Origin of the sequence: Tenacibaculum ovolyticum DSM 18103 (assembly GCF_000430545.1) — a bacterium.
Lineage (GTDB): Bacteria > Bacteroidota > Bacteroidia > Flavobacteriales > Flavobacteriaceae > Polaribacter > Polaribacter ovolyticus.
Window position 1 is genome coordinate 173741 of record NZ_KE387165.1, and the last position, 115343, is coordinate 289083.

99 protein-coding genes and 2 tRNA genes (2 of these 101 running past the window's edge) are annotated in these 115343 nt (G+C 30.3%); 57 read left to right on the top strand and 44 right to left on the bottom strand.

Annotated features, from left to right (window positions below; all coding sequences use genetic code 11):
* The 7 genes in view from murD to mraZ are tightly spaced (at most 6 nt apart) and all read right to left on the bottom strand, a layout consistent with a single transcriptional unit that may run on beyond the window.
* On the bottom strand, nucleotides 1-274 hold the start of the coding sequence (gene murD, locus H518_RS0117145; protein WP_028890212.1) for a UDP-N-acetylmuramoyl-L-alanine--D-glutamate ligase. The gene continues 1061 nt to the left of window position 1, outside the view; 274 of the gene's 1335 nt are visible here — the first part of the coding sequence; its start codon is at nucleotides 272-274; its stop codon lies beyond the left edge, outside the window.
* Between the two features lies 1 nt (nucleotide 275).
* Nucleotides 276-1502 (bottom strand): phospho-N-acetylmuramoyl-pentapeptide-transferase, encoded by a 1227-nt coding sequence (gene mraY / locus H518_RS0117150; RefSeq protein ID WP_028890213.1) that lies wholly within the window; start codon nucleotides 1500-1502, stop codon nucleotides 276-278.
* A gap of 1 nt (nucleotide 1503) precedes the next feature.
* Nucleotides 1504-2970: a UDP-N-acetylmuramoyl-L-alanyl-D-glutamate--2,6-diaminopimelate ligase gene (locus H518_RS0117155; RefSeq protein ID WP_028890214.1), complete on the bottom strand. Its 1467-nt coding sequence runs from the start codon at nucleotides 2968-2970 to the stop codon at nucleotides 1504-1506.
* Nucleotides 2971-4983 carry a penicillin-binding protein gene (locus H518_RS0117160; RefSeq protein ID WP_231891918.1) on the bottom strand — a complete coding sequence of 671 codons (2013 nt, stop codon included), beginning with the start codon at nucleotides 4981-4983 and terminating at the stop codon, nucleotides 2971-2973. It lies immediately after the preceding gene.
* 6 nt (nucleotides 4984-4989) lie between these two features.
* On the bottom strand, nucleotides 4990-5319 hold the full coding sequence (locus H518_RS0117165) for an FtsL-like putative cell division protein (protein ID WP_028890216.1): 330 nt from the start codon (nucleotides 5317-5319) through the stop codon (nucleotides 4990-4992).
* Nucleotides 5319-6215, bottom strand: coding sequence for a 16S rRNA (cytosine(1402)-N(4))-methyltransferase RsmH (gene rsmH, locus H518_RS0117170; RefSeq protein ID WP_028890217.1), 897 nt, complete (start codon nucleotides 6213-6215; stop codon nucleotides 5319-5321). The genes H518_RS0117165 and rsmH overlap by 1 nt, the downstream gene beginning before the upstream one ends.
* A complete protein-coding gene (gene mraZ / locus H518_RS0117175) occupies nucleotides 6202-6669 on the bottom strand; it encodes a division/cell wall cluster transcriptional repressor MraZ (RefSeq protein WP_028890218.1) in 468 nt (155 codons plus the stop codon). Before mraZ ends, rsmH begins: the two co-directional genes overlap by 14 nt.
* Before the next feature lie 203 nt (nucleotides 6670-6872).
* Here mraZ and H518_RS0117180 point away from each other — a divergent pair, with 203 nt between their 5' ends.
* The 5 genes from H518_RS0117180 to H518_RS0117200 are packed head-to-tail and all read left to right on the top strand — an operon-like array spanning nucleotide 6873 to nucleotide 11193.
* Nucleotides 6873-7637, top strand: coding sequence for an alpha/beta fold hydrolase (locus H518_RS0117180; protein WP_028890219.1), 765 nt, complete (start codon nucleotides 6873-6875; stop codon nucleotides 7635-7637).
* Nucleotides 7638-7663: 26 nt separating this feature from the next.
* Nucleotides 7664-8275, top strand: coding sequence for a ribosome biogenesis GTP-binding protein YihA/YsxC (gene yihA, locus H518_RS0117185; protein ID WP_028890220.1), 612 nt, complete (start codon nucleotides 7664-7666; stop codon nucleotides 8273-8275).
* A gap of 33 nt (nucleotides 8276-8308) precedes the next feature.
* On the top strand, nucleotides 8309-8995 hold the full coding sequence (locus tag H518_RS0117190; RefSeq protein WP_028890221.1) for an RluA family pseudouridine synthase: 687 nt from the start codon (nucleotides 8309-8311) through the stop codon (nucleotides 8993-8995).
* Between the two features lie 32 nt (nucleotides 8996-9027).
* The gene (locus H518_RS0117195) at nucleotides 9028-10428 is read left to right on the top strand and encodes an aldehyde dehydrogenase (protein WP_316929595.1); all 1401 of its coding nucleotides are present in this window, start codon (nucleotides 9028-9030) and stop codon (nucleotides 10426-10428) included.
* A 33-nt stretch (nucleotides 10429-10461) separates the two neighbouring features.
* On the top strand, nucleotides 10462-11193 hold the full coding sequence (locus tag H518_RS0117200; RefSeq protein ID WP_028890223.1) for a nitroreductase family protein: 732 nt from the start codon (nucleotides 10462-10464) through the stop codon (nucleotides 11191-11193).
* On the opposite strand, the gene H518_RS0117205 is transcribed toward H518_RS0117200, so the two are convergent.
* Nucleotides 11190-11747 carry a hypothetical protein gene (locus H518_RS0117205; protein WP_028890224.1) on the bottom strand — a complete coding sequence of 186 codons (558 nt, stop codon included), beginning with the start codon at nucleotides 11745-11747 and terminating at the stop codon, nucleotides 11190-11192. The genes H518_RS0117200 and H518_RS0117205 overlap by 4 nt on opposite strands.
* A 5-nt stretch (nucleotides 11748-11752) precedes the next feature.
* A complete protein-coding gene (locus H518_RS0117210; RefSeq protein ID WP_028890225.1) occupies nucleotides 11753-14134 on the bottom strand; it encodes a penicillin acylase family protein in 2382 nt (793 codons plus the stop codon).
* A 253-nt stretch (nucleotides 14135-14387) separates the two neighbouring features.
* Here H518_RS0117210 and H518_RS0117215 point away from each other — a divergent pair, with 253 nt between their 5' ends.
* A complete protein-coding gene (locus H518_RS0117215; RefSeq protein WP_028890226.1) occupies nucleotides 14388-14705 on the top strand; it encodes a hypothetical protein in 318 nt (105 codons plus the stop codon).
* Nucleotides 14706-14808: 103 nt separating this feature from the next.
* Complete coding sequence (locus H518_RS0117220; protein WP_028890227.1) at nucleotides 14809-16146, top strand: sigma-54-dependent transcriptional regulator; 1338 nt, start codon at nucleotides 14809-14811, stop codon at nucleotides 16144-16146.
* On the opposite strand, the gene H518_RS20135 is transcribed toward H518_RS0117220, so the two are convergent.
* A complete protein-coding gene (locus tag H518_RS20135) occupies nucleotides 16139-18565 on the bottom strand; it encodes a hybrid sensor histidine kinase/response regulator (protein ID WP_051263830.1) in 2427 nt (808 codons plus the stop codon). The genes H518_RS0117220 and H518_RS20135 overlap by 8 nt on opposite strands.
* A 226-nt stretch (nucleotides 18566-18791) precedes the next feature.
* On the opposite strand from H518_RS20135, the gene H518_RS0117235 reads away from it, so the two are divergent.
* Together H518_RS0117235 and H518_RS0117240 are read left to right on the top strand one after the other, a co-directional pair.
* Nucleotides 18792-19919, top strand: a complete 1128-nt coding sequence (locus H518_RS0117235; protein WP_028890228.1) for a DegT/DnrJ/EryC1/StrS family aminotransferase — start codon at nucleotides 18792-18794, stop codon at nucleotides 19917-19919.
* A gap of 8 nt (nucleotides 19920-19927) precedes the next feature.
* Nucleotides 19928-20338 carry a hypothetical protein gene (locus tag H518_RS0117240; RefSeq protein WP_028890229.1) on the top strand — a complete coding sequence of 137 codons (411 nt, stop codon included), beginning with the start codon at nucleotides 19928-19930 and terminating at the stop codon, nucleotides 20336-20338.
* Between the two features lie 96 nt (nucleotides 20339-20434).
* Here the strand turns inward: H518_RS0117240 and H518_RS0117245 are convergent, their stop codons facing one another.
* Nucleotides 20435-21157: a DJ-1/PfpI family protein gene (locus tag H518_RS0117245; RefSeq protein ID WP_028890230.1), complete on the bottom strand. Its 723-nt coding sequence runs from the start codon at nucleotides 21155-21157 to the stop codon at nucleotides 20435-20437.
* Between the two features lie 144 nt (nucleotides 21158-21301).
* On the opposite strand from H518_RS0117245, the gene H518_RS0117250 reads away from it, so the two are divergent.
* The 4 genes from H518_RS0117250 to H518_RS0117265 all read left to right on the top strand — a co-directional run bounded on the left by H518_RS0117250 (nucleotide 21302) and on the right by H518_RS0117265 (nucleotide 28762).
* Entirely contained in the window at nucleotides 21302-23800 is a 2499-nt protein-coding gene (locus H518_RS0117250; RefSeq protein WP_028890231.1) for a zinc-dependent metalloprotease, read from the top strand.
* A 131-nt stretch (nucleotides 23801-23931) separates the two neighbouring features.
* On the top strand, nucleotides 23932-25860 hold the full coding sequence (locus tag H518_RS0117255; RefSeq protein ID WP_028890232.1) for a CocE/NonD family hydrolase: 1929 nt from the start codon (nucleotides 23932-23934) through the stop codon (nucleotides 25858-25860).
* Between the two features lie 5 nt (nucleotides 25861-25865).
* Nucleotides 25866-26726 carry a DUF3667 domain-containing protein gene (locus tag H518_RS0117260; RefSeq protein ID WP_028890233.1) on the top strand — a complete coding sequence of 287 codons (861 nt, stop codon included), beginning with the start codon at nucleotides 25866-25868 and terminating at the stop codon, nucleotides 26724-26726.
* A 461-nt stretch (nucleotides 26727-27187) separates the two neighbouring features.
* Nucleotides 27188-28762, top strand: coding sequence for a hypothetical protein (locus H518_RS0117265; RefSeq protein ID WP_028890234.1), 1575 nt, complete (start codon nucleotides 27188-27190; stop codon nucleotides 28760-28762).
* 52 nt (nucleotides 28763-28814) lie between these two features.
* Here the strand turns inward: H518_RS0117265 and aat are convergent, their stop codons facing one another.
* Nucleotides 28815-29438 carry a leucyl/phenylalanyl-tRNA--protein transferase gene (gene aat / locus H518_RS0117270; protein WP_028890235.1) on the bottom strand — a complete coding sequence of 208 codons (624 nt, stop codon included), beginning with the start codon at nucleotides 29436-29438 and terminating at the stop codon, nucleotides 28815-28817.
* A 331-nt stretch (nucleotides 29439-29769) separates the two neighbouring features.
* On the opposite strand from aat, the gene H518_RS0117275 reads away from it, so the two are divergent.
* From H518_RS0117275 to H518_RS0117285, 3 genes are read left to right on the top strand one after another with little or no spacing between them, the layout of a single operon-like run.
* Nucleotides 29770-31326 carry an NAD(P)/FAD-dependent oxidoreductase gene (locus H518_RS0117275; RefSeq protein ID WP_028890236.1) on the top strand — a complete coding sequence of 519 codons (1557 nt, stop codon included), beginning with the start codon at nucleotides 29770-29772 and terminating at the stop codon, nucleotides 31324-31326.
* Between the two features lie 42 nt (nucleotides 31327-31368).
* Nucleotides 31369-32037: a YqaA family protein gene (locus H518_RS0117280; protein WP_407635136.1), complete on the top strand. Its 669-nt coding sequence runs from the start codon at nucleotides 31369-31371 to the stop codon at nucleotides 32035-32037.
* A 22-nt stretch (nucleotides 32038-32059) separates the two neighbouring features.
* The gene (locus H518_RS0117285; protein WP_043707254.1) at nucleotides 32060-32317 is read left to right on the top strand and encodes a DUF1456 family protein; all 258 of its coding nucleotides are present in this window, start codon (nucleotides 32060-32062) and stop codon (nucleotides 32315-32317) included.
* Nucleotides 32318-32520: 203 nt separating this feature from the next.
* On the opposite strand, the gene H518_RS0117290 is transcribed toward H518_RS0117285, so the two are convergent.
* Nucleotides 32521-32886, bottom strand: a complete 366-nt coding sequence (locus tag H518_RS0117290; RefSeq protein WP_028890239.1) for a DUF3127 domain-containing protein — start codon at nucleotides 32884-32886, stop codon at nucleotides 32521-32523.
* 8 nt (nucleotides 32887-32894) lie between these two features.
* Nucleotides 32895-33755 (bottom strand): flavin reductase family protein, encoded by an 861-nt coding sequence (locus H518_RS0117295; RefSeq protein WP_028890240.1) that lies wholly within the window; start codon nucleotides 33753-33755, stop codon nucleotides 32895-32897.
* Nucleotides 33756-33829: 74 nt separating this feature from the next.
* Here H518_RS0117295 and H518_RS0117300 point away from each other — a divergent pair, with 74 nt between their 5' ends.
* Complete coding sequence (locus H518_RS0117300; RefSeq protein WP_028890241.1) at nucleotides 33830-34978, top strand: sensor histidine kinase; 1149 nt, start codon at nucleotides 33830-33832, stop codon at nucleotides 34976-34978.
* Nucleotides 34979-35006: 28 nt separating this feature from the next.
* Here the strand turns inward: H518_RS0117300 and H518_RS0117305 are convergent, their stop codons facing one another.
* The 3 genes from H518_RS0117305 to greA all read right to left on the bottom strand — a co-directional run bounded on the left by H518_RS0117305 (nucleotide 35007) and on the right by greA (nucleotide 36436).
* Entirely contained in the window at nucleotides 35007-35420 is a 414-nt protein-coding gene (locus H518_RS0117305) for a cupin domain-containing protein (protein WP_043707212.1), read from the bottom strand.
* Between the two features lie 70 nt (nucleotides 35421-35490).
* Nucleotides 35491-35883 carry an HIT family protein gene (locus H518_RS0117310; protein WP_028890243.1) on the bottom strand — a complete coding sequence of 131 codons (393 nt, stop codon included), beginning with the start codon at nucleotides 35881-35883 and terminating at the stop codon, nucleotides 35491-35493.
* A 79-nt stretch (nucleotides 35884-35962) separates the two neighbouring features.
* Nucleotides 35963-36436: a transcription elongation factor GreA gene (gene greA, locus H518_RS0117315; protein WP_028890244.1), complete on the bottom strand. Its 474-nt coding sequence runs from the start codon at nucleotides 36434-36436 to the stop codon at nucleotides 35963-35965.
* A 108-nt stretch (nucleotides 36437-36544) separates the two neighbouring features.
* Between greA and H518_RS0117320 the strand changes: the two genes are divergently transcribed.
* From H518_RS0117320 to H518_RS0117385, 14 genes are all read left to right on the top strand, one after another.
* Nucleotides 36545-36970 (top strand): hypothetical protein, encoded by a 426-nt coding sequence (locus H518_RS0117320; RefSeq protein ID WP_028890245.1) that lies wholly within the window; start codon nucleotides 36545-36547, stop codon nucleotides 36968-36970.
* Nucleotides 36971-37035: 65 nt separating this feature from the next.
* Nucleotides 37036-38193, top strand: coding sequence for a 5-(carboxyamino)imidazole ribonucleotide synthase (locus H518_RS0117325; RefSeq protein ID WP_028890246.1), 1158 nt, complete (start codon nucleotides 37036-37038; stop codon nucleotides 38191-38193).
* A gap of 13 nt (nucleotides 38194-38206) precedes the next feature.
* Nucleotides 38207-38827, top strand: coding sequence for a type 1 periplasmic-binding domain-containing protein (locus H518_RS0117330; protein WP_028890247.1), 621 nt, complete (start codon nucleotides 38207-38209; stop codon nucleotides 38825-38827).
* Between the two features lie 25 nt (nucleotides 38828-38852).
* Complete coding sequence (gene purE / locus H518_RS0117335) at nucleotides 38853-39332, top strand: 5-(carboxyamino)imidazole ribonucleotide mutase (protein WP_028890248.1); 480 nt, start codon at nucleotides 38853-38855, stop codon at nucleotides 39330-39332.
* Nucleotides 39333-39505: 173 nt separating this feature from the next.
* Complete coding sequence (locus H518_RS0117340; protein WP_028890249.1) at nucleotides 39506-41524, top strand: M3 family metallopeptidase; 2019 nt, start codon at nucleotides 39506-39508, stop codon at nucleotides 41522-41524.
* A 194-nt stretch (nucleotides 41525-41718) separates the two neighbouring features.
* The gene (locus H518_RS0117345) at nucleotides 41719-42054 is read left to right on the top strand and encodes a hypothetical protein (RefSeq protein ID WP_028890250.1); all 336 of its coding nucleotides are present in this window, start codon (nucleotides 41719-41721) and stop codon (nucleotides 42052-42054) included.
* 185 nt (nucleotides 42055-42239) lie between these two features.
* Nucleotides 42240-44606, top strand: coding sequence for a TonB-dependent receptor (locus tag H518_RS20140; RefSeq protein ID WP_051263831.1), 2367 nt, complete (start codon nucleotides 42240-42242; stop codon nucleotides 44604-44606).
* Nucleotides 44607-44624: 18 nt separating this feature from the next.
* Nucleotides 44625-45449: a hypothetical protein gene (locus H518_RS0117355; RefSeq protein WP_028890251.1), complete on the top strand. Its 825-nt coding sequence runs from the start codon at nucleotides 44625-44627 to the stop codon at nucleotides 45447-45449.
* A 53-nt stretch (nucleotides 45450-45502) separates the two neighbouring features.
* A complete protein-coding gene (locus H518_RS0117360; RefSeq protein WP_028890252.1) occupies nucleotides 45503-45976 on the top strand; it encodes a DUF4625 domain-containing protein in 474 nt (157 codons plus the stop codon).
* A gap of 22 nt (nucleotides 45977-45998) precedes the next feature.
* Entirely contained in the window at nucleotides 45999-46715 is a 717-nt protein-coding gene (locus tag H518_RS0117365; protein ID WP_028890253.1) for an ABC transporter ATP-binding protein, read from the top strand.
* Entirely contained in the window at nucleotides 46712-48115 is a 1404-nt protein-coding gene (locus tag H518_RS0117370; RefSeq protein WP_028890254.1) for a DUF3526 domain-containing protein, read from the top strand. Before H518_RS0117365 ends, H518_RS0117370 begins: the two co-directional genes overlap by 4 nt.
* Nucleotides 48116-48117: 2 nt before the next feature.
* Nucleotides 48118-49545: a DUF3526 domain-containing protein gene (locus H518_RS0117375; protein WP_028890255.1), complete on the top strand. Its 1428-nt coding sequence runs from the start codon at nucleotides 48118-48120 to the stop codon at nucleotides 49543-49545.
* Nucleotides 49546-49788: 243 nt separating this feature from the next.
* Nucleotides 49789-50526, top strand: a complete 738-nt coding sequence (locus H518_RS0117380) for a hypothetical protein (protein ID WP_028890256.1) — start codon at nucleotides 49789-49791, stop codon at nucleotides 50524-50526.
* 496 nt (nucleotides 50527-51022) lie between these two features.
* Nucleotides 51023-52042: a M12 family metallopeptidase gene (locus H518_RS0117385; RefSeq protein WP_028890257.1), complete on the top strand. Its 1020-nt coding sequence runs from the start codon at nucleotides 51023-51025 to the stop codon at nucleotides 52040-52042.
* Between the two features lie 127 nt (nucleotides 52043-52169).
* On the opposite strand, the gene H518_RS0117390 is transcribed toward H518_RS0117385, so the two are convergent.
* The gene (locus H518_RS0117390) at nucleotides 52170-53405 is read right to left on the bottom strand and encodes a glycosyltransferase family 4 protein (protein ID WP_028890258.1); all 1236 of its coding nucleotides are present in this window, start codon (nucleotides 53403-53405) and stop codon (nucleotides 52170-52172) included.
* 174 nt (nucleotides 53406-53579) lie between these two features.
* On the opposite strand from H518_RS0117390, the gene lpdA reads away from it, so the two are divergent.
* Nucleotides 53580-54980 carry a dihydrolipoyl dehydrogenase gene (gene lpdA, locus H518_RS0117395; RefSeq protein WP_028890259.1) on the top strand — a complete coding sequence of 467 codons (1401 nt, stop codon included), beginning with the start codon at nucleotides 53580-53582 and terminating at the stop codon, nucleotides 54978-54980.
* A 131-nt stretch (nucleotides 54981-55111) separates the two neighbouring features.
* On the opposite strand, the gene fabD is transcribed toward lpdA, so the two are convergent.
* Nucleotides 55112-55999, bottom strand: coding sequence for an ACP S-malonyltransferase (fabD, locus tag H518_RS0117400; RefSeq protein ID WP_028890260.1), 888 nt, complete (start codon nucleotides 55997-55999; stop codon nucleotides 55112-55114).
* Nucleotides 56000-56155: 156 nt separating this feature from the next.
* Between fabD and H518_RS0117405 the strand changes: the two genes are divergently transcribed.
* The 8 genes from H518_RS0117405 to H518_RS0117440 all read left to right on the top strand — a co-directional run bounded on the left by H518_RS0117405 (nucleotide 56156) and on the right by H518_RS0117440 (nucleotide 67255).
* On the top strand, nucleotides 56156-56851 hold the full coding sequence (locus H518_RS0117405) for a queuosine precursor transporter (RefSeq protein ID WP_028890261.1): 696 nt from the start codon (nucleotides 56156-56158) through the stop codon (nucleotides 56849-56851).
* A gap of 8 nt (nucleotides 56852-56859) precedes the next feature.
* Nucleotides 56860-58110: a mechanosensitive ion channel family protein gene (locus H518_RS0117410; protein WP_028890262.1), complete on the top strand. Its 1251-nt coding sequence runs from the start codon at nucleotides 56860-56862 to the stop codon at nucleotides 58108-58110.
* Between the two features lie 3 nt (nucleotides 58111-58113).
* Entirely contained in the window at nucleotides 58114-59196 is a 1083-nt protein-coding gene (locus tag H518_RS0117415; protein ID WP_028890263.1) for an ABC transporter permease, read from the top strand.
* A 182-nt stretch (nucleotides 59197-59378) separates the two neighbouring features.
* The gene (locus H518_RS0117420; RefSeq protein ID WP_028890264.1) at nucleotides 59379-61769 is read left to right on the top strand and encodes a TonB-dependent receptor; all 2391 of its coding nucleotides are present in this window, start codon (nucleotides 59379-59381) and stop codon (nucleotides 61767-61769) included.
* Nucleotides 61770-61850: 81 nt separating this feature from the next.
* Complete coding sequence (locus tag H518_RS0117425) at nucleotides 61851-62915, top strand: PepSY-associated TM helix domain-containing protein (protein WP_043707214.1); 1065 nt, start codon at nucleotides 61851-61853, stop codon at nucleotides 62913-62915.
* An 88-nt stretch (nucleotides 62916-63003) separates the two neighbouring features.
* Nucleotides 63004-63447, top strand: a complete 444-nt coding sequence (locus H518_RS0117430; RefSeq protein WP_028890266.1) for an acyl-CoA thioesterase — start codon at nucleotides 63004-63006, stop codon at nucleotides 63445-63447.
* Nucleotides 63447-64247, top strand: a complete 801-nt coding sequence (locus tag H518_RS0117435; RefSeq protein WP_028890267.1) for a DNA/RNA non-specific endonuclease — start codon at nucleotides 63447-63449, stop codon at nucleotides 64245-64247. Before H518_RS0117430 ends, H518_RS0117435 begins: the two co-directional genes overlap by 1 nt.
* Before the next feature lie 791 nt (nucleotides 64248-65038).
* Entirely contained in the window at nucleotides 65039-67255 is a 2217-nt protein-coding gene (locus H518_RS0117440; RefSeq protein ID WP_043707216.1) for a DUF5916 domain-containing protein, read from the top strand.
* Nucleotides 67256-67465: 210 nt separating this feature from the next.
* On the opposite strand, the gene H518_RS0117445 is transcribed toward H518_RS0117440, so the two are convergent.
* The 8 genes from H518_RS0117445 to H518_RS0117480 form a co-directional block, all read right to left on the bottom strand.
* A tRNA-Met gene (locus H518_RS0117445) sits at nucleotides 67466-67538 on the bottom strand.
* Between the two features lie 140 nt (nucleotides 67539-67678).
* A complete protein-coding gene (gene acs, locus H518_RS0117450) occupies nucleotides 67679-69586 on the bottom strand; it encodes an acetate--CoA ligase (RefSeq protein WP_028890269.1) in 1908 nt (635 codons plus the stop codon).
* A gap of 466 nt (nucleotides 69587-70052) precedes the next feature.
* Nucleotides 70053-70418, bottom strand: coding sequence for a response regulator transcription factor (locus H518_RS0117455; protein WP_028890270.1), 366 nt, complete (start codon nucleotides 70416-70418; stop codon nucleotides 70053-70055).
* Between the two features lie 15 nt (nucleotides 70419-70433).
* Nucleotides 70434-73124, bottom strand: a complete 2691-nt coding sequence (locus H518_RS0117460; protein ID WP_028890271.1) for a sensor histidine kinase — start codon at nucleotides 73122-73124, stop codon at nucleotides 70434-70436.
* A gap of 348 nt (nucleotides 73125-73472) precedes the next feature.
* Entirely contained in the window at nucleotides 73473-75179 is a 1707-nt protein-coding gene (locus tag H518_RS0117465) for a sodium:solute symporter family protein (protein WP_028890272.1), read from the bottom strand.
* Nucleotides 75180-75206: 27 nt separating this feature from the next.
* Complete coding sequence (locus tag H518_RS0117470) at nucleotides 75207-75467, bottom strand: DUF4212 domain-containing protein (protein ID WP_028890273.1); 261 nt, start codon at nucleotides 75465-75467, stop codon at nucleotides 75207-75209.
* A gap of 11 nt (nucleotides 75468-75478) precedes the next feature.
* On the bottom strand, nucleotides 75479-76726 hold the full coding sequence (locus H518_RS0117475; protein ID WP_028890274.1) for a hypothetical protein: 1248 nt from the start codon (nucleotides 76724-76726) through the stop codon (nucleotides 75479-75481).
* A 109-nt stretch (nucleotides 76727-76835) separates the two neighbouring features.
* A complete protein-coding gene (locus H518_RS0117480; protein ID WP_028890275.1) occupies nucleotides 76836-77255 on the bottom strand; it encodes an IS1/IS1595 family N-terminal zinc-binding domain-containing protein in 420 nt (139 codons plus the stop codon).
* A gap of 288 nt (nucleotides 77256-77543) precedes the next feature.
* Here H518_RS0117480 and H518_RS0117485 point away from each other — a divergent pair, with 288 nt between their 5' ends.
* A complete protein-coding gene (locus H518_RS0117485) occupies nucleotides 77544-77723 on the top strand; it encodes a hypothetical protein (protein WP_028890276.1) in 180 nt (59 codons plus the stop codon).
* Between the two features lie 38 nt (nucleotides 77724-77761).
* Here the strand turns inward: H518_RS0117485 and H518_RS0117490 are convergent.
* Nucleotides 77762-77834: transfer RNA gene (locus H518_RS0117490), tRNA-Met, on the bottom strand.
* Between the two features lie 138 nt (nucleotides 77835-77972).
* Between H518_RS0117490 and era the strand changes: the two genes are divergently transcribed.
* Nucleotides 77973-78854, top strand: coding sequence for a GTPase Era (gene era / locus H518_RS0117495; RefSeq protein ID WP_028890277.1), 882 nt, complete (start codon nucleotides 77973-77975; stop codon nucleotides 78852-78854).
* On the opposite strand, the gene H518_RS0117500 is transcribed toward era, so the two are convergent.
* The gene (locus H518_RS0117500; protein WP_028890278.1) at nucleotides 78851-79357 is read right to left on the bottom strand and encodes a hypothetical protein; all 507 of its coding nucleotides are present in this window, start codon (nucleotides 79355-79357) and stop codon (nucleotides 78851-78853) included. The two genes, era and H518_RS0117500, sit on opposite strands and share 4 nt — an antisense overlap.
* A gap of 104 nt (nucleotides 79358-79461) precedes the next feature.
* Between H518_RS0117500 and der the strand changes: the two genes are divergently transcribed.
* From der to H518_RS0117515, 3 genes are all read left to right on the top strand, one after another.
* Nucleotides 79462-80766, top strand: a complete 1305-nt coding sequence (der, locus tag H518_RS0117505) for a ribosome biogenesis GTPase Der (RefSeq protein ID WP_028890279.1) — start codon at nucleotides 79462-79464, stop codon at nucleotides 80764-80766.
* 84 nt (nucleotides 80767-80850) lie between these two features.
* A complete protein-coding gene (locus H518_RS0117510) occupies nucleotides 80851-83622 on the top strand; it encodes an outer membrane beta-barrel protein (protein WP_043707259.1) in 2772 nt (923 codons plus the stop codon).
* Between the two features lie 134 nt (nucleotides 83623-83756).
* Nucleotides 83757-86144 carry a hypothetical protein gene (locus tag H518_RS0117515; RefSeq protein ID WP_028890281.1) on the top strand — a complete coding sequence of 796 codons (2388 nt, stop codon included), beginning with the start codon at nucleotides 83757-83759 and terminating at the stop codon, nucleotides 86142-86144.
* Nucleotides 86145-86181: 37 nt separating this feature from the next.
* Here the strand turns inward: H518_RS0117515 and H518_RS0117520 are convergent, their stop codons facing one another.
* Nucleotides 86182-87387, bottom strand: a complete 1206-nt coding sequence (locus H518_RS0117520; RefSeq protein ID WP_028890282.1) for a Pycsar system effector family protein — start codon at nucleotides 87385-87387, stop codon at nucleotides 86182-86184.
* A 191-nt stretch (nucleotides 87388-87578) separates the two neighbouring features.
* On the opposite strand from H518_RS0117520, the gene msrB reads away from it, so the two are divergent.
* The 9 genes from msrB to H518_RS0117565 all read left to right on the top strand — a co-directional run bounded on the left by msrB (nucleotide 87579) and on the right by H518_RS0117565 (nucleotide 97511).
* Nucleotides 87579-88025 carry a peptide-methionine (R)-S-oxide reductase MsrB gene (gene msrB, locus H518_RS0117525; protein ID WP_028890283.1) on the top strand — a complete coding sequence of 149 codons (447 nt, stop codon included), beginning with the start codon at nucleotides 87579-87581 and terminating at the stop codon, nucleotides 88023-88025.
* Between the two features lie 34 nt (nucleotides 88026-88059).
* A complete protein-coding gene (gene msrA, locus H518_RS0117530) occupies nucleotides 88060-88596 on the top strand; it encodes a peptide-methionine (S)-S-oxide reductase MsrA (RefSeq protein WP_028890284.1) in 537 nt (178 codons plus the stop codon).
* Nucleotides 88597-88839, top strand: coding sequence for a glutaredoxin family protein (locus tag H518_RS0117535; protein ID WP_028890285.1), 243 nt, complete (start codon nucleotides 88597-88599; stop codon nucleotides 88837-88839).
* A 30-nt stretch (nucleotides 88840-88869) separates the two neighbouring features.
* A complete protein-coding gene (locus H518_RS0117540) occupies nucleotides 88870-90087 on the top strand; it encodes a bifunctional alpha/beta hydrolase/OsmC family protein (RefSeq protein WP_028890286.1) in 1218 nt (405 codons plus the stop codon).
* Between the two features lie 91 nt (nucleotides 90088-90178).
* A complete protein-coding gene (locus H518_RS0117545) occupies nucleotides 90179-91744 on the top strand; it encodes a protein adenylyltransferase SelO (RefSeq protein WP_028890287.1) in 1566 nt (521 codons plus the stop codon).
* Between the two features lie 48 nt (nucleotides 91745-91792).
* On the top strand, nucleotides 91793-92812 hold the full coding sequence (locus H518_RS0117550; protein WP_028890288.1) for an XdhC family protein: 1020 nt from the start codon (nucleotides 91793-91795) through the stop codon (nucleotides 92810-92812).
* A 4-nt stretch (nucleotides 92813-92816) separates the two neighbouring features.
* Nucleotides 92817-93401 (top strand): nucleotidyltransferase family protein, encoded by a 585-nt coding sequence (locus H518_RS0117555; RefSeq protein WP_028890289.1) that lies wholly within the window; start codon nucleotides 92817-92819, stop codon nucleotides 93399-93401.
* Between the two features lie 62 nt (nucleotides 93402-93463).
* Nucleotides 93464-97120, top strand: a complete 3657-nt coding sequence (locus H518_RS0117560) for a metallophosphoesterase (RefSeq protein ID WP_028890290.1) — start codon at nucleotides 93464-93466, stop codon at nucleotides 97118-97120.
* A gap of 4 nt (nucleotides 97121-97124) precedes the next feature.
* A complete protein-coding gene (locus H518_RS0117565; RefSeq protein ID WP_043707218.1) occupies nucleotides 97125-97511 on the top strand; it encodes a DUF423 domain-containing protein in 387 nt (128 codons plus the stop codon).
* Between the two features lie 49 nt (nucleotides 97512-97560).
* Here H518_RS0117565 and H518_RS0117570 read toward each other — a convergent pair whose 3' ends face one another.
* The 7 genes from H518_RS0117570 to H518_RS0117600 form a co-directional block, all read right to left on the bottom strand.
* Nucleotides 97561-99057 carry a M48 family metallopeptidase gene (locus H518_RS0117570; protein WP_043707219.1) on the bottom strand — a complete coding sequence of 499 codons (1497 nt, stop codon included), beginning with the start codon at nucleotides 99055-99057 and terminating at the stop codon, nucleotides 97561-97563.
* A gap of 46 nt (nucleotides 99058-99103) precedes the next feature.
* The gene (locus H518_RS20935) at nucleotides 99104-100942 is read right to left on the bottom strand and encodes a leucine-rich repeat domain-containing protein (protein WP_081411216.1); all 1839 of its coding nucleotides are present in this window, start codon (nucleotides 100940-100942) and stop codon (nucleotides 99104-99106) included.
* Nucleotides 100943-101059: 117 nt separating this feature from the next.
* Complete coding sequence (locus H518_RS0117580) at nucleotides 101060-101704, bottom strand: hypothetical protein (RefSeq protein ID WP_028890293.1); 645 nt, start codon at nucleotides 101702-101704, stop codon at nucleotides 101060-101062.
* A gap of 134 nt (nucleotides 101705-101838) precedes the next feature.
* Entirely contained in the window at nucleotides 101839-102171 is a 333-nt protein-coding gene (locus tag H518_RS0117585; RefSeq protein ID WP_028890294.1) for a hypothetical protein, read from the bottom strand.
* Between the two features lie 53 nt (nucleotides 102172-102224).
* Nucleotides 102225-102635 carry a hypothetical protein gene (locus tag H518_RS0117590; protein ID WP_028890295.1) on the bottom strand — a complete coding sequence of 137 codons (411 nt, stop codon included), beginning with the start codon at nucleotides 102633-102635 and terminating at the stop codon, nucleotides 102225-102227.
* Between the two features lie 82 nt (nucleotides 102636-102717).
* Entirely contained in the window at nucleotides 102718-103473 is a 756-nt protein-coding gene (locus H518_RS0117595; protein WP_028890296.1) for a LytR/AlgR family response regulator transcription factor, read from the bottom strand.
* Nucleotides 103474-105285 carry a tetratricopeptide repeat-containing sensor histidine kinase gene (locus H518_RS0117600; RefSeq protein WP_162143121.1) on the bottom strand — a complete coding sequence of 604 codons (1812 nt, stop codon included), beginning with the start codon at nucleotides 105283-105285 and terminating at the stop codon, nucleotides 103474-103476.
* 257 nt (nucleotides 105286-105542) lie between these two features.
* Here H518_RS0117600 and H518_RS0117605 point away from each other — a divergent pair, with 257 nt between their 5' ends.
* A complete protein-coding gene (locus H518_RS0117605; protein ID WP_043707221.1) occupies nucleotides 105543-106355 on the top strand; it encodes a hypothetical protein in 813 nt (270 codons plus the stop codon).
* Here the strand turns inward: H518_RS0117605 and H518_RS0117610 are convergent.
* The gene (locus H518_RS0117610) at nucleotides 106352-107203 is read right to left on the bottom strand and encodes an NHL repeat-containing protein (protein ID WP_028890299.1); all 852 of its coding nucleotides are present in this window, start codon (nucleotides 107201-107203) and stop codon (nucleotides 106352-106354) included. The genes H518_RS0117605 and H518_RS0117610 overlap by 4 nt on opposite strands.
* Before the next feature lie 188 nt (nucleotides 107204-107391).
* On the opposite strand from H518_RS0117610, the gene H518_RS20150 reads away from it, so the two are divergent.
* Nucleotides 107392-108507, top strand: coding sequence for a serine hydrolase domain-containing protein (locus H518_RS20150; protein ID WP_051263832.1), 1116 nt, complete (start codon nucleotides 107392-107394; stop codon nucleotides 108505-108507).
* Between the two features lie 102 nt (nucleotides 108508-108609).
* On the opposite strand, the gene H518_RS0117620 is transcribed toward H518_RS20150, so the two are convergent.
* Genes H518_RS0117620 through H518_RS0117640 form a run of 5 tightly spaced genes read right to left on the bottom strand, consistent with a single transcriptional unit; the run spans nucleotide 108610 to nucleotide 111791 of the window.
* Entirely contained in the window at nucleotides 108610-109428 is an 819-nt protein-coding gene (locus tag H518_RS0117620; protein WP_051263833.1) for a TPM domain-containing protein, read from the bottom strand.
* Entirely contained in the window at nucleotides 109425-109862 is a 438-nt protein-coding gene (locus tag H518_RS0117625) for a TPM domain-containing protein (protein ID WP_028890301.1), read from the bottom strand. Before H518_RS0117625 ends, H518_RS0117620 begins: the two co-directional genes overlap by 4 nt.
* A 2-nt stretch (nucleotides 109863-109864) precedes the next feature.
* The gene (locus H518_RS0117630; protein ID WP_028890302.1) at nucleotides 109865-110458 is read right to left on the bottom strand and encodes a LemA family protein; all 594 of its coding nucleotides are present in this window, start codon (nucleotides 110456-110458) and stop codon (nucleotides 109865-109867) included.
* Between the two features lie 15 nt (nucleotides 110459-110473).
* Nucleotides 110474-110803 carry a MerR family transcriptional regulator gene (locus tag H518_RS0117635; RefSeq protein ID WP_028890303.1) on the bottom strand — a complete coding sequence of 110 codons (330 nt, stop codon included), beginning with the start codon at nucleotides 110801-110803 and terminating at the stop codon, nucleotides 110474-110476.
* A gap of 19 nt (nucleotides 110804-110822) precedes the next feature.
* Entirely contained in the window at nucleotides 110823-111791 is a 969-nt protein-coding gene (locus H518_RS0117640) for a M23 family metallopeptidase (RefSeq protein ID WP_028890304.1), read from the bottom strand.
* 153 nt (nucleotides 111792-111944) lie between these two features.
* Here H518_RS0117640 and alaS point away from each other — a divergent pair, with 153 nt between their 5' ends.
* Nucleotides 111945-114572 carry an alanine--tRNA ligase gene (gene alaS, locus H518_RS0117645; RefSeq protein WP_028890305.1) on the top strand — a complete coding sequence of 876 codons (2628 nt, stop codon included), beginning with the start codon at nucleotides 111945-111947 and terminating at the stop codon, nucleotides 114570-114572.
* Between the two features lie 55 nt (nucleotides 114573-114627).
* Here the strand turns inward: alaS and H518_RS0117650 are convergent, their stop codons facing one another.
* Nucleotides 114628-115343 carry the 3' portion of a cryptochrome/photolyase family protein gene (locus H518_RS0117650; protein WP_028890306.1) on the bottom strand. The gene runs 571 nt beyond the window's last position, so only the last 716 of its 1287 coding nucleotides appear in the window; its start codon lies beyond the right edge, outside the window — the gene reads right to left on this strand; it ends in the stop codon at nucleotides 114628-114630.

The window sequence follows — 115343 nt, forward strand, 5'->3', positions numbered from 1 at the left end:
CAGAAATTACGCTTACTCCTTTTAAATTTAATTGCTGTATTAATGCAACTTTATCAGGAATACCAGGACTTTTTACAACTACATTGGCATTAAAAATTTTGTTTTCAGTATGCTGATTCTCTTCAAAATCAATCGAATTAGCAACTAATATTTTTTTATATTTATCAGAAACACTTCCCTTATCAGAAACAAAAACATCAAACCCTTTTTGTTTTCCCAATAATGCAGTTCCTACACCACTTTCTCCACCACCAAGAACTACCAACCGCTTCATTTTATCTTAATTTTAGGGTTACAATTGTTAATACTGCTAACAAAATTCCTACAATCCAAAAACGGGTAACTATTTTAGTTTCGTGATAGTTTAATTTTTGATAATGATGATGTAATGGTGCCATTTTAAAAATCCTTCTTCCTTCTCCAAACTTCTTTTTAGTGTATTTAAAATAAAAAACCTGAAGTATCACTGATAGATTTTCAATTACAAAAACTCCAGCTAAAACAGGCAACAATAATTCTTTTCTAATAGCTATCGCGATAACCGCTATAACTCCACCAATAGTTAAACTTCCTGTATCTCCCATAAACACCTGAGCAGGAAATGTATTATACCAAAGAAACCCGATTAAAGCACCTGCAAAGGCAAAAATAAACACGGTCATTTCTCCAGAATTAGGAATATACATTACATCTAGATAATCAGCGAAAATTATGTTTCCTGATATCCATGCTAGTATTGCTAAAACAACAACAATAATTGCTGATGTTCCGGCTGCCAACCCATCTATTCCATCGGTTAGATTTGCTCCATTTGAAACCCCTGTTACTATAAAAACAACCACAAATATGAACACAATCCATCCATAACCTGAATAATCACCTCCTAAAAAATTAAACGCTTTTGCATAATCTAATTCATTATCTTTTAAAAACGGTACTGTTGTTTTTGTTGATTTATGAGCCTCTCCAAACACTTTTACCTTTCCGTTTTCTTGCACTATTTGCTGTGAAGCAGGCAACTGTTCTTTAATTGTTACATCTGGATGAAAATACAGCATCGTTCCTACAATCACCCCTAATCCAACCTGACCCAAGACCTTAAACTTTCCTTTTAACCCAGCTTTGTCTTTTTTAAACACTTTTATATAATCATCGGTAAACCCTATTAATCCCATCCAAACCGTAGTTATTAATAGAATAATAATGTAGATGTTTTCTAGTTTCGCCATTAAAAGAACAGGAACCAAAGTTGCAAGGATTATAATAATTCCACCCATAGTTGGAGTTCCTGCTTTTTGAACCTGACCTGCCAAACCTAAATCTCTTACCGTTTCACCTACTTGAAGTCTTCTTAAATAATTGATGATTTTTTTTCCAAAAATCATTGAAATTAACAAAGACAATATAAAAGCTGTAGCCGCACGAAACGTAATAAACTGAAACACACTCGCCCCAGTAAGATTAAATTCACTTTCTAAATATTGAAATATATAATACAGCATTCTATGAGTTTATTAATTGATTAAAACAATTCACTACTTCTTCTAAATCATCAAAATGATGCTTCACACCATTTATTTCTTGATAATTTTCATGTCCTTTTCCTGCAATCAATATGATATCTCCTGTTACCGCCAATTTACACGCTGTTTTTATAGCTTGCCTTCTATTTAAAATTGACAATGTTTTTTTATAATTTTCTGCTGACACTCCTTTTTCCATCTCATCAATAATCATCTGTGCATCTTCATTTCTAGGATTATCAGAAGTAAATATTGCCTGATTACTTAACTGAGAGGCTATCATTGCCATTTTAGGTCGCTTCGTTTTATCTCTATTTCCTCCACAACCAACAACAGTTATCACTTTTTCATTCCCTGTACGAATATCATTTACTGTTTGCAATACGTTTTTTAGTGCATCTGGCGTGTGTGCATAATCAACAATTGCTGTTACCCCTTCTTTTGAAATAGTATATTCAAAACGCCCACTAACACTTTCTAACTCACTTATAAGCCTTAACGTTTCTAACTTCTCTAAACCTAACAAGTCTGCTACACCATAAATTGCCAATAAGTTAGAGGCATTAAACTCTCCTATTAACTTCGTCCAAACCTCAATATTATTTATCGTTAGCAAACTTCCTGAAAAACGCTTTTCCAAAACCTTTGCTTTAAAATCACCTATTGTTTTTAACGCGTATGTTTGCTTATTAGCCTTAGTATTCTGCAACATTACTTGCCCGTTTTTATCATCTATATTCACCAAAGCAAACGCTGTTTTAGGCAACGAATCAAAAAATGATTTTTTCACATCTCTGTACTCTGCAAATGTTTCATGATAATCTAAATGATCGTGAGATAAATTTGTAAAAACACCTCCTGCAAAATACAAACCTTCGGTACGCTTTTGATGAATTCCATGAGAACTCACCTCCATAAAACAATAATCTACCTCTTCTTTAACCATTAACGACAAATACTTATTTATCGCTAATGAATCTGGCGTTGTATGTGTTGCTTTATGCTCTTCATTACCCACCATCACCTTAACCGTTGATAATAAACCGACTTTATATCCTGCTTTTTTAAACAAGTCATATAGTAATGTAGCAATAGTTGTTTTACCATTTGTACCTGTAACACCAACCAATTGCAATTTAGTTGATGGATTATCGTAAAAACTAGCAGCCATAACCGCCAAAGCTGTATTAGAATCTTCAACCCCTACATACGTTACTCCCTCTTTTTTATTTACTGGAACATTTTCACAAACAATAACAACTGCACCTAAACTCAATGCTTTCTCTATGAACTGATGTCCATCAACAGTAACTCCTCTTTGAGCAACAAATATGTCTTTATCCTGCACCAACCTACTATCAAACTGGATCTTATTGATTAGCACATTAGCATCTCCATAAATTTCATTTACAGATACTTTAAATAATATGTCTTTTAAATTTTTCAATTATGATAACTTTAAATAAACTGTTGCTCCTTTTGTTAATTTCACTCCTTTATCTATCGATTGCTCAGTCACTTTTCCCATTCCAGAAAACTTAACTTTCATCCCCATATTTTCTAACAACGCAATTGCATCCATACCGCTCATTCCTAAAACCTTAGGCATAATCGTTTTATACTTTCTTAATTTCTCATAATAGTTTTGATATTCTTTATCAACACTTGCTGATGTAATTTTATCTGACACTAATTGATTATTAACAGGATTTGTTGTATAAATTTTCTGAGCAATCTCTTTAAAGACTGGTGCTGCAACGATAGCTCCATAATATCCCTTTTCTTTCTTCGGACTATGAACTACCACAATACAAGAATACTTAGGGCTTTCTGCTGGAAAGAAACCCGCAAACGAAGCCACATATTTTTTATTAGAATAATGACCATAAACAGTTTTACCTGCTTTATCTTTATGCTTAGGTATCCATTTTTTAGCTGTTCCTGTTTTTCCTGCCATTGAAAAATTAGAAGAATATATTTTTTTAGCTGTTCCTTTAACCACAACATTCTTCATAACTTTTCGAATCTTATTTATAGTACGTTGCGTAGCAATTTTCTCTTTCAAAACTTCTGTTCCAAAGCTTTTTTCAACCTTTGCACCAACTCTTAACTCTTTAACAAAATAAGGTTTCACCAATTTCCCATCATTTGCTACAGCATTATAAAAAGCTAATGTTTGCAACGGAGTTAAATGAATACCATAACCCCACGCCATCCACTCTAACGAAATTGGACTCCAACTTTTCTCTGATGGCTTAGGAATATAAGGTTTCCCTTCTCCCTTTATCTTAACTCCTGTTAACTGATCTAAACCAAATGATTTAATTCTTTTTATAAACTTTCTTGGATTCTTATCGTAATGCTTCTTAATCACCTTAACAATTCCTACGTTTGACGAGACTTCGAAAACACGAGCTAATGAAATTTTACCATGACCATCTCTTTTACTATCTTCTACCTTCCTATTGTTTATAAAAATCTTTCCTTTTTCACAATCAATAACATCAGACGTATCAGCAACTTTATCTTCTAAAGCAGCCATTAAACTTGCTAACTTAAAAGTAGACCCTGGCTCATGACTCTCCCAAACCGCATAATTCCTTTTCTCATAGTACTTCCCTTTTGAAGTTCTACCAAGATTTGCAATTGCTTTTATCTTACCTGTATTAACCTCCATCACAACCGCACAACCATGATCTGCCTCAAAGTATTCTAACTGCTTTAATAATGCATGATGCGTTATATCTTGAATATTCACATCAATTGTAGTTATAACATCACTACCATCAATAGGTTCCTTTTCGTTTACATCATTAATCGGCCTCCACTGCCCTTTAGCTATCTTCTGCTTTAACCTCCAACCATTTTCTCCCTGCATATAATCCGCAAAAGCACCTTCAATCCCTGCTCCTCCTTTTGAATTATCATAACCTATTGTTCTCGCTGCTATTTTCCCTATTGGATGCACTCGAATCGTTTTTTGTTCCGCTATAAAACCACCTCTATAAACCCCCAATTTAAAAATAGGAAAGCTTTTCATCTTCACATAATCATTATACCCTATATCACGAGCAATTAACAAATAACGATTTTTACGCGTTTTTGCTTCTCGTATTTTTTTCTGATAATAACTAGTTGGTTTTCCTAACAATTTAGATAAAGCTTCAGAAAGCGCTCGTATATTTCTCTCAAACACTTCTGATTTCACCGCCACAACATCCATTCGAATCGTGTACTTTGACATTGAAGTAGCCAACAAATTACCGTCAGCAGCATACACATTACCTCTATTTGCAAATATGGTATCGTTTCTTTCAGTTTTCTCCTGAGAAAGCTTACGGTATTTATCCCCATCTACATACTGAAGATTAAAAATTCTAAAAACAATAACCACGAAGAAAAGCGTCATTAAAACCACAACCACATAGAGCTTGTTTAATATACTTTTCTTTATTACCATTTTTATCTACTCTTTATTAGTTGTTACTTTTATTTTTTGCGGTGGCTTTTCTGCAGGAAACAGCCCTTTAGATTTAACCCTTTTCCGAATATTACTCTCTAATTTCATCCTTGTTAACTCCGTACTCGTATCAAAATCTTCTGCCCGATACTCTCTTTTATTTTTCTTCAACTCAGCTATCTTAACTACTTTAGCATTTAAACTATGTGAGCTCGATATCATTATTAACAACAACACCACAACAAAAATTAATATCCTCCAGTTATTAAAAGAGCTATCATCTGTTAAAAAACGCCCTTGTAATATTCCATAAATACTCTCTTTTACTCTAGACATTACTTTAATGTTGCTGCTCGTAGTTTTGCACTTCTTGCTCTATTATTTACTTTTATCTCCTCTTTAGTCGGAATAATCATTTTCCCTACCTTCTTTAAAGGAACACTAATATTTCCGTAAAAATCTTTTTCTGGCTCTCCCACAAACAACCCTGTTCTTATAAATCGCTTTACCAATCTATCCTCTAGCGAGTGATACGAAATAACACTTAAACGTCCTTCTTCACTCAACAAACCAGGCATTTGCTCTAAAAACTCCTTCAACACCTCCAACTCTTGATTCACCTCAATTCTTACCGCCTGAAATATCTGCGCCAAAATCTTATGTTCTTTTGCTTGCGGAAGAAACTCTTTTAACACTTCTTTCAACTGAAAACTAGTATTAATTTCTTCTTCTTCTCTTGCTGCAATAATCTTCTTAGACAAAACTCTTGCATTCCTCAACTCACCATACAAAAACAACACATCAGCCAAACGCTCTTCACTATATTTATTGATAATTTTTTTGGCTGACAAATCAGATTTCTGATCCATCCTCATATCCAAATCAGCGTCAAACCTTGTAGAAAAACCTCTTTCCGCCTCATCAAACTGATGCGAAGACACACCTAAATCAGCCAAAACACCATCTACCTTACGAATACCATAAAAACGTAAAAACCTCGAAATAAATCGAAAATTCTCACCTATTAACACAAACCGATCATCTTCAATCTTATTCCCCTGTGCATCTGGATCTTGATCAAAAGCAAACAACTTCCCATTCGCTCCCAACCTACTTAATATCTCTCTCGAATGACCACCGCCACCAAAAGTCACATCAACATACACACCATCTTCTTTAATATTAAGCGCATCTACACTTTCTTTCAATAAAACCGGATTATGATAACTCATCTACATCTATATTACCCATTACCTCTTCTGCTAAATCAGCAAAATCAACAACAGCATCATCTATTACTTGTTCATACTTATCCTTATCCCAAATTTCAATAATATTAACAGCCGACGAAAACACCACCTGCTTATCTATACCTGCGAATTGACATAAATCTTTTGGAATTAACACTCTACCAGCAGCATCCACCTCAACAGGCTTTACACCCGCAGTAAACCTCCTAATAAAATCATTATTTTTCTTTACAAATCGATTTAACTTATTAATCTTTTGCATCATCAAATTCCACTCAACTATCGGATACAACTCCAAACACGGCTGAAAAACTGACCTCTTTACAACAAACCCGTCCTGCAACACAGAAGATAGCTGCTTCTTAAAAGCCGATGACATCATCACCCTCCCTTTAGCATCTATTTTACATTCATATGTTCCAATTAAGTTTACCACGCCAAGTATTCATAGTTTGCATCAAAAATAAAAAATATTTACCACTTTTTACCACTTTTCACCACTTTGTTCATAAATTTTGACTTTTTAGCTAAAAAACTGAATACAAGGCGTTTTAATATCCTAAACATGCGCTAAATAATAAAACCGAGAATTCAACAAAAAAGGACTACATTTGTGGTTGAGTCAAATCCTATACATTAATGACTGAATTTTTAAAAAAAGAAGGTAATTTTACATATGCAGAAGCAGGGAAAGGAAGAGCATTAATCGTACTGCACGGTTTAATGGGAGCCCTTAGTAATTTTGATGAAACCTTTAAATATTTCTCAAAAAAAGGGTACCATGTTTTAATACCTGAACTACCTTTATATACGATGCCTTTGTTAAAAACAAATGTAAAAAACTTAGCAGAACATTTACATGATTTTATTGAATACAAAAACCTTAAAGACGTTGTTCTTTTAGGGAATTCTTTAGGTGGTCATATTGCTTTGTACTATACAAAACACTACCCTAAAGATGTAGATGCACTAGTTTTAACTGGTAGTTCTGGCTTGTACGAAAAATCTATGGGAGATAGTTACCCTAAAAGAGGTAATTACGAATATATCGAAACAAAAGCCCAAGAAGTTTTTTACGATCCAAAAGTAGCTACAAAAGAACTTGTTGACGACATTTATGAGATTGTAAATGACAGAATTAAGGCTTTAAAAACATTATCTATTGCTAAAAGTGCTATTAGACACAACATGGCAAATGATTTACCAAATATGCACCAACCAACATGTCTTATTTGGGGAAAACAAGATGGTGTAACTCCTCCAGAAGTAGCTGAAGATTTCCATAAATTATTACCAGATTCAGATTTATTTTGGATTGATAAATGTGGGCATGCAGCAATGATGGAAACTCCTGAAGAATTTAACGCAATTTTAGAAAGCTGGCTTTCTAAGCGAAATATATAATAGCAGAAATAGCTTAACTTATTTTTATGAAAATAAAATCTGCAGATTTTGTGATGAGTAACAGCAATGTTATGAAAGCACCCAAAGACAGAATACCTGAGTATGCTTTTATAGGTCGCTCAAATGTTGGTAAATCTTCGCTAATTAACATGTTAATGGAGCGAAAAGATTTAGCCAAAACCTCTGGGAAACCTGGAAAAACACAACTTATTAATCATTTTAAGATAAATAATGAATGGTTTTTAGTTGATTTACCTGGTTATGGTTATGCTCAAATTTCTAAAAAGAAAAGAACTATTTTTCAGTTTTTTATCGAAAACTACTTTAAAGAAAGAGAGCAGCTAGTTTGTACTTTTGTTTTGATTGATTCTCGTCATGATCCACAAAAGATAGATTTAGAATTCATGCAATTTTTAGGCGAAAACCAAATTCCGTTTTGTATCGTTTTTACAAAAGCAGATAAACTTGGTAGCTCTAAAATAAACAAACAGATTACTACCTACAAAAAGAAATTATTAAATCACTGGGAAACATTACCAACATCATTTCTTACTTCTTCATCTACAGGTTTAGGTCGCGATGAGTTTTTAGGTTTTATTGACGGTGTAAACCAAGATGTAGCCAAAGATTTCGAATAATTTCTCGAGTTAAATCGAAGATATATTACAAAAATGCACTCTACCAAAAACAACTTACAAGTTTTACATGAAGACAATCATTTAATTATTGTTAACAAAAGAGCTGGTGACATTGTACAAGGTGATAAAACTGGTGATAAACCACTTTCTGACGTTGTTAAAGAATACGTTAAAGATAAATACAATAAACCTGGGGCTGTTTATCTAGGAACTGTTCATCGTTTAGACAGACCCACTTCGGGTGTTGTTATTTACACACGCACCTCAAAGGCTTTAGAGCGTTTAAATAAAATGCTACGCGAAAAAACTATAAAAAAAACGTATTGGGCTGTTGTAAAGAATCAACCTAAAAAATCAGCAGACACTTTAATAAATTACTTAAAAAAGAATCCTAAAAACAACAAATCTACTGCTTACCTAAAAGAAATTGAGGGTAGTAAAAAAGCAATTCTTCATTACACTACTCTTAAAAAACTAGACAACTACTCATTAATTGAAGTTGATTTAGAAACAGGTCGTCATCATCAAATACGAGTACAGCTATCTAACATAGGCTCAAGTATTAAAGGTGATTTAAAATACGGCGCAAAAAGAAGCAATAAAGATGGCAGCATTCATTTACACGCACGAAAAATTGAATTTATTCATCCAGTAAGCAAAGAACTCATTAAAATTACCGCACCAACTCCAAAAGAACCTATTTGGGATGCTTGCGTATAACACCTAAAAACATCTTTTAAAAAATCAGTTAAATTTGTACCTTTAAGCAAATTCTAACTATGCGTATTCCTGAATTAGTTCAAGCACAAAAAAACTTTTTTTCAACACAACAAACTAAAGAGATTTCCTTTAGAAAAAATGCTTTAAAAAAGCTTCAAAAAGAACTCATAAGAAGAGAACGAGACATTATAAAAGCATTGTACGATGATTTTAAAAAATCAGAATACGAAGTTGTAATGACCGAAACCTCTATTGTGTTAGCTGAATTAAAAATGACTCTAAAGAATATAGATTCTTGGAGCAAACCAAAACGAATCTTACCTTCTCTATTAAATTTTCCATCTTCAGCAAAAATACATAAGGAACCATACGGAACCGTTTTAATTATTGCTCCCTGGAACTACCCTTACCAATTGGCTTTTGCACCTCTTTTAGGAGCAATAGCCGCAGGAAATACCGTAATTTTAAAACCATCAGAATTAACACCGCATGTAAGTAAAATAACCAAAGAAATTATTGAATCTGTTTTTGATAAAAATCATGTTTTAGTAATAGAAGGAGGCGTAGAAACTTCTCAAGAATTACTTACGCAACGTTGGGATTACATTTTCTTTACAGGAAGTGTTCCTGTAGGAAAGATAGTAGCCAAAGCGGCTGCCGAACACCTTACACCTGTTACCTTAGAACTAGGCGGAAAAAGCCCTTGTATTATTGACGACACTGCCAACATTAAACTTACAGCTAAACGATTAGTTTGGGGTAAATTTATTAATGGAGGGCAAACATGTATTGCTCCTGATTATTTATTAATTCATACTGCAGTAAAAGAAGCCTTTGTAAATTATTTTAAAGAAGAGCTAATTAAAGCTTACGGCAAAAACCCTCAAGAATCAGAAGATTACCCAAGAATTGTAAATACTCGTAATTTTGATCGTTTAGCACTTATGTTAAAAGACCAAAAATATTTAATTGGTGGAAAAACAGATAGAGATGATAATTATATTGCTCCTACCATTATAAATGAACCAAGTTTAAATAGTGAAGTAATGAAAGGAGAAATTTTCGGGCCAATATTACCATTAATTTCATATAAAACTGAAGAAGAATTTGATGCCATTATTACTAAATACGACAAGCCTTTAGCATTCTATGTTTTTACCACTCGTAAGGGTTTTGCTAAAAAAATGATTGCAAAGTATTCTTTTGGTGGCGGAACAATTAACGACACTATGGTTCATTTTGCAAATCATCGATTGCCTTTTGGTGGTGTTGGAGAGAGCGGAATTGGTAGTTATCACGGAAAAAAAACTTTTGATGTTTTTTCTCATAGCAAAGGCGTGGTTACCAGAGGTAACTGGCTAGATGTACCAACTCGTTACGCTCCTTACAAAGGAAAACTAAAACAATTAAAAACCTTATTAAAAATAGGATAAGTAAACACTATTTCTATTCAAAAAACATTAAATATGCCTAAAACAGTTTCAGAAGCTATTAATTATCGCCGTTCTGTTAGAATATACGATGCTAAAAAAAACATTGATACCAATATTGTAAAGAAGTGCATTAAACAAGCAAGTTTAGCACCTACAAGTAGTAACATGCAGCTATGGGAGTTTTACCATATTACCTCTAAAGAAACAATTGCAAAAATCGCTCCTTTATGTTTTAATCAGAATACAGCCAAAACAGCGCAACAATTAGTTGTTTTTGTTACACGAAAAGATTTGTGGCGTAAACGTGCTAAAGCTAATTTAGCTTTTATGGACACTACGTTTGGGAAAAACAATAAAAAAACAGAACAAAGTAGTCGAGAAAAAGTTGCTCGTAATTATTATGGGAAAATTATTCCTTTTGTATACTCCGATTTATTTGGTCTTTTAGGCTACCTAAAATACTTAATGGTTTTAATTGTTGGTTTATTTAAACCAATGTATCGTGAAGTTCGTAATAGCGACATGAGAATTGTTTCTCATAAAACCGCTGGGCTTGCAGCACAAACTTTCATGTTATCAATGGCTGCCGAAGGCTACGATACCTGCCCTATGGAAGGTTCTGATACTTGGCGAGTAAAACGCCTATTAAATATTCCACGTGGTGCAGAAATAAACATGATTGTTAGTTGTGGTATCAGAACAAAAAAAGGCGTGTATGGCGAGCGTTTTAGAATTCCTTTCGAAGAAGTTTATAAGGAGGTTTAGTTCTCTGAAAAAGACAAAAATTTATTTTCTTCATTAAAATCATCCATAAATATTTCTGAAACTTTATCATGGACGTTAATTATTTCTTCCAAAGTTAACTCCACACTTGTACTGTGTATTAATTCTGGAAGATTAGTTAATTTATTATAGTTGTAAAAATTTATATTCCCATACCTTACCAACTCGAACTCTCTAACGAACTCCTCCCCAAAACCTAATCGATCAATCAAAATAGTTTTTAAATTAGTTTTATACAACCCATAATCTAAACCACTACTAATTGACTTTCTATTAACAATAACAACCTCTTTGCCAAATAAATTCCAAAGCACGTATCTTATTAAAAAGTAAAATATCAAAACAGGAATTATAATCATTGGAAGAATCAACTTTGGCACTTCTTTTATATCTAAAGCAGAAAATAGAAAACCTAACAAAACAACTACAAAAAGCAATACTATTACTAATAACACTTTTAGAGTTCTACTAGTTTTAATTTCTAAACTCAAATAAACATTAATTCCATCAGAACTAATATCAAACACATTTCTCATAATTATTATTTTACCTTAAACACTAGCATATTCTTACTCTTCTCAATTTCTGACTGATTAATTTTCATTTTCTCAAACTTACCATCTACATATTTTTCAGCTTGATCTTTATAATGCTCACTAAACACATTACCTGATTGACCCGTTGGTAAAATTGCTAAACTATTTTCTACATCTGAAAAATCAATAATTCTTCGTGTTGAAGGTCCTGCTTTTACTTTATAAAAACCTGTACTATCAATATCATAAATTTGGTTATTTATTACTTGATCACCTCCATTTGTTTTAAAAGGCCCTACATTAAATAATTTTCTCAATAATCCTCCAGCTTTTCCTATTGGATGCTGATACTCTACAGAAGCAACCCTACTCCATTTCCAATCATCAACATTTTCTCCTAATTGGTTTTGTAAAAAAGAGAATGTCTTTTTAAATGATTTAGTAATAATATCTTTTCTCGTTTCTACTTTTTCTTTTGTTGAAATATCATCCCACCAAACAGATTTTATTCTTCCCGCTTGAACAGGGACTACCTTTTCTACGAAAGGGGTATTTACAAATTGCACATATGCTTCACCCATTTCATCTCTAAAAGTATTCTTTTGAAACTCATATAATAAACGATTATAAATTACAGGAGCAACCTCATCTTTTCCGTAATAACCATTCCATTGCTTTAATATTTCAATTGCTTTTTTATCACTTGCTGAAAATTCAGAAATAGTTAATGCTTCAATTAATTTTTCAGATATCTCAGGAGCTGTCGGTGAAGTTACATCGTAAATCATTTCTGCAACATCTTCTTTTGTCCAATCATTTTTAGGCGCTAATAACTCAACTATTCTTCTTGCTCTATCTTCTACTAAATAATATCCTGGGTATAAAATACCTGCAATAGAATCTGGTTGATTATTCGCCGAATACACATAATTTAATTTAGGATTTATTGCTTGTGGATTCTCCTCAAAATCTAACCATCTTTTTATTTCATCTTTACCTGAAGCTCCGTCTAAAATTAACTTCGTATTTAAACTATCTCTATATTTATATAATTTACCTGAAGCAAACCATGCAATATTACTTTGAGCATCTCCATACATAATATTTAAACCAGGTGCATGTAACTTACTTGCTCCTTTTTTAAATTCAGATAATGATTTTGCGTGCGACAATTCATAACTTGTTTCTAATAATTGATTATCTAATTTAGTATAAATCCATTGCATTGCAATAGGACGTTCATCTCTAATAAAATCAATTAAATTATTCATTATTGGCCCATGTTTACTTACCTTAATTTGAAAAGTAGTGTCAACACCATTTTTTACTTTAATCGTTTTATCAATTAATTTATATTTTCTATAACCATCAATAGTTTTATATTCTTGCTTATTATCAGGATTATTCTGCTCGTAATAAAAATCAATATCATCATTCTCAAACATTGTTAACCCGTATGCATAATTTCTATTATGTCCCAACAGCGGAAATGGTGTTAAAGCTAAATTAAATCCATAAATTTCATAGGTTGGTGTTTTAATGTGTGATTGATACCAAACAGAAGGTTGTGAAAAACCAATATGTGGGTCGTTTGCAAAAATCACTTTTCCGTTTTTTGTTTTTTCAGGTCCTAAAACCCAAGAATTACTTCCTATAAATGGTGAAATTGGCAATTTATCTAGTAAAGTATTCATTGCTTTTGCAAAGGCTCCTTTTATTTCTGAATTCTTCTCATTCTTAATAAGCGTTAAGTTCTCATAATTTACTCCGTTTAATTCATTAAAATAAACCTCCCCTAATTTTTCTTTAACTTCTGTTAATAATGGATCTGTTTTGTGCGCCACAGCAAAACTAAAAGCCATATAACCGAAAACATTATATATATCTTTAATTGTATATTTCTCTTTTTTAATACCAGTCAAATAAAACTCTAATGGTGTTGCTCCTTCATTCATAAACTGATTCACCCCATTTAAGTAAGCTTCGGTCATTTTATAAACCTCAGAAGTTTTATCTAAATTTTTAATTGTTTTTTCGGCTGCCTCTTCAATCCCTAATCCTAAGAAAAATTTATCTGTACGTACTAGATCTTTTCCAAAAACTTCCGCTAATCTTCCTGCGGATATTCTTCTAACCAATTCCATTTGCCACAATCTATCTTGCGCATGTACATAGCCCAATGCAGTATATGCATCTTGTTGATTTTGAGCATTAATATGCGGAACACCAACTTCATCGTAGTGAACCGTAACTTTATCAGAAATATTAGCTAATTCTAATGTTCCATTATATGTTGGGTACAATGTCATAGAAAACAACCAAACTCCAACAACTATTAAGATAAATAGTAATAATACAATTTTAAAAAGTTTCTTAAATAACTTCATTAACTAAGGTTTTTTTTCAAAGATAACAGAAATATAATTCGTCTATATAAATCAATAATATTCATTAATGGAGTAATAATTACACAATACACCTACTGCATTACACACTCTTTATACACAGCTAGTTAAAAGAACAAACACATAAAAAACCACAAACAACTAGCAAACAACAGAATAACCATTAAAACATGTTTTTAAAAAACAAATGGCACATTTATTTCTATATATAAATCGAACAATAAAAACTTAAATCATGAGAAAATTATTTTTAGCAACAGCAATCTTAGCAAGTGGAGTTTCAACATATGCAACTTCTAACAACTTATTCCCTATCGAAGTTACTTGCTCTATAGTAAACGACGATTTTAAAGAGGTTTCTATCAAAAAAATACCTGCTGTAGTAGCAAAAACTATTAAAGAATATTTTCCAAAAGCTACTATCAGTAAAGCTTTTGTGAATAGCAAAGAGCAGTATAAGTTTGAACTTCTTTCAGGTAACAAACCAACAATTGTTTACACAAATAAAGAAGGTAACTTACTAGATGAAAAAGAATTGAAAAATAAAAAATAAAAAACGTGTTTTTATTTGAATTTTAATTGAAAAAGAACGTTATTTTAAATAAGCGTTCTTTTTTATTTTAATAAAGAGTTGCTTTAAAGACTAAACACTTTTTATGAAAAAAATTTTACTAGTAGAAGATGACGTTACTTTTTCTGATATTTTAAAGCGTTTTCTTGAACGTCACAATTACATTATAGATGTTAGCTACACAATTAGCAGTGCTTCTTCCTTATTAAAAAAGGAAAAATACAATTTAGTGTTTACCGACTTACGTCTTCCTGACGGCGATGGCATCACTTTTTTAAAACAAATCAAAAAAAACAATAATGATATCCCTGTAGTTTTAATGACTAGTTATGCTGAAATTTCAACAGCTGTTCAAGCAATAAAGCAAGGTGCATTTGATTACATTTCAAAACCTTTTAATCCTGATGAAGTTTTAGAGGTTATTAACAATGCTTTAGAGGAAAAGCCTACTAATAACAATTCTCCTTTAACAAATAAAACAAAAGAACAAGCCTCTAGCACTAAATTTGTTTCAGGAATAAGTGCTACATCAAAAACACTGTATGAATATATTCATTTAGTAGCCCCTACCAATATGTCTGTTCTTATAACAGGTGAAAGCGGGACAGGAAAAGAAGTCGTTGCCCAAACAATTCATACTGAAAGTACACGAAAAAACAAACCTTTTATCGCCGTAGATTGCGGAGCTATACCAAAAGAAATTGCTACAAGTGAATTCTTCGGTCATAAAAAAGGTTCATTTACTGGTGCTACAAATGATAAGACAGGGCATTTTGAAGCGGCTAACGAAGGAACGTTATTTTTAGATGAAGTAGGGAATTTAAACTACGAGAGTCAAATACAACTATTACGTGCTTTACAAGAAAGGAAGATTAAACCTTTAGGTAGTAGTCAAGAAATAAAAGTCGATATTCGTTTAATTACAGCTACAAATGAAGACTTATTGCTAGCTGTTGAAGAAGGTAATTTTCGAGAAGATTTATACCATCGTTTAAATGAATTTTCGATAAAAGTACCTAGCTTAAAAGACAGAAATGATGACTTAATTTTATATGCTGATTTTTTTCTAGATAAAGCAAATAAAGAACTTAATAAATCTATTGTCGGTTTCTCTAAAGAGGTAATTGCCTTATTTCAGGGGTATCAATGGCCTGGTAACTTACGTGAATTATCTAATATTATAAAAAGAGCAACGTTATTATCACAAACTGAAATCATCGAAAAACATGTGCTTCCTGAAGGATTATTTAACGTTAGAAATCAATCTAACGTTTCTAAAAAATTCTCTACCAAAGAAAATGAGAAAAAACTCATTATAAGAGCTCTAGAAGAAGCCGATAATAACAAAACTCAAGCCGCAAAATTATTAAGCATTACAAGAAAAACACTTTATAATAAAATAAAAGAATACGATCTTAGCTAAGATAATTTTCTAATTCTAAAATAAACTCATTAAATATTTTTTTAAAATCCGCAAAAAGAATATCGTCAATTTCTTTACTAGTTTCGAATACTTCTAAAAAAGGAACAAGTGCTACCGCATTTATTTGCCTAAACATACTTATCATTTTATGACTAACATCATTAAATATTTTTAATTCATTGTTTACTTGTGCCTTCTCCAATAGTAAAAAATCATTTTGAGTCTCTTTTAAAAAGAGACTCAATGTATTCTTTATCAAAAGCACATCGTTATTTAGAAAAGCTCCTAATGAAACAACATCAAAAGAACTTGTTTCTTTTACTTTACTATCTATTTCACTAATATTATTTGATTTTAAAATACAACTACTAAAATATTTTTTTAGAACACATTCTAATTTAGTAAGATCAAATGGTTTTATTAGCACATCTGAAAAACCTGCTTTAACATATTCTCCCATAGACAAACTAGTTCTACCTGTCATTGCTATTATTGGTTGATTATTATATGAATCATGATTTTTTAGGGTTTCCATAAAATGAAAACCATTCATTTTCGGGAGTTGAATATCAGTTAAAACCAAGTCGTAATATATTTCACTAACCCTCTCCAAAGCAGTTTGCGCATTAGTAAAAAGACAAACTTCTATTCCGAATTGTTCTAACCTCTCCTTTAAAAGGGTTCCCATAGCTACATCATCTTCAACAACAATAGCTTTTAAATTAAATACAGTAGCTTCATTTAAAACTGAAGGCTTACTTAATGATTCTTTTGAAAAAACTACAGGAATCTTTAATGTAAATACACTTCCTTCTCCTAAATCGCTACTTAAGGTTAACCCTCCTCCTAATAATTCAGCAAGCTTATTAGAAATTGTTAACCCCAAACCAAAACCATTTCGGCTATTATTTCCTATTTCAATCTGAGTAAAAGCTTTAAAAACATTTTGCTGTTGCTCTTTATCAATACCAACACCTGTATCACTCACTATTATTTTTAAATAAGTTTTAGTATTCTCTTTTTCAACACTACTCTTAATTGTAATAAACCCTTCTTCTGTAAATTTACTAGCGTTAGTTACCAAATTATATAAAATTTGCTTTATTCTAAACGGATCACTAATAATAGGTAAGGCTATTGTTTCATCATGTTTTAAAATTACAGAAACAGGCTTATCTTTTACTAAGTTTTCGGTATTACCTGCAACTTCTATCAAGTATTTTTTTAAATCAAAAGAAATAGACTCTACGCCTACTTCCCCACTTTCTAACTTAGAGAATTCTAAAAGATCTGCTACCAACTGCCTCATATACACAGATGCATTTTGAATATGCTCTGTATAATTTTTTTCTTTAACATTTTGCACTTCTTTTTGAAGCAACTCACTATAACCAATGATAGTACTTAAGGGAGTTCTTAAATCATGACTTACCATAAACATCAATTGTTCTCTACTTTTTAAAAGAGATGAAGCTCTAGCACTTGCCTGTTCTAATTCATTTCTATAATGCTGACTTTTCCAGAAATCATCTAAAATAATAAATGAAAAAAGAAGTATAATAATAAAGCCAATTGCCGCTGCGAATAAAATTATATTCCTACTACGATTAAGAGTTTCTTCTCGTTGCTTATAAATATTATTAGTATAGATAATAACATCGTTTTCTAAAACATTTAACATTTCTCTTAGCTTCCTAGAAATAATTAAATCATTTTTAATTAACGCTCGCTCTTTTACTCGTAAAGATCTACGTTTTCTATTTGTTTCTCGCTGTGCCTTTTTAAGTATGTTTTTAGAAATATAAACTAGAGAATCTATTTGTTTTTGATCAACTTTATTAACCTTAGCATTGGTATCTTGTTTATTTATTACCTGAAAATATTCTTCTAAATCCCTAAGGGTTTTTTCATCTAAAAACGAGGAGTTTTTTACAATTTTCTTAACTGAACCACCTCCTAAAAGGGAATCAATCGACCCTAATTTATCTAAAGCTTGATTAATCGATTCTTCTGAATTATTTTGCTGCTTTAACTTCTTTAAACCCGTAATATTTTTACGTTTTTTAGTTAAAACTAACTTTATACTATCTAAAATAAATTTTTGAGAACCATTATTTACAATAAAATTAAGTGAATCTATTTTCAATAATAATTGTTTATTTTCATAAACATACTCCTTAAACCTTTTAGTAGAGTTTAACTGAATAGCTGCCCTACCTAAATTTTCATTTTCATAAACCTTCGCAATTAAACTACCTGTTCGTATAATTTTCTTTCCGTCTAAAACCCCCTGTCTTTGTAATTTTGTAAAAGTTTTGATTTCAGAAAGTAATAAAACTCCTGAAATAGTAGCCAAAACAGCAAGTATTACATATCCTATTAAAACTTTAAAAGCAATTTTCTGTTTTGATGATTTCATAAAAATAAATATCTTCCTTTAATACTCCAATCTCTTTTACTGAATTTATAGCAACGTTTTTTTTGAAAATTTGTTGCCATAAATCAGAAATCCTTTTTTTGAAAAAAAATTAATTTATCTTAATGAAATCTCCCTATTAATTTAGGCTTCATTGATTCATTATTTTCTTCAAATGCGGAGAAAGATAAAAGATTGTTCGTATTTTTGAGCTCTAAATTTTCGTTTTATGAAAAAAATTCAAATGGTTGACCTACAAGGTCAGTACGCAAAAATAAAACCACAAGTAAATAAAGCTTTTGATAATGTATTAGACACTGCCTATTACATTGGTGGCCCAGAAGTTAAAGGGTTTGGAAGTGATTTAGAAAAATATTTAGATGTAAAACATGTAATTCCGTGTGCTAACGGAACCGATGCTTTACAAATTGCAATGATGGGATTAGGCTTAGAGCAAGGTGACGAAGTTATTACTGCCGATTTTACTTTTGCAGCAACCGTAGAGGTTATTGCCTTATTAAAGTTAACTCCTGTCTTAGTTGATGTTGAGCCAGATACTTTTAATATTGATATTGAAGCATTAAAAAAAGCAATTACACCAAAAACAAAAGCAATTGTACCAGTACATTTATTTGGACAATGTGCTAATATGGAAGCTGTAATGCAAATTGCTAAAGAGCACAACTTATTTGTTATTGAAGATAACGCACAAGCAATTGGTGCTGATTATACTTTCTCTGACGGAACAAAAAAGAAATCTGGAACTATCGGAAACGTAGGAACAACTTCATTTTTCCCTTCTAAAAACTTAGGTTGTTATGGTGATGGTGGTGCTATTTTCACAAACGATGATGACTTAGCACATACAATAAGAGGTATTGTAAATCACGGAATGTACAAACGTTATTACCACGATGTAGTTGGGGTAAATTCTCGTTTAGATAGTTTACAAGCTGCTGTTTTACAAATAAAATTACCTTTATTAGATAGTTTTTGTGATGCACGTAGAAAAGCTGCAATGTATTATTCTGAAGCTTTTTCTACTAATTCGAACATTATAACGCCTGCTATTAGCGTTTTTACCACTCATGTTTTTCATCAATATACTTTAAGAATAACAAATGGTAAACGAGATGAATTACATCAATATTTATTAGACAATAATATTCCGAATGCAATTTATTACCCGGTACCTTTACATGCACAGAAAGCATATAAAGATGAGCGCTATAATGAAAATGATTTTGCTATTACCAATCAATTAATTGATGAAGTAATTTCTTTACCTATGCATACTGAATTAGATGAAGAACAATTAATGTTTATTACAAAAACGATTAATGATTTTGTTTCTTAAAAACAGCTATGAATCAAAAAATAAAAACACTTAAAATAATTCACCTTGCATTAGTTGCCGGAGTAACTTTAGCCTATTTTTTAATAGGTAATTTTAAAAATATTTTAAATTTAGAAATAGATGATTCTTCTTTAATATATTCTTTTATTCCTGCAGTTGCTTATGTACTAAGTAATTTTATATTTAAAAAAGTTTTAAATAATATAAAAAAGGGTACTAGTGATGATGAAAAATTCATGATCTACCAAAATGCTTCTATTTATAAATGGGCTGTATTGGAGGTTGCTTGTTTTTCAATTCTTTTCTTAAAACCTGATTTTATTCTTTTTGGTGTAATTCTTTTATTTTATATGATTCTTTTAGCTCCTAAAGAAGATAAAATATTTTCTCTTTTAGAAATTAAAAATCCTAATTTATAGATAAAAAAAAGCGAACTTAATTAAGTTCGCTTTTTTAGTTTATAATATCTCTTCTTGATATATATATTTATAAAATAACAATCTAAAATTTTATCATTACTCTCTACCAACTATTAAATGTGGCACTTTATTAACATCCCAATCTATCACCAAACCACCTGCTAAAGATTTTGCTATTTCTTTACCATATAAATATTCACATAAATACAAAGCAGCTTCAAAAGACTTTGCTCCTCCTGCTGATGTAATATATTTACCATCATGAACAAAAAGCACTTCTTTTTTAATATCTAAATCAGGAAACATTTCACGCATTTTATCAATATCTGAAGGAAATGTTGTTGACACCTTTCCTTTTAAAATACCTGCCTTTGCAAGCACAAAAGCACCGTCGCAATGAGAAGTTACAAACTCAGCTTCTTTATCAACCTCTTGCACAAAACTAATTAGCTCTTTATTCTCTAAATCAGAATCTAAATGATGTTCTGCACTTGGTACTACCAAAATATCGATCTTAGGCAAACTATCTTTTAAATAATTAAAATCAGGAAGAATTCTCATTCCTTCAAAAGTTGTAACAGGAGTGTCTGTATTTGCAACAGTAAACACATTCATTTGCTTAATTCCTTTTCTAAATATGGTATGCTGAAAAATATCGAAAGGAGCTGTTAGTTCAGTATTAAAAGTCCCGTCCATAATTAAAAAAGCAACATTATATCTACCTTCTTTTATATGTGGAAACACTTTTTCTACTTTACTTTCTTTAGCTACACAACTAAAAGCAACAACTAATACACACAAATATAATATACGTTTCATATTGTTTATTTAATAATGTTTAAAAATACATATAAAATCTATGTTGTGTCAATATTAAGAAACCCCTTTTCCCCTTTAACATTTAATTATGATTTTACGAGTAGTAATTCAATAAATTCGATAAAATTTTCTAAAAATACATTCATGACTAAAAGATTACTTTCTAAAGTACTTTTTACTGTATTTCTTATAATTTTTTCGTTAAACTTAAATGCACAACGTAAAAAAAAGAAAAAAAACAGTAAAAAAGTAACTCAAACAAAGCCTAAAAGCAAGCCAAATAAAAATGCGATTAAGCCATATGCTAAAGTTGTTACTAAAAAGCATAAAACTGACGAAGGATTATTTAAAGTACACTCTAAAGACCAACAATTTTTATTCGAGATACCAAATTCTCTATTAAATAGAGAAATGTTAATGGTAACTCGTATCGCCAAAACAGCTAACGGTATTGGTTTTGGAGGTGGTAAACAAAACACTCAAGTTTTACGTTGGCAAAAAAAACAGAAAAAAATATTATTAAGAGTCGTTTCTTATAACGTTGTGGCCGACACATTACTTCCTGTTCATAAAGCAGTTGTAAATTCTAATTTCGAACCTATATTATATTCTTTTCCTATAAAAGCTTTTAGTAAGGATTCTACGGCAACAGTAATTGATGTCTCTTCTTTATTCAACTCTGATGTAAAAGCTATAGGATTCCCTCAAAACAAAAGAAAACAGTATAAAATTTCTAAGATGGATAAAAGCCGTTCTTATATAGAACGCATTAGTAGTTACCCTAAAAACATTGAAGTTAGAAATGTAAAAACATACATATCTAACGCTGCTCCTTCAAATAGAAGCGTTGGTGCAGTTTCTATGGAATTAAGTAATTCTATGATTTTACTTCCAAAAACACCAATGAAACGTCGTTATTTCGACGAACGAGTAGGATGGTTTGCTAGATCTCAAACAGATTACGGATTAGATGCTCAAAAAAGTAAATCAGTTAAATACCTAGATAGATGGCGTTTAGAAGTTAAAGACGAAGACTTAGAAAAATTTAAAAGAGGTGAATTAGTTGAACCTAAAAAACAGATTATTTACTATATAGATGATGCTACTCCTAAAGAATGGCGTAAATATATAAAGCAAGGTATAGAAGATTGGCAAGTTGCATTTGAGGCTGCTGGTTTTAAAAATGCGATAATTGCAAAAGATGCTCCTACTAAAGAGGAAGATCCTGAATGGAGCCCTGAAGATGTTCGTTACTCTGTAGTACGTTATTTAGCTTCACCTATTCCGAATGCAAATGGCCCTCATGTTAGTGATCCTAGATCTGGTGAGATTCTTGAATCTGACATTAACTGGTATCATAATGTAATGTCTTTATTACACAACTGGTTTTTTATTCAAACAGCAGCAATAAATCCAGATGCTAGAAGTAATGAATTTAAAGAAGAAGTAATGGGGCGTTTAATTCGTTTTGTTTCTTCTCATGAAGTTGGTCACACTCTTGGTTTACCTCATAATATGGGTAGTTCTGTTGCATACCCTGTAGATTCTTTACGTTCTGCAGTATTTACTAAAAAAAATGGTACTGCTCCTTCAATAATGGACTATGCGCGTTTTAACTACGTAGCCCAACCAGAAGATAAAGGTGTTGCATTAATGCCAAATATTGGACCTTACGATAAATACGCTATTAGTTGGGGATACCGCCCTATATTCAACACCGCTGCTAAAGATGAGAAAGAAATTCTAAACAAGTGGATTCTTGATAAAGCAGGAAATCCTGTATACAGATTTGGTCATCAACAAGTACGTAATGTTATAGACCCTAGTTCACAAACTGAAGATTTAGGTGATGATGCTATAAAAGCAAGTAAATATGGAATTAAAAATCTACAAAGAATTTTACCTCGTTTAGAAGAATGGACAACTAAAGATGGAGAAACGTACGATGAACTAAAAACAATGTACGGACAATTACTAGGTCAATTTAATCGTTATATGGGGCATGTAAGTTCTAACATCGGTGGTGTTTACGAAAATTATAAAACTGCAGGGCAAGATGGAGCTGTATACACACATGTAGATAAAAATCATCAAAAAAATGCAGTCCGTTTTGTAAATAATGAATTATTTAAAACGCCAACTTGGTTATTAAATAAAACTATTTTCAGTAAAACCGAATTTTCAGGTTCTGAAGAACGAATTAGATCACTACAAGTAAGAACTTTAAACCGTATCTTAAAAACAGGGAGAATGGCTCGTATGATTGAGAACGAAACTTTAAACGGAGCTAGTTCATACACTCTTTTAAATATGATGACTGATTTACGTAAAGGAGTTTGGAGTGAGTTATACAGCCATAAAGCTATTGATACTTATCGTAGAAACTTACAACGTGCACATTTAGATCGTTTAAGTTTTTTATTAAACAAAGCTAAAAGTCAAAAAGGATCAAATAACGGAGGTTACTTTAAACAAACTGCTGTTAATATTAGCCAATCGGATATTAAACCTGTGGTAAGAGGTGAATTAAAACGTTTAAAACGTGATATAAAACGTAGTCTTACAACTACAAAAAACACACTAAACCGCTATCACTTACAAGATGCTATTGATAGAATTGATAGCATTTTAAATCCTAAATAAAGAATAAGCGTTTTTAATAAAAATAATTCTTTTTAAAAACTTCTTTGAAGTTGTATTAGCTCCGATTTTTTTAATCTGCTTTAATACAACTTCATTTTTTTTATATTTACCTTTTCAAACAACAAAATTCTATGAAATACCTTTTTAAACTATCAATACTTCTTTTACTTTTTATTAGTAGTTGCACTCCAAAAACAGCAACTGAAAAAGAAGTAAAAACAACTATAAAAGACACTTACGTTAAAGATAATTACACAAAAAAAGAGGTGAGTATTACCATGAGAGATGGTGCTAAACTACATACAACTATATACTCTCCTAAAGACACTAGTAAAATATATCCTATTTTGCTACAACGTACTCCTTATAGTTGTAGACCTTATGGTGGCGATAAATTTAAAACTAAAATTGGTCCGAATTTAAATTTAATGAAAGAAGGGAATATTGTCGTATATCAAGATGTTCGTGGTCGTTGGATGAGCGAAGGTATGTATGATAACATGCGTGCTTATATACCAAATAAAACAGCGAAACAAACTGATGAGACTAGCGATACTTATGACACAATTGATTGGTTAATAAAAAACGTAACAAACAATAACGGTAAAGTAGGTACTTGGGGTATTTCATATCCTGGGCATTATGCAACTATTTCAACGATTGATGCACACCCTGCTTTAAAAGCAGCCTCACCACAAGCATGTATTGGAGATTTCTTTTTTGATGATTTTCATCATAATGGTGCTTTTTTACTAAGCTATTTCAATGCGATTCCTTTATTTGGTACTTACAAAGACCAACCAACAGATTCTGCTTGGTATTCTTTTCCTAAAATGAAAACTCAAGACCAATACCAGTTTTTCTTAGATAAAGGTCCTTTAAAAAATTTAAATGAATACTTTCAATATGATAAGTTAGATGTTACTACAACTGAAGATAAAAACAGAATTGATGATTTTTTCTGGAAAGAAATGGTAGAACACCCAAATTACGATTCAATTTGGCAAAGTAAAGGTATTATTCAACATTTAAATAAAGTGCCATCAACAGTAGCAACAATGGTTGTTGCAGGTGAATTTGATGCAGAAGATTTATACGGACCTTTAGAAACCTATAAAAATATTGAAAAACATCAACCAAACAATTACAATACCTTAGTTTTTGGTCCTTGGGATCATGGCGGATGGGCTAGAAACAAAGTGCAAAACAAAGTAGGAAACTATTATTTTGGAGATTCTATTTCTTTAAAATTTCAAAAAGAAATTGAAACAAAATTCTTTAATCATTTCTTAAAAGGAGATGGTTCTAAAAATAGTGGATTACCAGAAGCCTATGTTTTTGACACGGGTAAAAAAGAATGGAAATCGTATGATGTTTGGCCTCCTAAGAATGTAAACAAAGAGTCTTTTTATTTATCAGAAAATCAAGAATTAAGCGCTTCTAAAAAAGGAGATTCTAAAACACAATTTATAAGCGATATTAAACGACCTGTACCGTACTCTGAAGATATTAAAACTGTTTTCACTCCTCGTAAATACATGACCGATGATCAGCGTTTTGCTGCAAGAAGACCTGATGTTTTAGTTTTTCAAACTGAAGAATTAACCGAAGATTTTACACTTGCTGGAGATATTTTAGCAAAACTGAATGTAGCAACTACAGGTTCTGCTGCCGATTGGATTGTAAAAGTAATTGACGTACATCCTGCTGATTTAAAAAATGATAACAAAGAAATGCAATCTCATTTAAAATTAAGTAATTATCACATGATGGTTCGTAGTGAAGTAATGCGTGGTCGTTTTAGAAATAGCTTTGCAAAACCAGAAGCATTTACCCCTAATAAGAAAACATCAGTAAATATTAAACTGCAAGATGTTTTTCATACATTTAAAAAAGGTCACAAATTACAAATACAAGTACAAAGCACATGGTTCCCGTTAATTGATTTGAACCCGCAAACTTATGTAGACAATATCTACAAGGCTACTAAAAAAGATTTTAAAACGCAAACACACACTGTGTTTTCAGACTCTAGCATTGAATTTCCTGTTCTAAAATAAAAACAATGAATTGTAAAAACTGTAATGAAATATTAGAAAACGACGCTCTTTTTTGTGATAATTGCGGAGCAAAAATTGTTAAAAACAGAATAACTTTTAAGTTTTTAATGCTAGAACTTTTTTCGGTACTAGGATTTAACAATTTGTTTTTTACAACCTTAAAAAAAATGTTTTTAGCTCCAAATGAAGTGCTAAATGAATATTTAAACGGGATAAGAAAGCGTTATGTAAATCCATTTGCATATTTAGCTGTTGGTGCAGCATTGTCGTTAATTATTTTTAATTTCTTTTCTAAAGATTATTTAGAAATGCAAGCAACAGTGAATCAATCTCAAACTAAAGAAATTAAAGAGCTCGCTAATAAAGATTTATCAACAATTAAAAATTTATCTACAGAAGAGTTTAACAAACTTAAAGCTAAACAACAATTTGCAAAAAAACAATTAAGATACCTAGACAAATGGGCTGGTTTTATACTCCGTAATTTTAATATTATTACATTCCTATTCCTTCCTTTTTATGCGTTATTAAGTAAATTAACTTATACCAAACCTCATAATTTCGGAGAGCATATTGTAATAAATTCCTATATTTTAGGAACAACAATGTTTCTAACTTTATTTTCTTTTCTTTTAGGTATGCTTATTCATCCTAGCCTTTTATCCTATAGTATTCTAGCAACATTAGTATATTACCTTTACTCTTTTAGTAAATTATACAAACTTAGCTTTGGTAAATCTTTATTAAAACTATTACGTTTTATAGGTGTGTTTATTTTAATTTCTATTGTTATTTTAATAATAGCAAGTATTATTGGTATTATAATTGGTAAATTTTTCCCTAACCTAATTAATATAAAACCTTAAAACATTATTAAGATAACCTTATTATAAATACTCATTTACACAAACCTCATAATATAAAATTATGAGGTTTGTAGTTTAATTCTTATCACAAAAACCGACCTTGTACATATAGTAAATAAATCTATTTTCAAACGCATCAGTTTTCACTTTAAATTATAAAAACTACCTCGTTAAAGGTGGTTTCTTTCTTATATTTCTTGATCTTTACCACCACTAATAAATACTAGCGACATCCATTCTAGGAACAGCGAAAACCACAAAACACTTCGTTTTCTTTAATTGATTTGAATCCGCAAAACTCATGTAGACAACATTAACAAAAGCAGACAAAAAAAATTTCAAGACGCAAACACATGCTCTATTATCAGACTCTAATATTGAACTGAATAGATAGCTAGATTAAAATAGCACACATTTTTTCTATTTTAATTATTATATTTGCTTTTAAAAAATTAAATTACATGAAAAAAATTACTCTATTAATTTTATTATTAATTAGTACCATAACAATTGCTCAAGACTTCAATATTACTAAAAGTGATATATTTAAAGACAAAAAAAAACACAGTTTTCTATCCTTTTCTATAGATGACAAAGAAGGCGGTTTAATTACAATCAGAGAATATCTAGGAGGCTTCCCCCTTAAAACAACAAAAGGTTATTATATTCAACATTTTGACAAAAACCTTAAACTAAAAAACGAATTTGATTACAAGGTTAAAAGAAGTAGAATTAGAAATGCTTTTATAAAAGACAGTAAATTACATTTAATTGAACTTGAAAGCGTAAAGAAAGAAAACAGAATTGTATACAAATCGGTAAGTTCTGATATCAATAACTTTAACTTTAAATCTAAAGAACTATTATCAATTTCTGAAGACAATATCAAAAAGTATTTTGGTGTAGTACTTTTCCCTTTTTTTATTAACAATTATAATCAAATGGATGGTAATCATCTAGGCGAAGTTGTTATGTCTAAAAATAATAATTTTTTTGCTATAAATTTTGATTTCAAAGACAAAGACAAAGAAACACATAAGATATTTGTATTTAATGATGATTTAGAAATGGTTTATGACAGACTAATTGTTAAAGACATAAAAGATCATTTATTTAAGTACAATAGTTTTGATATAGATGACAAAGATGGATCTGTATACTTTTTAGGAAAATCGTTTGAAAATAACTCAAACAGATCCAAAAAGAAGGGAAAAACAAATTATCATTTCGAGTTAAGTAAAATAAGTAAGGATGATGAAAAAACTGTTAGCTTTAAAAACCCAGAAAAATTTATTGGATCACTATCTTTAGTTAAAAATAATGGTAAGCTTTCTTGCGTTGGTTTTTATGGAAACAAGGATGAAGGAAAATATAATGGTGTTTGTTTGTTTAATTTAAATTCAAACACTTTAGCTCTAGAAACTAAAAAATTCAACCCTTTTTCAGAAGCTTTTTTATCAGATAAATATGGTGATCGAGCTGGAAAGAAAAAACGTAAAAAGAAAAAAGGTTTAAGAAATATTATATTTAAGAGTGTTGAAGTAATGCTTAATGGTGATCTTGTTATTAATGCTGAAGAAGATTATATTACTACTCACACTAATTTTGGTCCTAATGGAACAATGCGTACAAGAACTACACAACATTATGATGATATTATTTCTTTTCGATTAAATAGTAATGGTGATTTAAAATGGGCACGAAATATTAACAAAGCTCAAACAGGTAACCAAAACAGTTCTTTTACGCCTATTTCAATTGGTGAAAAAACATATTTTTTTATTAACTGTTCAGATAAGTTAAAAAAACTAAGTGATGATCGCATTCAGTTTAAACAAACTTCAGCAAAAAACTCTAATCTATATGTTATCTCAATTAATGGAAACGGAGCTTATGATATTAAAAAATTAATTGACAGAAAAGATTCTAAAGTTTATTACAAAGTTAGTAACGGAGTTGTTTCAGATCATAAAAATGAAGTGATTCTTTTAGGTAAACGAAAAAAGAATTCCCAAATCATTAAAATTAATATTTAACGAAAAACTGTATTTAGGACACAGAAAGTTTTTTTAAACTTTTTGTGCTCCTTTACAACCACTTCAAAAACTCACCTCTACCAATCTCACGAGCACCTAAACTTTCTAAGTGTTCATTATGTACTTGGCAATCTATTAATTTATAACCGCAATTTTTAACTAAATGTATAAAAGCAACTTTACTCATATTACTAGCTTTACTAAACATACTTTCGCCACAAAAAACACCGTTATTTAAATCAACACCATATAAACCAGCAACTAATACATCTTCTACCCAAACTTCAATCGATTTTGAGATTCCTTTCTCGTGCAAGTTAATGTATGCGTCTTCCATATCATCAGTAATCCAAGTACCTAATTGATCATTTCTATCAATATGACGGCAGTTAAAAATCACACCTTCAAAAGCCTTGTTTTCTGTTATCGTAAAATTATTTTTTCGCAATACCTGGCGCATCGATTTTGACACTCTCAACTCATCAGGAAACAGCACCATACGTTCTGGTGGTGAATACCAAACAATAGGTTCTCCTTCACTAAACCAAGGAAAAATACCGTTTTTATAAGCATAAATCAAACGTTCAGCAGATAAATCTCCGCCAAAAGCTAAAACACCATCTTCATTTGCAAATTCGTGTAGTGGAAATACTATTTCTTCAGGTAACCAAATCATATAAATACAATAATAAAATCGTTAAGTGTTTTCGAAAAATTTTGTCAATTCGAGTGAATTTCACGATTAAAATGAGTGAAATTTGTATCGAGAATAAAAATTTTACTTACTAAATTAGTTCTCGATACAATTTCATTCCGTTCTCACTTCATAAAATCACTCGAACGGAAATTTCTAAAACCATTTTCTATTCAAAAAAACAAGCCAATAAAACTAACAAAGATAGCATAGTTCTTATCACTATAACTGATAAAACTACATTCCTCATTTCATTTTTATAATTCTTAACAAAATGAAAACGTATCAATTCAAATTTCCATAATTTTGCAACATGGTAAAAGAACTTCAACTACGTGTTAATTTAATAGAAGAAAAGAAAGAAGATATTCTAAAAAAGAAAGCTTCTAAAAAATTAGACATTGCTCTTTCTACAATAACAGCTATAAAAGTGTTACGTAAATCTATTGATGCTCGTAAGAAAGATATTATTTTCAATTATAAAGTTGCAGTGTATATTAACGAACCGCTACCGAATACGCCTGACTATATTTTCGAATATAAAGATGTTTCAAAGGCAAAAGAAATTCACATTATTGGTTTTGGGCCAGCTGGTATGTATGCAGCACTTCGTTGTATCGAATTAGGTTACAAACCTATTGTTTTAGAAAGAGGTAAAAATGTACAAGACCGTCGTAGAGATTTACGAGCTATTAATCAAGAACATTTTGTAAACGAAGATTCTAATTATTGCTTTGGTGAAGGTGGTGCAGGAACATATTCTGACGGGAAATTATACACGCGTAGTTTAAAACGTGGTGATGTTCGTAGAATATTTGAAAACTTAGTATATCATGGTGCTGCTGATGATATTTTAATTGATGCACATCCACATATCGGAACAAACAAACTTCCTAAAATTATTCAAAACATTCGTGAGAATATTATAAAATATGGCGGAGAAGTTCATTTTGATACTCGCGTTACCGATTTTGTTATAAAAAGCAGTAAAATAAAAGCTTTACGGTTAAAAAACGGAAATGAGATGGCAGTTAATTCTGTGATTTTAGCAACAGGACATTCCGCTAGAGATATTTACGAATTATTAAACAGAAAAAATATTTTATTAAAAGCAAAATCTTTTGCTATGGGAGTTCGTGTAGAGCACCCTCAAGAAATTATTGATCAAATTCAATATAGCTGTTCAAGACAAAGAGATGAATTACTACCAGCCGCAGCTTATAGTTTAGTACAACAAGTAAATAACCGAGGGGTATATTCATTTTGTATGTGCCCTGGTGGATTTATTGTACCTGCTGCGACTGCAAATGGTGAAGTTGTTGTAAACGGAATGTCACCTTCTCGTAGAAATAACAAATTTGCAAACTCAGGAATTGTTGTTGAATTAAATATTGATAAAGATTTTAAGAAATACGAACATTTTGGACCTTTAAAAGGGTTAGAGTTCCAGAAAGATTTAGAAAAATTAGCTTTTAATGCAGGAGGAAAAAGTCAAGTTGCCCCAGCGCAACGTTTAACTGATTTTGTTGAAGGAAGATTATCATCATCTTTAAACGAAACTTCGTATCAACCTGGGTTAAAATCTTCTCCACTACATTCATTACTTCCAAAAATAATTGGAGGTAGATTACGAAAAGGGTTTGATGCCTTTGGTAAAAAAATGCATGGATATTATACTGCTGAAGCTAATATTATTGGCGTAGAATCTCGTACTTCATCTCCCGTAAATATACCTAGAAAAGAAAATTTAGAACACCCAGAAATTGAAGGTTTATTTCCTTGTGGTGAAGGTGGTGGTTATGCTGGAGGAATTATATCTGCAGCAATGGATGGAGAGCGTTGTGCTGAAGCAGCTATTTCTAACTTATAATTAACGATATTTCTTTGATTTATCTGTAATTACCTCGTATTTTTGTATTTTCTAAGAGATGATTTAGAAAATCAAGTAACAATTAAGGTGAATAAGAAAAGAAAGAAAAAAAATAACAAACCACACGTAAAACGTTTACACAATTACTATCAACGTACTGGTTTTTATATGTTTATTTGGGAAAGTTTAAAAAAAGCTTTTTGGCCAATAGTAGGTGCTGTTATAGCTGTATTTTTATTTAATAAATACGTTTATAATATTAACGATGGTTTACAAACAGTAACTGAAACTTTTTCTAGAATTGGAGTATTAACCGTTTTCTTTATTTCAGAAACGATATTAGGTTTAATACCTCCTGAGATTTTTATTGCTTGGTCTAAAAAAACTGGAGCCCCTGTTTTAAACTTATCTCTCCTAGCAACCTTATCTTATTTTGGTGGCTTAACAGCTTATTTTATAGGAAGAGCTTCTTTAAAAATTGATTCAGTAAAAAACTATTTAGAAGTTAAAATGGCTAAAAACCTTAAAAACACTAGTAAGTGGGGAGGTTTTTTAATTTTAGTAGGAGCTTTATTACCATTACCGTTTGCAATTAGTTGTTTAACAGCAGGTATGATTAAGTATCCTTTTAAAAACGTAGTGATTTTTGGATTATTCCGTTTTTTACGTTTCGCCATTTATGCTTGGGCTATTTTTAAAATGGTTAATTAAAATAAAATTTTATATTATTACTATGGGTGGATTATCTAACAACGATATTTTTAAAAAATTAAGAGTAGCGCACAAATTACGTGATACTGATATTATTGGTATTTGTGCTTTAGTAGATTTTAAAGTTTCTAAAGGTGAATTAGGTGCTCTTTTTAGAAATGAAGAACATCCTAAATACATGGAATGTGGAGATCAAATTCTTAGAAATTTTTTAAACGGCTTGGTCATTCATTTAAGAGGGCCAATGCCTAAAAAAGAAAAACCAAAGACTACAAAATAACAAAAAAGCTTCTGATTTAAATCAGAAGCTTTTTATTTTCCACTTAAAACCTTCATCCAGCAAATCAACTCTAGATGATGATTTTTCAAAGGTATATTAAAGAATTGAGTTAAAAAACGTGATTTCCGCAAGAATAAATGCAGATTTCCGCAAAATAAAAAAGAGAGCTAAAAGCTCTCTTTTTTATTTTTATGTCCTTTTTATTAAAAAGGTAAATCATCTGGTTCGTTAGCTGATAAATCTGGAGCAGGTTGAAACTGATCTACAGGTGGTGTATTTTGAGAAGCAGCTTGCGCTAAGTTTTCAATTCTCCATCCTTGAACAGAGTTAAAGTATTTTGCAACTCCTTCTGGGTTAATCCACTCTCTACCTCTTAAATTAATAGAAACTTTTACATCTTGACCAACAGCATAAGTATTTAAAATATCACATTTATCCTGTACAAACTCAATCATAATCATTTGTGGATATTGTTCATCAGTAGTTACAACTAATTCACGTTTTCTAAATCCGCTAGCTCCAAATGTTTGTGTTTCGTTAATTAATTTAATCTTCCCTATAACTTCCATTTTCTTATCTATTTAATTAAAAGTACTTTCCAAGCACTCTCTACATCATTACTCTTTAAATAATCTTGTGCAAATGTATGTCTTTTTTCAGTTGAAAGCGAAACATATTTTGGGTGTTCTACAGCAAAGTTATTAACACTTTCTTCACTTGGTAATTGCTCTACATTACCTAACATACCTAAGTTATTACCTGTTAAAACAGCACTATCTCTAATTTCTGTAGGTATTTGATCTACTCCAATACCTAGTGTAGAAATTGGTTTAGGTATTTCAAAAAAGCCATCTCTAGCACGAGTATAGTAACTACCTCCTGCCCTGGCCACTAAATCTATTTTGTGTTGATCTATACTTCCATCTTCTGCTAAAACAGCTTCATTAACATGTAATTTAACCACTTCACAAACTATTAAATTACCAGCACCACCTTCAGTACCTGTATAAATAATATCAGTCACTTTACATTCAAACTGCACTGGCGATTCTGCCACTCTAAAAGGTTTTACCTCATCAGATGCTAACATCGTAAATCCTGCCTTTTCAAACTCATTTACTCCTTTAGGGTACATTGTGCTACTTAACGACATTTGCTGTACAATATCATAATTAACAACATTTATTACAACCTCTCTAGTTTCTTCAGCATTATCTAAAGTATGCTTTGTTTTATTACCTCTTACACTTCGTGCTGGTGAAAAAATTAACATTGGTGGATTTGCTCCAAAAACATTAAAAAAACTAAAAGGCGATAAATTAGGGTTTCCATCTTTATCAATTGTACTTGCAAAAGCAATTGGTCTAGGTGCAATAGCTCCTAATAAATAACCATGTAATTTACCTACTGGTAACTCTTTTGGATCGAGTGTTAACATATTGTTTTTTTTAGTGTAAATATACTACGCTTTTACAAATTAAGTTATTCTACATAATAGTTTATATTTGGCTAATGACATTTTTCAATAATACTTACTGGATAAAACGAATTATTGTTTTTACTTCTTTAATAATTGTTTCATTTATTTTATGGAATACCTATGTCTTTTTTCAGAAATTTAAAGAAGAAGAGAGAGGTAAAATAAAAATTTTTGCTGCTGCTTTTAAAGAATTAGCCTCAAATCCTGATTTAGACGAAAACACCAATTTAATTAACAAGGTATACCAAACTATTGAAGATGTACCAACTATTCTTGTTAATAAAGACGGAAGTATAGATATACATAGAAACCTAGATTCTATTAAATCTAAAAAACCAATATACTTACAAGAGCAATTAACAGTAATGAAAGGACAAAACGAACCTATTATTATTGAATATTTTGGAATTACTCAATACTTATATTACAGAAACTCTGATTTACTATACAAACTAAAATATTACCCTTTAGCATTACTCTTAATTTTAGGACTCTTTTTAACCATTATGTATATGGTTTATAAATCCAGTAAAGTAGCTGAACATAATAAACTTTGGACAGGCATGGCTAAAGAAACAGCACATCAAATTGGTACTCCTTTATCTTCTTTATTAGGTTGGATCGAAATTTTAAGGTCTGAAAATGTTAATGAAGAATATATTATTGAAATTGAAAAAGATGTTGATCGATTAAGTACTATTGCCAATCGCTTTTCTAAAATTGGCTCTTTACCCAAACTAAAAAAACACAATATTGTTAATGAAACAGAGTTAGCTTTTAATTATTTAAAATCAAGAAGTTCTAAACAAATTAAATTCTCTTTCTCTTCGGATAAAAAAGAGCTTTCAACACTGTTAAATATTGAACTGTATGGTTGGGTTATTGAAAATTTAATTAAAAATGCTATTGATGCTATGCAAGGAAAAGGCAGCATTGCTTTAACGATTAAAGAAACTACTAAACTTATAAAAATTACTGTTACCGATTCTGGTAAAGGAATTAACAAATCACAATTTAAACAAATATTTAAACCGGGGTTTACCACAAAAAAACGTGGTTGGGGATTAGGCTTATCGCTTTCTAAACGTATTATTGAAGATTATCACAGTGGAAAAATATTCGTAAAAAAATCAGATTTAGGAAAAGGAACTTCTTTTGAAATTCAATTAAATAAAATATAAATAACTTGTTTTTTAATTATTTACACCTTTATTTAATTGTAGTAATAGGAGTACCTTTAATACCTGCATAAAAAACAATTATCTCAGCAGGCTCATTTTCATTATTTTCTCCATAATGCCATTTATCTACTAACTCAACAATTGGATCACCAGCATTTAAATATAATGTATCCTTACTTTCACTAATAACCTTTAGCTTGCCTTTTAGTAAAACACCTGCATTAATTTCAGAATGTTTATGTAATTCTAATTTTGTTTTAGCTGGAATTGTTATCTTTAAAATAGTAATTTCTGGTTTACCTTCAGGATATTTCGGAAGTGTATCTCCATTCCAACTATTAGATGTCTTAACTAATGTTACTACTTCGATTTTCGTTGATTTTGTTTTACACCCTAATAAATAGATTGCTATAAAACATAAGAGTATAATTTTAATATTCATTTCTACTTTTTAATAAATTCAATTTACCCTATCTATTTATTAAACTTCACATCAAAAAGGGCTTAATACATTATTCAAAATTACTAGAAATTGCTTTAGTTACTTCAATAAACTCTTCATTAGATAACTTTACTTTTTCTATAAATTGAATATCTGACATTGTATTTAAAGGAATTAAATGCACATGTACATGCGGCACTTCTAATCCTATTACACTCATACCAACACGCTTGCATGGAATTGTTTTTTCTATAGCTTTTGCTACTCGATAAGAAAAAGACATCAACTCAGTATATTCTTCTTTCGATAAATCAAAAAGTTTATTTTCTTCTCTTTTAGGAACAACCAGCGTATGCCCTTTTGCATTCGGGTTAATATCTAAAAAAGCAATAAAATTATCGTTTTCTGCTATTTTATATGAAGGAATCTCTCCTGAAATTATTTTAGTAAAAATACTTGCCATGTTTTTTGTTTTATCGTTTAGTAAAAATAAAAAAAGCGTTGCTAACGCAACGCTTTTCTTTAAAAATATTTTCTAAAAATTAGCGAGAAATATTCATAACTTCAAACTTCATAATTCCGTTTGGCACTTTAATTTCTGCTACATCACCTAAACTTTTACCTAATAAACCTTTTCCTATTGGAGAATTTACTGACAGTTTCCCATTCTTAATATCAGTCTCAGAATCTGCAACTAAAGTATATGTAAACTCCATACCATTAGTCGTATTTTTTAATTTCACGATAGAGTGAATTAGTATTTTTGATGTATCTAACTGGCTCTCATCAATAATACGTGCATTTGCAACTACATTTTTAAGTTTAGCAATTTTAGTTTCTAATAAAGACTGCTCTTCTTTTGCTGCATGATACTCTGCATTTTCACTTAAATCTCCTTTATCTATAGCATCACCAATTTCTTGAGATACTCTTGGTCTTTCAGTATGCTCTAAATGAGATAACTCATCTTTTAATTTTTTTAATCCTTCTGCACTATAATATGATACTTCACTCATAATTTTTTAACTTTAAAAATCTCACACCGGTAGGAATGAGATTGCTCTACAAATATACAAAATATTTGTAAATTCGTAGCGTTAGAGATATAACACTATTTTAAAATAATGAGAAAATTACTTTGTTTATTAAGTTTAGTTACTGCTTTAAGTTGTAGTGACAACACAACTGTTAACGACTGTTTTAGAGGAATAGAGATGAACGCTATTATTGATTTAACACTGCCTGAATTTCAAGGGTTATTAGTTCCTAATGGAAGTTCTAAAAACACAATTCAAGGAAGAAATGTTTATCTTTTTAGAACAGGCAATAATAGCTACAAGGCTTTTGACAGACAATGCCCTGAAGCAAATTGTAGCGGTTTAATGATTTTTGACGGTATTTATATTACAACACCATGTGATAGTGAACCATGCGACAATAAAAAATATAATTATTTAGCTAATGGTGCACCAATTGACAACCAAGGTTGTCCTGCTTTAATGTACTTCGTTACTAAAATTAGTGGCTCGCAACTAAGAATATCTCGTTAATTGTATTTAAACTATACTTTAGATTCTTATTTTTGCGGTAACAACAACACATTAAAATATTTATCTTGAAAAATTATTTTTCTTCTGACTTTAAATTGGGCGTTCTTGGTGGCGGTCAATTAGGTAGAATGCTACTTACTGAAACACAAAAACTTGATATTTATACTGTTATTTTAGACAGTAACGCTGAAGCTCCTTGCGCACAAATTTGTAATGAATTTCATCAAGGAGATTTATTTGATTTTGATACTGTTTACAACTTCGGAAAAAAAGTAGACGTATTAACTATCGAAATAGAAAATGTAAATATTGATGCGCTAGATAAACTAGAGGCAGAAGGTTTAACTATTTACCCAAAACCTTCTAACTTAAGAGTAATTCAAAACAAAGCACTTCAAAAAAAGTTTTATAGTAGTAATAACATCCCTACTGCTACTTTTTCTCATTATGCTTTCCTAGAAGAATTAAAACATTCATACGAGAATAATAGTATCGAGTTCCCTTTTGTTTGGAAAGCGGCACGATTTGGTTATGATGGTACTGGTGTAAAAATTGTTAGAAGCATTAACGATTTAAATAATTTACCTGCTGTAGAGTGTATTACTGAGAAATTAATTCCTTTTAAAAATGAACTTGCAGTAATTGTTGCTAGAAATCCTAGTGGAGAAATTAAAACATACCCTGTTGTTGAAATGGAATTTCATCCAGAAGCAAATCAAGTAGAATATGTAATTTGTCCTGCAAGAATTAATGATTCGGTTGCTAAAAAAGCACAAGAAGTGGCTTTAAAAGTAGCTGACACTTTAGATTTCGTTGGATTATTAGCTGTAGAAATGTTTCAAACTTCAACTGATGAAATTTTAGTTAACGAAGTAGCTCCAAGAACACATAACTCTGGGCATTATTCTATTGAAGCCAGCTATACTAGCCAATTTGAACAACATTTACGAAGCATCTTAGATCTTCCTTTAGGAAATACCGAAAGTAAAGTTGCAGGTATTATGGTAAATTTAGTAGGCGAAGAAGGTTATACAGGAGATGTTGTTTACCAGAACATGAACGAAGTCTTAAAAATTGATGGAGTTACACCACATATTTATGGAAAAAAGACAACCAAACCTTTTCGTAAAATGGGACATGTAACAATCGTTAATCAAGATATAAACGAGGCTCGAAAAATAGCGCAACAAGTTAAAGAAACATTAAAAGTTATTTCTAAGTAAAACCCTTAAGAAATTGACCACAATTGCATTTTTACATACTTCGGATGTTCATGTTGAAAGATTTGAAAATTTAGTGAAAAAATTTGACAAAAACATTCAAACAAAGCATTATGTAAATGAAAACTTACTTAATTATGCTTTAAAAAATAGTCAATTAGATTCCGAAGGTTTTAAAAAAGAATTACAAAATATAAAAAAAACAAATCCAAATCTTATTATTTGCACATGCTCTACCTACGGTGAAGAATGTGATAATAGTAATGATATTAAGAGAATCGATTTTCCTATTGCAAATTACTTAGTTTCAAAACATAAAAAAATAGCGCTCGTTTACACTGCTATTTCTACCGAGAGAGTAAGCAGTAATTTAATACAACGTATTGCTAATAAAAAAAATAAAGAGATAAAGATACTAACTTGCAATTGCTCTGAATCTTGGGTTCATTTTAAAAATAATGATTTCGAAAAATACGAAAAGACTATTGCTTCTAAAATAAAAAAAATAGCAACAGAAGCCGATGTTATATTTTTAGCACAAGCATCAATGGAAGGTGTAAAAAAACACCTTCCAAATTTAGGAATAGAAGTTTTATCAAGTCCTGAATTTGGTATTAAAAATTATTTAAATAAATAAAAAACGTACACAACAACACATAATTATGGTAGGAATTATAATGGGAAGCGATTCAGATCTTCCAATCATGCAAGAAGCAATTGATATTTTAGAAAGTTTTGATATTCAAATTGAAGTAGATATTGTTTCTGCACACAGAACACCTGAAAAATTAGTTGAATATTCAAAAAATGCTCATACTCGTGGTTTAAAAGTAATTATCGCGGGTGCCGGGGGAGCTGCTCACTTACCAGGAATGGTAGCAAGTATGAGTCCACTACCTATAATTGGGGTTCCTGTAAAAAGTAGAAACTCTATCGATGGATGGGATTCTGTTTTATCAATATTACAAATGCCTGGTGGAGTTCCTGTAGCTACAGTTGCTTTAGATGGCGCAAAAAACGCAGGTATTTTAGCTGCTCAAATTATTGGAGCTTCTGATAAATGTGTATTAGATAAAATCATTGCATACAAGGAAGGTTTAAAGTTAAAAGTTGAAAAAGCTTCTGAAAGAGTTCGTAAATAAAACCGAACACTAAAAAATTATCAAACCTCATCAACTTTAATATTGGTGAGGTTTTTTAATTCAACAAACCTAGTCGCTACCTATTTTATATAAAACTGAAATAAATTCAGCTTTACATTGCTAAATTTTTCATTATTTTTACTTTTTTATTCATTTTAAAACGCACCTATTTAATGAATCCATTATTACAAGATTTTAATACACCTCCTTTTTCTAAAATTACAAATGCTGATTTTAAACCAGCTATTGAAGAAGGAATAAAAATAGCAAAATCAGAAATTGATGCAATTGTAAACAATTCTGAAGATCCGACTTTTAAAAACACCACTGTTGCTTTAGACTTTACAGGTGAAAAATTAAATAAAATTACATCAATTTTCTTCAATTTAAACTCTGCAGAAACTAATGATGAAATTCAAGAAATAGCAAAAGAAGTTTCTCCTTGGCTAAGTGAATTTAGTAATGATATGATTTTAAACGAAGCATTGTTTAAAAGAGTAAAAACAGTTTACGATACTAAAAACAGTTTAAATTTATCTCCAGAACAAACAATGTTGTTAGAAAAACAATATAAAAGTTTTGCTAGAAACGGTGCTAATTTAAATGATACTGATAAAATTGAATTACGTAAGATAGATGCATCTTTATCTAAACTATCTTTACAATTTGGTGAAAATGTACTAGCAGAAACCAATGCTTTTGAAATGCACTTAACTGATGAAAATGATTTATCAGGATTACCAGAAAGTGTAAAAGAAGCAGCAAAAGAAATTGCCAAATCAAAAGAAAAAGAAGGATGGATTTTTACTTTAGACTACCCAAGTTATATTCCTTTTATGACCTATGCTGATAATAGAGAGTTACGTAAGAACTTCGCTATATCGGCTGGTAAAAAGGCCTTTCAAAATAACAAATACAATAATGAAAAAATTGTTTTAGACATTGTAAAACTTCGTTACAAAAGAGCTAATTTATTAGGATATAAAACGCATGCTCATTTTGTTTTAGAAGAACGAATGGCAGAAACACCTAACAAAGTTTTATCGTTTTCTAATGATTTATTAGCAAAAGCCAAACCAGCAGCACAACGTGAGTTTACTAATTTAGAAAACTATGCTAAAAAGTTAGATGGAATAGATCAACTTCAAAAGTGGGACGGTGCTTACTATTCAGAAAAACTTAAAAAAGAGCTTTTTTCTTTAGACCAAGAGTTACTGAAACCTTATTTTAAATTAGAAAACGTAATTGATGGTGTTTTTGAAATAGCAAGTAGATTATTTGACTTACAATTTGAAGAAATTACTTCTATCGATAAATACCATGAAGACGTAAAAACATACTCAGTTACTGATGTAAAAGGAAATTTCATTTCTCATTTTTATGCAGATTTTCATCCAAGACCAGGTAAAAGAAATGGTGCATGGATGACTTCTTACAAATCACAACAAATTAAAAACGAAGTTAATGAACGACCACAAGTTTCAATAGTTTGTAACTTCACAAAACCGACAGAAACTAAACCATCTTTATTAACATTTAACGAGGTTACTACGTTATTTCATGAATTTGGACATGCGCTTCACGGAATGCTTGCTAACACAACTTACAATAGTTTATCAGGAACTTCAGTTTCTTGGGATTTTGTTGAATTACCAAGTCAGGTTTTAGAAAACTGGTGTTACGAAAAAGAAGCTTTAGAATTGTTTGCGAAACATTATGAAACCGGAGAAGTAATTCCGATGGAATATGTTACAAAAATAAAGGAATCAGCAAGTTTTCATGAAGGAATGCAAACTTTACGTCAATTAAGCTTTGGCTTACTAGATATGCAATGGCATGGTGGTGAATCACCTGAAAAAATTACTTCAGTTAAAGAATTTGAATCAAAAGCTTTTGCTGATACTCAATTATATCCTGATGTTACCGAAAACTGTATGAGCACAGCTTTCTCTCATATTTTTCAAGGAGGGTATTCTGCTGGATATTATTCATACAAATGGGCCGAAGTTTTAGATGCTGATGCTTTTGAATATTTCTTAGAAGAAGGAATTTTCAATAAAGAAGTTGCCGATAAATTTAAAAACAATGTTTTATCTAAAGGAGGTACTGAAAAACCGATGGAATTATACAAACGATTCCGTGGAAAAGAACCTAAACCAGATGCATTATTAAAACGTGCTGGATTATTATAATAATAAATAAAGCCTTTCGAAATTCGAAAGGCTTTTCTTTTATAGTTAATTTAACAAATAATCAAGCATAAAAAATAAAAATTTATTTTTAAACCTACTAATATTATATGTTTTTTTGGAAAAATTTAACAAACATTCACATCTTAAAAAAGCAATTATAAATTACTTTTGCTTTTCGTTTACATAAAAGATAAATGACTTCAAGAAACAATAATATACTAAGTAAAATAACAGCACTCTTTTTGGTGTTTTTACTTATGCTCCCTATTATTATTAAAGCTAGTCATGAGCATAAAGATGAAGGCCATCAAAATTGTAAAGAAAAACTAACGCACTTACACGAGTACGAAAATGAACATTGTGATGTTTGTTACTTTTCTTTTGCCTCATTTAACTTATCTCCTAAAACTTTTATACAAGTACTCGTTCTTAACACTAGCAAAACGATTATTGATAATTACAAATCAATTTCTTTATCTTTTTGTTATTCTTCAACTAAAAGGCTAAGAGCACCCCCAGTAATTTCTTAAGTATTTTTTCTTTATTTCTATACAAACCATATAGAACACATATGTCTTATAATTAATTTTATAGAATATCGTGCACTACTTGTTTATGTAGATTTATTTTAAAATTTACCTCAATCAATCAATCTGTAATTAAATACTAAGTTATTTAATTACGAACCTGAACCATCCATTTATCTATTACAACAATGACAAAACTAAGCCTAAGTGCTTTATTTTGTGTATTGTTTCACACACTACTTTTTAGCCAACATACACATAGTGTTACCATAAAAGTAATTGATGAAGCAACACAAAAAGAGCTGCCCAATGCCCATGTAAGTATTGGCTTAAAACATGCGTACACAAATTTAAAAGGTACTGCTACTTTTTATAAAACAGCTACTAAAAATAAACAGCTAAACATTACTCATGTAGGATACATCTCTTATAAGAAGCAATTTAATTTTGCTTCAGATATATCTGTTATATCAATAGCTCTGAAACAAGATGACTCAGTATTAAATGAAGTAGTTATTACACAAAAACATAAACAAACTTCAGTAAAGTTCTCTAAAAACAAACAAAAGGTAAGTAAATTATTTTTAGCAAAAAACAGAGATAATAGTTTAATGCAAACTCTTAAAAACATACCTGGAGTTAGTGCTATAACAATTGGTTCTGGGCAGTCTAAACCAACAATAAGAGGTTTAGGGTTTAATAGAGTTGTTGTGGTTGAAAACGGAATAAAACATGAGGCTCAACAATGGGGAGCTGATCATGGCTTAGAAATAGATCAATACAATATAGATAACATTGAAATTACCAAAGGAGCCGCATCTTTAATCTATGGGTCTGATGCTATAGCCGGAGTAATTAGTTTAAAAAATAACTTATTACCTAATGCAAACTCTTTCTCTGGAGAACTTAATCTTACCAATAGAAGCAATAATGATTTATATGGTATTTCGCTTGGTATAAAACAGCGTTATAATCATTGGTATTACAAAGCAAGAATAACGCATGAAGATTATGGAGATTACAAAGTTCCTACTCGTAAAATAATCTATGATAATTACATTTTTAATTTACATAAAAACTATTTACGTAATACTGCTGGCTACAACCATAATGTAGGGATTTCTATAGGATATGTATCCGATAATCTAAATTCTACAACTACTTTTAGCAACGTAAACTCCAAAAATGGTTTTTTTGCAAATGCTCACGGTTTAGAAGTAAGAACTTCTAAAATTAATTACGACACCAATAATAGAGATATTGATTTACCCCTACACAAAGTCAATCATTTTAAAATAACCAACAATACTAACTTCTTATTCCCTAACAACACCTTAAATATAGAATTTGGGTTTCAAAAAAACCACAGAGAAGAACATTCAGAACCTGTTCCGCACGGCTATATGCCTAAGCCCAAACACACAATGGAGCGTTTGTTTAAGAAAAACACATACAGCCTTAATATAAAAAACCACAGTCATGGTTACAGCAATCATAAAATAACAACAGGTATCAATCTAGAATATCAAGATAATACTATTAATGGCTGGGGATTTCTTATTCCCGAATACACACGTTTAACAATTGGTGGCTTTGCATACGATCAAGTAAAAATTAATAACAATTTATATTTAGATGTAGGCATACGCTATGATTACGGTAACATAAAAACGCAGCCATATTACGAATGGTTTTCATCTCCCGTAATTAACAAAAATGGTAATACTGTGCAGCAACAACTACAACGTTCAACTAAAAAGAATTTGAATTTTCAAAATTTTAGCGCTTCTACAGGCTTAAGCTATTCGCTAAACAACATGATCTATAAAATAAACTTGGGTAAAAGCTTTAGAATTCCTTTAGCAAATGAACTAGCTTCTAATGGTGTTAATTACCATATGTATCGTTATGAAGAAGGTACTTCTAATTTACAACCCGAAAGTTCATACCAAATAGATGGTGAATTTAAAGTCGATTTTAATAAAGGTAGCATTCAAATTACACCTTTTGCAAACTATTTTGATAACTATATTTATTTAAGTCCAACTTCTGAATACTACGAAACACTTCAAAAATACCAATATAACCAAAGTAAAGTTTTCAGGTATGGTGGAGAAGTTACACTAAAATATAATCCTACTAAAAAACTAGCGATTAATGGTTCTTTAGAATATGTAAAAGCAAAACAATTAAACGGAAGAAAGAAGAATTTCACATTGCCTTTTTCTCCCCCTTTAAGCGGAGTTTTATCACTTGAATACACATTTAACCCTTGGCTAATTTTCGGGAAAACTAATTTTTTCACCGATGCAAGAATAACTTCAAATCAAAATGATATTGTTCCTCCCGAAAAACCAACTAAAGGATATTCCCAAATTAACATTGGTTTACATACTAACATTCCTATTTTTTCTAAAAAACATCCTCTTAAGTTACAAGGAAAAATAAACAATCTTTTTGACAATAAATTTTTTAACCACACGAGTTTCTACAGGTTAATTGAGGTCCCTGAACCAGGTAGAAATTTTTCAATAACAATTATACAAACATTTTAATCATTTATTTTTTTAATCATGAAAAACATATTTAAAACTGCAACACTACTCTTAGCTACTTTTTTTATCATTTCTTGTAGTGATAACGAAACTTTAGTTAAAAAATTTGCAGAAAACGTAAATCCAGAAAATTTTGAAGGTATAGAACTGGGTAATTCAGATCTTATCTTACCACAATCAAATGTAGATGTTCATATAGAATTTGATTATTCTGGGACTAGTAAAGTAACTAAAATATATTTTGATGTTGAAGCTCTTAATGTTCCTAAAGTTAATGATGGAGAATTAATATGGGACTTAAGAAATCACCTGGTTCCAGTTGAACGCTATGAAGGTCAGTTAAATCCACATATACATTATCACGTATATTTTGATGAAGAAAACAGGTATACTCCATCTTTTAAACCAGCAGAAGGAATTTATAACTTTAAAATTACCGTTGAACACGAAGATGGTACAAAAAGCATTGTAACCAAACAACTAAACATAATTCAAAAATTTAAGCAATTAGAAGTTGGAGAAAATAATAGTATTGTTTTCGGAAACGATGTATTACCTACTAAATTCGAATACGTATCAGAACCAAACATTGTAACTGAAATTACATATGAGTTATGGTTTGAAGAATGGAGAGCAGGACAAAATGTAGCAATTGGTAAGTGGGATAAAGTTATAAAAATAGTCCCAAAAGAATTATATGAAGGTGTTAAAAATCCTCAAATAAACTACGCCCTTGATTTAATTTTAGGATCACCTAAAGGTGGTTACTGGTTAAACATCTACGTAAAAGAAGATGGTGAGAAAGAGAAGGTTAAATTATCAGTGCCTTTTGAAATAAAATAATATTAAAACCAAGACTACCTAAACCTCTTTAGGTGGTCTTTTAATCTTAAAAAATGAATCTATTTAAAAAAACAATTTTTACGCTATTTTTCAGCTTACTATTAATAAATTGTAGTAGTGATTCTGAAAATATTGACCAAGAAAAACCAACTATAACAATCAATTATGACAATGGTTTCCCTAAATCTTGCACAGTCTTAGAAAAAGGCAAACAGTACACTATAAAGGTAAAAGTTTCAGATAACATTGCCTTAGCAAAATATGCTATAGATATTCATCATAATTTTGACCATCACACACATGACGACCAAGGAAGTTTATGTGAATTAAACCCTATTAAAACTCCTATTTCTCCTTTAATTTTTATGGAGAATTATAATATCGACAATGAACGTAAAGAATATGAAATATCACAATCTATAACAATCCCTACAAATATTGACTCTGGTGATTATCATTGTCAAATTTCAGTAATAGATATTACTGGATGGCAAAGTAGAACTTCTGTTGATATTAAAATTGAATAATTGAAACTAAAAACATAACCCAATGATAAAAACAAACAATCTAACCAAAAAATATGGCGATTTTACGGCATTACATAATTTAAATATAGAAATAAAAGAAGGTGAAATTTTTTGCTTACTAGGAGCAAATGGTGCAGGAAAATCAACAACTATAAATTTATTATTAAATTTCATTACACCTTCTTCTGGAGAAGCTTCTATTAATGGATTAAATGTTGCTAATAATGCGAAAAAAACAAAATCTTTTTTAACCTATATACCAGAAAACCTAATGCTCTACCCCACTCTAACTGCATTAGAAAATCTAGATTATTTTTTAGGAATTGGAGGTAATAAATTTTCTAAAATAGAATTAGAATTCTTTTTAGAAGAAGCGGGCTTAAAGCAAGAGGCTTTTCATAAGCGAATACAATACTTCTCTAAAGGAATGAGACAAAAAGTAGGTATTGCCCTAGCTATTGCAAAAGATGCTAAAGTATTATTGCTAGACGAACCTACATCTGGTTTAGACCCAAAATCAAGTAATGAATTTGGAAAGCTTCTAAAAAAAATGAGAGCAGACGGAGTAGCCATACTAATGGCAACACATGATATTTTTAGAGCAAAAGATATCGGTACACATATTGGTATCATGAAACAAGGAACTTTAAAACATTCTTTTTCTAACAACGCTGTATCTCTCCATGAGTTAGAAAATTTATATCTAGAAACCATGAATTTAAATGAAGAAGTAATATGATTTTATATATAATAAAAAAAGAACTTCGAGAAATATATAGAGATGGACGTTTTAAAATATCAATAGGTATTGTTCTTGCTTTATTAGTTACTGCTATTTTAGTTACTACTAATCAATATAAAACTACTATCAACCAATATAACAAAGCAAAAAATAATGAACGAAGCGTTTGGGAATCTCAAGGGGAAAAAAACCCACATTCTGCGGCTCATTATGGAAATTATGTATTCAAACCCAAATCACCACTATCGCTAATAGATCAAGGTGTAGATAAATATACTGGGGTTTCGATATTTTTAGAAGCGCATAGTAGAAACGAAGCGTTGTTTAGTGATGCTACCGACCAAACTACTTTATCTCGTTTTGGAGAACTAACTCCCAATTTTATTTTACTATATATACTTCCTCTAATTATTATCTTAATAGGGTATAATACTTTCACCAAAGAAATAGAAGGAAATACGTTTTACATTTTAAAAAGCCAAGGAATAACTGGATGGAAATTACTATTAGGTAAATGGATTGCTACATTAATTCCTGCAATGGTTATTACTACATTATTATTTGTTTTTGGAGGTATTATATTTTCTAATATTAAAGACTATGGAGTTCTTAATTGGAAAGCATTTGGTATGCTTTACCTTATTTATCTTATTTACTATTTAGTTTTTACTAATATCGTTTTACTAATATCTTCCTTAGTTAAAAAATCTGGAGTAGCTTTGGTTACTAGCTTATTCTTTTGGATTTCAGCTTGTTTTATTACTCCTAAACTAGCTAGTAATATAGCCGACACTAAATACCCATACCCAACCCATCAAGAGTTTTCTGAAAAAGTGTATCAAGAATACAAAAAAGGATTAGATGGACATAGTCCATGGAGCAAACAAGCAAAAAAATTAGAAAAAGAAATTCTTGAAAAATATAATGTAGATAGTGTACACAAACTTCCTTTTAATTTTAGTGCCTATAGAATGCAAAAAGGAGAAGAGCAACAGGCTGAAATATATGCTAAACATTACGGTTTATTAAAACAAATAGCGATAAAACAAAATAATGTTTATAAAACATTAGCTATGATTTCACCTTTCTTGCCTACACGATTTTTATCAATGTCAGTAGCAAAAACCGATTATCAATACCATTGGAATTTTTCAGAAGCTGCAGAAAAATATAGAGTTGAAACACAACGATTTTTAAACGGAACTACCGAAAAAAACTCTAAATATAGAGAACGCTATATCGCCCCTGCTAATACTTGGGCAAAACTACCAAAGTTTAAATACGAAGCACCTTCATTTTCAGAAACTTTTAAAGAGAATTCATCTTTACTCTTAATACTATCACTTTGGTTTGCAATTACAGCTACTGTATTAATATTCACTAACAAAACTTATTAAACATGTTTACACATAATTTTAAACACGAACTAAAAATTCTGTTACGTAGTAAGTGGCTTTTAATACTATTTTTCACAATTTTAGTTACATTTTTATATGCTGGTTATAATGGAAAGCAAAAAACTAATAAACGAATTTCTAATATTGAAAAAATAAATAGCATTGTTAAAAAGAAGGATACAAAAATGCTACAGGCATTAGACTCTATAGAAAAAGGTCTTAAAAAAAATGACGGTAACCCATGGAGAGCGCCTACACGACCTATGACAATTGGGCAATCACATCCAAGAGTAGCTTCAATGCCACCACAAGCACTGTCCTTTCTTTCTACAGGTCAAAGTGATTTATACACAAACTACATACAACCTAAAGCTTATGGAGATAGTTTTTTATTAAGCTACACCGAATTATCTAATCCAGTTCAATTACTTTTTGGAAGTTTTGACCTTGCTTTTGTGATTATATATCTACTACCACTTATCGTTATTGCCTTTAGTTATAATATATTTTCTTCGGAAAAAGAGTACGGCTCGTTAAAGTTATTAGCTTCACAACCTATATCTGTATTCACATGGTTTATTCAAAAAATTAGTTTCCGTTTTTTTTGGTTAACCATAATCACTTTAACTGTTTTAACGATATCATTCGGAATTAATAATTTTAATTTTAGCACTAACTTTTCTCTCTATATAAATACGATATTACTAGTTACCTTTTACTTACTTTTTTGGTTTTCAATTGTTTTTTTAGTAAACATACTTTTAAATAACTCAGCAAAAAATGCTGTAAGTTTATTAGCTATTTGGGTCTTTATTATTTTAATAATCCCTGCGTTAATAGGACAATTAGGAAATAGCTTTTACCCTATTCCTTCTAGAACAAAATTAATTAGTGAGGTAAGAGAACTAAAAGATGAAGTATCAAAAAAACAAGATAAAATTTTAGATAATTATTTAAGAGATCACCCCGAGTATGCAGCAAACACAGCCACAAGTTATTCTTTTTGGCACAAATACATGGCGTCGCAAGATTTGGTAGAAGATGAGCTTAAACCTCTGATAGATTCATATGAAATACAATTAAAAAATCAACAAAAATGGATTCAAAAATGGCAATACATTTCACCTGCAATTGTTTTGCAACAAACATTTAACTCCATAGCTGGTACTTCTACGCAACATTATCAAAACTATAAAGAGCAAGTAAGTGCTTTTTCTAAAGAATGGCGAAATTTTTTCACACCTCTTTTATATAAAAACGAGTTATTCAGTACTAGTTTATACAACAAATTACCAACATTTAAGTACCAACAACCAAAACCTTTCTCTATTGTTAAAAAATTAATCATACTACTAATTTTTTCGTTCTTTTTATTAATCACAGGGTGGTGGTTTTTTAAAAGAAAAATAAAAAAAGGAGTTCTAATTTAACTAAAAAAAATCCCCAATTATTACGCTAATGATTGGGGTTATATTATTCTTTATTTTTTTTAATGAAATAATTCAGAACTTTAAAAAGTCTATATTCTAAAAAAACGAATAGTTTTTACTTAATTTTATTGCTTGTATAAGCTGTAATATTTTATACTAAAAACCACAAAAAAGCATATTATTAAAAAGTAGTGTTAATTTATTATTTTTGGCGTTAATTTATTAACTATTTATTTTTTAATTATGAAAAAAATATTACTTATTCTTCTGACAATTTGTTTAGTTAAATGTTCTTCAAATGAAGATGTTACTGAAAATTTTATCAATCTTAAAATTGATGATATTCATAACATAGTAAAAGGTAATTATAGCCTTAATGATATTAAAGTTATCATTTATCTTAATGAAAGTGATTACCTTAATGAGGTTAATCCTTTTTACAAAGGTAATTTTAATAGTACTGGTGAATTTTCAATTTCTAAAAATGTAATATATCAAGAATATTTTATTGATGTTTTTACTGAAGATAATCAAATTAGCAACTTTGGAGGTAATCATACTTTTTACCCTAATACAAGTGCTACTTTTCATGAAGTAATTCAACCAACAAAAGGACGACGCATTTTTCTTGGTGAATGGAGTTTTAGTTCATACAATCAAAACCACTATGGTCACACCACTCATGACAGAACTGAAAGAAAAAAACTTGAAATTAATAAAGACCTTTCAGTTATTTCTACAGAAACGCATAATAATATTGATTTTATAGTTCAATATAAAATCACAAATTTACATGATGGTCAAATAGGTTTAGAACATATTTCTACAACTCCGTCAGACATGAATCTTTATCCTTATTATAGTAGTGCTCCTAGCTCAGTTACTGTAAACGAAGATGCCATCCATATGAATTATAGAAGTGATTTAAAAATGATAGATTTTTATGACTACGCTGATGAAAATGTGTACTATGCCAAATAAATATTAATTTTTACTCTTAGCCTCAATCCACTTGCTCATGTATTTTGTAGCTTGTAACGTTTGATGTTAAAATAGACTTCCAAGGAAATTTTGCTAATAATATTTAGCTAAGTTTTCTTGGATTTTTTTTATCTACCCCATAAAAAACTGTTACACCTCCCCTTACCATAGATAACTTTAATTATTTGAATTCTTTTTTTGGACATTACACTACATATTTATTCTGTAATAAAATTTGTAATATAAATAAGTATTCCAAACTTACTTAAAAGGTTTTTTGAAATACATTAATCACTTCAACTATATATTTCAAAATTATTTATTTATCAATAAACAATCTTTATACAAAAAAAACGTTCTACACCTGAAAACACATTAGATGAATTATTTGTAAAATTTTAGTTAAATTTTCATCAAAAAACACCATTATTCTGCAATTAATGAATTTACTGTTTTTCAAAAAAATAATTAATAACAAAAATTTAATCATTCTATTATGAAAACCCTTCAAATTTATTTAATCGCATTTATTACTTCGCTAATGTTCTTTTATTCATGCCAAGAAGAAACAACGGCCAATATAGATGACACTCTTCTTACAAATTCTAAAAAGAATACTCCTGAAGAAGCTTACCCAGGATTAACTGGAGATTTACATTCTTTATATTATGGAAGTCAAAATGTTAAAGTACAGAAAATTGAAAATACTTATGTTTTAGATGGAGACATTATTTTTTCTATTGACGAATTAAAAGAAACTCCAAATATCATTGGAGAGCCTTCTATTTCAAAATTATCTAACAGGTCTGTTGGAAGAACAGGAGGAAGATGGCCTAACAATACAGTTTATTATTCTGTAGAATCATCTTTAGCAAATAAAAATCGTGTAACTAGTGCTATTGCTCATTGGGAAAGAAACACTGCTCTACGATTTATAAAAAGAACAAATCAATCTGATTATATTTATTTTAGAACCAGTACAGGATGTTCTTCTTCTGTTGGTAGAGTCGGCGGCCGTCAATCTATTAATTTAGCCCCTGGATGTTCTACAGGTAATACAATACATGAAATAGGGCACGCTGTTGGACTTTGGCATGAGCAAAGTAGAACAGATAGAGATGACTACATAACAATTAACACTCAAAATATTAAAACAGGTAAAAGTGGTAATTTTTTAACTTACGCACAACAAGGGAGAGATGGTGATGAGTATACCTCTACATTAGACCTTGGATCAATAATGATGTACGGATCATTTTTCTTTTCTAAAAACGGTCAACCAACTATTGTAAGAAATAATGGTACTACTTTTAATGTTCAAAGAAATGGTCTTTCTGCTCAAGATATAACGGGAATAAATCAAATGTATCCTGCTTCGACAGGAGGTAATATTTGCGATGGTGTTCAAGCATACGTAAGTGGAAGAAGCTATTCGGTTGGCTCACGCGTAACATACAAAGGTTCTTTGTATGAAAGAAAAACAAGCTCATGGGATAAAATTGGACAATGTAACTAGTAAACATTAATTATATTTCAATAAAAAATAGATATTACCATAATAAGGTAATATCTATTTTTCTTTATCAGGTAGGTTTTTCAACCTACTAAAAACACGAAAATATTATCTACTTAATTTATACAAATTAAATACTATTCTTAGCCTCAATCCACTTGCTCATATATTTTGTAGCTTGTAGTGTTTGATGTTGTAATAAACTTCCAAAAAAATTTTGTTGACGATGTTTAGCTAAATTTTGTTGGATTATTTTTACATGATTCATAAAAGGCTGTGCTATTTTATTCTTATCATAAATAGCATTGATAATTGCTATTCCATTCAATTGAAATTGCTTCCATAGCTCTTCATTTGAATATAACTCAACACTACGTTCTGAAAACTCTTTAAAATTATCTTCAATAAAACCATTCCAAGATAAATCACCATACATTCCCTCTGCTCCAATAGTTGTTGTAACACTTGGTGTTCCACAAATCATTGCTTCTGTAAGTTTACCTTTAATACCTGCACCAAAACGAATAGGAGCTAATACAATTTTTGCACTTCGTACAACCTCTACCGCATCTTCGGCATAACCTCTTATAATAAAACCTTCTTTTTTATTATGTAATTGATTTATTTGTTGCGTTGCATAAGCTCCGTAAATATGAATTTCAGCTTTTGGTAATCGTTTTCTAATTGCTGTCCACACATACTTCTTTAAAGTTAAAACAGCATCAACATTTGGTGCATGAAAAAAATTTCCGATAAACACAAAATTCTTTCTCTCATCGAAAGATTTCCATTTATTAACAACAGTTTCATCAATCTTATTATGTAAAAAAGGAAGGTAATACAATAGCTTTTCATCAACTTTAAAAACTTCTTTTAGTAATTTTATTTCGTAAGCTGAAATAACCAGACTTATATCACAACGTAAAATTGAAGCTATTTCACGTTTGGCATCATCAGAATTTAATAATGCTTCATTTGAAAACTCTTCCTCCTTTTTTAATTGTTGATGTCGTGTTTTTCTTAAAAAATGTAAATCTTCAGTATCTAAAATACGTAATGCTTCAGGACAATTTTCGGCAACTCGCCACCCAAATTGTTCTTCCATCATAAAACGATCAAACAACACTACTGTCGGATTTAATTCAGTTACAAAATCATCAAAAGAAGTCGAATTTAAAGTTATTGCAACCTCATCAGCTCCTATTTCTTTTAAATTCAACGATTTTTCACTCTTTTGAGCTGGTGAGGCAAAGGTTACTTTATAATTGTTCTTTAAAAACAATTCAATTAATTGTAACATTCTACTTCCTGCCGCAGAAGATTTTGGTTCTACCCAAACATACCCGATAATTAATAGTTGTTTCATACGGTTTCAAAGTTAAAATAATTAATGCTATTTTTTCATAAAAAGTAATCGAAAACATACTTCAACAAATCAACTTTTATGTGTAATTTTGCACTTATTATTCTGAAAAACAAAATATAAACTGATAGAAACATAAGTTTCGTCAGACATACATAAATAATAAAAACACGACTTATGAAATACGATTTAATCGTTATTGGTTCTGGTCCAGGTGGATATATTGCTGCCATTAGAGCCGCTCAATTAGGATCTAAAGTAGCAATCATCGAAAAATATTCAACTTTAGGTGGTACTTGTTTAAATGTAGGATGTATTCCTTCAAAAGCATTATTAGATTCTTCTCATCATTATTACGATGCTGTACATCATTTTGAAGAGCATGGAATTTCAGTAGAAAAGCCATCTTTTGATTTTGGAAAAATGGTTGATCGTAAAGCAAAAGTTGTTGAAACTACAACTGGTGGAATTAAATATTTAATGGACAAGAATGCAATTACTGTTCATGAAGGTTTAGGTTCTTTTGAAGATGCTACACATGTAAAGGTTACTAAAAATGATGGAACTTCTGAAATAATTGAAGGAACAAATATCATTATAGCTACAGGTTCTAAACCATCTACTTTGCCTTTTATTTCTTTAGATAAAGAACGTGTAATAACTTCTACCGAAGCATTAAAATTAAAGGAAGTTCCTAAACATTTATTAGTAATTGGTGGTGGAGTTATTGGATTAGAATTAGGTTCAGTTTACAAGCGTTTAGGTGCTGATGTAACTGTTATCGAATACGCTCCGAAGATTACTCCTACTATGGATGCTGATATTTCTAAAGAACTTCAAAAAGTTTTAAAGAAACAAGGTATGAAGTTTAACACTAGTCATGGTGTAACTTCTGTAGAAAGAAACGGAGACGAAGTAATCGTAAAAGCAACCAACAAAAAAGGTGTTGAAGTTGAATTTAAAGGTGATTACTGTTTAGTTGCTGTTGGTCGTAAAGCTTTCACACAAGGTTTAGGTTTAGAAAAAGCGGGTGTAAAACTTACCGATAGAGGTATGGTTGATGTAAACGATCATTTACAAACAAATGTTTCTAATATTTATGCAATTGGTGATGTTGTTCGTGGAGCAATGTTAGCTCATAAAGCTGAAGAAGAAGGTGTTGTTGTTGCTGAATTTTTAGCAGGACAAAAACCTCATATTGATTATAACTTAATTCCTGGTATTGTTTACACATGGCCAGAAGTTGCAGCTGTTGGTAAAACAGAACAAGAGTTAAAAGATGCTGGAGTTCAATATAAAGCTGGTAAATTTTCAATGCGTGCTTTAGGTCGTTCTAGAGCAAGTGGAGATACTGATGGTTTTGTTAAAGTATTAGCTGATAAAAATACTGATGAGGTATTAGGTGTACATATGGTTGGTGCACGTGTTGCTGATTTAATTATGGAAGCTGCCGTAGCAATGGAGTTTAGAGCTTCTGCTGAAGATTTAGCTAGAATTTGTCATGGTCACCCAACATATTCTGAAGCTATTAAAGAAGCTGCTAAAGCTGCTTGGGATGGTAAACCTTTAAATGCTTAATACAAGGCATTAAATATATTAAAAAGCAATCTCAAATGAGATTGCTTTTTTTATTTCAACTAATCTAGTTAAGTCTAAAAGCAAAAAAACCTTGAATTTCTTCAAGGTTTTTTTTTATATAACTAAATATACTATTCAATTAATGCTGCTCCACTAGCAGTAACACTTCTATCAATTTTACGCATTAACCCTTGTAATACTTTACCAGGACCAACTTCAATAAACTCAGTACCACCATCAGCAATCATCGCTTGTATACATTGCGTCCATTTTACTGGTGCTGTTAATTGTACCATTAAATTTTCTTTAATCTCAGTAGGATTTGTAACAGCTTTTGCTACTACATTTTGATACACTGGGCAAGTTGGCTCATTAAATGTAGTTTCTTCAATTGCTTTTGCTAACTCTTCACGAGCAGGCTCCATCATTGGTGAATGAAATGCTCCACCAACAGGTAAAACTAAAGCTCTTCTTGCTCCTTTTTCAGTTAACACCTCGCAAGCCTTTTCTATCGCTTCAACTTCTCCTGAAATTACTAACTGACCAGGACAATTGTAATTTGCAGCAACTACAATCCCATCAATTTCAGCACAAGTGTCTTCAACTATCTTATCATCTAAACCTAAAACAGCTGCCATTGTTGAAGGCTTAATTTCACATGCTTTTTGCATAGCCAACGCTCTTTTAGAAACCAAAGTTAATCCATCTTCAAAAGATAATACTCCGTTTGCAACCAAAGCTGATAATTCTCCTAATGAATGTCCCGCAACCATTTCTGGTTTAAAATCATCACCTAATACTTTTGCTAAAATTACTGAATGTAAAAATATTGCTGGCTGTGTTACCTTTGTTTGTTTTAACTCTTCAGGAGTACCTTCAAACATAACATCAGTAATACTAAAACCTAATATATCGTTAGCTTTTTCAAAAAGTTCTTGAGCTAATGAAGATTTTTCATACAAATCTAATCCCATACCTGTAAACTGTGCTCCTTGACCTGGAAAAATATATGCTTTCATTTTGTTTCGTTGTTTGTTTATTATGCAGCAAAAATAATCATTTTTATTTGTAGCTATTTCTTTCTTTTCATTATAAATTATTTAGATGTTTTTTAGTATCGTTTTTATTAGTAGGAAACTATTTTATTAAGAGAAAAAAAATACTATTTTCGTTTCATGACAGCACAACAAAATTCACAGGCACAACTTATTTATTTAATTTTAGCTGCTTTATTTATTGCCTCGTTGGTAACTTCTAATTTAATATTTCAAAAGTTCTTTTACTGGGAACCTTTCAACTTATATCGTTTTGAAATTTCAGTTGGAATTTTACCATATCCTATTACTTTTTTAATCACTGATATTTTATCTGAGGTTTATGGAAAAAAGAAAGCAAACCAAGTAGTTATTGCGGGGATATTCGCATCTTTTTTTTCGATGTTAATTATTCTTATTGCTGATTATGTTCCTGCTCTAAACAGCTCACCTATAGACAATACTACTTTTTCTAAAGTATTTGGATTATCTCCTTTGGCCGTTTTAGCATCTATGTTAGCATATTTATTTGCACAATTTATTGATATTCGTATTTTCCATTTTTGGAAACACTTAACTAAAGGGAAACACTTATGGCTACGTAATAATTTTTCTACTTTTTTCTCTCAATTTATAGATACTTTTACTGTCTTATTTTTATTGTGTTCTTTTAAAATACTCCCTTGGAATATTTTTACAGGCTTATTAATTAGTGGTTTTTTATTCAAAATAATAGTAGCTGCTTTTGATACTCCTATTCTATATCTTATTGTATTTTTGTTTAGAAAAAAATTCAACTTAAAAATTGGTGAAGAAATACCAACTTTTAATTCTTAAATAAAATTATGTCAAGTAAGTTTTTCTATCATATATTCAAAAATCAATTTTCTACTTCAGAGCAAGTCGCAATTTATTTTAATTTAATTGTAAACTTATTTATCCTTGCAGTTTTAGGATACGTATTTTTTAAAATATTCCGTTATTTCGGAAGTCAGTTTGTAAAAAAAGTAGCTGCAAAAACCAAAACAAATTTTGATGACTTATTAATTAAAAACCGTGTGTTTTTAAATATTTCGCGAATTGTTATTTTTGTTATTCTTTATGGACTTTTATCTTCTCTTTTAACAGATTTCCCTGAACTTTTAAAACATGCTGAACGTGTAATTAATGTTGCAATTGTATATTCTATAATTTGGTTTATTAGAAGTATTTTATTAACAGTAAAAGATTCTTTAAGGAATCTAACTGCTTTTAAAGATAAACCTCTCGAAAGCTACGTTCAAACATTTATGATGGTATTATGGATCATCAGTTTTATAATATCTTTTTCTATTATTACAGGAAAACCTCTTATTCGATTTTTAACAGCTTTAGGTGCTTTTTCTGCCGTATTACTACTTATTTTTAAAGACACAATTTTGGGTTTTGTAGCTAGTATACAAATCTCTGTAAACGATACAGTACGTTTAAATGATTGGATTACAATGGACAAATACAATGCTGACGGAAATGTAACTGCAATTAATTTAGCTTCAGTAATCGTAAAAAACTTTGACAATACAGTAACTAGTATACCTACATATTCATTAATTTCTGATTCTTTTAAAAATTGGAGAGCTATGGATAATTCTGGCGGTCGTAGAATAAAACGATCTATCTTAATTAAAATAAATAGTATTGATTTTTTAACTGATAAAGATGTTAAACATTATAAGAAAATAGCATTACTAACCAACTATATTACGGATGCATATAACGATGTTACAAAATATAATACAGCGCATAATATTGACAAATCTTTACTAATAAATGGTAGAAACCTAACCAATTTTGGTATGTTTAGAAAATATTTAGATGAATATTTAAAACAACATCCAAAAATAAATCAAGAGTTACTTTTTATGTCTCGTCAACTACAACCAACTGCAAACGGAATTCCATTAGAAGTGTATGCTTTTTGCAAAAACAAATCTTGGGCTGTATACGAGAGAGACATGGCTGATATTTTTGACCATATTTTAGCTAGTATAAAATACTTTAACTTAGAGGTTTTCGAAAATCCATCGGGAACTGATATTTTAACTATTAAAAAGTAAGCTTTGGTAACTAAAAAACCTACTTCATTATGGCAATTAGCTATTCAGAAATTTAAGCGAAGTAAAACAGGAATGCTTAGTTTTTTGTTTATCGTTTTTTGTGGATTAATTGCTGTTTTTTGTTATACAATTGCCCCAGACAATAGCAATTCTGCCAATCAAATGCATTTAGAAATTCACTCTAAATCACCAGGCTTTTCTGTAATGATGCTAAGTATTCCTTCTCAATCTAAGAAAGAACAATCTTGGTTTTCTATCTTTATGAACGGAAAGCAAAATTCACCTACAGAAATCCCTATAAAATCTTACAAACTAATTAACAATCAATTAGAAATTTTAAAGTATTCAGATGGTTTAGCTAAAAACTATCCTTTAGCATTATTTAATGATCAACCAAAAAAACACATTCAACAAAAAACATTCTGGTTTGGAACCGATAAATATGGTCGTGATTTATTAAGTAGATTATTAATTGGTGCTAGAATTTCATTTTTTATCGGATTCATAGCAGTTTTCATCTCACTTTTAATAGGAATTCCTATTGGGGCTTTGGCAGGGTACTTTGGTGGTAAAATAGATACTTTTATTATGTGGGTTATTAACATTACTTGGTCTATACCTACCTTATTATTAGTAATCGCAATAACTTTAGCATTAGGAAAAGGTTTTTGGCAAGTATTTATAGCTGTTGGATTAACAATGTGGGTAGAAGTTGCTCGTGTAGTAAGAGGACAAGTAATTACTACAAAGCAACAACAATATGTTGAAGCTGCAAAAGCCTTAGGTTTTTCTGACTTTAGAATTATCTTTAAACATATACTCCCAAATATTTTAGCACCAATAATTGTAATATCTGCAGCAAATTTTGCCGCAGCAATTTTAATTGAAAGTGGTTTAAGTTTTTTGGGTATTGGCGCTCAACCTCCCACTCCGTCATGGGGAGCTATGATTAAAAATCATTATAATTACATCATCTTAGGAAAGCCTTTTTTAGCATTAATTCCTGGGCTAGCAATTATGAGTTTAGTAATGGCATTTATGCTTATAGGAAATACACTTCGAGATTCCTTAGATGTAAAATCTTAAAAAACAAACACCTACACTTATCAAAAGCACTAATAGTTTTTAGATATTTTTTTTAAGTTTCTTCATCTATTTTTTTCACTTTCGAGTAACCTTAGCAGAGGTTATAAAAACTTTTAAAAATAAGTTATTTTTATTAACTCTAAATAAAAATAATACATATTTTTGCGCCCAAAATAATCTAAATGAAACTATATAAAATTATATTTTTGGCACTTTTTACAGTATTCAGTGCTTATTCTCAAAATATCTTAACAGGAACAATTAAAGATACACATGGAGATGGAATTGTAGGTAGTTCTATCTTTATAAAAAAAGATAATAAAGGAACAACAACAGATCTTGATGGAAAATACGAACTTAAAAATTTAAAAAAAGACACCTATTTAATTACTTTTCAATCTTTAGGCTATAAAACACAAGTTAAAGAAGTAAATATCACTACTAATATTACTACTTTAAACATAGTTTTAGAAGAAGATAAAAGCATTTTAGATGAAATTGTTGTTTCTGCAGGAAGAACTTCAGAAAAAATTTCAGAAATACCTGCTTCTATAACAATTGTAGGAACAAGAGAATTAGAAAAATTAGGAACAACAACTACGAATATTAATGATATTTTAGAGTTTTCTGTTCCTGGATTGGCTTCTAGTACAGGAACCTATTCTAATTGGGGACAAACACTTCGTGGTAGACAGTTATTGGTAATGGTAGACGGTATACCACAATCTACTCCTTTACGAAATGCTAAAGTGGGTTTAAAATCTTTAAATCCAAATGATATTTCTAGAGTTGAAGTTATAAAAGGAGCTACTGCTATTTATGGTAATGGTGGAGATGGTGGTATCGTAAACTATATTACTAAAAAACCAAATAAATATAAAAAAATAAGTGGTAGAACTAACTTATGGCAAACAGCAAATTTAAAAAGAGTTAAAGATGCTTTAGGCTGGGGAGTATACCAATCTTTTTCAGGTGTTGTTAATGATTTTTCATACTATGCTTCTGGAAGTTTTGAACAAACTGGTAATAAATACGATGCAAATGGAGAAGTATTGCTACCAACATATGGCTTAGACAATACAAAAATATTTAGTGGTTTATTAAAATTAGGATATCAACTTAATGACAATCAAAAGTTAAGCTTAATGGCAAATCGTTATCAAACTCGCCAAAGCTCTCCTTTTGTTCCTACATTAGGATCAATATCTGTAACAAATGAAGCAGGAGATTACGAAATTATACCAGGAACTGGTGTATTACCAACTGTAACAAACCCTTTATTAGGAAGTGCTACAGGAGTAACAACCACAAATGCACAATTAAAGCACGAATTATCTGATATTTTTAACGGTACAACAAGTTTAGATACTGATTTATTTTATCAGAAAAGTAAAAACATATTTTTCTATTCTGATAAATTTGTTGGTGGTGGGCAATCTGTAGTAAATTCTGAAAAAATGGGACTTAGACCTAATTTCCATACTGTTTTAAACACTAATTCTCCAGTGAACATGTCTTTTACCTATGGTATTGACATTTTAAAAGATAAAACTAATCAAGGGTTATTAGATGGACGCTTATGGGTTCCTAATTTAGATTTATTTAGCTACGCACCATACTTACAAGCTAAATTTAAATATAATGAAGATTGGGTTTTTAAAGCTGGCGTACGTTACGATGCTATGAACCTTAATATTGAGAACTTTACTACATTGCCTTACTCATCTAAGTCTGATAATAATTTCACAGCACCTGTTAATGTTATTGGTGGCGATTTAGATTTTAAAAACACATCAATAAACTTAGGAATTAGATATATCAAAAATGATGAATTTATACCTTATGCAAGCTATTCTCAAGGATTTTCATTACCAGATTTAGGTAGAACATTAAGAACAGCAAAAGCTGATAATGTAAATCATTTAGATATTAACGCGATTAAAACAAACAATTACGAATTTGGATTTTTATCAAAATTTAAACATGTACGTTTCGAAGCTGTTGGTTTTTACAGTACTTCAAACTTCGGCTTAGGGCTTGTTTTTAACGATGATATTAATAGATTTGAACAATCTAAAAATCCACAAAAAATATATGGAGCTGAAGTATCTACTGATTTCACTTTTTTAGATGATAAATTACAGTTTGGTGGTTCGTATTCTTTTGTTGAAGGATTAAAACATACTCCTGGAAACCCAAATGACTTAAGTTACATTGGTGGAGACGTTGTTTCTCCTCCTAAAACGACAGCTTATATTAATATTCAGCCAATAAAAAACTTAACATCATCACTGCGTTTAATCTATACGGGTAATCGCAATCGATTTAACCCTAAAGAGAAAGCTGGAGTATATTCTTATAGCTATAGAGAAGTACCAGTAAAAGGATACACAATGCTTAATTTTTCAAGTACATATGCTGTAAAACCTAATGTAAAATTATCAGTTGCAGTAAACAACTTATTAAATGAATTCTTTTTACCTGCAAGAGCTCAATGGGCAGCCCCATTAAGAAGTCAAACTACCGCAGGTGAAGGAATAAATGCTAAATTAGGAGTGGTTTATGAATTTTAAAACCTATTCAAATAAATAATAACTTTATCACAAAAAAAGCGAATGACAATCATTCGCTTTTTTTAACGAGTAACGTAGCAAATGAAACCTTATAAAATAATTAAAACACTTCATTTATGGCTTGGTTTAACAGTTGGAGCCATTGTTTCTTTCTCAGGGATTACAGGCTCTTTATATGTTTGGCAACCTGAAATTTCTGCTTACTTAACAAATAAAGAATTAGCCATACATAACTCTAGTAAAACCTCTTATGCAAAAAGTGTTCATACTGCTATAAAGTTAAAAGAAGTACATAGCGATTCTATTAAAAAACTTCAGCTCCCTTATCGAAAAAGCAATTACATTCTGTTAACCTTTTTAAATGGAACCACATATTATTACCATCCTAAAAATGGCGCTTATTTAGGATCTAATTTAAAAACAGCTTCTTTTTTTAAAACTCTTTTACAACTTCATCGAAACCTATGTATAAAACCTTACGGTAGCTATATAATGGGGTTTTCTTCTCTTTTATTTTGTTTTTCTATACTAATTTCAGGTTTTTTATTATGGCGTAGAAGCTACAAAAGAAGATGGAAAAAAGGCTTTACAATAACCTGGTCTTCTTCTAAGAAAAAATTTAATTACAACTTACATAAAGTAGCTGGAATCTACTTTATAATTCCACTAATGATCATATCTTTTTCAGGAGCATATTTCACTTTTTATAAAGAGTATAGAACAATATTTTCAGTATTACCAGACTTTAAAATAGAAGATACTTCTTCATTAACAAAAATTAAGATAGGCACCTACTTTTCTATTGAAAAACAAACCGAAAAATCACTTCAAAAGTATAAACTCTGGTCAATTCATTTTCCTTCTAAAAAAGATGAAGGCTATAGGTTTAGATTCATAAATACTCTTGAAATTGAAAGTGGACTTAGAAAAACCGCAGATATTTTTACCGATAAGGATTTAATTACAACAAAGATAAACTCTTTTAATACCGATCCATTATCTTTAAGAACCACAGCACAAATGTATCCAATTCACATTGGCGAATCATTTGGCTTTCTTCATCGTTTTTTAGTTTTTATTAGCGGGCTAATTCCATTAGCTCTCTATATAACGGGAATACGGTTTTACCTATTCAAAAAACGCTAACAAATAACACAAATCATTTTTTTAAAACGCACTTAACTAGAATTAAAACATTATAAATTATAATGTATTTTAGCAAAAAAAATAACAAATGAGTTTTAGTATACAGTTTAAAACACGATGGTCAGATTTTGATGCTAATATACATATGCGTCATACCGCTTATAACGACTATGCAGCTGAAGTAAGATTACGTTTTTTTAAAGAACATAACATTACTATTCAAGACTTTACAAAAGAAAATACAGGCCCAATTCTATTTGAAGAAAACACCAAATTTTTACGTGAAATTCATATGGGAACAGATATTTCTATTAATTTAAAGGTGCTTGGGCTATCTAGTAAAGGTGAACGTTGGAAAATTCAACACGAAGTATTTAATGAAGCAGGAAAATTATCGGCAGTAATAACTGTTTACGGAGCTTGGTTAGATTTAGTTAAAAGAAAACTATCTGTACCTCCTACTAAATTTCAAACAATATTCAATCAAGTTGAAAAAACAGAAAACTTTAAAGAAATTTTACTTAAAAGTTAATGAGTACTTCAAAAAAAATAAAATTAGTTGTTGCCATCATTGTTTTAGTTGTTAGTTATTGGTTAAATAAAAAGGAAACGCCTAGTAATTCAACTTCTGAAACACCTGTTGAAAACATAAAAGGGTTTAATTATTTACCTAGTACTACAACAGGTGTCGTTATAAAACATAACGGATACCAATTATCTTACAACGAGCAACACGAACAAGCTGAGTGGGTTGCTTACTCACTAAGTAAAAGTGATATTATTTACAACAACTTTAAACGACCATATTTTATTAACGATCCCAAAGTAAAAACAAAGTCTGCTAATTGGAGAAGTTATAAAAAGTCTGGTTATGATAGAGGTCATTTATGCCCTGCTGGAGATAAGAGATATTCTAAAGAAGCACATGACGAAACTTTTTACACCTCCAACATTACACCTCAAAAGCATGATTTTAATGCTGGTATTTGGAATAAATTAGAACAGAAAACTCGTTATTGGGCTAAGAAATATAATCAACTATATATAGTTACTGGTGGAATTTTAAATCCTAATTTAAAAACAATAGGAAAAGACAAAGTAAGTGTACCTAATGAGTTTTATAAGATAATATTAGATTACACTAAACCAGAAATAAAAGCTATCGCTTTTTTGTTTCCTCATAAAGAAAGTAAAAAACCTTTATATGATTTTGTTGTTTCTATTGATGAGTTAGAACAAAAAACAGGAATTGATTTCTTCCCTAACTTACCAAATGCTATTGAAACTAAGTTAGAAGCTTCTAGTAGTTACAAAAACTGGAGTTTTAGATAATATTTTACTACTAATACTTTCTTTATAGTGACAAATAACACAATACAACTACAATAAGTAAGTACAAATTTGTATTCAAATTTACTGTATTATAAAACACAGGTCACTTTAATAAATATTTAACATTCTGCCTAAATTTTATTTTGCAACTTAGTTGCAATGAAATTAGCTTACTTAAAACAGCATATTACCTATACTTTTATCGCTATTTTTCTTTCTTTAAAAGTAGCTGGTTTACATGTGCTTACTCATGACCACAATGATACTATTGAGCATTGTGAAGTTTGTGACATAATCTCAAACAATAGTTTTACGCCCATAATTAACGATATTACCCAAAGCTTTATAAGCAATAATTACATATGCTACCTTCAAGAAAAAGTAATAAATTATTATAATTTTACTTACATCACCTCCACAAATATTACAAACCTATTTTCAAGACCTCCCCCTTTTTTTAAGTAATTACCTTACTCTATTCTTTTTACTCACCTACAGTTAAATACTGTTAGCTTAATACATATGATTCTATTCATGTTTTTAAACTTATACAGGTTATAAGCATAGTTAACAGCTAAATATTTCACGAATATTTTTTGTTTTAGCATATAGATTAAGTGAGAGTTTTAAAAAAATTACTCCTCCTCAATTAAAAAATACGGAGATATGTAAACGTTTATTCTAAGCAAATCTTCAATAAATATGAGGGACAGACTATGTTTTTTTTAGAGATCTAAAAAAAAATGCAAGAGAATAATCAATTTCAAAACAACTAAGCAACAATTAATTCAATGAAAATAAATCATTTACGCATCGTAATCTTTAGCCTCCTAACATACATTTCACATGTTAAAGCACAAGAAAGCGGTAATTTCCCACCTCCTGAAAATCCCCAAGAAATACAAGCAACAAAAGTAACTGGAACAATAACTATTGATGGTAATTTAACAGAAAGGGATTGGGAAAACGCCTCAATTGTATCCAATTTTTTTAAAATTGAACCCACTCAAGAAGCAAATCATCGCTACAAAACTGAAGTGAAGATTCTTTTCGATGATAAAAACCTCTATGTAGGAGCTTTTTGCAAGGATTCATTAGGTACAAAAGGAATTAGAATTCAAGATTTAAGACGTGATTTTTCATATGGTGAGAATGACATTTTTGCGATTCAAATAGACGCACAAAACACCAAGCAATATGCTGTTTCTTTTCAAACAACACCCTATGGTAATAAAAGAGATTTACAAAACTTTAATGATAGTTATACTGATAATGACTGGAATGCGCTATGGACAGTGAGAACACAACGTACGGAACAAGGTTATTATGCTGAGTTTGCTATTCCGTTTAAATCTTTACGATACGATAAACCTAAAAACGATGTTCCTGTAAATTGGGGAATTACTTTTTTCAGATTGGCACGTAGAGATTATGAACAAACAGTGTTTCCTAAAATACCTCAAGCTTTTTCTCCATACCGTATGACTTATGCAGCAAAACTAACCGGATTAGAAGTGCCGCCTCCTTCTGCGAACGTTCGTATAGATCCTTATGCTTTATATTTATTAGACGAAACCAAGAATGGTAATATTGTAACCAATTCACAAAATGACTTTAAAATTGGCGGTGATGTTAAATGGGTAGTTTCACCAAATACTGTGGTAGATTTAACTATTAATACCGATTTTGCTCAGGCAGATGTAGACAGAGCAGTAAACAATTTAGATAGATTTAACATATTTTTTCCTGAAAGACGACAATTTTTCCTCGAAAATTCAGGTATTTGGGCAGGGGCTTCAGAAAAAAATATAGTTCCATTTTTTAGTAGACAAATAGGATTACAAGGTGGTTTTAATGCTTCACCAGCACCCATAGATATTGGCGCTAGATTTACCAATAGAAATAAAAAAAAGACGCTTGCTGGATTATACGTACACCAAGGAAATACAGATGCTTCGGCAGCAGCAAACTTTGGAGTTTTTCGATATTTACAAAATTACAACAAGGAAAATAATATTGGATTAATGCTTACACATCGTTTAAATGAAAAAAGTAATGCATTATCCTTAGATGAAAACAATAATACTACCATTACCATAGATGGTTTAATACGCCCAAGAAATGAATGGACAGTTTCTTACCTAGCATCTGCATCTAAAGACGAAGCCATCGACAAATGGGGATATGCAGGTACATTTTCAGCAAAATACACTACTAATAAAATATATGCAAGTTGGAAATCTAACTTTGTAAGTAAAAACTATGAGCCTGCTATGGGGTTTGTTTATCAAAAGAATGTAATACAACACAATCCTGGTGGATATCTTATTTTACGTCCCAAAGCATTACCATGGATTCGTCGTTGGGATCCTGGTGTTTTCGCGAAATATTATCACGATTTTAACAATCCTTCAAAATTTCAGCAAGCTAGTTTGTATTTCTTTCCAGTATATATCTTTTTTAAGGATAATAGTTTTGTAGAATATGCTATATCTCCTACATGGCAGAATATTAATTTTAATTTTGCTCCTTTAGGGCTCTCTATTGCTCAAGATCGTTATTTCTATACACGACAATTTGTTCGGTATAATTCTGATCGCTCTAAAAAGTTTTCTTTATCTGGAAAATTTGAATGGGGCGATTTCTACAATGGTAAACGAGAAACGTTAACATCAGGAGTACGTTATGCTCCAATACCGCATTTTTCTGTATCAATTGATTATGAATATAATCATCTGAAAAATATTGGTTTGCAAGAACAAAATTTAGAAACCAATCTATATTCTGGAGGTTTTCGCTTAGCATTAAACCCTAGAGTACAGCTATCAACATTTTACCAACACAATTCTTTTAATGAACAAGGTAGATGGAATGCTCGTTTTAGTTGGGAATACAAACCAAACTCTTTTATTTACCTAGTATACAACAACACTCAAAATAATAGTTTTGACCCTATACAAACTAACACGCAATTTATAGGGAAATTAACCTTCTTAAAACAATTTTAAAAGTTAATACTCAATTATAAAAAAATCAAAATCAGAGTTGTAGTGTTTTCAATAATACGAAAGCACTATAACAATGACTTTATCTTTTGTTTTTTAAAATGATTTTCAGCAATAAGAATTCTGAAGAAGTGAAGGCTTAAAAGCAAAGTACATATTTGTTTTTATAACAAAAAAAAGCCTTTCAGTTTCCTGAAAGGCTTTTGCTAATAGTAGCGGGAACTGGACTCGAACCAGTGACCTTCGGGTTATGAGCCCGACGAGCTACCTACTGCTCTATCCCGCGATTTCGAGTGCAAATATACCACTATTTATCTGTTCTACACAAATAAATCATAATTATTTTTTTTAACACGCTAAGAGTAAAATTATAAAATGAAACATCGAAAATTTAGTTTTCGATGTTTCATTTTATTAAGTACTATTTTACAAGACATTATCCATTATATCCTGAACACATTCTGGATTTAAAAGTGTACTTGTATCTCCAAGGTTACTCGTATCTTTACTTGCTATTTTACGTAAAATACGTCTCATAATTTTTCCGCTACGTGTTTTTGGCAATCCTTTTGTAAATTGAACCTTGTCTAATTTTGCAATTGGTCCAATTTGTTCGGTTATAATCTGGTTAATTTCTTTGCGCAAATTATTATGATCTCTTCCTTCTCCTGTTTCTTTTAAAGTAACATAACCATATAACGCATTTCCTTTTATATCATGTGGAAACCCAACAATTGCACTTTCTGAAACTGCTGGATGCTCATTAATCGCATCTTCTATAGGTGCGGTTCCTAAATTATGCCCTGAAACAATAATAACATCATCAACTCGCCCAGTTATTCTATAATATCCTACTTCATCTCTAAGCGCTCCATCACCCGTAAAGTACATATTCTCGTAAGCAGAAAAGTAAGTATCTTTATAACGTTGATGGTTTCCCCAAATAGTTCTAGCCATACTAGGCCAAGGGAATTTTATACATAAACGACCGTCAACTTGGTTTCCTTTTATTTCTTCCCCTTTTTCATCCATTAATGTTGGCTGAATACCTATAAATGGTAATGTTGCATAAGTTGGTTTTGTTGGCGTACAAAAAGGAATTGGTGTTATCATTATACCCCCTGTTTCTGTTTGCCACCAGGTATCAACAATAGGTGATTTTTTCTTACCTATATTATCATCATACCAATGCCATGCTTCTTCATTAATAGGTTCACCAACGGTTCCTAACACCTTTAAACTTGACAAATCGTACTTTTCTACATTCTCTACTCCTTCTTTAGCTAATGCTCTAATAGCTGTTGGTGCAGTATAAAATTGAGATACTTTATGCTTTTGTACAATTTCCCAAAAGCGCCCATAATCTGGATAACTTGGCACTCCTTCAAACATAACAGTTGTTGCTCCATTTGCTAATGGACCATACACAATATAGCTATGCCCTGTTATCCAACCAATATCAGCAGTACACCAATAAACATCGTTTTCTCTATATTGAAAAACATTTTTAAAAGTATATGCACTATAAATCATATACCCCGCTGTAGTATGAACCATACCTTTAGGTGTTCCTGTAGAACCAGAAGTATACAATATAAATAAGGGGTCTTCAGCATTCATAACTTCAACCTCTATTTCACCTGAAGCTTCTTCTAATAAAGGCTGTAACCATTCATCACGTCCTTCTTTCATATTAATGTCAGTATTAATACGTTTTACCACTAAAACAGTTTCCACACATTTACAATCTTCTAAAGCTTCATCTACAATTCCTTTTAAATCAATAGTTTTAGCTCCACGATATGATCCGTCGGATGTAATAACCATTTTACAATCTGAATCATTTATTCTTGTTGCTAGTGCATTAGACGAAAAACCTGCAAACACAACAGAATGTATTGCCCCTATTCGAGCACAAGCCAACAAAGAAATGGCTAATTCTGGAATCATTGGCAGATAAATACAAACTCTATCTCCTTTTTTAATTCCTTTAGCCTTTAGAACATTTGCAAATTTATTAACACGATGATATAATTGCCTATAAGAAATGTGTTCAGCCGCTTCTTTTGGATCATTTGGCTCAAACAAAATGGCTGTTTTATCACCTCTCGTTGCTAAATGCCTATCTATACAATTCTCAGTAATGTTTAATTTCCCTCCTTCAAACCATTTTACTTCAGGTTTCTTAAAATCCCAACTTAAAACATTATCCCATTTTTTTCGCCAAACAAAATGTTCTTCTGCTATTTCTTCCCAAAATGCTTCAGGACTTCGAACTGATTTTCTATATATTTGATAATACTCTTCAAAATGTTTTATGTGATAATTACTCATTATTCGTTAATTTTTTAATTATAAATTCTGGTATTTTAGTATTGATATATTTATCTTATACTACCTATTACTGTAATATTCTTTTTACCTACAACAACATCTTTTTTATTTTTAATAAAGACTATATTTTAGACAAGTAATATTCTCCTTATAAAAGGTTGAATAACTTATTATTTAGAATTATTAGAGTTAAATAAGCCGAACCAATTAGGGTTAAGAACCTTTAGTTTTATAAGAGACCAAGGCATAACAACAAGACATAAACCGATTACAAGAGATTGTAATACAGTTACGCCTGTTTCACTTTCGAACTTTATTCTATAAAATAAAGTGAGTACAATATAGATAGTAATAAGAATATCTGATGTACGTGGTTTTATTTGGTAATTCACGTCTTAAAATTTTAATTAAACATTGTTTGTTTGCACACAAAACCAATATTTAAGAAAGACTTACAAGACTACTTTTAAGTCACAAGTTCCATAATTTCTGAAACTATTTTCTTTACTGAAAAAGGTTTTATTAAATATTTATCTGCTCCAAGACTTAACCCTTTTTCAATATCTGAAGCTTTATTTTTTGCTGTTAAGAAAACTACCTTCATAGCCTCTAAACTTTTTGTTTCCTTAATATATTTTAATGTTTGATATCCGTCAACATTTGGCATCATAATATCTAACAATACTATTTTTGGAATATTATTTTTTAATATCTCTAATGCTTCACTACCATCTCGTGCAATAAACACTTCAAACCCCTTCTTTTTAAAGGCATATTCTAGAGTCATTACGATATTAGGCTCATCATCAACTATTAAAATTTTGTTCTTCATAAATCAGCTTACAATTTAACTAATTGGCAGTGTAAAAACAAATTTTGCTCCTGATTTTATTTCCTTTGATGCCCATATTTTTCCATTGTGTTTTTCAACAATTTGTTTTGTAATGGCTAATCCTAATCCGCTACCTTCTGGTTTTATTGTATTTTGATGTTGAGATTGATAAAATTTATCAAAAATATAATCAATATCTTCTTCTGGAACCCCTTTTCCATTATCACTTACAGCTATTTCTAGTAGTTCACCCCTTAACTTAGTGTCAATTTCAATATACCCTGATTCTGAATCACAAAATTTAATAGCATTAGAGATTAGATTGTATAAAACCTGAAGAATTCTATCTTCATCATAATATATCTTATAATTATTTACATTTTTTACCGTTATTCTGATTTGTTTTTTTGCAGCAATAGGCTGTATTCTCTCCACTGCTTTTTTAATAGTTTCTTGAATATCTAGAAAATTTATGTCTAAACTCAACCTTCTTGTTTCTAGCTTTTCAAAGTCAAGAATATTATTAATTAACCTTCCTAATCTATCTGAATCTTGAAGTATGTTTGTAAGAAATTGTTTTTTTATTTCTTTAGGCATATCATCATCTTCATCCATTAAAAGTTCAGTTGCTGCTCTAATTCCGGTAATAGGCGTTTTCAGTTCATGAGCAACAGTATCTAAAAACTCATCCTTTTGCTTATCTTTAACTACAAGCTCTTTATTAGCATCTTTTAATTTTGAAGATAATTCTGATAACTCATCTGATTTTTCAAGAAGTATCTTATTACTTACAATATTATCTTTTGATTCTTCTAGTATTCTAAGCACCTCAACTAGACTTATTTGTTCTTCTTTTACAACACTTGCTATTAATATTTTTGCTGAAGCACTACCGATACTTCCTGTTAGTAATTTTTCAGAAAAATTAATTAATCTAGAATCAGCCAACTGTATATCTTGCGGCAACTTATATTTAGTAAAAAAGAGTTTTAAAGCTCTCGTTGCTTTTTTCTCTCCTAAAAACCGAACAAGTACACTTTTGATATCTGCCACATAAGCTTCTCCTTTCCAAACCAATGCATTGTCTTGTAATACCGAAAAGTTCTTACTATCTACAAACATTTCAGCATAATTACGCTCTCTATAATTACCTTTTGACACAATAGAAAACATCAAATATGCTAATAAGTTAAATAAAATACTCCAGAAAAAGGCGTGTGCAGGTGGACTTAAAAAATCGATACCAAACAGTGCATAAGGCTTGAGTGCGGCAATATTATTTAATCCATAGACTATAAAATCATCTGTTCCTGTATAAACAGCTAATGTAAATGGGAGTATTAATGTATACACGGTAATGCAAAAACCTATAATTATACCAATTATTGCTCCTTTTGACGAACCACGGTTCCAGAAAAGCCCAATGAAGAAAGAAGGTGCTAGCTGAGCTATAATCACGAAAGAAATTAAACCTATAGAATACAAGGATAATTCTCTTGAAAAAGAAACATAAAAGAAATACGCTATTATGATAATTGTAAAAATAGAAATACGTCTAATATTCTTAATATACTTCTCATTTCGTTCTGTTTGATTTTTTATGAATTTATCTAAAAAACCATAAGGAATAATAAGGTTATTACTCACCATTGTTGACAATGCTAATGTCGAAACTACAACCATAGAGATTACTGCAGAAAATCCACCAAGAAAAACCAATGTTGCAAGAAAAGAATTACCATTTTCCAAAGGAAGTAATAAGGTATAATATTCTGCATTTGCATCCTCTCCAAAAGTTATTTTCCCTGCCCAAGCAATAAAAATAACAAACACATTAAATAATAATAGATACAATGGAAATAACCAAATAGCTTTTTTTAAATATTTTTCTCGATTATTTTCTAACACAGAAACCTGAAACTGCCTTGGTAATAAAAATATTGACATAAAAGATAATGAAATCATAAAAAACCAATTAAAACCATCTTCTAATCCCGAGAGAGTTGTTAGATCTTTAAAATTAGCTACGTTCACTATTTTATTATAAATAGCTGTTGTGCCATCGAATAAATAAAAAGTTACATAAAACCCAATGACCAAAAAGAATATTAATTTTAATACAGACTCAAAAGCTACCGCGGTAATTATTCCTGTATGTTTTTCAGAAGCATCTGCTTTTTGTGTTCCAAAAAAAGTAGCGAATATCGCTAAAATTAATGCTACATAAAATGTAGAATCATCTAATATGCTTATTGAAACATCACTCGTTCTCCCAGCCATAATTTCAAACGTTTCCGATACAGCCTTAAGCTGTAGAGAGATGTATGGTAATGTTCCCAGAAGACAAACAACAGTAACTAAAGCTCCTAAAAATCTATTATTTCCATAACGTAATGAAATAAAATCGGCTATCGATGAAATTTTATTCTGTTTAGAAATTCGTATTACTTTACGTAAAACTAAAATCCATAAAGGTGCAGCAATTACAGGGCCTAAATAAATAGGCAAAAAATCAATTCCAGAATTAGCAGCAATACCTATGCTTCCATAATATGTCCAGGCAGAGCAATAAACTGCTAGTGATAATGTATAAACATACGGATTATTTACCCATTTACTTTTCTTCTTTTTTTCTGCAAGAAAAGCAATATAAAATAACACTGCCAAATACACTACAATAATAATTATAAGTGTAAAATTATTCATAGTGTCGTTTTAATACTATTGCTGATATAATAATAGATAGTAACCAAATAGAGAATATAAAAAAATAAAATGTAGGAATACCGAATACCGCTCCTTCAAAATTAAAAATTAAGACAAAGGGGACATTAAATAGTAAAAACAACACAATCGAAAGAACGATTAGTTTTTGTTCGTGACGTTTCTTCATTAAAATTATACTAATTGTTCATACGTTTATTCGGATGGTAAAAAGTAGTAAAAAAAATCAGCATTACAAAAATTGTAATGCCGATTACTTTTAACTAACTAGATTAAAAATAGTCCTCTTATTCTTTTAGCTTAATATTTCAGAATAATAGTTCCTTTCTTTTAATGAGCTGAAGCTTCTCCTGCTCCCGAAGGTATTCTAATATTCTCTACTATTTCTTGAACATTTTCTGGTGGCGCAGGTGTCATTCTTGAGATAACTACAGATATCACAAAGTTTACAAACATTGCTACAGTACCAAATCCTTCAGGAGAAATTCCAAACCACCAACTAGATTTTAAACCAGCTACAGCAGATTTACCTCCATCAAAAATTCCGAATTTGAATTTCAACATATAAAGCAACATTAAACTTAATCCTATAACCATACCAGCAATAGCTCCTTCTTTATTCATACGTTTATCAAATATACCCAGTACAATGGCAGGAAAAAAGGAGGCTGCCGCAAGACCAAAGGCCAAGGCGACGACGGCGGCGACAAATCCTGGTGGATTTATACCAAAATACCCAGCAATTACAACTGCTACAGCTGCTGCTAAACGCGCAGCAACAAGCTCGCCTTTTTCACTAATTTTTGGCATTAGAATTTTCTTAAATAAATCATGAGAAATTGAAGATGCAATCACTAATAACAATCCTGCTGCTGTAGATAATGCAGCTGCTAAACCACCAGCACCTACCAGTGCAATTACCCAATTAGGTAGTTTTGCTATTTCTGGATTTGCGAGTACCATAATATCTCGATCTATTGTTAATTCATTTGTTGCTTTATCAGCAACATACTGAACTACACCATCACTATTTTTATCTTCAAAACCTAACAACCCTGTTTTTTCCCAATTACCAAACCATTGCGGCAATTCTTCATATTTTTCGTTACTTACCGTTTCTACAAGATTAACTCTTGCAAATACCGCTACTGCTGGAATTGTTGTATACATAATAGCTATAAATAACAAAGCCCAACCTGCTGATTTTCTTGCGTCTTTAACCTTTGGCACTGTGAAAAAACGAACAATAACATGAGGTAATCCTGCTGTACCCGCCATTAGAGCCAATGTTATAGCAAAAACATCCATCATCGATTTACTCCCTGTGGTATATTGGCTAAATCCTAATTCAGCATGTAAACTATCTAATTTATCTAATAAATAAACGCCATCTTTTCCTGCCCCTCCAAATCCTAATTGAGGGATAATATTTCCTGTCATTTCATACGAAATATAAATAGCAGGTACCATAAAAGCAAAAATAAGTACACAGTATTGCGCTACTTGTGTATAGGTAATTCCTTTCATTCCTCCCAATACAGCATAAAAAAGTACGATTGTCATACCAATATAAACACCTGTATCAATATCTACTTCTAAATAACGAGAAAACACAATTCCTACTCCTCTCATTTGACCAGCTACATAAGTAAATGATACAATTAAAGCAGCAATTACAGCAACAATACGCGCTACATTAGAATAATATCTATCTCCAATAAAATCGGGCACTGTAAATTTCCCGAATTTCCTTAAATAAGGTGCGAGTAACAATGCTAAAAGCACATATCCTCCTGTCCATCCCATTAAATACACAGAGCCATCATAGCCTCCAAAGGATACAATACCTGCTAGTGATATAAATGATGCTGCAGACATCCAATCGGCAGCAGTTGCCATACCGTTAACAATGGGGTGTACGCCACCACCTGCTACATAAAATTCTTTTGATGATCCTGCTCTGGCCCAAATTGCAATTCCAATATAAAGTGCAAAAGTGATTCCTACGAGTATCCAGGTCCAAGTTAATAGTCCCATAATATATTTGTTTAGTTTTTTGTTAGTTTATTCGTCAACTCCATATTTTTTATCCAACTTATTCATCAATCTTATATAGACGAATATGAGCACAACAAATACATAAATAGACCCTTGTTGCGCAAACCAGAACCCTAATTTAAACCCTCCTATTTTAATAGCGTTTAACTGATCAACTAGTAATATTCCAAACCCAAAAGAAACCACAAACCAAATTGCTAATAAAATGGCTAAATACTTTAAGTTTTCCTTCCAGTACGCTGTTGCGTTATTTTGTTTTTCAGACATAGTTTTATATTTTATAAATAAATCATCGCTTGAAGCGATATGATATTAGAATCTGCTACTCCAAATTTTTGTTTTTTATATTCTAATGTTAATTTTGAATTATGACCACTCATATAAGTATTCACACCAATACCTAACGTACTTCTATTATCGCTTACAGCATCATAACTGTGTGTTCCGTAACTTAAATAAGGCTGATATCTAGTTTTACTTTTATCTCCTTTAAAAACATACCCTACGTGACCATATACCATATTTCCTGTTCCATAAGCACTAAATAAATAATCTTTTCCGTAATCACTTGATTGAAACATCGCATACGCTGTTAAAGCACTACCTTTTTCACCAATTGGTGTATCGTAAAATGCGTCTACCGCAAAAATTGAAACATCTTCTCCTACAATGTTAGGAGCTACAATTGTTCCGTTGTCAATAACGGATCCTTTTGGATGCAGAAAGAAACCTGCTCCAACATTAAAAACTTTTTTCCCTCCTAAGTAGGTTCCTACTTTATATGGCAAAAAATTTGATTCTTGATCAAAAAATTGATAATCGAAATACCCTGCATAAGACCTACCAGCGTCTTTAGACCCTAAAGTAGCACGACCATTATAAACAGCATTTCCACCCGCTTCTGTAGTTCTACTATCTAAAGATGAAACTGAGGCATCATTTATTGCAACACGGTATTGAAGGCGATTAAATTTTCCTTTTACAAAAACACCTAAGTGTCGTGCAAACTGGTCTGATAATCCTATAGTTGCCCATGCTTGACGATGATTATCTAAAGTCATCATATTTAAAGTACTTTGATTATTCAAACGAGAAATACCATTAAAATAATGCAAACCAGCTCCTACAGCATGATTATCACCTAGATTATATTGCCCCCAAACATCATGAAAGAATAATTGTGATCCATTTCCTTTACCTGTTGGACTTAGCGAAGAACTTGTTAAGCTGTTTAGGCCGAAATGAGTTAAAATTAAAAAGTCTTTATTAATCTGTGCAAACATTAAAATACGAGCACGTCGTAAATTAAAACTTAACGAACTATTTTCATTTCCGTTTGCATCAAAAGTATCATCTGTATTATAGTTCGCTTGTACTTGTGCCCAGGAAATGACTCGAAGATATTTTGAGCCATCTTCATTGAATTTTATTTTAAGACCCCCTGTATAGTCTGGAGATCCTTGGGCATTAATAAACTGAAAGGATAAAAGAAATAATCCCATCATTAAAAGAGCTTTATTTTTCATTAGTTTTTAAGAGTTTGGTTAATCAATATTAGTTTTGTGTGCACCACTAAACTCTTAAAAACAATCAGTTAATAAAAAATCAATATATTTATTTGTTAAATAACTATACTTAATCTTTAAAACGCTCCCATTTAATAAGCATAAATTTATCTCCTAACTCAGTAACAATTACACCTGCACCCTTAATATTCTTGGCATTTTTAAAATAATCTCCAAGCTCATTTGCATTTAAAATCTTATACGTTGGATGGTAATTAACATTGTTGGGGCGTTTGATATTATATTTCTTTACCCAGTTCATAACACTTACATGAGAAATCCCTAGGATACGTTCAATTTCACGATAAGTTAAACCTTCTAAATACAATTGAAGTGATTTGTTTACATAATAGTCGTCAATCTTCTTACCTATCTTATTTACAGTAAAGAAATAATTGCATTTTTTACACTTATAACGCTGTCTATCATTAACAATTCCACTTTTTATTTTATGGTCAGAATTACAATTTGGACAAACGTCTATTTTCATATATACTAAATTAGCATAAATATATTAATTTAGCAATGTTTTTTTTATTGAAAAACGAATAAAACAACATAATCACCATAAAACATACGTTAAAAAACTAAATTCCATAAATAATCAACCATTTTATTAAACATTTTAACATTATTAAAAAAACAAGTAGATACTACATAGATACCTTAGACAATTCAAATTTAAATAACACCCCACTACTGACATAAGGCTGTCACTTACCTCATTTACTTTTGCTTTAAATAATCTTACAAACAAAACACTATACAATGTATATATTTGATTTTAGGTATTGAAATAAACGAAAAAGAATATTCGGGAAATTTCATAACAGTTGTTCGCAGAAAACAATCTTTCAAAGTAATTACTACTCGAAAATTTCACACAGGAAAACATCAGTTATCTATTATTATAAATGGAGTAGAATTTGAGAAAATAGATTTTGAGTTGATTGCATAAAAAAGCTTCACATTTCTGTGAAGCTTTACTAGTATTAGTAGCGGGAACTGGACTCGAACCAGTGACCTTCGGGTTATGAGCCCGACGAGCTACCTACTGCTCTATCCCGCGATTTCGAGTGCAAATATACGCTCTTTTATTTCATCTAACCAAACAAAATGCACTTTTAAAACAACATATTTCTTAACCACCACATTAACAACACCATAAAAAAAACTATTTTTAATTTAAACAACTTATCTTTGCACTATGACACATAAAGCAGGATTTGTAAACATCATCGGAAACCCAAATGTTGGGAAATCAACCCTAATGAATGCATTAGTTGGTGAGAAATTATCTATCATTACTTCTAAAGCGCAAACTACGAGGCATCGTATTTTAGGAATTGTAAATGATGATGACCATCAAATTATATTTTCTGACACCCCAGGAATTATTAAACCTGCTTATGAACTACAACAATCAATGATGGATTTTGTAAAATCGGCTTTTGATGATGCTGATATTTTAATTTACATGGTTGAAGTTGGGGAAAAAGAATTAAAAAACGAAGCGTTTTTTAATAAAATAATTCACAGTGAAATCCCTGTGATCTTATTATTAAATAAAATTGACAAATCTTCACAAGAAGAAGTTGAAGAAAAAATTGAATACTGGAAAAATAAAGTACCTAATGCTTTTGTTTATGTAATCTCTGCCCTAGAAAAATTTAATGTCGATTCAGTTTTTACAAAAATTAAAGAATTACTACCAGAAGCACCTGCTTTTTACCCTAAAGATCAGTTAACTGATAAACCAGAACGATTTTTTGTAAACGAAAAAATTCGTGAAAAAATTCTAACACACTATAAAAAGGAAATCCCTTATTCTATAGAAGTAGAAACTGAAGAATTCATTGAAGAAGAGGGTATTATAAAAATTCGCGCAATAATTATGGTAGAGCGCGACACCCAAAAAGGTATAATTATAGGTCATAAAGGGGCTGCTCTTAAACGAGTAGGAACAGAATCTCGTAAAGATTTAGAGTTCTTTTTTGACAAAAAAGTATTTTTAGAACTGTACGTAAAAGTGAATAAAAACTGGCGTTCAAATGACCGACAGTTAAAACGTTTTGGTTACAAAGATTAATTTATTTTTTTTAATAACAACTTAGTAAAGTTCTTTAAGCTCTTCATTTGCTTTTCACCTGTAGATCTACCTATAGCTCCTGCAAAATAAAGTATTACCCATATTATTGGTAACACTACTAGCATTACTAGAGGAAATATTGATCCTTTTTTTAAAGACCAATTGGTGTATGCAATAACGCCAAATATTAAAAAAGCAGTTGCTACAACAAAATGTAAGAACATAAAAAAGGTCCATACCTGTGGTTTTGGACCAAATAATCCTTTTATTTTTGAAGTTTCTTCAGTTATGCTTTCTACTTCTAGCGATAACTGAGGCGACCAAAAATGAGTTTCTTTTGCTGGAATATCGATAATTACGTGGTTATCTACAATCTTCATTTTATATTTAGCTTCATCAGATAAGTGATTTTTAATTTCACTCATTAAAACCTCCGAATTCATTTCAAAATCAATTTGAAACCTTGGTTTTAAAAAAATCTGATTATACAGTTGATCCTCCATATTTTAAAGTTATTAGCCCACAATGTACTAAAATATAGTATACTATTTAAAAATCGACTCAAAATCATAACGTAAGTTGTATCTTTGCACAAATTTTTTGCAAAATGAGTAGTATTGTAGCCATTGTTGGAAGGCCTAATGTAGGTAAGTCAACTTTATTTAATCGTTTAGTACAACGTCGTGAAGCTATTGTAGATTCTGTTAGTGGAGTTACAAGAGATAGACACTACGGAAAATCTGAATGGAACGGAAAGGAATTTTCGGTAATTGATACTGGTGGATATGTTGTCGGGTCTGATGATATTTTTGAAGGAGAAATACGCAAACAAGTTCAGTTAGCTATTGAAGAAGCTGATATTATTGTTTTTGTAGTTGATGTTGAACAAGGAATTACTCCTATGGATGCTGAGGTTGCAAAAATTTTACGTCAAGTTAAAAAGCCTCTTATTATGGCTGTTAACAAAGTAGATAATGCAATGCGTGATGCAGATGCTGTTGAATTCTACAACCTTGGTTTAGGTGATTACCATACCATTTCGTCAATAAACGGTAGTGGAACTGGTGAATTACTAGATGCTGTTGCTAAAGAAATTCCTGAAGAAGAAGAAGTTGAAGAAAATGAACTTCCTCGTTTTGCTATTGTAGGACGTCCTAACGCAGGTAAATCTTCTTTTATTAATGCTTTAATTGGAGAAGATAGAAATATTGTTACCAATATTGCAGGTACAACTAGAGATTCTATTGATACAAAATACAATCGTTATGGTTTTGAATTTAACTTAGTAGATACTGCTGGAATTCGTAAAAAATCGAAAGTAAAAGAAGACTTAGAATTCTATTCTGTAATGCGTGCAGTTCGTGCTATTGAGCATTGTGATGTTGCCGTTTTAGTAGTTGATGCAACTCGTGATTTCGAAGGGCAAGATGAAAAAATATTCTGGTTAGCAGAAAAAAACAAAAAAGGTGTTGTTATACTTGTTAACAAATGGGATTTGGTAGAAAAAGAAACCAATACCATGCGGGATTTTGAAGCTCAAATAAGACGAAAAATCTCTCCTTTTAGTGATGTTCCTATTATATTTACATCTGTATTAACAAAACAACGTATTTTTAAAGCAATTGAAACTGCTGTTGAAGTTTTTGAAAACAGAAAACGTCGTATTCAAACAAGTAAATTGAACGAAACGATGTTAGAGATTTTAGCTCAAAACCCTCCTCCAGCAATTAAAGGAAAGTATGTGAAAATTAAATACTGTATGCAGTTACCAACGTATACTCCTCAGTTTGCCTTTTTCGCAAACTTACCACAGTATATTAGAGATCCGTACAAGCGTTATTTAGAAAACCAACTTCGTCAACACTATAATTTTAACGGAGTACCTATTATTATCTATTTCAGACAAAAATAAAAATAGGTTTAACATAAATTAACAACTTTCAAAATAGTTTTTTCATTTTCTTTGTGGATTATTAAATAATTCATGAAAAAGATTATGAAAAAACTATTTTTCGCTTTTATACTATTAATTTATGCGAATACTTTTGCTCAATCTTACCCTTTTAAAATAACAGGTAAGATTAATTCTGAAAAAGAGAAAACCCCAATTAATGCTGCTACTATTCACATAGAAAAGATTAAAGACAGCACCGTTATTTCTTACACAATATCTAATGATAAAGGCCATTTTTCATTAGAAGGAAAATCTTTTCATAAAAACTTAAAACTATTTGTTTCTTATGTAGGTATGGACACCTACTCTAAATCTATTTCATTAGGAAAAGAAACGAACTTTAATTTAGGTGTAATTAACTTAAGTGAAGAAAGTAATTTACTTAATGAAGTTATTATAAAATCTAGAGCTCCGATTACCATAAAAAAAGACACGTTAGAATTTAACGTAAAATCGTTTAAAACAAAAAAAGATGCAAACGTTGAAGATTTATTAAAAAAATTACCTGGGGTAGAAGTTGACGAAGAAGGTAAAATTACTGTAAACGGAAAACCTGTAAATAAAATTTTAGTAAACGGAAAGCCTTTTTTCGGAAACGACCCTTCTATTACAACAAAAAACTTAACAAAAGATATTATTGAAAAGGTTCAAATTATGGACACCAAGTCTAAATCTGAAGCTTTTTCTGGAGAAAAAGGAGATGAAGACAATAAAACAATTAACCTTACTATTAAAAAAGAAAATAATAAAGGTTGGTTTGGTAGAGTATCTGCAGCAACAGGAACTGATAAGCGCTACGAAGGTGCAACTATGGTAAACAGGTTTGATAACGACCAACGTTTTAGCGTTCTAGCAAGTACTAATAATATTAATTCACCAGGGTTCAGTTTTGGTGAAATTCAAAAAATGTTTGGCGGCGGAAACAATTGGGTTAGTGGTAATGGTAGTTTTAGTATTAACGGTAGACGTTTTGGTGGCGGAAGCGGAATTATAAAATCAAAAACTGCTGGAGCAACATATGCCGATAAATACGGAAAAGGCTTAGACGTAAATGCTAATTATTTTTATTCAGGAAGTTCTTCAAAAGATGCGTCAGAAAACAATAGAGAATACACCTTACCAGACAGAAAATACTTTACAAATTCAACATCTAATGCTAGCAATGAAAATCATAACCACAGCATAAGTACAGAATTTGATATTGAAATAGATTCAACTTTCTTAATTAACATACAACCTTCTTTTGTCTTTAATAAAAGAAATGGTAGCAATAACAGACAAGAAGAATCATTAGATGAGGCTAATATTTTAACTAATAGTTACAACAGTAATTCATATTCAGAATCTGAAGCAAATAATTTTAGTAACACTATTGACATTACAAAAAAAATAGGTAAGGAAGGCTCATTTATTAAAGCCTCGATTACAAATAAAGTTGATAAATCTAGTACGGAAGGAGTTAACAAATCTACTATTGAAACTTTTGGTAGTGATGCCACAATCGAAAATCGAGATCAAAAAAGTACTATATCAGATAATTTAAATGGTTTTAATACACGAATAAGCTATCGTTTGCCTTTAGTATCTAAAAAATTATTTTTAGATACTAAATATAGTTTTCGAAGAAATGAAAGAGAAAACAAAGAAGACACATACGATCTTAACAATACATCTTTACAGTATACTGATTTTAACATAGCCCAAAGTTCCGATTTCACATATAACGACATAACTAAAACACCTGCCTTAGAATTAATTTATAAAACAAAAAAATGGCGTTTTAACTTCGAAACTGGTTTCGTTAACAGAACACTTGAAAATAACGATAAGCTACGCCCTAACTTAAGCTTAAGTAAAAAATTTAACAATTTAGATTTAGATGCTGGCTTTAGATATAGATTTAATTCAAAAGCTTCTGTTTATTTTAGCTACAGATTAAACAACAACGCACCTCAGCTACGTCAAATTCAACCTTTTGAAGATGTTACAAACCCATCTAACATTATTAAAGGTAATCCTAACTTAAAGCCTAGTCAAAACCACAGGATGTATGTTAATTTTAATAAATACAACTGGCAAGCTCGTACAGGAATGTTCTTTTACGTAAGCGGTACTCTTTACAACAACCAAATTATTTCAAACACTAGTATTTCTGATAAATTTATTAGAAATTCTACTTACGAAAATAATAATGGTGGTTATGATGTATGGGGAGGCGGTAGCTACAGTAAAAAAGTTAAATTAGATTCAATTACTAGTCTTAGGTTAAAGCTTGGAGGTAATATAAGTGCCTACAAAAATTTTAATATAAATAACGGAGTTAAAGAAGGTGCAAGAACTCTTGGCTTAAGACCAAATATTGGTTTAACCTTAGATTGGAATAAAATTATATCTATAGAAACTCGTTATGACATCTCTTTCTCTAAAACCAAATACGACATAAACACAAATCAAAATCAAAACTTCACAAGACACTCTTTACGTTTTAGAACAAAAACAACCTTTCCTAAGAAGTTAGAATGGAGAAATGATGTAAAATATACTTATAATCCAAACCTTATTGGCTTTAACAAATCTGCTTGGTTCTGGAACGCAACTTTAGCATACTCTGTCTTAAAAGATCAAGGTACCATTAGTTTAAAAGCTTATGATTTATTAAACCAAAATACAAACGCACAACGTAGAGCAACTTCAAACTATATTGAAGACTCTCAAAGTACCGTATTACAACAATATTTTATGCTAGGTTTTAGCTGGAAGTTTAATAGCTTAGGTAAAAAAGGTAAAATACGTGATTTTAATATGCACTTTTAGCCTATAAATTAAGAAAGAAAAAGTCATTATTTTAAATAATGGCTTTTTCTTTCTTAACTAATGAAAGTCAAACAAAGCTAAAACGACTAACTGCCTACAATTTTGTAAATTTGCAATAGCTATAATATAATTTTATGGAAGTTAGAAAATTAGAAGAATTTAAGAATATTGAATTACCATTGCAACTAAACATTAGCTTCGCAAGAATATACACGATGCTTAAAGAGTATGCTAGTGACAACTTTAAAGACCATCCTTTTAACATCTCTGCTAATTTATTAGTAAAAGAAGTTGAAGAGCATCCTGAGCTTATTAATGGTTTTTCTGATGTTTCTTTGTTAAAAAAGCACGAAGCAATTATCGATATTTTATTAGAGGCTTTATTTCCTGAAATACTAACCTTAAATGAAATTAAAGCGGCTACAGTTCCTTTTTCTTTCACTTCTTTTAAATTCACAAAACGTTTTGAAAACATTCTTAAAAACGCAGGTGATGGATATGAATTAAAAGTTAGAAATTTTGAAGATGATAAAATGTACATCATGGCATGTACTTTTATTTTAAATACTGTTTACCAACATCCGATAGACTTAAAACGTCCTTTCTTTTTTGATATTCCTGATAAAAAAACTGAGTTAATAAAACATTATCGAGTTGCTTTTAATGGCGATTTTATGGATATTACTCCTACTGAGAATGCTCCAAAAATTACAGAAGAGGATATTAAAATTCTTTTAGATAATTATGACAATATTGATATTTGGAAAGAAAAATTCCCGTTAAACAGCTATATATTCAAAGGTTTTGGGCTTATGACCTTGTTTGATGTTACTGCTGATGAGAACATTTCATCTATAAGAACAAGTTTATTACAAAAAGATGATGGTCGTATTGTAGAAAAACTTCGTAAGGATTTAAGTGAATTTTATAATATAAAAGATTTACAAGTAGGTTTTTCAGTATTTGACACCTCTGATTTCTCTTTACAATCAACACGTATTAAAAAATCTGAAAGCATTATACTATCAGATCATGAAAAGAAAATATCATGTAACACCTTTTTTTGTAATAACATAATTAATAAAGTTTTTGAAAAGCAAGAGATAGTTGCAATCTCTGATTCTGAAAAATATGGAAGATCATCAAATGACTTTTCTAAAATCTTAAAAGAAAAAAATATTGGTAGTATTTTGTTAATACCAATTAAAGCAAATAAAAACAACGATTTAGCTTTATTAGAAATAGCTTCACCAAGAGCTTATGAATTAAATTCTGTAAATCAACAAAAGTTAAAAGACATTATTCCTGTTTTTAAAGCAGCTTTAGATCGTTCTTCTGAAGAATATTTAAATATTATAGAAGCAACAATACAAGAACATTACACCTCTTTACACCCAACTGTAAAATGGCGATTTAACGAAGCCGCAGAGCAATACCAAGCTGATTTACACTCAAAAAAAGAAAATATAAAAATTGAACAAATTGTATTTGAAAACGTATATCCTTTATACGGACAATCAGATATAAAAGGATCTTCTATTGCTAGAAATGAAGCTATTAAAGAAGATTTAATTACACAACTTAACTTAGCTATTTCAGTACTAAAAAAAGCATGTGAATCAGAAAAACTACCCATATACGATGAGTTGATGTTTCGTGTGAACGAGTACCTAAAAGAAGTTTTTAATGGTTTAAAAGCAGGAGATGAAATTGGTATACTTGATTTTTTAAAGAGAGATATTTACCCTGTTTTTACACATATTAAAGAAATAAACGCTCCTTTAGCTACTCTTGTAAACACCTACATGAGTCGTTTAGACACCAAACTACATGTTGTTTACGAAAAACGAAAAGCATATGAACAGAGTGTCACATTATTAAATGATGAGCTGTCTAATTTTATTGATTGCAGACAAGAAGACGCACAAGCAATGTTTCCCCACTACTTTGAACGATATAAAACTGATGGTGTAGAGTATAATATGTATATCGGTAAATCTTTAACCAAAGAAAAAAAGTTTGACAAACTTTTTTTATACAACCTTAGGTTATGGCAACTACAAATAATGTGTGAAATGGAAAATGTTGCAAACACTGCTCGAAAATCTATGAATCATGATTTACGTGTTGCCTCTTTAATACTTGTACACAGCAATCCTTTATCTATAAAATTTAGAATGGATGAAAAACAATTTGATGTTGATGGAGCTTATAATATTCGTTATGAAATCATAAAAAAGAGAATAGACAAAGCACATATAAACGGAACCAACGAACGTCTTACTGCTCCTGGAAAAATTGCAATTGTTTACTCTCAAGATAAAGACGCTAAAGAATATCTAAAATATATTAAATACTTACAATCTAAAAATAAGCTAGGTAAAATAGAAAAACTAGAACTAGAAAATTTACAAGGTGTTTCTGGCTTAAAAGCTTTTCGTGTAGAAGTAATTTACCAAACTGATTTTAATAGTAAAAAAACAATAACTATTGATGAATTAATAGGCGATTTTAAACAATAAAATATCTTATCACTAAATCGTGATAAGATATTTTGTTTTATACTGCGCTTACAGTTTCTTGTATTTGAAATGCAACTGCAAAGGCAACTACACTTATAATTATACCAATCATAAAAACCGTATAAGTTGTTCTTAATAATTTATACTTTCTATTTAAAACTAGCCCTAAAAAGTATAAATCTTTAGTAAGCGAACCATATAAATAATCACGGTCTTTCATCATTTCATTCATTCCCCATTCAAAATCTGGTAAATTCATTTGATGAAAATTCCCAAAAAAAAGTAAATTTACTTTCTTATTCGCTACATCTTCTTTGGTAAACTTACCTTCTGTTACGTTTGGTCGAGTTGCCATAACAGATAAAATAATAGAAGCAACTGTAAATATTATAAAAATTAATGATGGTATAATTAAATAATGATTCGACGGATTATCTAACTTAGGAATTAAAGTAGACAATGCCATAGAAATAATAATTGCATTTACTGACAATAAAATATTTGCTTTCGTATCAGCAATATCACTTAAAGTGATGTGGTTTCTTAAAGCAACACGAAACATTGTTTCGATACCACGCTCTGGTAACTCAACTTTATTTTTCTTAAACGCTAACTCTTCTTTTTTCTGTTTTAACTTTACACCCTCTTGTGTTATTTTTTTTTGATCTTTTAACAACTGGGCTAAATTCTTACTTTCTCCCTTACTCCAATTTTTAGCAGCAAAATCAGTGTAAAATCGATGATTTGTTAAAAATTGAATATTTTCTTCATTCCACTTTGCATCAGAAACAACATATCCTTTTGTTAACTCCCATTCTTTACGTAGCAAAGAAGTATAATCACCAAAATTTTTGCTTCCTATATGAGCACAATCTGCATCACGAATAACTTTCTCTAATTCATTTAATGGGCTCACTCCCATTTTTGTTGCAAAGATGAGTTTTGAAACCGTCTGAATAACATCATCAGACACTTTATGCTTTCTTAAAAAAACCTCAGCTACCTTAATACTTTCTTCTTCATGATTTTCTATTGATTCCATATAGCCTACATCATGAAACCAAGCTGCTATGAGTACTATTTCTGCAGACTTTTCATCAATAGCCATTCCCTCAATTAATTCTTTTGTTTTTTCAACAACACGTTGTGTATGAGAAATGGAATGATAAACAAATGATGCTTTTAAATTCTCATTTAAAAGATTAATCACAAATTTTTCTACTTCAATCAATAAATCTTTCATCAAAAAAGTTTTTGCTAAATTAAATATAATATTTAACTCTTATTAAACGTAAGTTTGACGTGATTAAAACGACTACCTTACTATAAAAATAATATAGTACAAAATCAATATCATCAATTGATAATGTACTATATTTTTTGTTCAATTTTTCATATTTTTAATAACAAAATAATTAAAGAAAGAACCCTGATATGCTAACTTGGAAAAAAATTATACATTTTGCCGTAAACGGAAATCCAACACCTATAAAAAGAGTTTATAAAACTGAAGCTGAATGGCAGAAATTACTAACACCTGAACAATATAGAATTACACGTTTAAAAGGAACTGAGCGTCCTTTCTCAGGCGAATTATGTACTTCTTATGATGAAGGTAAATATAATTGCATTTGTTGTGATACTCCTTTATTTGATTCAACAATTAAATTTGACTCAAGTTCTGGCTGGCCTAGTTTTACCCAACCAATTACAGAAAATGCAATTCAATATCATAGAGATATAACATTAGGAATGGTTCGCGTAGAAGTTTTATGTAATACTTGCGATGCTCATTTAGGTCATGTTTTTCCTGATGGTCCAGAACCTAGTGGGTTAAGATATTGTATTAATTCAGAATCTATGCAACTAGATAAAAAGTAGTATCAATTTAAAACACAATGTTATTCCGAATAAAATGAATAAAGATTTACAACTAGCTACCTTAGGTGGTGGATGTTTTTGGTGTACCGAAGCCGTTTTTCAAGAAGTAAAAGGAGTTGAAAAAATTATTTCTGGTTATGCAGGGGGAAATGCTCCTGGTCACCCAACATATCGTGAAGTTTGTTCTGGTTTAACAGGGCATGCAGAAGTTATACAAATTACTTTTGATGCAGCTGTTATTTCATATCAAGACATATTAGTTATTTTTATGACAACACACGACCCTACAACGTTAAATAGACAAGGTGCCGATCGTGGAACAGCATATCGTTCTGTTATTTTTTATCATAACGATACTCAAAAGGAAGTTGCAGAAATAATTGCTAAAGAAGTTACTCCTTATTATGAAAATCCAATCGTAACAGAAATTAGTTCTTATACTATTTTTTATGAAGCTGAAGCTGCACATCAAAATTATTATAGAGAAAATCAAACGCAAGGTTATTGCAGTTTTGTAATTACCCCCAAATTAGCAAAACTTCGCAAACTACATGCTCATAAACTAAAATAAATGACTATTAAATTATATGGAGCTGAAAGGTGCCATAAAACACAATACTATAAAACTTTTTTTAAAACGCGTAATTTACATTACGCGTTTTTAGATGTTGAGAAAAATGAAATATTTGCTGAAGAACTAAGAGATTTATACGAAAACAGAAAGCTTAATTTTCCGACAATTCTTATCGGTAAGAAAAAGTTAAGAAATCCGACTGAGAAAGAATTAAATAAATGGCTAGAAAAATTTATTTAGCTATAAAACCTATTCAAATTCTGATTGAAAATGAAAAATATTAATTTAAATATCACAAATAAAAAAGGGCATAAACTACAAGCTTATTTAGAATTGCCTGCCAATCAAAAACCACAGTACTTTGCCATTTTTGCCCATTGTTTTACCTGTAGCAGTACTTTAGGAGCCGTTAAAAATATAAGTAAAACTTTAACCAAACATGGTTTTGGTGTTTTACGTTTTGATTTTACCGGACTAGGACGTAGTGAAGGCGATTTCTCTGAAAGTCACTTTTCTGCAAATGTTGACGATTTAATTGCTGTAAATAATCATTTAACAGAACACTATAAAGCACCTAGTTTATTAATTGGTCATTCATTAGGAGGCGCAGCAGTTATTGTTGCTGCTTCAAAAATAAAAAACATTAAAGCAGTTGCTACCGTTGGAGCTCCCGCTAATGTAAGCCATGTAAAACATTTATTTTCTCATGGAATAGAAGAGGTTAAATTAAAAGGAAATATTGAAGTAAATATTGGAGGGAGACCTTTTAAAATTAATGAAGAATTTGTTACTGATTTCGATAAGACTAATTTACCCGAAATTACTAAAAACCTAAAAAAACCAATTCTTATTTTACATTCTCCTATTGATAGTATTGTAGGTATTAATAATGCTCAAGAACTTTATTTAAACGCACATCATCCTAAAAGCTTTGTTAGTTTAGACAATGCAGATCATTTACTCTCTAAAGCAACAGATAGCATTTATGCAGGTAATATTATTGGTGCTTGGGTAACAAGATATTTCCCGAAACTAGAAAATAAAAATTTAGATACAAATGAAGAACAACTTGTAGGGCATCTTAATTTAATAGAAGATAATTTTACAACTACAATTCAATCTAAAAACCACACACTAATTGCTGATGAACCAGCATCTATTGGTGGAAATAATTTTGGTCCTTCGCCTTACGAATATTTAAGTACAGCTTTAATTGCCTGCACAGCAATGACACTTAAAATGTATGCTGAACGTAAAAAATGGGATTTAAAAGAGGTTTTTGTATATGTTACACATTCAAAAAAACACAGTGACGATTTAGGAATAGAACTAGAAAAACCTACCTTTTTAGACCACATAGATAAAAAATTAAAGTTTGTTGGTAATTTAGACGAAAAACAGATTAATAGATTAAAACAAATAGCATCTAAATGCCCCGTACATAAAACCTTAGAGAGTAAAGTTATTTTTAACACAACCATTCAATAAAACAAAATTAGAAACATTAAAAGAGTGTGTTTTAATATGTAAAATTTGTAAAACATCGTTTAAATAATTTTGATACAATTATCTTTGTAAAATGAAGCTTAACATTCAAGATACTTTTAATAAACAATTACCTGCCGATAAAATTTTAGACAACTCTAGACGACAAGTTTTAGATGCTTGCTTTTCATTTGTTGAACCTAAAAAAACAGCAGCCCCTAAATTACTACACACTTCTAACGAAATGCTAGAAGCAATAGGACTTACTAGAGATGATGCTAAATCTGATGAATTCTTAGCTGTTTTCTCAGGTAATAAAGTACTAGAAAACACGCATCCGTTTGCAATGTGTTATGGCGGGCATCAATTTGGCAATTGGGCTGGTCAGTTAGGTGATGGTCGTGCCATTAATTTAACCGAAGTTGTACACAATAATAAACGCTGGGCAATTCAATTAAAAGGTTCAGGTGAAACACCATATTCTAGAACGGCAGATGGTTTAGCTGTATTACGATCATCAATTAGAGAATATTTGTGTAGTGAAGCAATGTTTCATTTAGGTGTTCCTACAACGCGTGCTTTATCTTTAAGTTTATCTGGCGATGAAGTTTTACGAGATGTATTATACAACGGTAATCCTGCCTACGAAAAAGGAGCAATTGTTTCTCGTTTAGCCCCAAGTTTTATTCGTTTTGGAAGTTTTGAAATTTTATCATCAAGAAAAAACACTCCAGCATTAGAAATGTTGGTTGATTATACTATTAAATATTTTTACCCTGAAATTACATCCGAAGGAAAACAAAAGTATCTTGATTTTTTAACTGAAGTAAGAAATCGTACAATCGATATGATTGTGCATTGGCAGCGCGTTGGTTTTGTACATGGTGTTATGAATACCGACAACATGTCTATTTTAGGTTTAACTATAGATTATGGCCCTTATGGTTGGCTAGAAGGCTATGATGCTGGCTGGACACCAAATACAACAGATAACCAACATAAGCGATACCGTTACGGAAATCAAGCACAAATAGGTTTGTGGAACTTGTTTCAATTAGCAAATGCTTTGTACCCTATTATTGAAGAAGTAGCGCCTATACAAGAAATTTTAGATGAATACTCTGAGATTTATAACAAAAAACAACATCAGATGATGAAATCGAAACTTGGTTTATTTTCTGATGATGCAAACGACAAGGAATTAATTGGCAGATTAGAAGAAACCTTACAGTTAACTGAAACTGACATGACGTTATTTTTTAGAAACTTGTCAAATATTTCAACAGAAGATACTTTTAACGACGCCTTTAAAAAAGTTGAAGTTGCTTTTTATAAAATTGAAGAACTTACTAATGAATTAAAAAATCACTGGAAAGATTGGTTTACTCGTTATTTAAAAAGGTTAAAGCACGAGAATATTACAGATTCTGAAAGAAAAGAAAAAATGGATTTAACGAATCCAAAATATGTGTTACGAAATTATATGGCTCAATTAGCAATTGACGCTGCAGATAAAGGAGATTATACTTTAATTGACGATTTATACCAGTTATTAAAAAATCCATATTCAGAACAAATAACACATGAAAAATGGTTTGCTAAAAGACCAGAATGGGCACGTCATAAAGTTGGTTGTTCAGCACTAAGTTGTAGTTCTTAAAAATTTGTACATTTATATCAATTCGGATATAGAAACTCACACTACTAAATGACGCACGAATTTAAGGAAATTGTACAGCAAGCTTTTATTAACCAACAGAATGGGATACAAAACGTATTAGCAACTGTTGTTGATTTAGATGGTTCTTCGTACAGAAAACCTGGAGTTAGAATGTTATTATCTTCTAACGGAAAAATAACTGGCGCCGTTAGTGGTGGTTGTGTAGAAAAAGAAGTGCAACGAAGAGCCTATTCTGTTTTTAAAAATGGAAAAGCAAAAATAATTGCTTATGATGGTCGGTACAGATTAGGTTGTGAAGGGGTTTTATATATTTTATTAGAGCCTTTTAAAATAACAACTCCTTTTATTGATGCTTTTCATGATACTTTAACAAATAGAAAACCATTTAAAATTCAATCTTTTTATGATAAAAAAGATGAAGTTTTTGGAGAATTTGGTTCTTTAATTCAGTTTCATGACACTCGAAAATTCACTTTTTCTGATGCTTTTAATCCAACAGTAAAAAACAAAACATTAGTTTTCGAGCAAGTTTTACAACCTTTATTCCGTTTATTAATTCTCGGAGGAGAACATGATGCTGTAAAATTATGCAAGCAAGCATCTCTATTAGGCTGGGAAGTTGATGTAATTACTTCTATAAAAGACCCTAAACAATTACTCGATTTTCCTAGCGCAAAATCGGTAACAGCTCAAACTCCAGAAACGATTCATTTAAACGATATAAATGAAAATACAGCGATTGTAATTATGAATCATAATTTTACATACGACCTTCGCTGGCTAGTAAAACTACAAGAAGAAAACCCTGTTTATATTGGTATTTTGGGTGCTGCAAAACGTAGAGAAAAATTATTAAATGAGTTATTTAATTTTGCTCCAGAAATACGTGATGTTTTTTTAGAAAAAATCCATACACCAGCCGGGCTAAATATTGGTGCTGAAACTCCTGAAGAAATTGCGCTATCTATTTTAGCTGAAATTTTATCAGTAATTCGTAAAAAAGAAGTTTTTTCATTGAAAAAAATAACTGGTAAAATACATACCTAAATCAATGGCAAAAACTGCAATTTTAATACTCGCTGCAGGTAATTCTTCTCGAATGGGAACTGCAAAACAATTACTTCCTTATAAACAAACAACATTATTAGGCTGGTCTATTAAACAAGCACAAAAATCGAAAGCTTGCGATGTTTATTGTGTTTTAGGTGCAAATGCTGAAACTATAAAGAAACAAATTGATAATACTTCTATTAAAATAATAATCAACCCTAATTACAATGATGGTTTAAGTACTAGTATTGTTTTTGGTGTAAATTATTTAATGGATAAAAAAATAGATTCAATATTAATTATGTTAGCAGATCAACCAAATGTAACTACTAATTACTTAAACGAGATGCTAGCTATTTACAAAGAGAATCCTACTAAAACAATAGCATCTAATTATAAAAACAAAACTGGGGTTCCAGCTATTTTTCCGAAATCTAATTTTAATAAATTACTAAATTTAAAGGGAGATAAAGGAGCAAAAGAGCTATTAAATGAACAATCATCAGAAATCATAAAAATGAAACCCTTTTGTTTAATTGATATCGATACTAATGAAGATTATCAAAACCTTAGTAAGCAAGGTTAAATATATTTAAGCCCATTGGTTTCAAGAATATAAATTACTTTTACAATCCAATTGATTAACTTATGAATTTTAGATCTTTTCTATATTTTACGACAGTCGTTTTATTAACTGGTTGCGCTACCTATAAAGCTCAATATGCAACGAAAGAAAAAACTGAAAAAATAAATTCTAATAAAAAAATTATACACTCTTTTTATTTAATTGGAGATGCAGGAAATTCTAATTTAGGATCTGTATCACCAGCACTAGCGTATTTAAATAAACATATTAGTAAAGCTGATAAAAACGCTACATTACTTTTTTTAGGTGATAATGTATATGAAACAGGAGTTCCTTTTAAAACATCTGAACAATATCCTTTAGCAAAACACAGAATTAAAGCACAAACTTCTATTGCAAAAAAATTTGCTGGTAGGTCTATCTTTATCCCAGGGAATCATGATTGGTATAATGGCTTAGATGGATTAAAAAGAGAAGAGAAATTAGTAGAAAAAGCATTGGGCAAAAATTCTTTTTTACCAGAAAATGGGTGCCCTTTAAAAAAAGTAAACATTTCTAAAGATGTTGTTTTAATTATTGTTGATACACATTGGTATGTTACTAATTGGGATAACCACCCAAAAATAAACGACAATTGTGAAATAAAAACAAGGATAAAGTTTTTTGAAGAATTTAAAGGTTTAATTAAAAAAGCAAGGGGCAAAACAACTGTTATCGCATTACATCATCCAATGTTTACAAATGGTCCTCATGGTGGTTATTATTCTTTTAAAAGTCATATGAAACCGCTTCCTGTTTTAGGAACTCTAAAAAATATTTTAAGAAAAACAACGGGAATCACAAATACCGATTTACAAAATAAAAAATACAACGAACTTAAAAAACGCATTGTAACCTTAGCTAAAGAAAACGATAAAACAATTTTTGTTTCTGGTCATGAGCATAGTTTACAATATATTGTTGAAGACAATATTCCGCAGATAATTAGTGGTTCTGGTTCAAAAACTACTGCTACCAAATTAGCAGGCGGTGCAAAATTCACTTATGGAGGGCAAGGTTATGCTAAATTAGATATTTATAAAGACGGCTCTTCTAATGTAAGTTTTTATGCTGTTAATGAAGATAAAGTGGTGTACCAAACCAATGTTTTAGCACCTAATAAAAAGAAAACATTTACAACATATCCTGATCGTAAAATTACAGAAAAAGCTGCGTCAATTTATACTGATAAAGAGGTTACAAAAGGAGGTATCTACGAATATTTTTGGGGGAAACGATATCGAAAATATTTTGGAACGAAAGTTACAGCACCAATAGTAAATTTAGACACCCTTTTTGGAGGTTTAAGACCTGTAAGAAAAGGTGGTGGAAATCAATCTAAATCCTTACGATTACGAGATAAAAATGGAAGTGAATATGTAATGCGAGCTTTACGTAAAAATGCTGTTCAATACTTACAAGCTGTTGCTTTTAAAGATCAATATTTAAATGGTCAACTAGATGAAACCTATACTGAAGGCTTATTACTAGATGCTTTTACAGGTTCGCATCCGTATGCACCATTTACTATCGGAGCTTTATCTGACGCTGTAGGTATTTATCATACAAATCCCGTTTTATATTATGTACCTAAACAAAATGCGCTGGGATCTTTTAATTCAGGTTTTGGTGATGAATTGTATATGATTGAAGAGCGTGCAGCTTCTGGACATGGTGATAAGGCTAGTTTTGGTTTTTCTAATAAGGTAATTAGCACTGATGATTTATTAAAGAATTTATCTAAAAATGAGAAACACAAAATAGATGAAGCTTCTTATATTAAAGCTCGTTTATTTGATATGTTAATTGGAGATTGGGACAGACACGAAGATCAATGGCGTTGGGCTACTTTTAAAGAAAATGGGTATACTATTTATCGCCCTATTCCTAGAGATAGAGATCAGGCATTTTCTATTATGGGAGATGGTGCTTTATTAAATTTTGCTACAAAAATGGTTCCTGCTTTACGTTTAATGCAAGCTTACCAGGAAGATTTAAAAAGCCCGAAGTGGTTTAATTTAGAGCCTTATCCATTAGACATGTCTTTAATTAATCAATCTGATAAAAGTATTTGGGACGCACAGGTAAAACATATTATTACTAATATAACCGATGAAATTATTGATGCTTCTTTTGCGAACTTCCCTAATGAAGTTCAAGGTGAAACCATAAAAATAATTAAAAATAAATTACAAGGAAGAAGAAGAAATTTACAGAAAATATCTGATACTTATTTTAAACACATTAATAAATTTCAAGTAATTAAAGGTACTAACAAAGATGATTGGTTTGAAATTAACCGCTTACCTAACGGACAAACAAAAGTTATTGCTTACAGAATTAAAAAAGGAAAGAAAGCTACTATTTTTCATAACAGAACATACAATCATATTAAAACTAAAGAGATTTGGGTATATGGTTTAGATGATGATGATATGTTTGTTGTAAAAGGCAATGGAGATAATTTAATTAAACTTCGAATTGTTGGTGGTCAAAATAATGACAGTTACAATATTATTAATGGTAAAAGAGTAACTATTTACGACCATAAAACAAAGAAAAACACATTTATTACCAAAAAAGGAAACAAAAAGCTAACGGATGATTACGAAACAAATGTTTACAATTATAAAAAATTAAAAAACAACTCAAATGTTTTAAGTCCGCTTATTGGAGCGAATCCAGATGATGGATTTAAAATAGGATTCTCTAACATTTATACAGCTAATGGTTTTGAAAGAAATCCGTTTACATCACAACACATTCTATCTGGTGCCTATTATTTTGCTACTAATGGGTTTGAGTTAAATTATTCTAGTGAATTTGCGAATGTTATAGGAAACTGGAACCTTGGTTTAAATGCAATGTATACAAGTCCTAATTATGCTATGAACTTCTTCGGGTTAGGTAATAACACAAAAAACTTGCAAGCTGATGATGTTGTAAATAAAGATTACAATCGTGTAAAAATAAGAAAAGCTATAGCTGGTTTATCGATACATTGGAAAGGTGATTTGGGAGCAAAAATAAAATTAGGCTTAAACTACCAATCTTTTAAAATTGATAAAACTCTTAATAGGTTTATTGCAGCACAAGCTGTTAATTTTAATACTCAAAATTTCTTAAATGCAGAAGCTAGTTATAGCTTTGAAAACACTGACAACCCTGCTTTTACAACAATAGGAATGAAAACAGCTTTACAAGTTGGTTATACTGCTAATTTAAAAAGAAATAATAAATTTGGCTACGCTATTCCTTCTATCTCATTTGACTATAAATTAGTTCCTAGCGGTCAGGTAGTTTTAGCTACAAAATTTAAAGGTCATTTTACTTTTGGTGATAATTTTGAATTTTATCAAGGAGCCAATTTAGGTGCAAATAATGGTTTACGTGGTTACAGAAATGAACGTTTTATAGGTAAAAATGCGTTTTATCATAGTTCAGATATTCGTTTAAATTTAAGAAAGTTAAAAACTGGCTTATTACCACTACATGTTGGAATTTATGGTGGTTTTGATTATGGTAAAGTATGGTTAGAAAATATAGATTCAAAAAAATGGAATACTTCTATTGGTGGAGGAGTTTTCTTTAACGCAGCTAATATGATGACTGCAAATATTTCTGCCTTTAATAGTAATGATGGTTTACGAATAGCTTTTGCTATGGGATTTAATTTTTAATTTTATGATAACACAACAAGTAGTATTAATATCTGGAGCTTTATTTGGAATGCTCGCTGTAATTTTTGGAGCCTTTGGAGCGCACGCTTTAAAGAAAATTTTATCTGAAGACCAGCTAAAATCGTTTGAAACAGGTGTAAAATATCAAATGTATCACGCAATTGTTTTATTATTTGTAGGAAGCTATTTTAAAGGCTCAAATCAATTAATGAACTATTCTTTTATTTTTGGTATCATTCTTTTTTCTTTTAGTATTTACGGATTGGTCTTATCTGACGCAAAAGGCAAAAAAATGAAATTCCTTGGGCCAATAACGCCATTAGGAGGTTTATTATTGGTTACTGGATGGGCTACATTAATATACCAAATAAGTCAAACTGTAAACTTTTAACAGCTTACAGTTTGACAGCAAAATAAGCCTCATGAGGATAAGGATATTTTTAATCTACATTTTGAGCATCACTAATCACTCTATCTATAAACTCTGTTTTTATATATAGCTGTTTTGCTAAATTATGTAGCACATTTACTTCTTCTTCATCTATTTGACCATCTGCATACGAGATTATAGATAAATCTCTAAGCATATTTAATTTTTGCATTACAGATAGTACAACATCTAATTCTTTTGCTAAATCAATTATCTCTGTAATAATATCATCTTCTGTTAATCCTTTAACTGTTAACATACATTCTGCAAAAATTGCAGGAGAAACAATACTACTTAAGGCTTGTATTTCAGAATCGTCTACGGTTCCATCAGCTTTAGAAATCATGTATCCACCTAAAAACATAAAACGTTGTATTTTATCAGAATGCTCAGTTTCATTTTCTAAATCTTCTGGTTCCATTAGAGATAAAATTCGTTTAATTTCTAACTCCATAGCTTCTTCTGTAATCTCTCCTTTTATAGATGGATTAAATAAACCATAGGTTTCACTTTTATTAAACAACTCTAGCGCTTTAATTCTAAGTGGACTAAACGGATGACTACTATACCAATCTGAAGGATCGTGTGTATCGTCTTTTAAAACTGCTTCTAAATCTGAAAACTGTTCTATGTATGCGTTTAGTTTAAAATCTAATGAATCTGTAGTTACTCCTGATGATAGTTTAAAAAATGTACGCCCTGCTGCTTCAAAGCTTTGACAACATAACAACCCTGCCCTATCTGCACTAATTTCGGCATTTCTATTCCATGCATATAATTTCATTGCATAGATTGGCGCTAATTCGTTTTCTCCTTCATCTAAAATGTGCTTAACTGGATAGTTAAAATGCTCAAAAAGCACATGCCCAATTTCATGACCTACCACAAAGGCCAATTCATCCTTTTTAAAACGCTCTAAAAGACCAGAAGATAAAATAATGTATAATTTGTCTTCATCTGGCGGATAACAAGCTGCATTAAAAGTATCACTTTGATATACAAAAAATTCTATATCAGATTTCAACTTTAAAACCTCTTTACAATGCAAACCTATTTCATGTAAAACAGGTGCCAAGGTTTTTGTTAATCGTAAACTTGATTTTAATAAATGACGACGTGATTTAAAAACAGGGTTGTTATCTTTTATTTTGGTTAATATTTTTTGAATTAACTCATCTTCTTGAAAAGTTAAAACATAATCTCTATCACCATCATAAACCAACGCATTTAAATCAATATCCGCTCTAGAATTATCATAAACCTCAACGATATTTTCAGTAATATTTTTTAAATTTAAGGCATTTATTGTTTCAATACCCTTTGTATATTGTTCTATTAATTGTTGTGCTGTATCCTGAAAAGCAGTACTTACGGCTTGTAATTTTTCTGTGTCACCATTTGCTTGTGCTGCTGCTAAATCTTCTAGCATCTTATTCTGAGCAATAGTAAGTGCTTCTTGATGCTCTTTTTCTAATTCAGTTAAACTTTTAGATTTATATTCGTTCATTTTTTTTATTTAAAATATTATACTTACCTATTTACACGTAACCCTACTATACGTTTGTTGCTATTTTAGAATTAGATGCTTTTAATAAGCGATTTTTCAAGTCGAAAATCCCTAGAATTTGATCGCTCCCTTTAGTAGCCAAAATATTATTACCTGACAATTGTACTTTATACCCTTTTTGATTTAAATAAGAGAACAAAGCATGTTTATGGCTAAATTTCATTCTAGTGGTAACCTTTGCAAAATGTGAACAAATAAGAGCAGGTTCTGTAATTTCTTTCGCGTCTACTAACTCAGATGTTAGCAATACATAAACTTTTATTCCTTTAAAATTTAAAGGAGCATAACAACTCGATACAACGACACCATTAGCTACAAAAGAAAAATAATGCCCTGGATCATTTTCTGTTTCAATCTTTGGCATTGTTAAATCTTCAATACCATATTTTTCGCCTATTTTTTTTAAAGCTAAAGAAGCTTCTAAGAATTGCTCTGGAATTCCGCTTTGTTTATTTGCCCATGCCCAAAGCCATGATTGTTCTTTTTCAGAATATGTTCCTAGCACCTGCATTCTAAAAACATGCTCACCATATGTTACCGTTCCTTCTAACATATCACAAGACCAACCTAAATCTTCAACAACTTCTTGAAAATGATCTTGACGTTCAAAAGTTAATGCTACCGACTGGTTATGTAATTGTGATAAATTTACTTTGGGTTGTTCATTTTTCGAACCTTCTTTTATTTGTTCTTCTTCCCTTCTATTAACTAAACCTGTACCTGGATATTCAAATGAAATATTATTAATTTCAGATCGAAAAAAAATGTTTTCAATCCTTTCTTTGAATATTATTGGCATTGATACTTTCTTTAATTTATTACTTTCAGAAAATGCTTGTGGACCAATAGAATCTACACCTTCTGGAATACTCAAAAACGCTAAGTTATTCCCAGCAAAAGCAGATTCTCCTATTTTTTTAAGACTTAATGGTAATTTTACTTCAGTAATGCCACTATTAGAAAAACAATAGTTTGGTATTTCTATCATACTTTCCGAAAGAGTCAATGTCGAAATAGTATTTCTAGAAAAAGCCCCATCCCCAATTACAACAAGACTATTTGGCAACGTAAGTGTTTTTAATTGATTTCCATAAAAAGCATCTTCACCTACTTCAATTAAACCTTCTGGTAAATTAATATGAGTAAGTTTATTACCATCTAATGCTTGCTTTCCTATACTTAACAATGTTTTAGGAAGTACTACTTTCTCTAAATTCATTTCTTGAAATGAATACGGAGCTAATTTTGTTACCTTCTTATTGTTAATCAGTTCAGGAATTACAATTGTTGTTTGGTCATCATTGTACTTAGTAATTGTTATTGCCCCATTAACTTCTTCGAATGAAAAAGCATTTTTATTTTTACTAAAATCAACAGAGGGGCCATTTAGGTTTTCATCTGCTTCTGAAAAACGCTCTAAATTATCCTCCAATAATGTAATAATACGTTTAGTTCTACTTTCTATCGCATCAGCATTAATAACTGGGCTATGATCTATTTTTAAAACCCCTTCTTCGAAACTAATCGCATTCTCTGGGTTACTTTCATTTTTACTGTTTTCAATAACAATTTTTCTCAATCCTTTTCTTAATAATTCTCCCCCTAGTTCGTCTATATTAATAGCTTTTAGCCCGTCTATTAATGGCTGAAAGTAAACTTTAACAAAAGTATCGTTGTATAAATGTGAAAAACGATCTTCTTGTAAAGTATTCCATGCGATAGAAATTAGTACATCAAAATTTGCTGCTTTAAAAATCTGCTCTTCAATTTTTGGGTATAACTCATTTTGAAATGCTTTAATAATTCTTTTTTCTCTTAGTCCCATAGTAATATTATGTATCTTTTTTTATAATTTTCTTAATCCTTATTCAAATATAAAGTCTAATGATTATCTCCCTTTTATTGCTTTTATATACGCAGTAATTCATTTTATAAGCGTATTTCACAAAACTGATTCAATTTTCTCTACTAGAATATTTTCTAATTTTTCTGGTAATGCTTTTTTAGTGTCAATAGAAATCTCTAAAACATTATCTACCTTCTTTACTTTAAAATTTGCTGCTTGAACAATAGTTATACTTGTTATAGTTTTCCAAATATCTAATGCCATTGAGTCATTACACACCAATGTTACTGCTTGTAAAAGAGAGTTTACTATATCTTTACAATTCAACCGAACGTTTAACTCTTGTAATGCAACTTTATCTACATTTAAATTAATTGGTACATTTAATATTTCTTGTTGTTTATTAACCCATCTTTTTAACTCTAAACCACTTATTGTTTCATTAGAATTAATGGGTCTGCTCACACTACCGTCAGACAATGCTACAGCTAATTGTTTCGGATATTTAATACCTAATAAACAAACCTCTTGAACATTAAAAAAGAAAACTTCATTGTTTTGAGTTCTTAAACATACCCCTATTTGATATTCTTCTTTTAATACATCAACAATAAAACCTTCTAAATATGTTCCGTTTTTAAGCGTTAAAGTAATTGCTACTTCTTCTTTCTCTTTAAAAATAAGATCTATTATTGCAGCAGGTGACTTTGCCTTAAACTTATTTATATACGATGTATCCATTCTTTTTTATTTAATTATTGAGCGTAAATAAAACTTGACTAGTTTTATAATTTTAAAGAGACAGGTATTGCTCTTATTTAGAAAAAAACAAGGTGGAAGAAAGTGTTAAAATGAAATAGCCATAAAACGATTAATTAACAAACCTCTTTAATATTTTTTGAAGTTAAATAAGCTCTAGAGTTTCCTTCTTTATAATAAGGCCTATGTAATTTTTTTAATTTAGCATCCCATTCAAATACTATTGAAACTGTTTTTATTTCGACCAATCTTAACGCTACTAGAAACAGGTTGAAATTTACATTCGTTGTATTAAAATTACGTTTGAACACAACAATTTCGTATTTTCCTTTATGATGTAACTCTAAATACTCCACTAAACTTTTTTTAGCAACTTTAGTTGCTATACCACATGAATAAAACGTACTGATAACTAGTAAAAATACTCCTAGGTATAGCCCTTTTAACATATCTTAATCTTTTTAAAGCCTCCTTTTTTAAATTAAAAAAGGAGGCTTTATTTTTATAAATTATTTTCTAATAAGCTAGTAAGTACCTTAGTTCTTGAACTTACATCATCCGCATTTAAAATCGGACTATGGTTTATTTGTAAAACTCCTTCTGAAAAAGTATATGCGTTTGTTGGGTTGTGATGATTGTCATTATTAACAATTACTACTTTTTTTAAGCTTTCTTTCAAAGCTTCTTTACCCATATCATCTGCCGTTATAGCTGAAAAGCTTTCAATTAATGGCTGAAAGTAAATTTTAGGATAGCTATCGCTATATAAATGTAAAAAACGATCTTCAAATAAAGTTTCCCACGCTGTTTCTAAAGTAATATCAAAACCAGCTGCTACATTAATTTGCTCTTTTAAAGCTGGATATTGCTCCTCTTGAAACGTTTTTGTAAATCTCTTTTCTTTAAGTCCCATTTTAATTGTTTTAAGGTTATTTTTAATTTATACCTCAAAACTATATCGAAAAAATAGTTTTTAAAAAACAGTTTTATAATCGTTACTTCTTGTTTTGTATTTGCTGAAATTGACTTAGAAACTGCTTTAAATAACTCTTTTTTCTAGATGCTAATGGTATTTTCTCTCCTCCTATTAACACAACTGTATTTGTTGTTACCGAAGCTATATATTTTATATTTATTAAATGAGATTGATGTATTCTAACAAAAGTATGTTCGCTTAAAATATTTTCGTAATATTTTAAGTTTCTTGCACTCATTATTTTTTTTCTTTTAGTATGAAAGGTAGTATAGCTCCCATCTGATTGACAGCGTATAATTTCATCTACTTGCAAAAAATGTTGTTCATCTGTTGTTTTTATTAGCAGTGTTTTCTGTGCTTCTTTTTTATCTAACTCAACAACCTTATCTACAACCTTTAAATAATGTTGTTCTTTTTCATAACCAATTCTAAAACGTTCTATGCACTTACTTAACTCATCTGAATCTATTGGTTTTAATAAATAATCAACAGTATCAAACTTTATCGCTTTTATAGCAAACTCATCAAAAGCAGTTGTAAATATTATTTTAAAATTAATAGTTTCTAGGGTTTCTAATATTTGAAAAGCAGTACCCCCTATTAATTCTATATCCATAAAAACCAAATCTGGTGTATTGTTTTTTAAGAATACAATAGCATCATTTACATTATCTATTGTTGCTATAATTTCAATATCTTTTTGGGTGTATTGAATTAGTTTAGTTAAGGTATTTAAGGCATTAAACTCATCTTCTATTAATACTGTCTTTATCATTTATACGGTAAGTTTAAAAAACACTTTTGTTCCTATTGATTTTTTTTCATCATTATATAAATCTTCAATCGTAAAAGACTTTTCCTCTCCTTTGCCTCTTGTTTTTAATCGTTCTATAAAAACAGCTGTTGCATGCAATTTTTCTGACACTTTAACATCTTTTTTTTTTATAGTTCTTCCAACCCCATTATCCAGAATCTCAAAATATAAACCATCCTTTTCTTTATCAATTTTTAAAGCTAAAACTCCGTCTGTTTTTTTTCCTTTAAGCCCATACTCAATCGCATTCTCTACAAAAGGTTGCAAAAGCATTGGAGGCATTTTAAGTTCTTTTATATTACAATTCTCTGATATATCTATTGTATACTTAAATGCGTTATTAAAACGTAGTTGCTGCGTTTCAATATAATTAGAAATCATTTTTATTTCTTCTTCTAATGATATTTCTTCTTTTCTAACATAATCGAAATTCTGACGAATTAATTTAGAGAACTTAGCTATATAATTTGAAGATTCTAAAGGATTTCCTTCTAAAATAATGTTTTGAATTGCTGCCAAGGTATTAAATATAAAGTGAGGATTCATTTGCACTCTTAACAAACGTTGTTCTAACTTCGATGCTTTATTTAAAGCTCTTAGTTTATTATTGTAATTTAAAAAGACAGCTATAATAAGTAGTAATACTAACGAAATAATAACACTTACACCTAAAAACATATTTTGCTTACTTGTTTCTTTTTGATGTTTTAAAGCGATCTCCTTTTCTTTTACTTTATAATTTACATTCGCAAAATGAAGTAGTTTTTCTTTCTCACTTTTATTCAATTGAATTTTAACACTATCACGTATCGTTTGATGAAATAAAGCTTCTTCAAAGTTTTTTTCTAAAAGAGCAACAGCTATTAATTTATCTCTAATATCTGTTTCTTCTTCTATGTTGCCTTTGTCTTTATAAATGTTTAGCGCCTTCTTATAATTTATTTTTGCAGAATCTAACCTATTCGTTACTAAAAACAAAGCTCCTAAACCTTTATAAGGTGCTGCATTTATAGCTTTAATATTTTTATTTAAAGTAATAGCTCCTCTTAAAAATTTTTCTGATTGTTTAAACTCCCTCGCTTCTAAATAAGTAAATCCTATATTATTTAAAACCCGTACAATAGTTTTAGGATCCTTAATTTTTTCACTTAATTTTAAAGCTTCTGAAAATTTTTGCAATGCTTTATTATATTCTTTTAACTGTAAGTGTATCGTTGCTATGTTTCCTTTTACAGCAATAATAGATGTAATGTCTTCAGAATTTAAAAATAGTTTTTCTGATTGATTTATATATGCTAATGCCTTTTTGTAGTCTTTTAGTCTAAAATGTAATTGAAACAATTGATTGTTTGCTTTTGCCTGTAGTCTATTATTATTTATAAGTTCACCAATATGCAAAGCCTCGATAGCGTATTCTTGTGCTTTTTCAAATTCTCTTAATTTAATACAGGTGTTACTTAACGTTATTAAACTTCTTCCTTTATTATAGTTATCGTTAAATTTAGAAAATAGCGTGTATGTTTTTAAATGAATATTTTTTGCTTCTATAAACTCATCATTCAAATAATATACTTCCCCTTTTTCAAATAAAAGTAGTGCTTCTTCCGCAGTATTTAAATCAGTAACATTTAACAGTAAACTATCAATTTTTTTTATTGCTTTTTCAGGTTGCTTTTGAGAGTCTTCTTGTAATGTTAACAATTGCTTTTCTAATACAGGTCTAATACTATTAGACTTAGAACATCTTATTGCAAACACAAAAAAAACAAACACAAAAAAAACTTGTAAAAAACGCTTAAAAGTGGAATACATAAAAGGTTATTCTATTTTTTTATAACAGCTAAAATAACCATAATAATGGCAGATTTTAAAAAATACCACTTACTTTTATTCAAATATAAAATAGACAATAGCACTTATAAAATCATTCTCTTAGCAAGAGAAAAACGCTATAATTTTACACTATGAAGTAAAAGAAATAACACTTTATTAGCTTTTGAAGTACAAAAAGAAAACATATCTTATTAACAATGGATAAAGAACACTTAATAAAACAGCAAGAAAAACGTTACAACAACTTAAATTTTGTAGTAGCTATAAAAAAAGATAACAACGGCATCATTCAAAATTTTATTGATAGCGAAGAAGAAGCTCGTTTACATGATTTTCAGGGACAATTTTACCCTTCGTTTCATTATGAAATTAACAGAGTAATGAAAACGAAGATGACAAAAATATCGCAAAAAAATATTTACCTCGCCTATTATTACAGAATAAAATTAGGTATTTGGGATGTGCCTAGCAAACTAAATTTTCCTTTATTTTTGGCTGCTGTAGAAAAAAACATATTAGACAATGACATGGATAAAACCTATGTTAGCGCTTCTAAAATGTTTTTACTTTTCGACTTTAAAAACAATAGTGATTTACCTAAAATAGCAACTCTCTCTTATGAGGATTATATAGCATCAATTAAATTCTTAAATTTAAGTAATAGTTATTCATGCTACCCGAATCTACGTAAAAAAAGAATTCGTTTTGCTCCTTTTTTATCAAACAAACTACTTTTAACTCGTATTAAAAATGGTTTAGATTTTTATTTAGATAGTAATTTTGAAACTGCGGCTTCACTTGTTCTTTTGTTATTAGACGCTGATGAAACTTCTAAAAAAGCATTACTAAATTTACATAAAAAAGAACTAAAAAACACACAAGTTTGGTTATTAGGGAGTTTTTATAAAGATTTTCAATCTGAGGAGATAAATAAACCTGTTTTAATTGATTTGTATAACAAGTTTCCGAAAGAGTGGATAGATGAGTATCAAAAAACGAATTACGATTAATTTAAATAGAATTCGTACAATTTACCACCTTTTAAATGTGCTCTTTCATCAGTAATATAAAGTGTTTTATTATCTTTAAAAACGATCCCTTCTTTTTGAGAAACATACCCCAAAGGAAATTCTTTTACATCTCCTGATAGAAAATCGTCTTCAAGAAAATTTGTAAATACAAAAACCGATTGGTGATTTAGTAATGCAACCTTTTTTTTATCAGGAGAAATTGCTGCTGCTGTTACCCAACAATGAAAATCAGTGCATGTTTCAAAAGTTGAAATGAATTTTGCTTCATGATTTCCTTTTATAGCGGGAATTTTATATAAAGTTGTTTTTCCAAAATTATTAGTAACTCTGCTTTTAGTAAAAATGAATAAAAAGCCATCTTTATATAATAAACTCTCTGCATCAAAAAAACGTCTTTTCTTCTTAGGTGGAAACTTTTTTTGTGAAGGATAATAAAACTTAATTTTTTGGACTGCAACCTCATCTTTCACCAACAAATCTTGATAACTTATTTTAAGTATTCTTAAGTCTCTTCGCTTGTTATTGTTATTCCCAAAATCTGCTATATATAAATTTCCTTCCTCATCAGAAGTTATATCTTCCCAGTCATTATTTTTTGCTTTAACAACAACCTCTCGTATAATTTTACCTTTGGTATCTACCCCGTAAATAATTGGTTTATTTCCGCTATCATTAAGCATCCATAATAAATCTGAGCCTTTTATTTTTTGTATCCCAGAAACTTCTTCTAAAGAGTTTGGCAAATCAGCAAGTATATGTAACTGCCCGAAATTCTGACAGCTAATCAACGCAAATAAACTACATAAAAATAAATACGGCTTTTTCATTTTCTTATTTATTACTAAAAGTAAATATAAAAAAAGTATTGAACAGCTTCTCTTTTATTTCGTTTTACTATTTAGCATTTCATTTAGTTTTTATTAGTATTCAATTATATTTTAATTAAATATTCTTTAACATTTACTGAAAATCAATAAGATAGATTTGCGCTATAAAAATTATAAAACAAAAATTTATGAAACACTACATTTACAAAATTGCATTTCTTTTTATCTTTTTCTTAATAAGTTGTAATGATGAAGAACCTAAAATAGAACCTACCGATTTTACTACTGAAATAGCAGATAAAAATAAAGCGGCTCTTATAAAAGAGAATCTTACAAACTTTCCTAATTCTACAGAAATTTCGATTGCTATTATTGATAATAATGAGACAGATTATATTGGTGTGCTAAAAAAGAATGATGTATTTCAAATTGCAAATAACAAAAATAATGTATTTGAAATAGGATCGATAACAAAAGTATTTACAAGCATACTACTTTCAGACGCTATTAATAAAGGCAAAGCATCTTTAAGCGAAACACTACAAGAACAATTTAATTTTACTTTAAAAAATGGAGGTAACATACAATTATCGCAATTAGCAAATCATACTTCTGGGCTACCTCGTGTTCCTACTAACTATGACGCAGCACCTGATTTTAACCCTATAGATCCGTTTGCTAGTTATACTCCAAATTTACTAGAAGATTATTTAAAAAATGAAATTGTTTTAAAGAACGAAATAGGTTCTAAATTCGAGTATTCAAATTTAGGAGCAAGTTTATTAGGTTATATATTATCAAAAAAAGCAGGAAAAACTTATGAAAACCTTTTACAAGAAACAATTCTTACTCCATTACAAATGAATAACTCTACAACAGAACTATCAAATATTGATCCAAATTTGTTAGTCTCAGGGCTTGATGAAAACGGAAATATCTCTCCAAATTGGAACTTTACAAATACCTCGGTTGCAGCAGGAGGAATAAAATCATCTGTAGCTGATTTAGAAAAGTTTATTCATAAGAATTTTGAAGAGGATGATGTATATAATTTACCACAAACTATAACCTATAGTCATGATGAACATCAAGGTTTAGGTTTAGGGTGGTTTATTACAGGAGATGCTGACTTCACAATTCTATTTCATAACGGAAACACTGGCGGGTACTCATCTGCACTTGCTATTGATAAGAAAAATAAAAAAGCAGTTGTTGTACTTTCTAATGTTCCTTCTAAAAGCCCAAATTTTGAACAAATTAATACAATGTGTACTTCATTATTAAAATACATTTCTACAAAATAGAATTACTACTAAAAAAAGTACTTGTTATTATTGAATCATCGTCAATAATAACAAGTACTTTTTTTATAATTCGTTTAAACGAAATCTATGCTTTTATATGAATTACCAACCTCCAGATGCACCACCTCCGCCAAAACTTCCACCACCGAAGCCGCCGCCGAAACCGCCACCATCAAAACCTCCTGATGAACCGCCGAATCCGCCACTACCACCGAAACCTCCTCGTCCGGCATTGCTTAAAATTATGGTTTCTAAAATACTTCTCGAATCTGATCTTCTATAATTTCTTTTACCACCACCTCGGTTACCTTTATTACCTCTAAATATTAAAACAAAAAAGATAATAAGGATAATTATAAAAATGATAAAACTTGGATCGAAGTCTTTTGATTTTTTTCTACTTCCTTTGTATTCGCCATTTAATGCTTTAAAAATAGCATCTGCTCCACTATTTAAACCAGCATAATAATCACCACGTTTAAATTGAGGAATTATCTCTCTTTCAATAATTCTTTTTGAAAGAAAATCAGTTAGTAAATGCTCTGTTCCTTTACCTGCTTGAATAGATATTTTACGATCACTTTTTGCTAATAAAACTAAAACACCATTATCTTCTTCAGCTTGTCCTATTCCCCATTTCTCCCCCCAATTAGCTCCTAAATAGTTAATATTTTCTCCTTTAGTAGAATCAATTATAGCAATTACAATTTGTGTCGAAGTGGTATCAGAATATTTAATTAACTTATTTTCTAAGTTAACCTTCTGCCCTTTAGATAGCAATCCTACATAATCATAAACACTTGTTTCTTCATTAGGTTTTTTAGGTATTTCAAATCCTTGCGAAAACAATGTTTGTATAAAAGCGAAAGCTATTATAAAGAGTAAAACTTTTTTATTAATGACTAATAATCTTTGAATCATCCTTTAGAAATTTCATTAGACAATTCATTTTCATCATCAATCTGCCACGGAAAATGGGTTTTTAATTCATTTCCGGCTTTTAAAATACCTTTAACAATTCCTTGTGTAAAATTACCTTGTTTAAATTCTTCTTGCATGATATTTCTTGTCGTATCCCAAAAATCATCTGCAATAACAGCATCAATACCTTTATCACCATAAATAACAAATTTATGATCTTCTACAGCTAGGTAAATTAATACTGCATTTTGCTCTTTGGTATTAAACATTTTAAGCTTCTGAAATACTTCTAACGCACGGTCATAATGAGAAATTATTGTTGTTTTCTCTATATGTACACGTATTTCACCAGAAGTATTTCGTTCAGCTTGCCTAATTGCATTAACGATTTCCTCTTCTTCTTTTAATGAAAGAAAATCTTCTACTTTAGACATATTTAGAATTTAAAATTTACATCAGGTGCTTTTTCTGAACCTGCGTCTGCTTTATAACGGTTCATTTCAGTAAAATTGAAAATCCCTGCTAAGAAAGAACCAGGAAATTTCTTAATTAATTTATTGTAAATGTTAACCTTTTCATTAAAACGATCACGCGCAACATTAATACGATTTTCTGTACCTTCTAATTGACTTTGTAATTCTAAGAAGTTTCTATTTGCTTTAAGATCTGGATAACGCTCTACAGAAACCAATAATTTAGATAAAGCTCCTGATAAGCCAGATTGTGCTTTTTGAAATTGAGCCATCTTTTCAGGAGTTAACTCTCCTGCATTTATGTTTACAGAAGTTGCTTTTGCTCTTGCTTCAATAACTTGTGTTAATGTTTCTTTTTCAAAATCAGCAGCTCCTTGTACTGTTTTAACTAAATTACCAATTAAATCATTTCTACGTTGGTAAGAACTCTCTACGTTAGACCAACTAGTTTTTGCATTTTCTTGAAATTCTACCGCATTGTTTTGAAAACCTACAGCCCAGTTATAAAATCCATAGGCAATAATAGCTATAAGAATTATAGGAAGAAATTTTTTCATATTTTTAAAATTGTTTTATAATTGATTTTTAATTTTTTGTAATTCAGCTTTTACAGCTTCTAATCTACTAATAATTTCGTGATTACTTATTACTCCTTCTGGGTTTCTCTTTAATTTTTTCTTTGCACCCTCTAAAGTAAAACCTCTTTCTTTTACTAAATTATATATTAATTTAAAATTCTCAATATCTTCTTTAGTAAATAATCTATTTCCTTTCGCATTTTTTTTGGGTTTTATTACATCAAACTCTTGTTCCCAAAAACGAATTAATGAAACATTAACGTCGAAAGCCTTAGCTACTTCGCCTATTTTATAATATCTTTTTTCAGGTAGTTCTACATACATTGGTTTTCAAAAATTCTAATTAATCGTACGATTGCCCTTTTTGCTGTGATGCTTTTTGCATCGCTACAAACTCTTCTGGAGTTAAATCTCCGTAATAATAATAAATAGGGTTTACAGGTCTACCATTTTTATGTACTTCATAATGTAAATGAGGTGCTGCAGAACGTCCGGTATTACCAACATACCCAATAATATCTCCACGTTTTACTTTCTGACCTTTCTTAGCCAAAATTTTACTCATATGCGCATAAATAGTTTCATAACCGTATCCATGGCTTATGTATACAACATTACCAAAAGACGAACTACGATGCGCTTTTCTTACTATTCCATTTCCTGATGCAAATATAGGTGTACCCTTTGGAGCAGTAAAATCCATTCCATTATGCATTTTCCATGATTTTAAAATCGGATGTAATCGCATACCATAACCAGATGCCATTCTCCTTAAATCTTCATTTTTCATAGGTTGTATTGCTGGTATTGACGCTAACATTTTTTCTTTCTCCTTTGCCAAACTAACAATTTCATCTAACGATTTTGATTGCACAACCATTTGTTTAGATAAGATTTCTATCTCTTTAGTTACATTCGCAATCATCGCACTATTCTTAAAACCTTCTAAATGCTTGTACCTATTTACACCTCCAAAACCAGCTTTACGTTGTTCTTCAGGTATAGGACTTGCTTCAAAATAAGTTCTATAAATATTATCATCTCTCTCTTGTAATTCAGCTAATCGTTCAGATAACACACCTATTTCTTTAGACATTAACTCTGTATGAAGCTTAAAATTTTCGATTTCTCTCTTCTGAGACCTCTCATTTGGAGACATTAAAAACTGACTAAACCCAATAAAACCAAAGAAAGCAATTAACAAAGCACCTACAACTCCTAAAAAATATTTTTTATATGTTTCACTCTTTTTAGACTCTATTTTTCGGTACGATAATGTCTCGGGGTCGTAATAATATTTTACTTTCGCCATAATACTAAATATACTATTTTTGTGCTTGTTAAAACAAGCAACTTCTTTTAAGGGGACGTTTTTGATAACACACAAATTTACAAAATGTTTTAAAACTACTTTTCTTTAGTTGTTTTTTAATTATTATTTAACAAAATTTCGAGCTCAAATCGTATGAAATCTCAAGAAATAAGATCAAAATTTTTAGAATTTTATAAATCTAAAAACCATAATATAGTTCCGTCTGCACCAATGGTGTTAAAGAACGACCCTACTTTAATGTTTGTAAACGCAGGTATGGTTCCTTTTAAAGAGTATTTTTTAGGGCAGAAAAAAGTAGTGAATTCGAGGGTTGCTGATTCTCAGAAATGCTTGCGTGTTTCTGGAAAACATAATGATTTAGAAGAAGTAGGAAAAGACACCTATCATCACACATTATTTGAAATGCTTGGAAATTGGTCTTTTGGTGATTACTTTAAGAAAGAAGCAATTGCTTGGGCTTGGGAATTACTTACTGAAGTATATAAAATAGATAAAGACATTTTATATGTTACTATTTTTGAAGGTGATAAAGAGGAAGGTTTAGATAAAGATACTGAAGCTTATGATATTTGGAAACAATACATTGCTGAAGATCGTATTTTATTAGGTAATAAAAAAGATAATTTCTGGGAAATGGGTGCGCAAGGACCTTGTGGACCTTGTTCAGAAATTCATATAGATATCCGCTCTGCGGAAGAAAAAGCAAAAGTATCGGGTGCATCACTGGTTAATTTAGATCATCCACATGTTGTTGAAGTATGGAACTTAGTTTTTATGCAATACAACCGTAAAGCAAACGGAAGTTTAGAAAACTTACCTTCAACACATATTGATACTGGTATGGGGTTTGAGCGTTTATGTATGGCATTGCAAGGTGTGCAATCTAATTATGATACTGATGTTTTTACACCGATTATTAGAGAGATTGAAACTATTACCGGTGTAAAATATGAAGACACTTCTGTTACTGGAGACGAAACTGACATTGCAATTCGTGTTATTGCTGATCATGTTCGTGCTGTAGCATTTTCTATTGCCGATGGTCAATTACCAAGTAATACTGGTGCTGGTTATGTTATTAGAAGGATATTAAGAAGAGCTATTCGTTATGGCTTTACTTTCCTTAATCAGAAAGAACCTTTTATCTACAAATTAGTAGAAACATTAAGTGAGCAAATGGGAGATGCTTTCCCTGAGATAAAAGCACAAGAACAGTTAGCGCATAATGTAATTAAAGAAGAAGAGCACTCTTTCTTAAAAACATTAGAACAAGGTTTGCTTTTATTAGATACGATAACTGCTAATGCTGCTGATAAATTAATTTCTGGAAAAAAGGTATTTGAACTAAAAGATACTTATGGTTTTCCTGAAGATTTAACGGCTTTAGTTTTATCTGAAAAAGGATTTAGCTACAATGAAGAAGAATATAAAACAGCTTTAAAAGAGCAACAAGATAGAGGAAGAGCTGCAACTGCTATTGAAACTGACGATTGGAATGTTTTAATAGAAGATGATGAGGAAGAGTTTATAGGTTACGATACTTTAACTGCTGATGTTAAATTAACACGTTACAGAAAAGTAACTACAAAAAAAGATGGTGAGCAATACCAATTGGTATTTAACATGACTCCTTTTTATCCTGAAGGTGGAGGGCAAGTTGGTGATGTAGGTTATATAGAAACGTCTAACGGAGATGTTATTTACGTAGTTAACACTAAGAAAGAAAATAACCTTATTATTCACTACACTAAAAATTTACCTAAAAATTTAAATGAAAAGTTTAAAGCAGTAGTGAATGATGAATTCAGACATTTATCTGCTAGTAATCATACTGCAACGCATTTATTACATCAAGCATTACGTACTATTTTAGGAACACATGTTGAACAAAAAGGATCATTAGTAAGTCCAAAACACTTACGTTTTGATTTCTCTCATTTTTCTAAAGTAGATGCTGATCAATTACAAGAAATAGAAAACTTTGTAAATGCTCGTATTCGTGAAAACCTTTCTTTAGTTGAAAGAAGAAACATACCAATGCAACAAGCTATTGATGAAGGTGCTATTGCTTTATTTGGAGAAAAATACGGAGATTCTGTAAGAGCTATTAAATTTGGTCAATCTATGGAGTTATGTGGAGGTACTCACGTAGCACAAACTGGTGATATTTGGTATTTTAAAATTAAATCTGAAGGAGCAGTTGCTTCTGGAATCAGAAGAATTGAAGCGATTACAAATGTTGCTGTTGGAAATTATTTTGAGGATGTTGAACGCAACTTTTCTGCGGTAAAACAATTATTAAAAAATCCTAAAGACGTAGCAAAATCTGTAAATAGTTTACAAGATGAAAATACAGCTTTAAAAAAGCAAGTGGAGCAATTATTAAAAGAAAAAGCTCAAAACCTATCTGGTGAATTAAGAAATCAACTACAAGAGATAAATGGAGTACAGTTTTTAGCAACTAAAGTAGATTTAGATGCTAACGGAATTAAAAACTTAGCTTTTGCTTTAGGTAAAGAGTTTCAAAACTTATTCTTATTCTTTGCTTCATCTGAAAAAGCTGACAAAGCAATGTTAACATGTTATATTTCTAAAGAATTAGCTGCAGAACGTGGTTATGATGCTGGAAAAGTAGTTAGAGAACTTGGAAAACTGATTCACGGTGGTGGTGGTGGACAAAATTTCTTTGCTACTGCTGGTGGTAAAAACCCAGGTGGAATTCCGAAAGCTTTAGAAAAAGCGAAAGACTATATTGCTTAGAATATAAGTTACAATATTAAAAAAAGGTTCAAAGAATATATTCTTTGAACCTTTTTTAGTTTAATGCTTTTTTATAAGTTGCAATCGCTCTTTCTCTTGCTAGCTTATGTTCAACCATTGGTTCTGGGTATGTTAGTTCATCAAAATCTTCAACCCATTTTCTAATATATTGTAAGTCTTTATCAAACTTTTTTAACTGTGCTTCTGGATTAAAAACTCTAAAATACGGAGCTGCATCGCAGCCTGTACCTGCTGCCCACTGCCAATTTCCATTATTTGCAGATAGTTCATAGTCTAATAACTTCTCAGCAAAATATGCTTCTCCCCAGCGCCAATCAATTAACAAATGTTTACACAAAAAACCTGCTGTAATCATTCGTACACGATTGTGCATATAGCCAGTTTTATTTAGTTGTCGCATACCTGCATCAACCATCGGATACCCCGTTTCTCCCTTACACCACTTCTTAAATTCGGCCTCATTATTCCTCCAAGGAACAACATCATATTTCTGTTTAAAATTATTAGTAACCACTTTCGGAAAATGAAATAGTATTTGCATGAAAAACTCTCGCCAAATTAATTCATTTAAGAAAATAGCATTCGTTTTTAAAGCAAATTGAACCATTTTTCGAGCACTTACTAAGCCAAACCGAAAGTAAGGTGACAAATACGATGTTTTATCAATAAAAGGAAAATCACGAACCTCATCGTAATTCTGTAAACTTGATAAATTATAAGGTTTTACCTTTATAGGACTTTCATTAAACC

What these genes read in the sequence shown, in the direction of transcription:
- mraY (WP_028890213.1), bottom strand. Translation starts at nt 1,502, where the DNA reads ATGCTGTATTATATATTTCAATATTTAGAAAGTGAATTTAATCTTACT.
- H518_RS0117160 (WP_231891918.1), bottom strand. Translation starts at nt 4,983, where the DNA reads ATGGTAATAAAGAAAAGTATATTAAACAAGCTCTATGTGGTTGTGGTT.
- H518_RS0117165 (WP_028890216.1), bottom strand. Translation starts at nt 5,319, where the DNA reads ATGTCTAGAGTAAAAGAGAGTATTTATGGAATATTACAAGGGCGTTTT.
- rsmH (WP_028890217.1), bottom strand. Translation starts at nt 6,215, where the DNA reads ATGAGTTATCATAATCCGGTTTTATTGAAAGAAAGTGTAGATGCGCTT.
- H518_RS0117180 (WP_028890219.1), top strand. Translation starts at nt 6,873, where the DNA reads ATGACTGAATTTTTAAAAAAAGAAGGTAATTTTACATATGCAGAAGCA.
- yihA (WP_028890220.1), top strand. Translation starts at nt 7,664, where the DNA reads ATGAAAATAAAATCTGCAGATTTTGTGATGAGTAACAGCAATGTTATG.
- H518_RS0117190 (WP_028890221.1), top strand. Translation starts at nt 8,309, where the DNA reads ATGCACTCTACCAAAAACAACTTACAAGTTTTACATGAAGACAATCAT.
- H518_RS0117200 (WP_028890223.1), top strand. Translation starts at nt 10,462, where the DNA reads ATGCCTAAAACAGTTTCAGAAGCTATTAATTATCGCCGTTCTGTTAGA.
- H518_RS0117205 (WP_028890224.1), bottom strand. Translation starts at nt 11,747, where the DNA reads ATGAGAAATGTGTTTGATATTAGTTCTGATGGAATTAATGTTTATTTG.
- H518_RS0117210 (WP_028890225.1), bottom strand. Translation starts at nt 14,134, where the DNA reads ATGAAGTTATTTAAGAAACTTTTTAAAATTGTATTATTACTATTTATC.
- H518_RS0117215 (WP_028890226.1), top strand. Translation starts at nt 14,388, where the DNA reads ATGAGAAAATTATTTTTAGCAACAGCAATCTTAGCAAGTGGAGTTTCA.
- H518_RS0117220 (WP_028890227.1), top strand. Translation starts at nt 14,809, where the DNA reads ATGAAAAAAATTTTACTAGTAGAAGATGACGTTACTTTTTCTGATATT.
- H518_RS20135 (WP_051263830.1), bottom strand. Translation starts at nt 18,565, where the DNA reads ATGAAATCATCAAAACAGAAAATTGCTTTTAAAGTTTTAATAGGATAT.
- H518_RS0117235 (WP_028890228.1), top strand. Translation starts at nt 18,792, where the DNA reads ATGAAAAAAATTCAAATGGTTGACCTACAAGGTCAGTACGCAAAAATA.
- H518_RS0117240 (WP_028890229.1), top strand. Translation starts at nt 19,928, where the DNA reads ATGAATCAAAAAATAAAAACACTTAAAATAATTCACCTTGCATTAGTT.
- H518_RS0117245 (WP_028890230.1), bottom strand. Translation starts at nt 21,157, where the DNA reads ATGAAACGTATATTATATTTGTGTGTATTAGTTGTTGCTTTTAGTTGT.
- H518_RS0117250 (WP_028890231.1), top strand. Translation starts at nt 21,302, where the DNA reads ATGACTAAAAGATTACTTTCTAAAGTACTTTTTACTGTATTTCTTATA.
- H518_RS0117255 (WP_028890232.1), top strand. Translation starts at nt 23,932, where the DNA reads ATGAAATACCTTTTTAAACTATCAATACTTCTTTTACTTTTTATTAGT.
- H518_RS0117260 (WP_028890233.1), top strand. Translation starts at nt 25,866, where the DNA reads ATGAATTGTAAAAACTGTAATGAAATATTAGAAAACGACGCTCTTTTT.
- H518_RS0117265 (WP_028890234.1), top strand. Translation starts at nt 27,188, where the DNA reads ATGAAAAAAATTACTCTATTAATTTTATTATTAATTAGTACCATAACA.
- aat (WP_028890235.1), bottom strand. Translation starts at nt 29,438, where the DNA reads ATGATTTGGTTACCTGAAGAAATAGTATTTCCACTACACGAATTTGCA.
- H518_RS0117275 (WP_028890236.1), top strand. Translation starts at nt 29,770, where the DNA reads ATGGTAAAAGAACTTCAACTACGTGTTAATTTAATAGAAGAAAAGAAA.
- H518_RS0117285 (WP_043707254.1), top strand. Translation starts at nt 32,060, where the DNA reads ATGGGTGGATTATCTAACAACGATATTTTTAAAAAATTAAGAGTAGCG.
- H518_RS0117290 (WP_028890239.1), bottom strand. Translation starts at nt 32,886, where the DNA reads ATGGAAGTTATAGGGAAGATTAAATTAATTAACGAAACACAAACATTT.
- H518_RS0117295 (WP_028890240.1), bottom strand. Translation starts at nt 33,755, where the DNA reads ATGTTAACACTCGATCCAAAAGAGTTACCAGTAGGTAAATTACATGGT.
- H518_RS0117300 (WP_028890241.1), top strand. Translation starts at nt 33,830, where the DNA reads ATGACATTTTTCAATAATACTTACTGGATAAAACGAATTATTGTTTTT.
- H518_RS0117305 (WP_043707212.1), bottom strand. Translation starts at nt 35,420, where the DNA reads ATGAATATTAAAATTATACTCTTATGTTTTATAGCAATCTATTTATTA.
- H518_RS0117310 (WP_028890243.1), bottom strand. Translation starts at nt 35,883, where the DNA reads ATGGCAAGTATTTTTACTAAAATAATTTCAGGAGAGATTCCTTCATAT.
- greA (WP_028890244.1), bottom strand. Translation starts at nt 36,436, where the DNA reads ATGAGTGAAGTATCATATTATAGTGCAGAAGGATTAAAAAAATTAAAA.
- H518_RS0117320 (WP_028890245.1), top strand. Translation starts at nt 36,545, where the DNA reads ATGAGAAAATTACTTTGTTTATTAAGTTTAGTTACTGCTTTAAGTTGT.
- purE (WP_028890248.1), top strand. Translation starts at nt 38,853, where the DNA reads ATGGTAGGAATTATAATGGGAAGCGATTCAGATCTTCCAATCATGCAA.
- H518_RS0117340 (WP_028890249.1), top strand. Translation starts at nt 39,506, where the DNA reads ATGAATCCATTATTACAAGATTTTAATACACCTCCTTTTTCTAAAATT.
- H518_RS0117345 (WP_028890250.1), top strand. Translation starts at nt 41,719, where the DNA reads ATGACTTCAAGAAACAATAATATACTAAGTAAAATAACAGCACTCTTT.
- H518_RS20140 (WP_051263831.1), top strand. Translation starts at nt 42,240, where the DNA reads ATGACAAAACTAAGCCTAAGTGCTTTATTTTGTGTATTGTTTCACACA.
- H518_RS0117355 (WP_028890251.1), top strand. Translation starts at nt 44,625, where the DNA reads ATGAAAAACATATTTAAAACTGCAACACTACTCTTAGCTACTTTTTTT.
- H518_RS0117360 (WP_028890252.1), top strand. Translation starts at nt 45,503, where the DNA reads ATGAATCTATTTAAAAAAACAATTTTTACGCTATTTTTCAGCTTACTA.
- H518_RS0117365 (WP_028890253.1), top strand. Translation starts at nt 45,999, where the DNA reads ATGATAAAAACAAACAATCTAACCAAAAAATATGGCGATTTTACGGCA.
- H518_RS0117370 (WP_028890254.1), top strand. Translation starts at nt 46,712, where the DNA reads ATGATTTTATATATAATAAAAAAAGAACTTCGAGAAATATATAGAGAT.
- H518_RS0117375 (WP_028890255.1), top strand. Translation starts at nt 48,118, where the DNA reads ATGTTTACACATAATTTTAAACACGAACTAAAAATTCTGTTACGTAGT.
- H518_RS0117380 (WP_028890256.1), top strand. Translation starts at nt 49,789, where the DNA reads ATGAAAAAAATATTACTTATTCTTCTGACAATTTGTTTAGTTAAATGT.
- H518_RS0117385 (WP_028890257.1), top strand. Translation starts at nt 51,023, where the DNA reads ATGAAAACCCTTCAAATTTATTTAATCGCATTTATTACTTCGCTAATG.
- H518_RS0117390 (WP_028890258.1), bottom strand. Translation starts at nt 53,405, where the DNA reads ATGAAACAACTATTAATTATCGGGTATGTTTGGGTAGAACCAAAATCT.
- lpdA (WP_028890259.1), top strand. Translation starts at nt 53,580, where the DNA reads ATGAAATACGATTTAATCGTTATTGGTTCTGGTCCAGGTGGATATATT.
- fabD (WP_028890260.1), bottom strand. Translation starts at nt 55,999, where the DNA reads ATGAAAGCATATATTTTTCCAGGTCAAGGAGCACAGTTTACAGGTATG.
- H518_RS0117405 (WP_028890261.1), top strand. Translation starts at nt 56,156, where the DNA reads ATGACAGCACAACAAAATTCACAGGCACAACTTATTTATTTAATTTTA.
- H518_RS0117410 (WP_028890262.1), top strand. Translation starts at nt 56,860, where the DNA reads ATGTCAAGTAAGTTTTTCTATCATATATTCAAAAATCAATTTTCTACT.
- H518_RS0117420 (WP_028890264.1), top strand. Translation starts at nt 59,379, where the DNA reads ATGAAACTATATAAAATTATATTTTTGGCACTTTTTACAGTATTCAGT.
- H518_RS0117425 (WP_043707214.1), top strand. Translation starts at nt 61,851, where the DNA reads ATGAAACCTTATAAAATAATTAAAACACTTCATTTATGGCTTGGTTTA.
- H518_RS0117430 (WP_028890266.1), top strand. Translation starts at nt 63,004, where the DNA reads ATGAGTTTTAGTATACAGTTTAAAACACGATGGTCAGATTTTGATGCT.
- H518_RS0117435 (WP_028890267.1), top strand. Translation starts at nt 63,447, where the DNA reads ATGAGTACTTCAAAAAAAATAAAATTAGTTGTTGCCATCATTGTTTTA.
- H518_RS0117440 (WP_043707216.1), top strand. Translation starts at nt 65,039, where the DNA reads ATGAAAATAAATCATTTACGCATCGTAATCTTTAGCCTCCTAACATAC.
- acs (WP_028890269.1), bottom strand. Translation starts at nt 69,586, where the DNA reads ATGAGTAATTATCACATAAAACATTTTGAAGAGTATTATCAAATATAT.
- H518_RS0117455 (WP_028890270.1), bottom strand. Translation starts at nt 70,418, where the DNA reads ATGAAGAACAAAATTTTAATAGTTGATGATGAGCCTAATATCGTAATG.
- H518_RS0117460 (WP_028890271.1), bottom strand. Translation starts at nt 73,124, where the DNA reads ATGAATAATTTTACACTTATAATTATTATTGTAGTGTATTTGGCAGTG.
- H518_RS0117465 (WP_028890272.1), bottom strand. Translation starts at nt 75,179, where the DNA reads ATGGGACTATTAACTTGGACCTGGATACTCGTAGGAATCACTTTTGCA.
- H518_RS0117470 (WP_028890273.1), bottom strand. Translation starts at nt 75,467, where the DNA reads ATGTCTGAAAAACAAAATAACGCAACAGCGTACTGGAAGGAAAACTTA.
- H518_RS0117475 (WP_028890274.1), bottom strand. Translation starts at nt 76,726, where the DNA reads ATGAAAAATAAAGCTCTTTTAATGATGGGATTATTTCTTTTATCCTTT.
- H518_RS0117480 (WP_028890275.1), bottom strand. Translation starts at nt 77,255, where the DNA reads ATGAAAATAGACGTTTGTCCAAATTGTAATTCTGACCATAAAATAAAA.
- era (WP_028890277.1), top strand. Translation starts at nt 77,973, where the DNA reads ATGACACATAAAGCAGGATTTGTAAACATCATCGGAAACCCAAATGTT.
- H518_RS0117500 (WP_028890278.1), bottom strand. Translation starts at nt 79,357, where the DNA reads ATGGAGGATCAACTGTATAATCAGATTTTTTTAAAACCAAGGTTTCAA.
- der (WP_028890279.1), top strand. Translation starts at nt 79,462, where the DNA reads ATGAGTAGTATTGTAGCCATTGTTGGAAGGCCTAATGTAGGTAAGTCA.
- H518_RS0117510 (WP_043707259.1), top strand. Translation starts at nt 80,851, where the DNA reads ATGAAAAAACTATTTTTCGCTTTTATACTATTAATTTATGCGAATACT.
- H518_RS0117515 (WP_028890281.1), top strand. Translation starts at nt 83,757, where the DNA reads ATGGAAGTTAGAAAATTAGAAGAATTTAAGAATATTGAATTACCATTG.
- H518_RS0117520 (WP_028890282.1), bottom strand. Translation starts at nt 87,387, where the DNA reads ATGAAAGATTTATTGATTGAAGTAGAAAAATTTGTGATTAATCTTTTA.
- msrB (WP_028890283.1), top strand. Translation starts at nt 87,579, where the DNA reads ATGCTAACTTGGAAAAAAATTATACATTTTGCCGTAAACGGAAATCCA.
- msrA (WP_028890284.1), top strand. Translation starts at nt 88,060, where the DNA reads ATGAATAAAGATTTACAACTAGCTACCTTAGGTGGTGGATGTTTTTGG.
- H518_RS0117535 (WP_028890285.1), top strand. Translation starts at nt 88,597, where the DNA reads ATGACTATTAAATTATATGGAGCTGAAAGGTGCCATAAAACACAATAC.
- H518_RS0117540 (WP_028890286.1), top strand. Translation starts at nt 88,870, where the DNA reads ATGAAAAATATTAATTTAAATATCACAAATAAAAAAGGGCATAAACTA.
- H518_RS0117545 (WP_028890287.1), top strand. Translation starts at nt 90,179, where the DNA reads ATGAAGCTTAACATTCAAGATACTTTTAATAAACAATTACCTGCCGAT.
- H518_RS0117550 (WP_028890288.1), top strand. Translation starts at nt 91,793, where the DNA reads ATGACGCACGAATTTAAGGAAATTGTACAGCAAGCTTTTATTAACCAA.
- H518_RS0117555 (WP_028890289.1), top strand. Translation starts at nt 92,817, where the DNA reads ATGGCAAAAACTGCAATTTTAATACTCGCTGCAGGTAATTCTTCTCGA.
- H518_RS0117560 (WP_028890290.1), top strand. Translation starts at nt 93,464, where the DNA reads ATGAATTTTAGATCTTTTCTATATTTTACGACAGTCGTTTTATTAACT.
- H518_RS0117565 (WP_043707218.1), top strand. Translation starts at nt 97,125, where the DNA reads ATGATAACACAACAAGTAGTATTAATATCTGGAGCTTTATTTGGAATG.
- H518_RS0117570 (WP_043707219.1), bottom strand. Translation starts at nt 99,057, where the DNA reads ATGAACGAATATAAATCTAAAAGTTTAACTGAATTAGAAAAAGAGCAT.
- H518_RS20935 (WP_081411216.1), bottom strand. Translation starts at nt 100,942, where the DNA reads ATGGGACTAAGAGAAAAAAGAATTATTAAAGCATTTCAAAATGAGTTA.
- H518_RS0117580 (WP_028890293.1), bottom strand. Translation starts at nt 101,704, where the DNA reads ATGGATACATCGTATATAAATAAGTTTAAGGCAAAGTCACCTGCTGCA.
- H518_RS0117585 (WP_028890294.1), bottom strand. Translation starts at nt 102,171, where the DNA reads ATGTTAAAAGGGCTATACCTAGGAGTATTTTTACTAGTTATCAGTACG.
- H518_RS0117590 (WP_028890295.1), bottom strand. Translation starts at nt 102,635, where the DNA reads ATGGGACTTAAAGAAAAGAGATTTACAAAAACGTTTCAAGAGGAGCAA.
- H518_RS0117595 (WP_028890296.1), bottom strand. Translation starts at nt 103,473, where the DNA reads ATGATAAAGACAGTATTAATAGAAGATGAGTTTAATGCCTTAAATACC.
- H518_RS0117605 (WP_043707221.1), top strand. Translation starts at nt 105,543, where the DNA reads ATGGATAAAGAACACTTAATAAAACAGCAAGAAAAACGTTACAACAAC.
- H518_RS0117610 (WP_028890299.1), bottom strand. Translation starts at nt 107,203, where the DNA reads ATGAAAAAGCCGTATTTATTTTTATGTAGTTTATTTGCGTTGATTAGC.
- H518_RS20150 (WP_051263832.1), top strand. Translation starts at nt 107,392, where the DNA reads ATGAAACACTACATTTACAAAATTGCATTTCTTTTTATCTTTTTCTTA.
- H518_RS0117620 (WP_051263833.1), bottom strand. Translation starts at nt 109,428, where the DNA reads ATGATTCAAAGATTATTAGTCATTAATAAAAAAGTTTTACTCTTTATA.
- H518_RS0117625 (WP_028890301.1), bottom strand. Translation starts at nt 109,862, where the DNA reads ATGTCTAAAGTAGAAGATTTTCTTTCATTAAAAGAAGAAGAGGAAATC.
- H518_RS0117630 (WP_028890302.1), bottom strand. Translation starts at nt 110,458, where the DNA reads ATGAAAAAATTTCTTCCTATAATTCTTATAGCTATTATTGCCTATGGA.
- H518_RS0117635 (WP_028890303.1), bottom strand. Translation starts at nt 110,803, where the DNA reads ATGTATGTAGAACTACCTGAAAAAAGATATTATAAAATAGGCGAAGTA.
- H518_RS0117640 (WP_028890304.1), bottom strand. Translation starts at nt 111,791, where the DNA reads ATGGCGAAAGTAAAATATTATTACGACCCCGAGACATTATCGTACCGA.
- alaS (WP_028890305.1), top strand. Translation starts at nt 111,945, where the DNA reads ATGAAATCTCAAGAAATAAGATCAAAATTTTTAGAATTTTATAAATCT.